Origin of the sequence: Microbulbifer rhizosphaerae, assembly GCF_014191725.1 — a bacterium.
Lineage (GTDB): Bacteria > Pseudomonadota > Gammaproteobacteria > Pseudomonadales > Cellvibrionaceae > Microbulbifer > Microbulbifer rhizosphaerae.
Map to the genome: position 1 here is coordinate 57672 of NZ_JACHWZ010000007.1, position 115343 is coordinate 173014.

General features: G+C 62.7%; 103 protein-coding genes (2 of these 103 cut by a window edge). 33 read left to right on the forward strand and 70 right to left on the reverse strand.

Going from position 1 to position 115343, the window contains the following annotated elements; all coding sequences use genetic code 11:
- The 5 genes from tssK to FHS09_RS08815 all read right to left on the reverse strand — a co-directional run.
- Positions 1–336: the start of a type VI secretion system baseplate subunit TssK gene (gene tssK, locus FHS09_RS08795; RefSeq protein ID WP_183458918.1), read on the reverse strand. 1002 nt of this gene lie to the left of the window's left edge; 336 of the gene's 1338 nt are visible here — the first part of the coding sequence; it begins with the start codon at positions 334–336; its stop codon lies beyond the left edge, outside the window.
- A 31-nt stretch (positions 337–367) separates the two neighbouring features.
- A complete protein-coding gene (gene tssJ / locus FHS09_RS08800; RefSeq protein WP_183458920.1) occupies positions 368–1009 on the reverse strand; it encodes a type VI secretion system lipoprotein TssJ in 642 nt (213 codons plus the stop codon).
- 29 nt (positions 1010–1038) lie between these two features.
- The gene (gene tagH / locus FHS09_RS08805) at positions 1039–2823 is read right to left on the reverse strand and encodes a type VI secretion system-associated FHA domain protein TagH (protein WP_281383111.1); all 1785 of its coding nucleotides are present in this window, start codon (positions 2821–2823) and stop codon (positions 1039–1041) included.
- Between the two features lie 121 nt (positions 2824–2944).
- Positions 2945–4444: a type VI secretion system contractile sheath domain-containing protein gene (locus FHS09_RS08810; protein WP_183458924.1), complete on the reverse strand. Its 1500-nt coding sequence runs from the start codon at positions 4442–4444 to the stop codon at positions 2945–2947.
- 2 nt (positions 4445–4446) lie between these two features.
- Entirely contained in the window at positions 4447–5229 is a 783-nt protein-coding gene (locus FHS09_RS08815; RefSeq protein ID WP_246394708.1) for a transposase, read from the reverse strand.
- 213 nt (positions 5230–5442) lie between these two features.
- On the opposite strand from FHS09_RS08815, the gene FHS09_RS08820 reads away from it, so the two are divergent.
- Together FHS09_RS08820 and FHS09_RS08825 are read left to right on the forward strand one after the other, a co-directional pair.
- Entirely contained in the window at positions 5443–6306 is an 864-nt protein-coding gene (locus FHS09_RS08820; RefSeq protein WP_183458926.1) for a Stp1/IreP family PP2C-type Ser/Thr phosphatase, read from the forward strand.
- 25 nt (positions 6307–6331) lie between these two features.
- Positions 6332–9448 carry a DUF6531 domain-containing protein gene (locus FHS09_RS08825; RefSeq protein WP_183458928.1) on the forward strand — a complete coding sequence of 1039 codons (3117 nt, stop codon included), beginning with the start codon at positions 6332–6334 and terminating at the stop codon, positions 9446–9448.
- A gap of 9 nt (positions 9449–9457) precedes the next feature.
- Here FHS09_RS08825 and FHS09_RS08830 read toward each other — a convergent pair whose 3' ends face one another.
- On the reverse strand, positions 9458–10657 hold the full coding sequence (locus FHS09_RS08830; protein ID WP_183458930.1) for a multidrug effflux MFS transporter: 1200 nt from the start codon (positions 10655–10657) through the stop codon (positions 9458–9460).
- Between the two features lie 404 nt (positions 10658–11061).
- On the opposite strand from FHS09_RS08830, the gene FHS09_RS08835 reads away from it, so the two are divergent.
- A complete protein-coding gene (locus tag FHS09_RS08835; RefSeq protein WP_183458933.1) occupies positions 11062–12078 on the forward strand; it encodes a succinylglutamate desuccinylase/aspartoacylase family protein in 1017 nt (338 codons plus the stop codon).
- Positions 12079–12150: 72 nt separating this feature from the next.
- Here FHS09_RS08835 and FHS09_RS08840 read toward each other — a convergent pair whose 3' ends face one another.
- Both FHS09_RS08840 and trhA read right to left on the reverse strand, forming a co-directional pair.
- Complete coding sequence (locus tag FHS09_RS08840) at positions 12151–13347, reverse strand: lytic murein transglycosylase (protein WP_183458935.1); 1197 nt, start codon at positions 13345–13347, stop codon at positions 12151–12153.
- A gap of 83 nt (positions 13348–13430) precedes the next feature.
- Positions 13431–14120 carry a PAQR family membrane homeostasis protein TrhA gene (gene trhA, locus FHS09_RS08845; protein WP_183458937.1) on the reverse strand — a complete coding sequence of 230 codons (690 nt, stop codon included), beginning with the start codon at positions 14118–14120 and terminating at the stop codon, positions 13431–13433.
- Positions 14121–14599: 479 nt separating this feature from the next.
- Between trhA and FHS09_RS08850 the strand changes: the two genes are divergently transcribed.
- Positions 14600–14902, forward strand: coding sequence for a RecQ family zinc-binding domain-containing protein (locus FHS09_RS08850; RefSeq protein WP_183458939.1), 303 nt, complete (start codon positions 14600–14602; stop codon positions 14900–14902).
- 202 nt (positions 14903–15104) lie between these two features.
- Positions 15105–17159, forward strand: coding sequence for a tetratricopeptide repeat-containing sensor histidine kinase (locus tag FHS09_RS08855; protein WP_183458941.1), 2055 nt, complete (start codon positions 15105–15107; stop codon positions 17157–17159).
- Between the two features lie 355 nt (positions 17160–17514).
- On the opposite strand, the gene FHS09_RS08860 is transcribed toward FHS09_RS08855, so the two are convergent.
- The 12 genes from FHS09_RS08860 to FHS09_RS08915 form a co-directional block, all read right to left on the reverse strand.
- On the reverse strand, positions 17515–18837 hold the full coding sequence (locus tag FHS09_RS08860) for an adenylosuccinate synthase (protein WP_183458943.1): 1323 nt from the start codon (positions 18835–18837) through the stop codon (positions 17515–17517).
- Between the two features lie 133 nt (positions 18838–18970).
- Positions 18971–20155 carry an ATP phosphoribosyltransferase regulatory subunit gene (locus FHS09_RS08865; protein ID WP_183458945.1) on the reverse strand — a complete coding sequence of 395 codons (1185 nt, stop codon included), beginning with the start codon at positions 20153–20155 and terminating at the stop codon, positions 18971–18973.
- A 16-nt stretch (positions 20156–20171) separates the two neighbouring features.
- On the reverse strand, positions 20172–20357 hold the full coding sequence (locus tag FHS09_RS08870) for a DUF2065 family protein (RefSeq protein WP_183459222.1): 186 nt from the start codon (positions 20355–20357) through the stop codon (positions 20172–20174).
- Between the two features lie 301 nt (positions 20358–20658).
- Positions 20659–21531 carry a protease modulator HflC gene (hflC, locus tag FHS09_RS08875; RefSeq protein WP_183458947.1) on the reverse strand — a complete coding sequence of 291 codons (873 nt, stop codon included), beginning with the start codon at positions 21529–21531 and terminating at the stop codon, positions 20659–20661.
- Positions 21532–21543: 12 nt separating this feature from the next.
- A complete protein-coding gene (gene hflK, locus FHS09_RS08880) occupies positions 21544–22686 on the reverse strand; it encodes an FtsH protease activity modulator HflK (protein ID WP_183458949.1) in 1143 nt (380 codons plus the stop codon).
- A gap of 70 nt (positions 22687–22756) precedes the next feature.
- Entirely contained in the window at positions 22757–24061 is a 1305-nt protein-coding gene (gene hflX, locus FHS09_RS08885; RefSeq protein WP_183458951.1) for a ribosome rescue GTPase HflX, read from the reverse strand.
- Positions 24062–24181: 120 nt separating this feature from the next.
- A complete protein-coding gene (hfq, locus tag FHS09_RS08890; protein WP_183458953.1) occupies positions 24182–24472 on the reverse strand; it encodes an RNA chaperone Hfq in 291 nt (96 codons plus the stop codon).
- Positions 24473–24637: 165 nt separating this feature from the next.
- The gene (gene miaA, locus FHS09_RS08895; RefSeq protein ID WP_183458955.1) at positions 24638–25636 is read right to left on the reverse strand and encodes a tRNA (adenosine(37)-N6)-dimethylallyltransferase MiaA; all 999 of its coding nucleotides are present in this window, start codon (positions 25634–25636) and stop codon (positions 24638–24640) included.
- 100 nt (positions 25637–25736) lie between these two features.
- Positions 25737–27614, reverse strand: a complete 1878-nt coding sequence (gene mutL, locus FHS09_RS08900; protein ID WP_183458957.1) for a DNA mismatch repair endonuclease MutL — start codon at positions 27612–27614, stop codon at positions 25737–25739.
- Between the two features lie 64 nt (positions 27615–27678).
- Entirely contained in the window at positions 27679–28980 is a 1302-nt protein-coding gene (locus tag FHS09_RS08905; RefSeq protein ID WP_183458959.1) for an N-acetylmuramoyl-L-alanine amidase, read from the reverse strand.
- Positions 28981–29020: 40 nt separating this feature from the next.
- Positions 29021–29506 (reverse strand): tRNA (adenosine(37)-N6)-threonylcarbamoyltransferase complex ATPase subunit type 1 TsaE, encoded by a 486-nt coding sequence (gene tsaE / locus FHS09_RS08910; protein ID WP_183458967.1) that lies wholly within the window; start codon positions 29504–29506, stop codon positions 29021–29023.
- Positions 29506–31002 (reverse strand): NAD(P)H-hydrate dehydratase, encoded by a 1497-nt coding sequence (locus FHS09_RS08915; protein ID WP_183458969.1) that lies wholly within the window; start codon positions 31000–31002, stop codon positions 29506–29508. The genes tsaE and FHS09_RS08915 overlap by 1 nt, the downstream gene beginning before the upstream one ends.
- A 75-nt stretch (positions 31003–31077) precedes the next feature.
- Here FHS09_RS08915 and queG point away from each other — a divergent pair, with 75 nt between their 5' ends.
- Positions 31078–32178, forward strand: coding sequence for a tRNA epoxyqueuosine(34) reductase QueG (queG, locus tag FHS09_RS08920; RefSeq protein ID WP_183458971.1), 1101 nt, complete (start codon positions 31078–31080; stop codon positions 32176–32178).
- 352 nt (positions 32179–32530) lie between these two features.
- Here queG and orn read toward each other — a convergent pair whose 3' ends face one another.
- Complete coding sequence (gene orn / locus FHS09_RS08925; RefSeq protein ID WP_183458973.1) at positions 32531–33070, reverse strand: oligoribonuclease; 540 nt, start codon at positions 33068–33070, stop codon at positions 32531–32533.
- 59 nt (positions 33071–33129) lie between these two features.
- Here orn and rsgA point away from each other — a divergent pair, with 59 nt between their 5' ends.
- From rsgA to FHS09_RS08945, 4 genes are all read left to right on the forward strand, one after another.
- Complete coding sequence (rsgA, locus tag FHS09_RS08930) at positions 33130–34164, forward strand: small ribosomal subunit biogenesis GTPase RsgA (protein ID WP_183458975.1); 1035 nt, start codon at positions 33130–33132, stop codon at positions 34162–34164.
- Between the two features lie 2 nt (positions 34165–34166).
- Positions 34167–34970 carry a sulfurtransferase gene (locus FHS09_RS08935; RefSeq protein WP_221191889.1) on the forward strand — a complete coding sequence of 268 codons (804 nt, stop codon included), beginning with the start codon at positions 34167–34169 and terminating at the stop codon, positions 34968–34970.
- Between the two features lie 237 nt (positions 34971–35207).
- Positions 35208–36059 carry an archaetidylserine decarboxylase gene (gene asd, locus FHS09_RS08940; RefSeq protein WP_183458977.1) on the forward strand — a complete coding sequence of 284 codons (852 nt, stop codon included), beginning with the start codon at positions 35208–35210 and terminating at the stop codon, positions 36057–36059.
- Positions 36060–36188: 129 nt separating this feature from the next.
- Positions 36189–37424 carry an MFS transporter gene (locus FHS09_RS08945; RefSeq protein ID WP_183458979.1) on the forward strand — a complete coding sequence of 412 codons (1236 nt, stop codon included), beginning with the start codon at positions 36189–36191 and terminating at the stop codon, positions 37422–37424.
- Here FHS09_RS08945 and FHS09_RS08950 read toward each other — a convergent pair.
- From FHS09_RS08950 to FHS09_RS09000, 11 genes are all read right to left on the reverse strand, one after another.
- Complete coding sequence (locus FHS09_RS08950) at positions 37375–38742, reverse strand: DUF3391 domain-containing protein (RefSeq protein WP_183458981.1); 1368 nt, start codon at positions 38740–38742, stop codon at positions 37375–37377. The genes FHS09_RS08945 and FHS09_RS08950 overlap by 50 nt on opposite strands.
- 139 nt (positions 38743–38881) lie before the next feature.
- On the reverse strand, positions 38882–39964 hold the full coding sequence (gene hemE, locus FHS09_RS08955) for a uroporphyrinogen decarboxylase (protein ID WP_183458983.1): 1083 nt from the start codon (positions 39962–39964) through the stop codon (positions 38882–38884).
- A gap of 193 nt (positions 39965–40157) precedes the next feature.
- The gene (locus FHS09_RS08960; RefSeq protein WP_183458985.1) at positions 40158–41576 is read right to left on the reverse strand and encodes an FAD-dependent oxidoreductase; all 1419 of its coding nucleotides are present in this window, start codon (positions 41574–41576) and stop codon (positions 40158–40160) included.
- A gap of 57 nt (positions 41577–41633) precedes the next feature.
- Positions 41634–46085 (reverse strand): glutamate synthase large subunit, encoded by a 4452-nt coding sequence (gene gltB, locus FHS09_RS08965; RefSeq protein WP_183458987.1) that lies wholly within the window; start codon positions 46083–46085, stop codon positions 41634–41636.
- A gap of 220 nt (positions 46086–46305) precedes the next feature.
- Positions 46306–47391, reverse strand: coding sequence for a 3-dehydroquinate synthase (aroB, locus tag FHS09_RS08970; RefSeq protein ID WP_183458989.1), 1086 nt, complete (start codon positions 47389–47391; stop codon positions 46306–46308).
- 56 nt (positions 47392–47447) lie between these two features.
- A complete protein-coding gene (aroK, locus tag FHS09_RS08975) occupies positions 47448–47972 on the reverse strand; it encodes a shikimate kinase AroK (RefSeq protein ID WP_183458991.1) in 525 nt (174 codons plus the stop codon).
- Positions 47969–50191, reverse strand: a complete 2223-nt coding sequence (locus FHS09_RS08980; RefSeq protein WP_183458993.1) for a type IV pilus secretin PilQ — start codon at positions 50189–50191, stop codon at positions 47969–47971. Before FHS09_RS08980 ends, aroK begins: the two co-directional genes overlap by 4 nt.
- 2 nt (positions 50192–50193) lie before the next feature.
- Positions 50194–50721, reverse strand: a complete 528-nt coding sequence (locus FHS09_RS08985; RefSeq protein WP_183458995.1) for a pilus assembly protein PilP — start codon at positions 50719–50721, stop codon at positions 50194–50196.
- A complete protein-coding gene (locus FHS09_RS08990; protein ID WP_183458997.1) occupies positions 50718–51338 on the reverse strand; it encodes a type IV pilus inner membrane component PilO in 621 nt (206 codons plus the stop codon). The genes FHS09_RS08985 and FHS09_RS08990 overlap by 4 nt, the downstream gene beginning before the upstream one ends.
- 12 nt (positions 51339–51350) lie before the next feature.
- A complete protein-coding gene (locus FHS09_RS08995; protein ID WP_183458999.1) occupies positions 51351–51929 on the reverse strand; it encodes a PilN domain-containing protein in 579 nt (192 codons plus the stop codon).
- A 1-nt stretch (position 51930) separates the two neighbouring features.
- Positions 51931–53007 carry a pilus assembly protein PilM gene (locus FHS09_RS09000; protein ID WP_183459001.1) on the reverse strand — a complete coding sequence of 359 codons (1077 nt, stop codon included), beginning with the start codon at positions 53005–53007 and terminating at the stop codon, positions 51931–51933.
- Between the two features lie 204 nt (positions 53008–53211).
- Here FHS09_RS09000 and FHS09_RS09005 point away from each other — a divergent pair, with 204 nt between their 5' ends.
- Positions 53212–55863, forward strand: coding sequence for a penicillin-binding protein 1A (locus FHS09_RS09005; RefSeq protein WP_183459003.1), 2652 nt, complete (start codon positions 53212–53214; stop codon positions 55861–55863).
- Between the two features lie 61 nt (positions 55864–55924).
- On the opposite strand, the gene FHS09_RS09010 is transcribed toward FHS09_RS09005, so the two are convergent.
- The 6 genes from FHS09_RS09010 to pilG form a co-directional block, all read right to left on the reverse strand.
- Positions 55925–56407 (reverse strand): chemotaxis protein CheW, encoded by a 483-nt coding sequence (locus tag FHS09_RS09010; RefSeq protein WP_183459005.1) that lies wholly within the window; start codon positions 56405–56407, stop codon positions 55925–55927.
- A 28-nt stretch (positions 56408–56435) separates the two neighbouring features.
- Positions 56436–62486, reverse strand: a complete 6051-nt coding sequence (locus FHS09_RS09015) for an Hpt domain-containing protein (RefSeq protein ID WP_343057452.1) — start codon at positions 62484–62486, stop codon at positions 56436–56438.
- A gap of 87 nt (positions 62487–62573) precedes the next feature.
- Positions 62574–64715, reverse strand: a complete 2142-nt coding sequence (locus FHS09_RS09020; RefSeq protein ID WP_183459007.1) for a methyl-accepting chemotaxis protein — start codon at positions 64713–64715, stop codon at positions 62574–62576.
- A gap of 133 nt (positions 64716–64848) precedes the next feature.
- Complete coding sequence (locus FHS09_RS09025; RefSeq protein WP_183459009.1) at positions 64849–65391, reverse strand: chemotaxis protein CheW; 543 nt, start codon at positions 65389–65391, stop codon at positions 64849–64851.
- Positions 65392–65407: 16 nt separating this feature from the next.
- Positions 65408–65770, reverse strand: a complete 363-nt coding sequence (pilH, locus tag FHS09_RS09030) for a twitching motility response regulator PilH (RefSeq protein WP_183459011.1) — start codon at positions 65768–65770, stop codon at positions 65408–65410.
- A gap of 256 nt (positions 65771–66026) precedes the next feature.
- Positions 66027–66422 (reverse strand): twitching motility response regulator PilG, encoded by a 396-nt coding sequence (gene pilG / locus FHS09_RS09035; protein ID WP_067084389.1) that lies wholly within the window; start codon positions 66420–66422, stop codon positions 66027–66029.
- A gap of 272 nt (positions 66423–66694) precedes the next feature.
- On the opposite strand from pilG, the gene gshB reads away from it, so the two are divergent.
- From gshB to FHS09_RS09080, 9 genes are all read left to right on the forward strand, one after another.
- Positions 66695–67651, forward strand: a complete 957-nt coding sequence (gene gshB / locus FHS09_RS09040; protein ID WP_183459013.1) for a glutathione synthase — start codon at positions 66695–66697, stop codon at positions 67649–67651.
- A 122-nt stretch (positions 67652–67773) separates the two neighbouring features.
- Complete coding sequence (locus FHS09_RS09045; RefSeq protein ID WP_183459015.1) at positions 67774–68682, forward strand: energy transducer TonB; 909 nt, start codon at positions 67774–67776, stop codon at positions 68680–68682.
- A 25-nt stretch (positions 68683–68707) separates the two neighbouring features.
- Entirely contained in the window at positions 68708–69292 is a 585-nt protein-coding gene (locus FHS09_RS09050; RefSeq protein WP_183459017.1) for a YqgE/AlgH family protein, read from the forward strand.
- A complete protein-coding gene (gene ruvX, locus FHS09_RS09055; protein WP_183459019.1) occupies positions 69292–69732 on the forward strand; it encodes a Holliday junction resolvase RuvX in 441 nt (146 codons plus the stop codon). Before FHS09_RS09050 ends, ruvX begins: the two co-directional genes overlap by 1 nt.
- A 69-nt stretch (positions 69733–69801) precedes the next feature.
- A complete protein-coding gene (hemC, locus tag FHS09_RS09060; protein ID WP_183459021.1) occupies positions 69802–70719 on the forward strand; it encodes a hydroxymethylbilane synthase in 918 nt (305 codons plus the stop codon).
- Positions 70716–71498, forward strand: coding sequence for a uroporphyrinogen-III synthase (locus FHS09_RS09065; protein WP_183459023.1), 783 nt, complete (start codon positions 70716–70718; stop codon positions 71496–71498). Before hemC ends, FHS09_RS09065 begins: the two co-directional genes overlap by 4 nt.
- An 87-nt stretch (positions 71499–71585) precedes the next feature.
- Positions 71586–72911 (forward strand): uroporphyrinogen-III C-methyltransferase, encoded by a 1326-nt coding sequence (locus FHS09_RS09070; RefSeq protein ID WP_183459025.1) that lies wholly within the window; start codon positions 71586–71588, stop codon positions 72909–72911.
- Positions 72908–74149 carry a heme biosynthesis HemY N-terminal domain-containing protein gene (locus FHS09_RS09075; protein WP_183459027.1) on the forward strand — a complete coding sequence of 414 codons (1242 nt, stop codon included), beginning with the start codon at positions 72908–72910 and terminating at the stop codon, positions 74147–74149. The genes FHS09_RS09070 and FHS09_RS09075 overlap by 4 nt, the downstream gene beginning before the upstream one ends.
- A gap of 13 nt (positions 74150–74162) precedes the next feature.
- Positions 74163–75173, forward strand: a complete 1011-nt coding sequence (locus FHS09_RS09080) for an alpha/beta fold hydrolase (RefSeq protein ID WP_183459029.1) — start codon at positions 74163–74165, stop codon at positions 75171–75173.
- Between the two features lie 24 nt (positions 75174–75197).
- Here the strand turns inward: FHS09_RS09080 and FHS09_RS09085 are convergent, their stop codons facing one another.
- From FHS09_RS09085 to FHS09_RS09160, 16 genes are all read right to left on the reverse strand, one after another.
- Complete coding sequence (locus FHS09_RS09085) at positions 75198–75665, reverse strand: GNAT family N-acetyltransferase (RefSeq protein WP_183459031.1); 468 nt, start codon at positions 75663–75665, stop codon at positions 75198–75200.
- Positions 75656–76003 carry an antibiotic biosynthesis monooxygenase gene (locus tag FHS09_RS09090; RefSeq protein ID WP_183459032.1) on the reverse strand — a complete coding sequence of 116 codons (348 nt, stop codon included), beginning with the start codon at positions 76001–76003 and terminating at the stop codon, positions 75656–75658. The genes FHS09_RS09085 and FHS09_RS09090 overlap by 10 nt, the downstream gene beginning before the upstream one ends.
- Before the next feature lie 39 nt (positions 76004–76042).
- Positions 76043–76528: a GNAT family N-acetyltransferase gene (locus FHS09_RS09095; RefSeq protein ID WP_183459034.1), complete on the reverse strand. Its 486-nt coding sequence runs from the start codon at positions 76526–76528 to the stop codon at positions 76043–76045.
- A gap of 90 nt (positions 76529–76618) precedes the next feature.
- Positions 76619–78082, reverse strand: a complete 1464-nt coding sequence (gene ubiD / locus FHS09_RS09100; RefSeq protein ID WP_183459036.1) for a 4-hydroxy-3-polyprenylbenzoate decarboxylase — start codon at positions 78080–78082, stop codon at positions 76619–76621.
- A gap of 236 nt (positions 78083–78318) precedes the next feature.
- Entirely contained in the window at positions 78319–78597 is a 279-nt protein-coding gene (locus tag FHS09_RS09105; protein WP_183459038.1) for an RNA recognition motif domain-containing protein, read from the reverse strand.
- Between the two features lie 218 nt (positions 78598–78815).
- Positions 78816–80075 (reverse strand): transcription termination factor Rho, encoded by a 1260-nt coding sequence (gene rho / locus FHS09_RS09110; RefSeq protein ID WP_183459040.1) that lies wholly within the window; start codon positions 80073–80075, stop codon positions 78816–78818.
- A gap of 373 nt (positions 80076–80448) precedes the next feature.
- On the reverse strand, positions 80449–80778 hold the full coding sequence (trxA, locus tag FHS09_RS09115) for a thioredoxin TrxA (protein ID WP_183459042.1): 330 nt from the start codon (positions 80776–80778) through the stop codon (positions 80449–80451).
- Positions 80779–80878: 100 nt separating this feature from the next.
- Positions 80879–82105: a radical SAM family heme chaperone HemW gene (gene hemW / locus FHS09_RS09120; RefSeq protein ID WP_183459044.1), complete on the reverse strand. Its 1227-nt coding sequence runs from the start codon at positions 82103–82105 to the stop codon at positions 80879–80881.
- On the reverse strand, positions 82098–82712 hold the full coding sequence (gene rdgB / locus FHS09_RS09125) for an RdgB/HAM1 family non-canonical purine NTP pyrophosphatase (RefSeq protein WP_183459047.1): 615 nt from the start codon (positions 82710–82712) through the stop codon (positions 82098–82100). The genes hemW and rdgB overlap by 8 nt, the downstream gene beginning before the upstream one ends.
- Positions 82713–82794: 82 nt before the next feature.
- Positions 82795–83247 carry a DUF4426 domain-containing protein gene (locus FHS09_RS09130; RefSeq protein WP_183459049.1) on the reverse strand — a complete coding sequence of 151 codons (453 nt, stop codon included), beginning with the start codon at positions 83245–83247 and terminating at the stop codon, positions 82795–82797.
- A 176-nt stretch (positions 83248–83423) separates the two neighbouring features.
- Positions 83424–84014, reverse strand: a complete 591-nt coding sequence (metW, locus tag FHS09_RS09135) for a methionine biosynthesis protein MetW (RefSeq protein ID WP_183459228.1) — start codon at positions 84012–84014, stop codon at positions 83424–83426.
- Positions 84014–85207, reverse strand: a complete 1194-nt coding sequence (gene metX / locus FHS09_RS09140; RefSeq protein WP_343057453.1) for a homoserine O-succinyltransferase MetX — start codon at positions 85205–85207, stop codon at positions 84014–84016. The genes metW and metX overlap by 1 nt, the downstream gene beginning before the upstream one ends.
- 88 nt (positions 85208–85295) lie before the next feature.
- On the reverse strand, positions 85296–87263 hold the full coding sequence (locus tag FHS09_RS09145) for a dynamin family protein (protein ID WP_183459053.1): 1968 nt from the start codon (positions 87261–87263) through the stop codon (positions 85296–85298).
- A 137-nt stretch (positions 87264–87400) separates the two neighbouring features.
- The gene (locus FHS09_RS09150; RefSeq protein ID WP_183459056.1) at positions 87401–88009 is read right to left on the reverse strand and encodes a YggT family protein; all 609 of its coding nucleotides are present in this window, start codon (positions 88007–88009) and stop codon (positions 87401–87403) included.
- Between the two features lie 91 nt (positions 88010–88100).
- Positions 88101–88928 carry a pyrroline-5-carboxylate reductase gene (proC, locus tag FHS09_RS09155; RefSeq protein WP_246394716.1) on the reverse strand — a complete coding sequence of 276 codons (828 nt, stop codon included), beginning with the start codon at positions 88926–88928 and terminating at the stop codon, positions 88101–88103.
- Complete coding sequence (locus tag FHS09_RS09160) at positions 88921–89628, reverse strand: YggS family pyridoxal phosphate-dependent enzyme (protein WP_183459058.1); 708 nt, start codon at positions 89626–89628, stop codon at positions 88921–88923. Before FHS09_RS09160 ends, proC begins: the two co-directional genes overlap by 8 nt.
- Positions 89629–89714: 86 nt before the next feature.
- On the opposite strand from FHS09_RS09160, the gene FHS09_RS09165 reads away from it, so the two are divergent.
- The 4 genes from FHS09_RS09165 (at position 89715) to FHS09_RS09180 (ending at position 93206) form a co-directional block, all read left to right on the forward strand.
- The gene (locus FHS09_RS09165; RefSeq protein WP_183459060.1) at positions 89715–90749 is read left to right on the forward strand and encodes a type IV pilus twitching motility protein PilT; all 1035 of its coding nucleotides are present in this window, start codon (positions 89715–89717) and stop codon (positions 90747–90749) included.
- Between the two features lie 120 nt (positions 90750–90869).
- On the forward strand, positions 90870–92021 hold the full coding sequence (locus FHS09_RS09170; RefSeq protein WP_183459062.1) for a PilT/PilU family type 4a pilus ATPase: 1152 nt from the start codon (positions 90870–90872) through the stop codon (positions 92019–92021).
- Positions 92022–92081: 60 nt separating this feature from the next.
- Positions 92082–92507 carry an SDR family NAD(P)-dependent oxidoreductase gene (locus tag FHS09_RS09175; RefSeq protein WP_221191892.1) on the forward strand — a complete coding sequence of 142 codons (426 nt, stop codon included), beginning with the start codon at positions 92082–92084 and terminating at the stop codon, positions 92505–92507.
- 84 nt (positions 92508–92591) lie between these two features.
- Positions 92592–93206, forward strand: a complete 615-nt coding sequence (locus FHS09_RS09180; RefSeq protein ID WP_183459064.1) for a LysE family translocator — start codon at positions 92592–92594, stop codon at positions 93204–93206.
- Positions 93207–93232: 26 nt separating this feature from the next.
- Here FHS09_RS09180 and FHS09_RS09185 read toward each other — a convergent pair whose 3' ends face one another.
- Entirely contained in the window at positions 93233–93979 is a 747-nt protein-coding gene (locus tag FHS09_RS09185; protein ID WP_183459066.1) for a response regulator, read from the reverse strand.
- Entirely contained in the window at positions 93976–95127 is a 1152-nt protein-coding gene (locus FHS09_RS09190; RefSeq protein ID WP_183459068.1) for a sensor histidine kinase, read from the reverse strand. Before FHS09_RS09190 ends, FHS09_RS09185 begins: the two co-directional genes overlap by 4 nt.
- A gap of 91 nt (positions 95128–95218) precedes the next feature.
- Here FHS09_RS09190 and argH point away from each other — a divergent pair, with 91 nt between their 5' ends.
- Together argH and FHS09_RS09200 are read left to right on the forward strand one after the other, a co-directional pair.
- Entirely contained in the window at positions 95219–96628 is a 1410-nt protein-coding gene (gene argH, locus FHS09_RS09195) for an argininosuccinate lyase (RefSeq protein ID WP_183459070.1), read from the forward strand.
- 233 nt (positions 96629–96861) lie between these two features.
- On the forward strand, positions 96862–97863 hold the full coding sequence (locus tag FHS09_RS09200) for a glycerophosphodiester phosphodiesterase family protein (protein WP_183459073.1): 1002 nt from the start codon (positions 96862–96864) through the stop codon (positions 97861–97863).
- A 15-nt stretch (positions 97864–97878) separates the two neighbouring features.
- On the opposite strand, the gene cyaY is transcribed toward FHS09_RS09200, so the two are convergent.
- Entirely contained in the window at positions 97879–98214 is a 336-nt protein-coding gene (gene cyaY / locus FHS09_RS09205) for an iron donor protein CyaY (protein ID WP_183459075.1), read from the reverse strand.
- An 85-nt stretch (positions 98215–98299) separates the two neighbouring features.
- Between cyaY and lptM the strand changes: the two genes are divergently transcribed.
- Genes lptM through FHS09_RS09225 form a run of 4 tightly spaced genes read left to right on the forward strand, consistent with a single transcriptional unit; the run spans position 98300 to position 101406 of the window.
- Complete coding sequence (lptM, locus tag FHS09_RS09210; protein ID WP_183459077.1) at positions 98300–98563, forward strand: LPS translocon maturation chaperone LptM; 264 nt, start codon at positions 98300–98302, stop codon at positions 98561–98563.
- Positions 98560–99822 carry a diaminopimelate decarboxylase gene (gene lysA / locus FHS09_RS09215; protein WP_183459079.1) on the forward strand — a complete coding sequence of 421 codons (1263 nt, stop codon included), beginning with the start codon at positions 98560–98562 and terminating at the stop codon, positions 99820–99822. Before lptM ends, lysA begins: the two co-directional genes overlap by 4 nt.
- A gap of 1 nt (position 99823) precedes the next feature.
- Positions 99824–100654 (forward strand): diaminopimelate epimerase, encoded by an 831-nt coding sequence (gene dapF, locus FHS09_RS09220; protein ID WP_183459081.1) that lies wholly within the window; start codon positions 99824–99826, stop codon positions 100652–100654.
- Positions 100655–100677: 23 nt separating this feature from the next.
- Positions 100678–101406 carry a DUF484 family protein gene (locus FHS09_RS09225; protein ID WP_183459083.1) on the forward strand — a complete coding sequence of 243 codons (729 nt, stop codon included), beginning with the start codon at positions 100678–100680 and terminating at the stop codon, positions 101404–101406.
- Positions 101407–101543: 137 nt separating this feature from the next.
- On the opposite strand, the gene FHS09_RS09230 is transcribed toward FHS09_RS09225, so the two are convergent.
- The 5 genes from FHS09_RS09230 to FHS09_RS09250 all read right to left on the reverse strand — a co-directional run bounded on the left by FHS09_RS09230 (position 101544) and on the right by FHS09_RS09250 (position 104956).
- Positions 101544–101768, reverse strand: coding sequence for a hypothetical protein (locus FHS09_RS09230; protein ID WP_183459085.1), 225 nt, complete (start codon positions 101766–101768; stop codon positions 101544–101546).
- Positions 101769–102077: 309 nt separating this feature from the next.
- Positions 102078–102416 (reverse strand): P-II family nitrogen regulator, encoded by a 339-nt coding sequence (locus FHS09_RS09235; RefSeq protein ID WP_183459087.1) that lies wholly within the window; start codon positions 102414–102416, stop codon positions 102078–102080.
- A 79-nt stretch (positions 102417–102495) separates the two neighbouring features.
- The gene (locus FHS09_RS09240) at positions 102496–103755 is read right to left on the reverse strand and encodes an ammonium transporter (protein ID WP_183459089.1); all 1260 of its coding nucleotides are present in this window, start codon (positions 103753–103755) and stop codon (positions 102496–102498) included.
- A gap of 84 nt (positions 103756–103839) precedes the next feature.
- Complete coding sequence (locus FHS09_RS09245; protein WP_183459091.1) at positions 103840–104178, reverse strand: P-II family nitrogen regulator; 339 nt, start codon at positions 104176–104178, stop codon at positions 103840–103842.
- A gap of 43 nt (positions 104179–104221) precedes the next feature.
- A complete protein-coding gene (locus FHS09_RS09250) occupies positions 104222–104956 on the reverse strand; it encodes a TorF family putative porin (protein ID WP_343057454.1) in 735 nt (244 codons plus the stop codon).
- 443 nt (positions 104957–105399) lie between these two features.
- Here FHS09_RS09250 and FHS09_RS09255 point away from each other — a divergent pair, with 443 nt between their 5' ends.
- The 3 genes from FHS09_RS09255 (at position 105400) to FHS09_RS09265 (ending at position 110012) form a co-directional block, all read left to right on the forward strand.
- Entirely contained in the window at positions 105400–105648 is a 249-nt protein-coding gene (locus FHS09_RS09255) for an accessory factor UbiK family protein (RefSeq protein ID WP_183459093.1), read from the forward strand.
- A gap of 29 nt (positions 105649–105677) precedes the next feature.
- Positions 105678–107171, forward strand: a complete 1494-nt coding sequence (locus FHS09_RS09260; protein WP_183459095.1) for a YifB family Mg chelatase-like AAA ATPase — start codon at positions 105678–105680, stop codon at positions 107169–107171.
- Positions 107172–107423: 252 nt separating this feature from the next.
- Positions 107424–110012 (forward strand): immunoglobulin-like domain-containing protein, encoded by a 2589-nt coding sequence (locus FHS09_RS09265; protein ID WP_183459097.1) that lies wholly within the window; start codon positions 107424–107426, stop codon positions 110010–110012.
- A gap of 279 nt (positions 110013–110291) precedes the next feature.
- Here the strand turns inward: FHS09_RS09265 and bla are convergent, their stop codons facing one another.
- The 8 genes from bla to FHS09_RS09305 form a co-directional block, all read right to left on the reverse strand.
- Positions 110292–111167, reverse strand: coding sequence for a subclass B3 metallo-beta-lactamase (gene bla / locus FHS09_RS09270; RefSeq protein ID WP_183459099.1), 876 nt, complete (start codon positions 111165–111167; stop codon positions 110292–110294).
- Positions 111168–111480: 313 nt separating this feature from the next.
- Positions 111481–112050, reverse strand: coding sequence for a GNAT family N-acetyltransferase (locus FHS09_RS09275; RefSeq protein ID WP_183459101.1), 570 nt, complete (start codon positions 112048–112050; stop codon positions 111481–111483).
- Between the two features lie 31 nt (positions 112051–112081).
- Positions 112082–112567: a GNAT family N-acetyltransferase gene (locus tag FHS09_RS09280; RefSeq protein ID WP_183459103.1), complete on the reverse strand. Its 486-nt coding sequence runs from the start codon at positions 112565–112567 to the stop codon at positions 112082–112084.
- A gap of 10 nt (positions 112568–112577) precedes the next feature.
- Complete coding sequence (locus FHS09_RS09285; RefSeq protein WP_183459105.1) at positions 112578–113036, reverse strand: YaiI/YqxD family protein; 459 nt, start codon at positions 113034–113036, stop codon at positions 112578–112580.
- Entirely contained in the window at positions 113033–113257 is a 225-nt protein-coding gene (locus tag FHS09_RS09290) for a DUF3565 domain-containing protein (protein WP_183459107.1), read from the reverse strand. Before FHS09_RS09290 ends, FHS09_RS09285 begins: the two co-directional genes overlap by 4 nt.
- Positions 113258–113468: 211 nt before the next feature.
- A complete protein-coding gene (locus FHS09_RS09295; protein ID WP_183459109.1) occupies positions 113469–114239 on the reverse strand; it encodes a DUF6445 family protein in 771 nt (256 codons plus the stop codon).
- Positions 114208–114927, reverse strand: a complete 720-nt coding sequence (locus FHS09_RS09300) for a SapC family protein (protein WP_183459112.1) — start codon at positions 114925–114927, stop codon at positions 114208–114210. The genes FHS09_RS09295 and FHS09_RS09300 overlap by 32 nt, the downstream gene beginning before the upstream one ends.
- A gap of 29 nt (positions 114928–114956) precedes the next feature.
- Positions 114957–115343, reverse strand: partial view of a tryptophan 7-halogenase gene (locus tag FHS09_RS09305; RefSeq protein WP_183459114.1) — the 3' end only. The gene runs 1173 nt beyond the window's last position; only the last 387 of its 1560 coding nucleotides appear in the window; its start codon lies off the right edge, out of view; it ends in the stop codon at positions 114957–114959.

Consider the following 115343-nt stretch of genomic DNA (forward strand, 5'->3'; position numbering starts at 1 on the left):
CGACTCCTGGCTCCCGGGCCTTTTCATCGGCACGCAGAGGTAGACGACTTCGTCCCTGGTATGTACCGGAACTTCGAGAACCTCCGGCAGATATTCGTTCTCCGGAGCGAGCATCGGTGTACCGTCGGGAAAAATGGCGTTGACCCGGGATACCGATATCTTCCCCATGGCCAGCGGCTCACTGTCGATGGCCAGTTCAACGATGCCCCACGTGTAGGGCCCCAGGGCGGCCGTCCGCGCCTGCAGCAATTGTTCCAGGTAGCGGTCCTGCTGCTGGAAATGCTGAGGGCGCAAAAACATGCCCTCCCCCCAAATAACCTTATTATTCGCCGACATGTTTCTTCCTTAACGGAGCTGTAAGCCCTGGTTAGCGGCTCAGACCTTCGATTGCTTTCTTGTCCTTCTCCACTTGCTGGAGTCGCTCGCGCATGCGCTCGTACTCGGCGCTGGAGATGGTCACCGTATCGTCCTTTTCCGGGGAAGAGCTTCCACTCTTTGGCTTCCTGTCGGACAGCCGGCTCCGCCGCGACAACGACGCCGGAGAACCTATCCATTTATCCGCGAGCGTTACCTGATATTCATTTGCCTTGTGATCGGTTATCGGCAACAGCATCAGCGCATCCGCATCCTGGTACTGCACGAACTCCGCCAGCAGGCCGATATATTTGACCTCCGGGGTCAAATTCAGCCTTTCCAGGCGCTGCTCACCGGGGGCAAACTCCTTGAGAATGACCGTATCGAGCAGGTCCTTGCCCAGCCTGGACTCCGCGTTCTCGTAGAGGTTGAGGAAATCCTCCCGGGAAAACTGGCGGTCGTCGGCGAGCATGAAGACACGAACCACAACCGGCGACGCGCGGCCGTCGTAATCGGGATTTACATCATTTCTGGCATCCACGGCCAGCTCGAGACTGGTTTCAAAATTCAATGTGCGGCGAGTGGTTTGGCAGGCGGCAGCGGACAGGACAAGGAGCCCGATCAGCAGCAACCTGAAAACTTTACTAGCAGACATGACAATATCCTTGGACTTTGTTATTTGTATTAATCTTTCAGATGTCGCTGATTTTTCAGCTCCGACAATCTGTACTCGTAAGTGGTGGCAAATTCGTCGCCGAAAAGGCGTCGGTAACAGGCTTCCGGGTCCCTTGCCAGCTCTCCGTACAACTCCTTGAAACCTTCCCAGTTCTTGGCATTTTTACTGCCAAAGACGCCGCCCCGGTTGCTCACGCGGCGCTCGATGTTATCCGGGCTGAAAAACTTCAGCATTGCATCGTAGCCCGCACGCATACCGTCCAGCACCGCCATCTGGTGATCGGAGAGATCATCGAATCCGTCCGCGACCGCCTGCTGGGGCGACATAAAGGCTCCGTTTCCGGAAAACATCACACCGAGTGCATCGGCGGCCGTGGCGCTGAATTTCAGCGGGTTGTTCGCCTCTGTCTGAATCATGGTGCGCTGCACCCGCAGCTCGTTTTTGATACTGCTCCTGGCGCGCAGCAGGTCAATCAGGCGGGCTATGGTTTCCTGCACAATCGCGGACACCTGCTGATCCAGTTGCTGCCTGTGCTCCGGGGGAAGGTTCAGGCCCAGCGCCGCCATCAGCGCACCGGTATCCACGCCTGCCGCCGCCGGCGGGTGAGGAGGAGGCGGCGGCTCCGGGGCCGCAACCGGGCTCACGCCCGCGGGACTGGGCTGAAGCCCGGCATTGTGTGGTGGGATTTGCTGGGGCGGGGGTTGTTGTAATGGGTCCTGCTGCAATGGGTTCTGTTGCAGGGGGCTCTGCTGCTGCGGAGTTTGCTGCGGTGAGGTTTGCTGCAGCGGGGAAAACTGTTGCGAGGCGTGGGAAAAGCCCTCGGGTTGTCCGCCGGCGTTAAAACCGGGTGCTCCATCCACCTGTTGCCCCTGCATGACGGCGAAGGATTCCGCAAAGGGGTTGTCGGCCTCCGCCGGTTGCGGGGCCGGGGGGTGTGGCTGTGGTTGCGGCTGTGGTTGCGGCGGTACCTGCTGCTGCGGTTGCACCTGTTGCTGCGGCTGTGGCGTCTGTACCGACTCCACCACCGGAGGCTGCTGTGCGGTAAAGCTCATCGCATGCTGGTCCGCCGGTGCGTGATCCTGGCTACTGCCGTCTTTCCACCAGTCGTCGTCCTCCCACTGGCCGCCCGACGCCCTGTTCGACCCACTGTCGAAACCGGCCAGGGGGTCCCAGCTTTCATCGGAACCTGAACTTCCGGATGAGCCGAATACCGCCAGTGGATCCACCGGTTCGGCGTTCGGGGAAACCAGGCTGTCGGAAGAGGGGCTGCCCGCACTGGTGCCGACGTATCCCCACTCCCCGGAATGGGACGCTCCTGAGTTCGCGCCCGGTTCCAGCCAGCTGTCCAGTTGTTGCGCCTCCGCCTGGCTCTGCATCTTGGCGGCGGCCGCGGGACTGAAGGTGGTGCGGTCGCCGCTGTCGAGGAAGTCCGCCCCGCCGAGTCCCTTCGGCAGGTCCGATTCGGCCTGTGGCCGGCGGAGGGCCACCTTCAACTGGTAATCCCCGATGCCGATAACGTCGCCTTCGCTCAGCGGAACACGGTTGCCCTTGCCGATGGGGTTCTCCCCCTGGTTGAGGTAAGTTCCGTTGGTGCTGTTGTCCACCAGATAGTACTGGTTGTCGCCGAAAGCGATCATCGCGTGCTTGGAAGACACCACCCGCTCCGGATCGGGCAACACCCAGTCATTGCCGTCTGCGCGGCCGAGATTGCCGCCGGCGGGGGTAAACAGTTTGGTGTGCTTAAGCATGTTGGCACCCTTTGGGTCCGCCAACACGGAGAGGATCAGATCCATTTCACTCTGGCTCGCGCTGTAGTGTTATTTCGCAATTGCGACAGGGCATACTGCCGACACTGCCGCCATGGTGCCATTCTTTTTACTTCGATATCCGCATATTTCCACCGGCGGATACCGATCAGCTCCAGGGCCCTTTGAGGCCGCCGCCGGCAAGCGACTGCAGCCGGGGCAGCAGAATCTGGTCGCGACCCTGCACCGAACGCAATGTGCTGATGCCCGCACTTTCAAACCGCGCCGCCGCCCTGTCGGTGAGCAGGGCTTCGGCACAGGGTGTCATCCACCGCCCCTGGGGCAGGTCGCGCAAATGCAGAGGCAGGTCCTCATAGCTCGCCGACAAAACCGGTGCCGGCCGCCCCGCCTCGGAAAACTGTTGGCATATGGAAAGCGCCAGCAGGTAGGCGCTGTTGCCCCAGAGATAGTAATTGTGGCCGTGCTCTGGTGTCAGCTCCTCGTATTCAAAGCAGTCCGTCGTCGCCGAGTCGGCACCGTAGGGCAGGCGGAGCATAAAGCGCGGGCCCGCCAGCGCCACGTACTCGCTACCGGAATACTCCCTCACCGCCAGCCAGCTCTCGGCGAACTCGCCGGACAGGGGATAGTGCCAGTCGTCCGGGTCCAGGGAGCCCGCCAGACTGGGGCAACCGGCCAGACGGGGGTCTGCTCCAAGGAGGAGCGCACTTCCCGCCGCTTCGGCAATAGTGGAGAGATCGATCAGCCAATGGAGGTCCCGCTCTTCGTCGGCGACAAAGAAATCTCCGACGATCAGGTTGTACGGCCGGCTGCCCGAAATGGTCTCCCCCTCCACGAGGCACTTGAAAATCTGGGATTTTTCGAGATCGCTCTCGGCCTGGGCGAGATCGGCCATCAGCTCTTCCTTGCTGATATCTATCAGGTACAGGTGCAAATTCGGGTGATCCTGCACTCGGCGCAACAACAGGTGCAGGCTCCGCCAACTGGCCTCCAACTGGCGGAAATCACTGTGGTGCATGAGTTTACGCATGGCCTCGGAGGCCGCCTCTTTTACCGCCTGCAGGTAGGTGCCCTGACGCTGGTCCGGCGTTTTCTGCACATAGGGGGCGACTATATCCCGGATCAACCGGTCGATCCGGCCCTGATCGCTATTCCGGTAACTGTCCCGATAGCTGTCGGAGCCGAGGATTGCGTCCAGCATGGATGCCCCACCGAGAGACGCATTCGCCAGGGCGTCGTCGACGCCGCGCAGCTCCGGCTTCCACTGCTGGATTTCCTCCGCAGCCCTGGAGAATTCCGCTGGATTCAGCAGGCGCTTTTCCAGTTCGATAAATTGCCTGAAGAGCGGCACCCGACTGTACAGGTAGTCGGGGTGCAGGTCGTCGTACTCCAGCAGGGACAGAGGTTCATCCATCACCGGCAATTGCAAACGCACGCCGAGCCGCTCGAACAGGGACTCGAAACTGTCCTTACCCAGACGGTGGGCCGGGCGCTGTGACAGGGTTTCCGGCTCGCACAGGCGCCGGCTGGAGCGCCCGCTGAAGTCGCCCAGAATAGCCACCTTCAGCACTTCGCCGGACGTCGGCTGGAGGGCCTCGCCCTGTTCGCTGTGAAAAATGGAGGCGCCGGAATTCATGGTGATTTGATTCAAAATTAAGTTTCCATTGGCGTGGCTTCGAGGTTTTCCGGCTGCTTGGCCACGTTCTGCGCGACACTGACAACCTCTGGAGCCTTCTCGGCCGCAGTTTTTTTCGACTTGCGCGGCCGTCCGCGCTTCAGGGGCCTGACCCGCTGGTTGGCGATCTGCTCAATTTTGTCCTTGAACGCATCCCCTCCCAAAACCTGCCCCACCTTGATCGTTTCCGCGATGTAGTCCAACAGTCGCCGGTCAAAACTGTAGCGGAACAGCGAGCGATACTCCTGCGCACGCGCCCGCGGGGTCTCTCCCAGGGCCAGGTACAGCCGGTGGTCGGTAATCACGGCGTTTTCTACGTTGTCGGCATGGTGATTGAAACTGGACCAGGGGTAGTCCCCCAGGGAGTCGGCCAACCCCAGGTACAGGGGCCGGAGTTCCACATAGCGGTAACAGGTGAGCAGGTAGGCATCGGAATCGATAAGGCTGGACTTGTAGCGGCCCCGCCACAAGGTGCCCGAGCGCTTGTAGCGGTGGTTGACGTACTGCACGTAGCGCCTGCCCAGGGACTGCATCATCGAAGAGACACCGTTGGGCACCCTCGGCGTGGCGATGATCTGCACCATATTGGGCAGGAGTACATAGGCATGGACATCCACACGATACTGATCTGCCGCATTGCGCAAGCTGATGAGGTAGAACTGGTAATCTTCTTCATCGAAGAAGCAGGGCAAGTTGTTATGGCCTACCTGGACGATGTGCTGAGGGATGTCTATCAGGTTCAGTCGTGGTAGACGGGGCATTGGGTAGGCCAATCCTTTTCTTGTACAGGCGTACCGCCTGGTTTCACCATGAAATCTGGCCCATTATCGCAAAACAAGGAAAAAAATTTCAAACTCCCTGTCACACCAAGTTAGAATCATCCGCCTGTGACGGTGGGGTTACAGCCAAATCCGGCCAAACCTGTCGAGAGCGATACAACCAAGAGCGATACAACCAAGGGAGTCCCGGCGGACATGGAGCCCATCAGGCTGGCAGTCAATGGGCGGACAGACGTAGGTCGAGTCCGTGAAGCCAACGAAGACAGTATTCGGTGCCACACCGATCCCGATCACCCCTTCGCCTATGTCATAGTCGCCGACGGCATGGGCGGCTACAGTGGTGGCGCGACTGCGAGCAAAATTGCCGCAGACACCCTCCAACACCACCTGGACAGCCAGCTCGACAGCGCCTTTTTCTCCTGCACTCCCGAGCAGCAGCAGGCCGCTCTCCACACGTCCCTGGCGAATGCGATCCACGCCGCCAACCGGGAAATCCTCAACGCCAAGAGCGCCCACCCCCAATTGGCCCAGATGGGGACCACCCTTGTGCTGGCAGTAATCTGGCACGACTTCCTGATCGTCGCCCACCTTGGCGACTCCCGCGCCTACCTGTGGAACCACTACGGCCTGCAGCGCCTCACCCGGGACCACAGCGTCGTCCAGGAAATGATCGACAGCGGCCAACTGACCCCCGAACAGGCACAGGAGTCGAATATCCGCAATCACATCACTCGTGCGCTCGGGGTCTCGGACCATGTTGAACCCATCATCAACAGCTGGAAGCTCACCGAAAACGCCCTGCTGCTGCTGTGCAGCGACGGGCTCACCGAATACCTCGACGACCGCGCCATAGAACAGGTATTGGCAAGCCACCGACCGGCCCTCGACTGCGTGTGTCGATTTGTCGATGACGCCAATCGGCTCGGGGGCAGGGACAACATCAGCGCCGGCGTCCTGGAGTTCACCAACCGGGCGGAAGCCCGGGCCGAAAACCTTCCCGACGCCATCACGTTGCGACCGAAAAAAGAAGACATTACCGTACGCAGAGAACAGCGCTGAGCCAGCTTCTGCAAAGGGAATCGCTATGACGCCGGAAAGCCTGGTCAACCACATCCCGCAGTTGCTCAAGTCCCTGCGCCCCCCCGATACCGAGCCCGGAAACCCCGCCGCCTTTTGCCGCTGGCTAAACCAGAACCTCCCTGACGATGCCGCAATAAAAAATACAGGGCATCCGCTGGGGCCATTGTGGCCGCAGCCGCCGGAAATTGAAACCAACTTTTACAGCCTGGCCCGCGCACCGCACCGGCGCCGCCTCGCCGGACTCGACGGCGGCCCGATACAAATGTCCAGCGAAGCCGGCGCCAACCCGAACGGCCAGCGCCTGCCCGCCATGGAACATTGCCGACGGGTCTCGGACCACGTGATCGCCTGCAACGGCGAGGTGGCCTTCAGCCGAACCGACGCCGTTATTCCCGGCCCGCTGCCGTTTCACTGGCAGCGTTTCTACCGGCACAGCCATACGGACGACTTCGGGCTGGGTGCGGGCTGGCGGCACAGCCTCAGCGAACAGCTGCATATTCTTGAAGGAAAAGCGGAGCTGCACACCGCGGACGGCCGCATTGTCCCCTTCCCCCTGCCCCCCATCGGGCACAGCAGTTACAACCGTTTTGAACGCCTGCTGCTCCACCGCCAGAGTCTGCACAGCTACCGGCTTACCGGGTTTGCTCCGGCGCAGCGAGTCTTCCGCGCCGACGGCGTCAGCAATGCACTCCCTTTGGTTGAAATACGCGATGACTTCGGCAACTCGCTCACGGTGGACTACCAGCAGGGCCTGCCCGCAAAGATCGTAAGTTCCTGGGGGCGCGTGGTGGAATTCCGCTGCCGGGAACAGCGTATCGAACAGCTGGTCAACAGCCACGCCCCAGGCGACCGGCAAATCCTGAGCGAATACCGCTACGACGAAGGGGGAATATTAATCGAAGCCGCCACCGGGCTTGAGCGCGAGCGCTACCAGTATCGGGACGAATTGCTCACAACTATCGACGGCGGCACCGCGGGAAGCCTGCAATTTCACTACGACAGGCAGCAGCGATGCCATAAACTGCAGTCCGGCCGACTCGTGCAAACCCTGAGCTGGCGCCAGGCCCAGCGGCGTTGCACCCTGCACACCGGCGACCGGCACCCGGTGCACTGGAAATTCAACGGCTCGGGACAACTGATCAACGAACGGCAGGGGGATCGGGAAAAAAGCTTTCTCTACGACCTGTACGGAAACCTGTGCCAGATCACCGCCGCCGACGGCGAACGCAGCATCTATCGCCGCGATGAACTGGGTCACCTGGTCCGCCGCACCCGGGGCGACATCACCGATCGCTATCTCTACGACCAGCGCGGACTGCTCTCTGCCGCGCAGGAGCACTGCGACCAGGTCTGGCAGTACCGGCACAACGACCATGGCCTGCCGCAGCAGATTACCGACCCGGCAAAACAGCAGTGGCAGTTCCACTACAGCGACCGGGGGCAGCTGCTCCAGCTCATCGACCCGGAAGGCGGGCGGGTTGAACTCGGCTGGGACAGCCAGGGGCAGCTCCTGTCGATACAGCGCAACGGCCGCGAGTGGAAGTTCGAGTACAACCACTGGCAGCAGCTGACGGCCCTGATCGTCGACAATGAAACCCGACGGGAGTGGCACTACGGCCCCTCGGGCGAACTCAGGGAGATCTGCATCGGCGAGCATCGCTACACGCTGGATTACGACGAGCGCGGACGCCCCTGCACCATCCGCGCCGGCGCCCGGGAGAGCCTGCAATGGGATTACGACGAATCCGGCAATTGCCGGCACCTGCATTTCGCCGACGGCCGGGAATGGCAGATGCGTTACAACGACTTCGGGCAGCTCGCCGAACTGCAAGGCGATGCCGTTGAAATTGCCTGGCAGTACGACCCTTTCGGCCTGGTATCCTCCTGTACCGATTCGGGTGATCGCCAGTGGCAGTGGTTTTACGATGCCAACGGCGAAGTGCGGGAATTCCGCGACAACGACATCCGCTGGTATTTCCACCGCTCAAAAACCGGCGAACAACAGAAAATCCGCAACAACAACGGCCAGCAGTGCGAGTTTCACTACGACTGCCAACAGCGACTGGTACAGGCCGCCAACGCATTCAGCTCCGTCCGCTTTCAGTACGACCAACGCAACCACCTGGTGGCCGAACACCACGACAGCCGGGAGAGCAGCAGCGTCAGCCTCAGGCACAAATACGACAGCCGCGGTTGGCTGAAAAGTTCGAGCTCCGACAGCCTCGACCTGGCCTATACCTTCGCCCCCAGCGGCGGGCTTTACGGTGTCGATGCCAACGGCGAGGCCGCCCTGCGCAGCGAGGATCAGGATCAGGGCATCAACCGGATACAGGGCGAAACACACAGCCGGCACAGTTACCGGAACGGACAGCTGGCCGCCGTAGAAGCCGGCGGGGGGCGCTGGGAGTTCGCCTCCCCACCCCCGTTGAGCCTGTCGGCTCCGCAACCGGAGCCATCCCACCCTGAGGGAATTGAGCGGGACCTGCGCGGCAATATCACAGTGGAGCGGAGACCGGGAGAGCGGCAGCGGGAATATCGCTACCAGTACGACGGCTGGGGCCTGCTGAGCAGCGCCGAGTGCGGCGATTTCAAAACCTATTTCCGCTACGACCCCTTCGGGCGACGGCTGAGCAAACTCAGTACCCATCGCAAATCCACCCGCCAGCGCCGGGTCGGTAGCTGTTGGTACAGCCTGGGCATATGGAGCGAGACCCACACTCTCAACGGGAAATCACAGCCCACCACCCACTATCTCCACCACCCCGTGGAAAAAACCTTGCTGTGCCGCTGGCGGCAGGAAGATATGGCGCATTACCTGGTGGACCCGGAGGGAACCCCCCTGGCCCTCTTCGACCATCGGGGGGAACAGCTGTGGCGCGCCGACAGGAAGGCCGGGGACAATCAGGAGCCAATTACTGGCCAGAGCGATTGCGGGCCCTGGCGTGGAAGGGGCCGGCTCGCGGACAGCGAAACCGGCCTCTACTACAGCTGGCGGGGATACTGGCACCCGCAGTTGAAAATCTGGCTGAACGCATGCGCCCCCGCCCTGCCCCCGGGAAACCGTCGCCGCGAGGTGCGACGGGAGGTGGAGGTCGCCAAACCGCTACTCCAGCCCGCTTAATCTCGCGCCTTAGGCTTGCGCCGCCGCCCGCACCGCACCGCGCAGGGTCAGCACCGACAGCGCCAGCGCGATCAGCGCGCAGGTGGCGATGGTGGCCAGCAGCGGCAGAGGACTGCCGTCGAACACCCGGCTGACGATCGCGATCGCCAGAGCGCCGAGCACCATCTGCAGTGTACCGCCGAGCGCGGCCGCGGTGCCGGCGATGGGGCCGTGGTCATCGAGAGACAGCACCATCGAAGTGGGAATCACCAGGCCGAGGAAGGAATTGGTCACCAGCAGCATGCCCACCAGCAGCGGAAAACTGTCGAAGCCGGCGGCAAAGAGCGCACAGAGCAGGGAGGCACCGGTGGCAAAACCGCCGACTGCCCATTTGACCACGGCGACGGAACCGAAGCGCTCACCCAGGTTGGCGGCAAACTGGCTGGAGGTGAAAAAACCCAGGGCGTTCAGCGCGAAGGCGAGGCTGAACTGGGTCGGTGTGAGGCCATAGTGACCGGTATAGAGAAAGGACGCGGTGGCGAGGAAGGCGAAAAAGCTCGCCATGCCCATGCCGCCGATTAGCGTGAGCCCCATATAGCCCGGGTCGCGAAACAGCGTGGCGAAGGCGCGCATCATCGCACCGAACTGGAAGGGCACCCGGTCGGCGGGCTTCAGCGTCTCCGGCAGCAGCGTGACAGTCAACACCAGGCTCACGGCAATGGCGACCGCCACCGCGATAAACACCGCCGGCCAGCCGAACGGCGCCATCAGCGCACTGCCCACCAGCGGCGCCAGCATCGGCGATATGGAAATCACCAGCATCACCGTGGTCATCAGTCGCGTGGCCTCGGTGCCGGTGTAGCGGTCGCGGATAATCGCCCGGGGGATGGACATCACCGAGGCGGCGCCGACGCCCTGCACGAAGCGCAGCGCGATCAGCCACTCGATACTGGGCGCAAAGGCGCAGGCCACCGAGGTGATGCCGAACAGCGCCAGCCCGAAATACAGCGGTGGTTTACGCCCGAACATGTCCGAGGCCGGACCGTAAAACAGCTGGCAGACACCGAAGGCGATGAAGAAGGACATCAGTGTCAGCTGGGAAGCGGCGACCGGCACACCGAAACCCTCAGCCATCGCCGGCATGGCCGGCAAATACATATCGATGGCGAAGGGGCCGACACAGCTCAAAAGCCCGAGGATAAGGGCCATCTTGATAAATTCGGGTTTCATACTGACTACTTGCTTCCATTACAAAAATGCCCGGCAAGGCCGGGACAAAACCGATTTTAGTGTGGTGTAAGGTACTAATTGTATATATCAGCGGGCCGCTAAGCGGCCAGCCGCAAGGCGCATTTGCGCCGGCATAGTCATCTATGTCAAGCAAATGCAACGCCGCAGATGGCTGCTTAGCGGCCCGCCCGAAGGGAGCCCCCCAAATCGTCCACAGCTGCGTTGCAGCTCTTGAAAATGGAATGACCATTCCCTGCGAGCTGCGCCTAACTGTGAACAATTTGGGGGGCTCTGATATACACAATTAGTACCTTACACCACACTGACAGGGGCGCGGCCGCTAAACTGATTCCAGCGCGGCCAGCGGCTGCCCTTACAGGACGAGAGGATTTTTCGGGACGACCATGACAGATGAATTCAGGATTGGCGGTGTAACGGTTGCCCCCGGTGAGACCCGGCGCATCGACCTGCCGGTGGTGCGCCTGTACACGGACACCGAAATGGCGATCCCGGTCCATGTGCATCGGGGCGGGAAATCCGGCCCCTGTATGTTTGTGTGCGCAGCGATCCACGGGGATGAACTCAACGGCGTGGAGATTATCAGCCGCCTGATCAACAGCCGCGCACTCAAATCCCTGCGCGGCACCCTGATCGCGGTGCCGGTGGTCAACGTGTACGGCGTGCTGGAACAATCCCGCTATCTGCCGGACCGGCGCGACCTCAACCGCTCATTCCCGGGTTCCGCCAAGGGCTCGCTGGCGGCGCGCATGGCCCACGTGTTTCTCGACGAGGTCGTCTCCAAGTGCGAGTATGGCATCGACCTGCACACCGGCGCTCTGCACCGCAGCAACCTGCCACAGATCCGCGCCAACCTGGACGACGGGGAAACCCGGGCCATGGCCAACGCCTTCGGCGTGCCGGTTCTGCTGAATTCCACCCTGCGCGACGGCTCCCTGCGCCACGCGGCGGCGGACCTGGGCGTGCGTATTCTCCTGTACGAGGCGGGCGAAGCGTTGCGCTTCGACGAGCTGTGCATCCGCGCCGGAGTGAAAGGCATCCTCAATGTGCTGCGTCACTTGCGCATGCTGCCCCGGGGCCGCGCGCGCCACGCCATCGAACCCTATGTCGCCCGTCGCAGTGGCTGGCTGCGCGCCAGCGACAGCGGCATCGTCAACCACAGGAAATCGCTTGGCGATCATGTGCGCAAGGGCGAACTGCTGGCCACCATCGCCGATCTCTATGGCTGCGAACTGGACCGGGTGCTGTGCGATGCGGATGGGATCATTATCGGCCGGCAGAATATTCCGCTGGTGCAGGAGGGTGAGGCCATGTATCACATCGCCTACTTTCACGAACCCCACGAGGTGGCGGAGAGCCTGGGGATGCTGCAGGACAGTCTGCTGCCGGATGAGAATTTCTGATCTGGCGATAAAAAAATCTGCCGCTGGTCCGCGATCTCCGGTGAACTATTCCACGGCCGCTCCTACAGGTAATTAGTTCTTGCGCAGCTGTTCCAGCACTTCTCTGCCCGGATAGCCCTGCACCTCCACGCCGATGCTCTTCTCGAATTCTTTGATTGCACCCCGGGTACCGGGGCCCACCTTGCCGTCTATCTCGCCCTCATAAAAACCTTTTTGCTTTAGCAACCGCTGCAGCTCCTCGGTCTCCGCGCTGTCGATGGGGGTAAAGGGGCGTTGCCAGTCGTGTACCAGCCCGGGAGCGCCACCGATCCGGTCGGCGAGCAGACCGATGGCTGTAGCGTAGCGATCCGAGTTGTTGTAGCGCTTGAGGACGAAGAAATTCTTGATCATCAGGAACGCGGGGCCGCCGCGGCCATCGGGCAGTTTGAGTTCCGCGCGGTCATCCCTGCGCGGAAACCGCTGGCCGCGGACCCGTTTCACCCCGAGCTTTTCCCACTCGCCGACGGTGAGCGTGCCCGCGGGCAGCTTGCGCTCGGGAATGGTAACCTCGTAGCCCCAGGTCCGCCCCCGCCGCCAGCCGTTTTTCGCCAGCAGGCTGGCGGCGGTGCCCAGCGCATCCGGCACCGAGTTCCAGATGTCCCGCTTGCCGTCGCCGTCCATATCCACCGCATAGGCCTGGTAGCTGGTGGGAATAAACTGGGTGTGCCCCATGGCGCCGGCCCAGGAGCCGGTGAGGTGGCTCTTGTCGATATCGCCGCTCTGGAGGATCTTCAGCGCGGCGAGCAGCTGGGTGCGGGCGAATTTCCCACGCTTGGGATCGGCGTAGGCCAGGGTGGCCAGGGAGCGGATCACATTGCGCATCACCTTTTCATTGTCCAGTACGTCCCCGTAACTGGACTCCACTGACCAGATGGCCAGCAGAATATTCGGGTCCACTCCGAAGCGCTGTTCGATCCTGTCCAGCCAGGGCTGCAGCCTTTGCTTTTCCTCGCGCCCGCGCATAATCGCGCGCTTTTGCACCCGGTTGTCGAAGTACTGCCACACCGGCGCGACAAATTCCGGCTGATAGCGGGCCTTTTCCAGTACCCAGGGGTCCGGTGCGGTGATGCCCTCGAAAGCGCGGTCGTAGGTCTCGCCGGAAATGCCGCTGGCGATCGCGGTCTTGCGAAATTCCTTGATCCAGTTCTGAAACCCCTGATCGGCTGCCAACAGGAAGAAGATGGCCAGAAGAACCAGCGACAGGCGGCGAAACTCTCGGGAGGGGAACATAGCGACTCCTTCAAAAGGGCTCGCTCAAGGGTAGGACGGAACGGCGCCGGCGAAAAGGCAAAGTCGTCGGGGTTGTGACGCGGTCAGGGAATCACGTAGAACAGCACCGCAAAAAAGTGCAGCACGCCGCCGGCGAGCACGCACAGATGCCAGATGGCGTGGTGGAAACGCAGGCTGCGCCAGAGGTAAAAGGCGATGCCGCCGGTGTAGCAGAGACCGCCCAGCACCAGTAGCCAAAGGCCGCCGGTTTCCAGGCTGTCCATCAGCGGCTTGATAGCCGCGATCACCACCCAGCCCATCAGCGCGCTCAGGGTCACCGACAGCGCGCGTATTTTCTTCAGCGGGGTGAACTGGATCACCAGTCCCACCAGCGCCAGCCCCCAGATGATACCGAACAGCCACCAGCCCCAGGGCCCGCGCAGGGTAACCAGGGTAAAGGGCGTGTAGGTGCCGGCGATCAGCAGGAAGATAGAGGAGTGATCCAGGGTGCGCAGCACCTGCTTGGCGCGCTCGTGGGTGACGCTGTGGTACAGCGTGGAGGCGCCGAAACAGAGGATCAGCGTGGCCGCGTAAACGCTGCTGCTGACGATATGCCAGGTGTCGCCGCGCACTGCGGCGTAGGCACAGAGTACGCCCAGCCCGGCGATGGCCAATAGCGCACCCACCCCGTGGGTGACACTGTTGGCGATCTCTTCGGCGAAACTGTAGCGAGTGGCAGTGGTGGATCGCACCTCTTCGGCGAAACTGTAACGAGTGGCGGTGGTGGATGGCATGGAGACCCCGATATCTTTTACTTGAGCTTGGCAGCCATTTATGACCGGCAAATTAAATGCAGTCTACATCATCGCGGCGAAACCAGTCCCACACAACCATTGAAAGGGACTGCCAATTCACAGGGAAGAGGGAATTCCGATGGCAACAGATCCACTGACAATACTGCGGGACCGCTTCCGCCTTCCAACCGCAACGACGACGAGGTGCAGACCGGCTTCTACCGCGACAATCTGCAACTCCAGGTCAGCCCCTGCATCGAGGCGCAAAAACTGCCGCACCTGACCGAGCGGTTGCAGTCGGCCCCGGGGGCTGCCTGCAATCGACTAGGTGACCCTGCAGCAGACCGCGGAGACCGTCGCCGGGCAGCTGTGCGCATCCCGGGGGTGCGCGCCGCTGCCTATCACGCCGGCATGGCGGCGGAGACGCGCGAGCAGGTCCAGAACGCCTTTATGGCCGGCGAAGTCACCGCGGTGGGCAGGTGCTGGACTACGCCGCCGGCCCGGAGTGTCTGCCCGCGCAACTCTGCGGGCATTTCGGCGAGCAACTGCCGCAACCCTGCGGCCGATGCAGCAATTGCCGCGAGCCCCAGGCTCGGGTGCTGCCGGATACGGCACCGGAGACAACCGGAGAGGAACAACAGGGGGAAATCGAACGGCTGATCGGCGAGGCGAACCCGGCCCTGGCCCACCTTCGCCAACTGGCGCGCTTCCTTTGCGGCCTCGCCAGCCCCGCCACAATGCGCCTGCGCAAGCACCCGCAGTTCGGCAGCCTGGCGCGGTAGCCGTTTCAGTGCGTGTTGGAGCGGGTGACGCAGCTGAAAGGGGAATATTCGTAGGGTGTTGCCCTGCGCACCGAAAGAAGTCGGAGCCCGAACTGGCTCCTGCGGGTGCGCCCGACACACCCTACATCCGCGTTGATGCTGTGTTTTTTGTTTAAGCGAAGATAAGATGATCTTGTAAAGTAACTATAAAAATGGAGATAGCTTGAGCACCAGGCAAAACCAACGGCAGGGGGGATTTATCCAAGTCTTCCTGCTTGCAATACTATGGTTCTACTTTGTATCCCCTTCTCCAGCAACAGCCGGCTTGACCGATCCATTCATTGAGCAACGGCTCGACGATTATCTGCAGTTAACGCACGAGAACAAGAATGAAGAGGCGAAACAGTTCCTGAACACCATTATCGCCGACCTTAACGAGGAGTCCGCCATAAGCAGCAGGGTCAGGGCATTAAGCTACCGCATCCTCGACCACCTTGTGCTGGAGCGGCCCGAACTGGCTGGACAGGAAGCGGATGCCTTGCTTAGCTTGGCAAGAGCCAGCATGCAGCCGGATGCCATAGCCGAAGCCCTGACCACCAAACTGCGCGTCATGTCGCCGCTGGAGGAAGGCGAGGCAGCAGAGTCCTTTATGGCGGAATTGAGCCAGTACCTTGCCCAGAGTCAATCGGCCCGCATCAAGTATATCGGCCATAATCTGCTTGGCCGGCTCCATAGGGATAACAGCGAATACGAAAGGGCGCTCACGCACTTTAACCAATCCCTTGAAGCGGTCCTGGCCATCGATAACCAGCGGAAAGTCCTGCGCTGGATCTCGCTGAACAAGCAGATTGCCTATATTTATACCGATCAGCAGAATTGGGCGGAGGCGACCGCCCTGCTGCAGTCAACGATCAAAATGGCCCATGAACATCAGGGCGGCATCGAGTTGCCGCATCTGTACCGGTTGAAGGGCTATATTGAAAGCATGCAGCAACAGTACGAACAGGCCAGGGAGAGCGGCCGGCAGGCCCTGCACTGGGCCAGGCAACTGGACGATAAGACTGTCGAACTGATTTATCTTAACGACATAGGGGACACCTATCTCCAAACCGGACAATACGAGAGCGCCGGGCCGATGCTGGAAGCCGCTTTGGCCAAGGCGAGAGAACGGGGAAATAAAGAAGTCGAAAGCCACGCCCTCTTCAACCTGGGCTCGCTTTACATAAGACAGGGCGACCATGGGCGGGGCCTGCCCTTGTTGGAACAAAGCGTGAAAATGCTGCGCAAAAATTATAATAAAGCGGATTTGCAGGACCTCCTGGGAGAACTGGCCGGCTTGTATCAGATGGCAGGGCAATATAAGCAACAGGCACAGGCCTTGCTCGAACAACGGCTCCTGAGGGAGGAGCTGTTTCAATCAGAACGTGCGCAACGTCTGGAAGAACTGCAGAAACGCTATGAGTCAAAGGACAAGGCTCATCGTATTCTGCTGCTGGAACGGGAAAATACTAATAAGGAGCTACAGCGAAAGGTATTACAGCAGTTATGGTTGTTTACCTTGCTGGTGGGCTGCCTACTGCTGCTTAGCGGCACAGCCTATTTTTTATGGCGGCTGCGCCATTCGAACGCCTTGTTGCGTCGCTTGGCGGCCAGGTTGGAGTTCGTACGGGAAGAAGAGCGTAAACGTATCGCTCGCGATATTCACGATGATTTAGGCCAGTATCTGACCACCATGAGAATGGAGATATCCGGTATCCGCATGCTGTGCGAGGACAAGGAACCTGCGATAGTCGATCGGACCAGGAGCCTGAATCAGTTGATCGATCAAACCATTAGTGTCTCGCGGAGCATAGCGGCCAGCCTGCGGCCGGCACAACTGGATATGGGTGGCAGCTCGGCATTGGAATGGCTGGTGGAGGAGTTCTCCAAAAAGACAGGCATCGAGTGCCAGCTTGAGGTGGATGCTGAGGATATCAATCTTAGCGACAAGTATATCACCGCTATCTTCCGCATCCTGCAGGAGTCACTGACGAATGTGGCCCGCCATGCATTGGCAACCAGGGTGCGGGTCAGTATCAGGTTTCCCGGCCAGGAATTGGAAATGCTGATAGAGGACAACGGCAAGGGATTTGAGTCGGGAAAGGCGAAAAAACACTCCTTTGGCTTGGCCGGGATGCAGGAGCGCGCTCTTATGCTAGGGGGAGAGCTTGTGATCGACAGCAAACCAGGTGCCGGTACCAGCATCAGATTTAAAGTCCATGTTCCGAAGGAAGATTAGAGTATTGCTGGCGGCCGCAACCTTGACTGGATGCGCGCCCCCTGGGCTCGCAGAGACCGGTCCACTGGTGCTCGAGGGGTTTCGGGTCGCCGAGCCTCGAAAGGGCTGTGCTGCACATCCTTGATCAGGGTGTTGATTACTTTCTGCCTGCGCTTGCCGGTTTGCTGCCAGAGAGGTATAGACTTTTTGGTACGCGCGGGCATAAGAGTGCTCCTGCATATTCTGCACTTCCGCCATCCCTGGCGGTCTTGCCCCCTAGGGCTAAGCCGGACAGCCTAGTGTGGTGTTGCGAGCTGCGCCTAACTGTGAACAATTTGGGGGGCTCTGATATACACAATTAGTACCTTACATCACACTAGCGGCTGGGGTTATGAATACCCATTTCACACAGCGCGGAGGATTCGCGCACGATGGTCTCATTGCGATCCGGACCGGTGGAGATGATATCGATGGGCGCACCCACCAGTTCCTCAATGCGGGCAATATAGTCGCGCGCGGGTTGCGGCAGTTCCGCTTCGCGGCGCACGCCGAAAGTGCTCTCGCTCCAGCCGGGCATCACTTCGTACTCCGGCTCCACACCCTCCCAGCCGGCCGCGTCGAAGGGTACCGGCACTTCCTCACCGGCACTGTTGCGGTAGCCGACGCAGATCTTCACTTCCTCAAGACCGTCCAGCACGTCCAGTTTGGTCAGGCACAGGCCGGAGATGCTGTTTATGCGGATCGCGTGACGCACCGCCACCGCGTCGAACCAGCCGGTGCGGCGCTGGCGGCCGGTGGTGGCGCCAAACTCGTGGCCCTTTTCGCCCAGGTGGCGGCCCACGTCGCACTCAAGCTCGGTTGGGAAAGGTCCACCGCCCACACGGGTGGTATAGGCCTTGGTGATCCCCAGCACATAGTCCAGGTACAGGGGGCCAAAACCGGAGCCGGTGGCAGTACCGCCGGCAGTGGTGTTGGAGGAGGTCACAAAGGGGTAGGTGCCGTGGTCGATATCCAGCAGGGAGCCCTGGGCGCCCTCGAACAGGATATGTTCGCCGCGCTCGCGGGCGCAGTGCAGCATGTCCGCCACATCGGAGATCATCGGCACCAACTGGTCGCGCCACCCCGCAGCCTCGGCGACCACGGCGTCGTAGTCCACCGGGTCCACTTTGTAGTACTGGGCAAGGGAGAAGTTGTGGTATTCGAGCAACTCTTTCAACTGTCCGCAGAAGTTGTCCCAGTTGCACAGGTCCCCCAGCCGCAGGCCGCGGCGGGCCACCTTGTCCTCGTAGGCTGGGCCTATGCCGCGGCCGGTCGTGCCGATGGCCTTGCTGCCGCGAGCCTTTTCCCGCGCCTGGTCCAGGGCCACATGCACCGGCAGGATCAGCGGGCAGGCCGGGGACAGGCGCAGGCGCTCGCGCACCGGTACGCCCTTGGCTTCCAGCTCGGTCATTTCCGCAATCAGGGCCTCTGGCGAGAGTACCACCCCGTTGCCGATCAGGCAGGTGACGCCGGGACGCAGCACGCCGGAGGGGATCAGGTGCAGCACGGTTTTCTCGCCGTCGATCACCAGGGTGTGACCGGCGTTGTGGCCGCCCTGGAAGCGCACCACCAGCGCCACTTTTTCCGTCAGCAGGTCGACGATCTTGCCCTTGCCCTCATCGCCCCACTGAGTGCCCAGCACCACTACATTCTTGCCCATTTACGCGAATCTCGTCGTTAACTCAAATTCCACTGTAGGAGCGGCCGTTGGCCGCGATCGGGTTCAGGTTTACTCGGAAGAGTCGATCGCGGCCAACGGCCGCTCCTACAAAGCTCAATAAATCCCAGCTGTGTCAGCCGCGCGGCTTCACCACCCAGTCGCCATTTTCCAGTACCAGCTCCCGGTCGCAGCGGGCGAGCAGTTCGCCCTCGGCACCGTCCGGCAGTGCACCGATCACCACCTCCCCCTGGCGGCGCAGTTTTTCCACCGCGCACCACAGTGCCTCGCCGTCACCCGCCGGTGCCAGTATGGCCCCGGCCTCGGGTTCCGCTTCCCTGCCCAGGGTGTTGAGCGCCACAAGGTCGGTACTGAACCCGGTGGCCGCCCGCTCACGACCGAACACCGCGCCGATGCCATTGTAACGGCCGCCATTGGCCAGCGCCTGGCCGTGGCCGGGTGTGTAGGCGGCGAACACCAGTCCGGTCTCGTAGTCGTAGCCGCGCACTTCGCTTAGGTCGAAAAACAGTTCCACCGCGGGGTAGCGCCGGGCCAGGGAGTCCGCAACGCGCTGCAGATCCGCCAGCGCCTGGCCGAGGGGGGCCGGGGCGCCGTCGAAGAGTTCCCGCGCGTGCGTCAGGCATTCGCGGCCGCCGGCCAGCCTCGGCAGTTCGCGCAGCCAGACCGCCGCGCGGGGCTCGCTGACATTATCTGCGACCCACCGCTGGATATCGGCGCTGGCCTTGCTCTGCAACAGAGCAAACAGCTCCCGCCACTGCTCGTCGTCCAACCCCGCCACCTGTGCCAGGCTGCGGTAGATGGCCACATGGCCGAGGTCCAGGTGAATCTGCTGTACACCGGCGGCGAGCAGGCTCTCCAGCATCAGGGAGATGACTTCGAGATCCGCCCCCAGGGTCTCCACACCGTAGAGTTCCGCTCCGATCTGGATAGGCGCGCGCGAGCCCATCGGAGTGCGCGGACGGGTGTGCAGTACCTGCCCGGCGTAGCAGAGCCGGTTGGCACCGGCGCGAGGGAAGCTGTGAGCGTCGATGCGCGCGGCCTGGGGGGTGATATCCGCGCGGATGCCGAGCGTGCGGCCGGACAACTGGTCGGTGACCTTGAAGGTACTGAGTTCAAGTTCGCGGCCCATGCCGACCAGCAGGGAATCGGTGAACTCCACCATGGGCGGAATAACCAGTTCGTAACCCCAACTGTGGTAGAGGTCCAGCAGGCGGCGGCGCAGGGTTTCTATCTGCACGGCATCGGCGGGGAGGATTTCCGCGATGCCATCCGGCAGCATCCAGCGATCGGCTCGGGTCATAGTGAAAAAGCTGTCATCAACGCAGTAAGTAGAGGAGGGCCAGGCCGGCCAGCATGCTGACCAGTCCCGCGGTGCGCAGGCTGCGGTTGTCCACAGTCGCCAGCCGCTGCACCAACCGGCGCCAGCGCTCGGGGTAGAGGAAAGGCAGCAGCCCCTCGATTATCAGCAGCAGGCAAAACGCCTGCGCCAGTTCTTCCCACACGGTCTCGTCCCACACACGAAAGCGCCGGGGCACTTTCGGCCAGATCCCCCGGGTACCGGCAGCACAGGGCGGATTCCGCCCACAACAAAACGGCGGGGGTTGCCGTTTTGAACAGCCGCAGGGTAAGAGTCCTGGATGGCCCACATTAAAAAACCGGGCGGCGGCCCGGTTTGCGTGATTTTACCATCAAGTGTTTGCGGGGAGGTAGGGGTTTTGGCCCGCGCCGGCTTGCGAGGAGGGCAGCGGGCCTGCGGCCCGCATGCGGAGCTGGAGCTCCGCGGTCCCGGGTCCGTGCAAAAAGTTACCTGCCCTCCGGGTCCTTCAGGTAGCGGAAGAACTCGCTCTCCGGATCCACCAGAAGCATGTCCGACTTATCGTTGAAGGACGACTTGTAGGCCTGGAGACTGCGGGTGAAGCGGTAGAACTCCGGGTTCTTGTTGAAGGCTCCCGCATAGATAGCCGCAGCCTCGGCGTCGCCGGCACCGCGGATCTCCTCCGATTGGCGATAGGCCTCGGCCTGGATCACCACCTTCTGGCGATCGGCGTCGGCACGGATGCGCTCACTGGCCTCCTCACCCTTGGCGCGGTGGTCGCGGGCCTCCAGTTCCCGCCCGGCGCGCATACGCTGGAACACCGACTCGGACACCTCCGGCGGCAGGTCGATGCGCTTGACCCGCACGTCGATCACTTCAACCCCCAGGTTCGTCTGCGCCACCTCGTTGAGGTTCTTGGTGATATCCCCCATCAGTTCGTCCCGCTGGCCGCTGACCACCTCGTGCAGGTCGCGCACGCCGAACTGGTTGCGCAGGCGGTCGTTGATCTGCTCCGCCAGCAGACGCACCGCATTGCTCTGGTCGCCGCGGGTGGCGACGTAGAAGCGCGCCACGTCGAAGATGCGGTACTTGGCGTAGGAGTCCACCATCATGAACTTGTTTTCCTTGTTCAACATGCGCACCGGGCTGGAATCCACCGTCTGGATACGCGCGTCGAACTTGCGCAGTTCGTGCACCAGCGGAAGCTTAAAGTAGAGTCCGGGTTCGTAGTCGGTGCGGATCAGTTCACCAAACCTCAGCAGCACCGCCTTTTCGGTTTCCTTGACCACAAAGGCGCTGGAGGAGATTGCCAGCACTGCAAGCAGCAGCGCGGCGACAATAACCAGTGTTCTGTTGTTCATTCCCTCACCCCCTTAGCGGACATTCTGGCTGCGGCGGCTGTTGGCGGCCTCGGTGCGCAGGCGGTCGACCACCCGCTGGTAGATCTCGTCGATCACTACCGGTGATACTTCCCTGCCCTGCACGGCTTGGGCGCCGCTCTCCCGGCCCAGCTTATCCAGGGGCAGGTACATCATGTTGTTGCCCCCCTCCACGTCGACCATCACTTTCGAGGCGCTGGCCATCACCTGCTGCACCGCGTCCAGGTACAGGCGCTCGCGGGTGACCTGAGGAGCGCGCTCGTATTCGGCGAGCAGCTTCTCGAAGCGCACCGCTTCACCGCGCGCGCTCTCCACCACACGGGATTTGTACGCCTCGGCCTCCTCGATGATCCGCTGCGCCTGACCGCGGGCCACCGGAATCACCTGGTTGGCGTAGGCCTGGGCTTCGTTCTGCAGGCGCACCTCGTCCTCGCGCGCCTTGGTGACATCGTCGAAGGCATCCTGTACTTCCCGCGGCGCCTTGGCGTCGGTGAGGTTGACCACATCGATGCGGATGCCGGTCTGGTAGAGATTCAGGTAATCCTGCAGGCGCTTTTCGGTGTCGGCGGACACCTCGGTACGCTTCTGGGAAATGACCCCGTTGAGGCTGGTGGAGCCCACCACGTGGCGCAGGGCGCTGTCGGTGGCCTCCTGCAGGCTCTTCAGCGGATCGCGCACGCGCAGCACATAGGACTCCGCATTGTCGACATGCCACTGCACGGTGAGCACCACGTCGACGATATTGGCATCCTCGGTGAGCATCTGCCCGGTGGTGCGCTCGGTGCGCACCTCGGTCATATTCACCTTGGTGACGCTGTCGACCAACGGTGGATTCCAGTGCAGGCCGGCGGTCTCGGTGGTGTGGTATTTGCCCAGGCGTAGTACCACCGCGGCCTCGTTGGCGTTGACCTGGTAGAAGCCCAGCAGGCCATAAAGCACCGCCAGCACGATGATTACCAGCATCCAGGGAAACCTGCCCTGGTCGCCGGCGCCTGAGCCGGGACCACCACCGAACAGGCTGTTCAGCTTCTGCTGCAGCTTGCGCAACAACTCATCCAGGTCCGGCGGACCACCCCCTTTGCGGTTGCCACCACCCCAGGGATCCTTGTTGTTACCACCCGGTTCGTTCCAGGCCATTTAGATACTCCAACTCTGATCGTTAACCTTTATCGCTCGAGGCGAGATTCTAGCATTGTTCAGCACGGAATTACGGCCGTTCCTCGGGCTGCCAACGCGGCCCTTCGTCCCCGCCGGCATAGGGCGCCAGCAGGCGCTGCAGGTCGCTGCGGGGCAGCAGCAGTTGCAGCTCGCAGTCGCCATTATCGCGGAAATGCTCATCTTGCACCGCGTTGATCTCATATAGCTGCGCCCGCAAGCGCGACTGCTGCGGGCGGGTCACCAGCAGCCCGCTCACCATCTGCTCGCCCAGGCGCTCGGCGACGGCCTCGATCAGGAGGTCGCAGCCCGCCCCGCTGGCGGCGGACAGCCACACCGCCCGCGGCACTCCGCGGTCGTCCCGCTCGATACGTGGCTCACTGTCTTCGAGCAGATCGATTTTGTTATATACCACCAGTTGCGGCAGGTCGCCGGCGTCGATTTCCGCCAGCACATTCTGTACCTCTTCCATCAGATGTAGCCGATTCTCAGCCGAGGCGTCCACCACGTGCAGCAGCAGGGTCGCGCTGGCGGCCTCCTCCAGGGTGGCCCGAAACGCCTGCACCAGCCGGTGCGGCAGGTGGGAAACGAAGCCCACGGTGTCCGCCAGGATCATCGCGCCGACACTGGGCAGTTCCACCCGGCGCATGGTGGGGTCCAGGGTGGCGAACAGCTGGTCCCGCACATAGACGTCCGCGTCGGTGAGGCGGTTGAACAGGGTGGACTTGCCGGCGTTGGTATAGCCCACCAAAGAGACGGTGGCCACCTCAGCGCGGGAGCGGGCGCGACGGCCCTGCTCGCGCTGGCGGCGCACCTTTTCCAGCTTCTTCTCAATGGAATCGATGCGCGCGCGCAGTAGCCGGCGGTCGGTTTCCAGTTGGGTCTCGCCGGGACCGCGAAGGCCGATACCGCCCTTCTGCCGCTCCAGGTGAGTCCAGCCGCGCACCAGGCGGGTGGCCATATGACGCAGTTGCGCCAGTTCCACTTGCAGCTTGCCCTCGTGGGTGCGGGCACGCTGGGCGAAGATATCCAGAATCAGCCCGGTGCGGTCCAGCACCCGGCAGCGCAGCTCTCTTTCGAGATTGCGTTCCTGGCTGGGGGACAGGCTGTGGTCGAAGATCACAAGTTCAGCGCCGTGCTCCTCTACTGCCCCCTGGATTTCCTCCAGCTTGCCGCGGCCGACAAAAGACTTGGGGTCCGGCGCGGAGCGCTGGCCGAAGATAAAGGCCACGGGATCGGCGCCGGCAGACAGGGCCAGTTCCTCGAATTCACGCGGATCGTCTGGACTATCGACAGCGGACAGCTCCAGGTGCACCAGCACCGCGAGCTCTCCGGATTCCGGTCGGTCAAAAAACAAAGGTAACTCTCGTTTCAGAAGGCAGCGTTTCAGAAGGCGGGAGGCAGGGGCCAGCAGACAGATGGCCGTTGGACCTCTGTCTGCTGGCCCCCAGCCGGGAGGTGTCGGGTTGCGATGGGATCAGCTGAAAGTTTCCCGCTCGCCACCTTCCCCCTGGCCCTCCATGCCGGCCCCCTGCTGCGCCGCTGGGTTGAGCAGCGGCACGCGCACCGCACGGGACGGCACTACAGTGGAGATGGCGTGTTTGTACACCATTTGGCTGACGGTATTTTTCAACAGAACCACAAACTGATCAAAAGATTCTATTTGCCCCTGAAGCTTGATGCCGTTAACCAGATAGATTGAAACCGGGATGCGCTCTTTGCGCAGTACGTTAAGGTAAGGGTCTTGTAAGCTGTGCCCTTTTGACATCTTTTTTCTCCTTGTCAAAATAAAGCGCGTTGTGCAGTCAATAACCGTGCCCGCGCAAGCCGCGAGCCAAGCAGATTGGTTGAATGCGTACAAAAAAAGAGCCGGAAGTTGCCGGACTCGTGAAAAACTGACTGAGTAGGTCTCGCCCACAGACGTTATGGCTGCTCAGGTGAGAAATTTCAAGGCTTCCGCCAATATTTCGTCATTTTTGCGCACTCGGCCGTCGGGCTCCTGCGCGTAAACACCCGCCACGTCCGGCCAGCGGCGCAGCCAGGTCAGCTGGCGCTTGGCCAGTTGGCGGGTGGCGGCGATTCCCGCCTCAACCATCTCGTCATAGCCGATTTCACCCTCCAGGTATTGCCACACCTGGCGATAGCCCACCGCGCGGATCGCCGGCAGGTCCGGATGCAGGTCGCCGCGGTCGCGCAGCGCCGCCACCTCCTCCATCAGGCCCTTCTTCAGCATACGCCGGAAGCGCCGGGCGATGCGCTCGTGCAGCAGGGCCCGGTCCCGCGGCAGCAGCGCCAGCTGTCTCAACTGGTAGTGCCCGGCCACCGAATCCCGATGCTGTTCGCGGCGCAGTTGCGAGAGGGGCTTGCCGGTCAACCGGTAAACTTCCAGGCCGCGCTCGATACGCACCGAGTGATTGGGGTGCAGTTCGGCGGCCAGTTCCGGGTCCACTTGCGCCAGTTCCCGGTGCAGCGCCGGCCATCCCTCCTTCGCCGCGCGCGCCTCGATTTCCGCTCGCACCGCGGAATCGGCTGTGGGCAACTCCGCCATGCCGTGCAATAGAGCGCGAAAATACAGCATGGTTCCCCCCACCAGCAGTGGAATTTTTCCCGCCACCGTAATTTCCGCCATGGCCGCCAGCGCGTCTTCGCGGAAGCGGCCGGCGGAATAGGCCTCACTGGGATCGCAGATGTCGATCAACCGGTGGGGATGGCGCGCCAGTTCTTCCGCTGAAGGTTTGGCGGCGCCGATATCCAGCCCGCGGTAGACCTGTGCCGAATCCACACTGATCAGCTCCACCGGCAGGTGGTCGGCGAGCGCCATGGCCAGGTCGGTCTTGCCGGAGGCCGTAGGACCCATCAGGAAAATGGCCTGCGGCAATTCGGAATGCGGAATGCGGAATGCGGAATCCTCTTCCTCACCACCACTCCGCATTCCACATTCATGGAGCACATCCCTGTGCTCCACCCGCTTCGCGGGTAGCCTTCGGCTATGCAAATTTATTCCTGACAAATTTGTCCTCATTCCGCATTATTCACTGCCCCCGCATAAACCACTTGTCCATATCCGCCAGCTTTACCTGCGTCCAGGTGGGCCGGCCGTGGTTGCATTGGCCGCTGCGCTCGGTGCGCTCCATATCCCGCAGCAATGCGTTCATCTCCGGCAGGGTCAGGCGGCGGTTGGCGCGCACTGAGCCGTGGCAGGCCATGGTGGACAGTATCTCGTTGATGCGCTCGCCGATGCGGTCGCTACCGCCCTGGGCCAACAGGTCCGAGAGCACGTCGCGCACCAGCTGTTCCACCGGCGCCCCGTGCAGCATCGTCGGCACCTGGCGCACCAGAAGGGTTTCCGGTCCGGCCCGCTGCAACACAAAGCCCAGGACGGTGAACACTTCGGTGCGCTCCTCGAAACAGTCCGCCTCGCGCTGGCTCACCGCCAAACTCACCGGCACCAGTAGCGGCTGCGCACGGACGCCACCGGCGGCGTGGGCGGCTTTCATCTGTTCATAGACGATACGCTCGTGGGCCGCATGCATATCCACCACGATCAGGCCCTGCTCGTTCTGGGCCAGGATGTAGATGCCGTGGAGCTGGGCCAGGGCGTAGCCGAGGGGCGGCGTTTCCTCTTCGCTGGTTTCAGGCGGGAGCGCGGAGCTGCCCGGGACCGCCGAGCTCCAGCTCGGCAAGCGCTGCGCAGCAGCGCCCGATTGCGAGGAGGCCGGAGGTGCAGCTTCGGCCACGCCGGTGTATGGCTGATGCAGAGTGCCGTAATTCTGCATCTGCTGCTGCAGATCCCCCGGCGAAGGCCGGGAAGACAGCGGCATTTTCTGCTGGCCGGCGAATTCGCCGGCGGCGATACCGCTGACGGTTTCGGTTTCCGGCTGTTCGCGCTCCTCCCGCTGCCCGGGCCTGACGTCCGCCAGCGCCCGGTGCAGGGAACCGAACAGGAAGTCGTGCACCAGCCGGCTATCGCGGAAGCGCACCTCGTGCTTGGTGGGGTGCACGTTCACGTCCACCGAGGCCGGGTCCAGTTCCAGGTAGAGCACAAACGCCGGGTGACGGCCGTGGTAGAGCACGTCGGCAAAGGCGCGGCGTACCGCGTGGCTCACCACCTTGTCGCGGATGGCGCGGCCGTTGACGTAAAAGAACTGCAGGTCTGCCTGGGAGCGGGAGAAGGCCGGCTCCGCAACCCAACCCCACAGGCGCAGGCCGCTGCGCTCCACCTCGATATGCAGCGCATTCTGCATAAACGCCGGGCCACACAGCTGCGCCACGCGCCGCTCCATCTCCACCCGCCCACTGCCGGCGCGCAGGTTGTGCACCCCTTTGCCGTTGTGGCGCAGACTGATGGACACGTCGAAACGGGACAGCGCCAGGCGTTTGACGGTGTCGTCGATACGGTTGAATTCGGTTTTCTCGGTGCGCAGGAACTTGCGCCGCGCCGGGGTATTGAAGAAGAGATCGCGCACATCCACGGTGGTCCCCCGGGGGTGTGCTGCCGGGGCCAGCTGCGCCTGCATCTCGCGGCCCTCCGCGCTGACCTGCCAGCCCTTGCCGGATTCGTCGCGGCTGCTGGTCAGCTGCAGGCGCGCCACCGAGGAAATACTGGCCAGCGCCTCACCGCGAAAACCCAGGGTGGCCACCGACTCCAGATCCTCCAGTGCGTGGATCTTGGAGGTGGCGTGGCGGGCCAGGGCCAGGGCCAGGTCTTCCTTGTCGATGCCCTTGCCATTATCGCGTATCCGGATGCGCTTGATCCCGCCGCTGTCGACATCCACTTCCAGCCGTGTGGCACCGGCATCGAGACTGTTTTCCAGCAGTTCCTTGATTACTGACGCAGGTCGCTCCACCACTTCGCCGGCGGCGATCTGGTTGGCGAGACGGGGGGAGAGTTGCTGGATGCGATCAGACATAAAATTACAAACAAGTTAGCGGGAACCGCTCCTACAGCATTTTTCGTATTCAGAGACCAACCCTTCAGCCGGAAGGGATGGTCAGGGTCTGCCCCACACGGATCACCGTGCTGTCTATGCCGTTGGCCTCTTTCAGCGAGCCAACGGAGACATTGTATCGCGCGGCGATGCCGGAGAGAGTGTCGCCGCGAGCAATGGTGTGGCGGCGATCCACCTTGTCGCGGTTGGCGGCCAGCCAGCTGCCAGCCGGCGGGCGCGCGGTGAAGTGCGCCACTATACCCTCGCTGAGTTTTTCCGCCAGCCGGCGCTGGAAATTCGGGTCGCGCAGGCGCCGCGCTTCCTGGGGGTTGGTAATGAAGCCGGTCTCCACCAGGATCGAGGGCACGTCCGGCGAGCGCAGCACGGCAAAGTTGGCCTGCTCCACCCGTTTTTTGTGCAGATGGGTAAAACCGCCAATGGCGTCGAGTACGCTGGCACCGATATTCAGGCTGGCGTTCATGGTGGCGGTCATGGACAGGTCCAGGAGTACGCCGGCCAGGGTGTCGTCCTTGTCGCCCAGATTCAGGCTGCCGGCGCCGCCGATCAGGTCGGACTCGTTCTCCCGTTGGGCCAGGAAGCGCGCTGTCTCACTGGTGGCGCCGCGGGAGGACACCGCGTAGACGCCGGCACCGCGGGCATTCTTGTTGTGGAAGGCGTCCGCGTGGATGGAGACAAAAAGATCGGCACGCAGCTCGCGGCCTTTCTTCACCCGGTCGCGGTGTGGAATGTAATAGTCACCGGTGCGCACCAGCTTGGCGGAGAAGCCGCGTTTTTGGCCGATGCTTTTGTGCAGCGCCTTGCTGATCGCCAACACCACATCTTTTTCGCGCAGGCCGCCGGGGCCCAGCGCTCCCGGGTCCTCGCCGCCGTGGCCGGCGTCGATGGCGATCACGATGTCCCGCTCCCGACTTACCTGCTGCAGGGTCTTTTCCTCACTCTGCACCCGGTCGTAGAGATCAATCACCAGGCGGTCCGGCAATTGCTCGTGGCGGCGCAGGGCAAAGCTGCGCGGCTTGACCTGTTGCTTGAGGTCCAATACCACGCGCAGGTCTTTTTCATTGTGTCGGCCGTGGCGCAGGCGCTCGATGGGCGAGTCTTCCAGCTGCAGTTCGTCCAGTTGCGCGCCCAGGCTGGTGTCCTCCACATCGATCACCACCCGGTGGGGACCGCTCAGGGTGAACAACTTGTGTTCCGCGGGCCCGCTCAGGTCGAACACCAGGCGCGTGTGGTCCGGCGCGCGCCACAGGCGCACCCCTTCCACTTCCGTCGCGGCCTGCGCCGCGAGGGTGAAGAACACCGACAGCGCGATAGTTAAAGCCCTGATCATTGTTCCGCTATTCCTTTGCAACTCTTTTGTATGGCAACTTTTATAGCAACTTTTGCACTGCCGCCAGGACGGTCGAACCGGCCTCCGATTGCGTTCGCAGATGCAGTTGCCGGCCGCGGCCGGCCACCTCCAATTCCGCCAGCAGGTCCGCGTCCGGCAACACTCCGGCACCGCGCTCCGGCCACTCCACCAGGCTCAGGCTGTGCGGGGTGAAGTAGTCCCGCACCCCCATAAACTCCAGTTCCTCGGCATCCCCCAGGCGGTACAGGTCGAAATGGAAGACCCGCTGCGCACCCAGCTCGTAGGGCTCCACCAGGGTGTAGGTGGGACTCTTGACCGACCCCCGGTGGCCAAAGGCACGCAGTACACCGCGGCAGAAGGTGGTTTTGCCTGCGCCCAGCTGTCCGCGTAGAAACACCACCAGGCTGTCTCGCAGGCCGGTTGCCAGGCAGGCGCGGCCCAGTGCCTCGCCCGCGGCCACGGTCGCCTCTTCGTCCGCCAGTTGCAGCTTCAGTTCCACTGTCATCAATCCACCAAGCGCCGCACCCAGGGCAACAGGTCGGTGGCCAGCAGGCCGCGCTGACCGTCTTGCGCCGCGCAGTTGCCCGCCTCACCGTGCAGCCATACCGCCAGCCGCGCCGCCTCTACGATGTCCATTCGCTGGCCGATCAGCGCGGCGACGACGCCGGTGAGCAGGTCGCCCATACCGCCGGAGGCCATGCCCGGGTTGCCGCTGTTGAGCAGGTCCACGCCACCGGCGTGGGCGATCAGAGTACCGGCGCCCTTTAGTATCACCACGCCGCTGAATTTCTGCTGAATTGCAATCGCCGCCGCGCGGGGGTCCGCGAGGACTTCAGCGGTGTCGCAATCCAGCAGCCGCGCGGCCTCGCCCACGTGAGGGGTGAGCACCCAGTCGTCCCGCTTCAGGCCCGCCAGCACCCTGCCGCCGGCGAGGATATTCAATGCATCCGCATCCAGCACCAGGGGCGCCTGCGCGCGCCCGGCGCGAGCCAGCAATTGCTCTCCCCAGGGCGCGCGGCCGAGGCCGGGGCCCACGGCGATCACGTCGGGGGATTCCAGCAGCGGCTCCAGTTCCTGGCCGGAGATCACCGGGCGGGCCATTACTTCCGGGCAGCGGGTGAGCGCCGCGGGCAGGTGCTCCGGTCGCGTGGCCAGTGAGATAAGGCCTGCGCCGGCGCGGGCCGCCGACTCCGCCGCCATCAGCGCGGCGCCGCCAAAACCGCTGTCCCCGCCCACAATCAGGATATGGCCGAACTGGTTTTTGTAACTGTCCGCCGCGCGCCGCGGCAGCCGCGCCAGGCTGTCGCTGTCGTAGCGCCGAACCAGGGGCTGTAAATCGCCGTACACACTGTCCGGCACGCCCAGGCTCTCGAATACCACCTCGCCGCAGAGCGCCGGGCCGCGACCGCAGTGGAGACCAAACTTGCGGCCAATAAAGGTGACGGTGGCATCCGCGCGCACCGCCTGCTCCGCGGCGCCGGCATCGGCGCTGAGGCCGGAGGGGATATCCACCGCCAGCACCGGGCCTGCGGCGCGGTTGATCCGTTCCACCGCGGCGGCGACATTCTCGCGCAGCGACCCTTGAAAGCCGGTGCCCAGCAGTGCGTCCACGGTGACGGTATCGCCGTCGTCCGCGTTCATTTCCAGCAGGGAGGTCACGATGTGGGCGCCCTCGCGCCCGGCGAAGCGGCAGGCCTCCAGCGCGTCGCCCTTCAGCTCGTCCGGCGCGACGCAGGCGTAGACGGTCACCGGTATCTGCTTCTGTGCCGCCAGCGCGGCGATCACATAGCCGTCACCGCCGTTGTTGCCGCCGCCGCTAAATACCTGCAGCCGCTTCGCTTCCGGCCAGCGCCGCTGAAGCTCGGCAAAGGCGGCACGGCCGGCGCGTTTCATCAGTGCGATGGAGGGAATGTCCAGCGCCGCCATCGCCCGGCGGTCGAGTTCCCGCACCGATTCTGCGCTGTACAGGGATTGTGGCGGGGCGGAGGGCTGGATATGCATGGGGCTCCCGATACGGTTAAAAAGTAATCTGTGGCAAAATGGGCGAAATTATACCGCTCCTCGCTTAAACACTCGATGACAGCTTCCCCACTCCCCGAGCTGGCGGCCCAGATCAAAATCTGGGGCCGCGAGTTGGGTTTCCAACAGATCGGCATCACCGACTGCCACCTGGAGCGGCACGGCGAGCGTCTGCGCGAGTGGCTGGCGGCGGGCTATAACGGCGATATGGAGTGGATGGGCGCCCACGGGGAAAAGCGCTGGCGGCCGGAGCTGCTGCAGCCGGGCACCCTGCGCGCGATCAGCGCGCGGCTCGACTACCTGCCGCCGGATACCCAGCCCGTGCGAGTGCTGAAGGATTCGGGCAAAGCCTACGTGTCCCGCTACGCCACCGGGCGGGACTACCACAAGCTGATCCGCAAGCGCCTCGCGCAGCTGGCGCAGAAAATCGACGCCTGGTGCGAGGAGCATGGCATCGAATCCTCCGGCCGCGCCTTCACCGACAGCGCCCCGGTGATGGAGCGCGCGCTGGCGGAGAAAGCGGGGCTGGGCTGGATCGGCAAGAACTGCATGGTGATCAACTCCGGCGCCGGGTCCTGGTTTTTTCTCGGCGAGATCTACACCAATCTGGCGCTGCCGGTGGACGGGAGCGAAGAACCAAACCAATGCGGCGACTGCACCGCCTGCCTCAAGGTCTGCCCCACCGACGCCTTTGTCGGCCCCTATCAGTTGGACGCACGCCGCTGTATTTCCTATCTCACCATCGAGAACAAGGGCGCAATTCCCGAGGAATTCCGCGAACCCATGGGCAACCGGGTCTTCGGCTGCGACGACTGTCAGATCATCTGCCCCTGGAACAAATTCGCCAAACCCACCGCCGAGGGAGATTTCTACCCGCGCCACGGCCTGGACGACGGCGACCTGCTGCAATTATTCCGCTGGAGCGAGGAGGAGTTCCTGCGCAGGACCGAGGGCTCGGCGATAAGGCGTATCGGCTACGAGCGCTGGCGGCGCAATCTGGCGGTGGCGCTGGGCAACGGCGAGGCAGACTCGGAGGTGATCGGGGAGCTGGAAAGCGCGCTGCCCCGAGAGACGCCACTGGTGGTGGAGCATATCGAGTGGGCATTGGCGCGGCTGCGCAGCGGGCGGCGTAGGAAACGAAAGATCAAACGCCTGTAAATCATCAGTGTAATGCGCTTCGCTTATTACATCCTACGCCTCGTAACAGCCCCGAAAGAACTGCGACGTCAGAGCGAAGGCCCTGATGCCGGTATCTCTTTGCGGGACAGTGACTCGGGCCATCCATGGCCCTCGCCCTCCGGGCGCCTTCGGCGTCCAAAACGGCTCCTGCCGTTTTGTCTGCGAGAGGGACCTCGCGGACAAGCCTCCAGGGATGGATTAAGGGAGGGGGCCCAGCCCGTGTCCCGCAAAGAGATACCGGTAGCAGGGCCGCTCTTGGGCCTGCTTAATGGCACCCTCCTCCCCTCTCCCCCGGCCCCTCTCCCGCAAGCGGGAGAGGGGAGTATTAGGTTCAGAGGCGGAAAAAATGCTCTCGGTAGTGTTTCAGTTCCTCGATGGAATCGCGGATATCGTCCAGCGCCAGGTGCCGGCTCTCTTTCTTCACCCCCTCCAGCACATCCGGGCGCCAGCGCCGCGCCAGTTCCTTGACCGTGCTCACGTCCAGGTTGCGGTAGTGGAAGTAGTTTTCCAACTGCGGCATATACTTCACCAGGAAGCGGCGGTCCTGGCCGATAGAGTTGCCGCACATGGGCGAGGCGCCCTCCGGTACCCAATGGCGCAGAAACTCCAGGGTCTCCCGTTCCGCCTCCCGCTCGGAGATGTGCGACTCTTTCACCCGCGCCACCAGCCCGGAGCCACCGTGCTGTTCGGTGTTCCAGTCGTCCATCGCGGCGAGCAGCGTGTCGCTCTGGTGGACCACCATCGCCGGCCCCTCGGCGAGGATATTCAGGCGCGAGTCGGTGACAATGGTGGCGATCTCGATGATGCGCTCTTTTTCCGGATCGAGACCGGTCATCTCCAGGTCGATCCAGATCAAATTGTTCTGATCCACGGGGGCCTCCTTGTAGCAAGTCAGAGCAAGTTACCGTATCGCTGTATAATCCGCCAACTATGAGTAAACGCAAATTGAACCGGCGCCAGCAGTGGCGTATCGCCAAGATCCAGCAGGAGCGGGAGGCGCGCGCGCGCAAGCGCACGGAGGGCGCCGAGCAGATCGCGGAGGAAGGCGATCTGGGTCCGGAGCAGACCGGGTTGGTAATCGCCAACTACGGCACTCAGGTGCTGGTGGAGAGCGACGCCGACCCCGAGCTGCGCCAACGCTGCCACCTGCGCGCCAATATCGAGACCCTGGTCACCGGCGACCGTGTGGCCTGGCGCCCGGCAACCGGCGGAGCCAGCGGCGGCTGCGGCGTGGTGGGTGCGCGCCTGGCGCGCCACTCGGAGTTGCAGCGGCCGGACCGCTACGGCGAACTCAAGACCGTGGCCGCCAATATCGACCGCATACTGATCGTGATCGCCCCCTACCCCGAACCCTACGCCAACGCCATCGACCGCTACCTGGTGGCCGCCGAAGCCACCGGCATAGCGCCGATGCTGCTGCTCAACAAGATCGACCTGATCGATAGAGACAACGAGACAGCGCTGACCGATCTGCTGCAGCCCTATCCCGGCCTGGGCTACCCGGTGCTGCGCCTGTCCACCCGCACCGGCGATGGATTACCGCAACTGCTGGATACCCTGGCCCAGGGCACCAGCGTGTTCGTGGGCCAGTCCGGGGTTGGCAAGTCCTCACTGATCAACGCGCTGCTGCCCTCCGCCGGGGCGCGCACCGGCGAACTCTCCCCGGCGACCCAGAAAGGCACCCACACCACCACCGCCGCGGAACTCTTCCACCTGCCCAGCGGCGGCGATCTGATAGACTCCCCCGGCATCCGCGAGTTCGGCCTCTGGCATATGAGCGAAGCGCAACTGCTGGAGGGCTTTGTGGAATTCCGTCCGTTTATCGGACACTGTCGCTTCCGCGACTGCCGCCACCAGGGTGAACCCGGCTGCGCCATCAGCGCGGCACTGCTGCGCGGGGAGATCAGCGAGCGGCGAATGGACAGTTTTCTGCATTTGCGCAACAGCCTGGAATCGGAGAAATAATTTTGAATGAGTTGCCCCTGATTATTGAGCCAGAGGAGCTGGCCGCGCAGCTGGAGCGCGAGGATTTATTGCTGGTGGACCTGAGTTCCGCACAGAACTACGCCGCGGGACATATTCCCGGCGCCCTGCACCTGCCGTTTCAGGCGCTGATGGCGGGCACGCCGCCAGCGCCGGGCAAGCTGCCGGACAAAGAGCGACTGATGGAGGTATTCCGCGCCCTGGGCCTGCATCCGAAACATCATGTGGTCGCCTGCGACGATGAGGGCGGCGGCTGGGCCGGACGCTTTCTGTGGACCCTGGAAGTGATCGGCCACAGAAACTACAGCTATCTCAACGGCGGTATGCACGCCTGGCGCGGCGCCGGACTGCCGCTATCCAATGAACCGGTACAATCCGAGCCAAGCGATATCGACATCGATGTCGACACCACCCCGCTGATGGAGGCGGAGGAAATAAAGCGGCACTTGAACGATGAGGATTTTCTCGTGTGGGACGCGCGCTCGCCGGAGGAATACCGCGGCGAGCGGGTGCAGGCGCTGAAAGGCGGCCATATTCCCGGCGCGGTCAACTGCGAGTGGACCTGGCTGATGGACCCCCAGCGGGACCTGCGCATCCGCACCGATGCGCGCGAATTTCTCGCAGAACTCGGCATCGACGGCAGCCACAAAATCGTCACCCACTGCCAGAGCCACCACCGCTCCGGTTTCACCTGGCTGGTGGGCAAATCCCTCGGTTTCGATATCCGCGCCTATCCCGGCTCCTGGAGTGAGTGGGGAAATCTGCCGGACACACCGGTTGAACAATAAAACGGGACTCGGGACTCGAAAAGAATAATTGAGTCAGATGCGAAGGCTCTGATGCCGGGGGCTGTTTGCGGGACCTTCTGCGGCCATGGATGGCCGTGGAGAGCGTACAGGGATGTATTCACAGCGTGTCCCGCAAACAGCCCCCGGCAGCAGGGCCGCCACCGCCCTCCCCTACGCGGTAGGGGAGGCGAGCAGCTACATGAACAAAGTAGAATTTAAACGGATCACACTAACTCTATGCACCCCAAACTGTTTACCACACTGCAATACCTGGCCCCGCAACGGGCCCTGTCCCGCGCCGCCGGCTGGCTGGCGGAAACCCGTATCAAGGCGATCAAGGATCCCTTCACCCGCTGGTTCGTGGGCAAATACGATGTGGATATGACCGAGGCGGAGCAGCCGGACTGCACTGCCTACCGGAGTTTCAACGAATTCTTTACCCGTGCCCTGAAAGAGAGCGCACGCCCGATCGTTGAGGGGGAAGGCACTCTCGCCTGCCCCGCGGATGGCGGCGTCAGCCAGTTGGGGGAAATTCACAACGGGCGCATCTTCCAGGCCAAAGGCCACGATTTCAGCCTGCTGGAGCTGGTGGGTGGCGATACGGGCACCGCGGCAAAGTTTACCGGCGGCCACTTCGCCACCATGTACCTGTCGCCGAAGGACTACCACCGGGTACATATGCCGATTGCCGGCACCCTGAAGAGCATGACCTATGTGCCGGGCCAATTGTTTTCGGTCAATACCGTGACCGCAAAAAACGTACCGCGGCTGTTCTCGCGCAACGAGCGGGTGGTGTGCCTGTTCGACACCGCCGTCGGCCCCATGGCCGTGATTCTTGTGGGAGCGATGATCGTGGCCAGTATCGAAACCGTATGGGCCGGGCTGGTGACCCCGCACAAGCGCCAGGTGCGCACCACCAATTACGACGACAATACGCCGGTTCATCTCGAAAAAGGCGAGGAGATGGGCCGCTTCAAACTGGGTTCCACGGTGATCCTGTTGTTTGGCGCCGACCGGGTGCGCTGGCTGGAATCCCTGCAGGCGGAAAGCTCAGTGAAAATGGGGCAACACCTCGGCGACCTGATTTAGTGGTGCGCATGGCGCACCCTACCCACTGATCCCGTCAAAAGCGTCCCGCAAGCGGGACGGGGGAACTACTCTTTCGAGCCCGGGCTGTAATTCACATCCCGGGTCACCAACCTCCAGCCACTGCGACCGATGTTACCCGCTTTTATTCGACACAACGGAAATCTCGCCTTTTTCGCCCTGCTCGCCGTAGCCGCATCCGGTTTCGGCCAGACATTTTTTATCTCGATTTTCGGCAGTGCGCTGCGCGCCGAGTTTTCCCTCAGCCACGCTCACTACGGCATGATTTACAGCGGCGCCACGCTCGCCTCGGCCCTGGCGCTGTTCGCCTGCGGCGGCCTGGTGGACCGCTGGCCGCTGCGCCGAAGCGCCCTGCTGGTCACCCTGCTGCTGGCCGCCGCCTGCCTGCTGATGGCCGTCACGCCCGCCGCCTGGGCACTGTTGCCGGGATTCTTCCTGCTGCGTTTCGCCGGCCAGGGCTTTATGACCCACCTGGGCATGACCACCGCGGGCCGCTACTTCAGCGACAACCGCGGCAAGGTCATCGCCCTGGCCGCGATCGGTTTTCCGCTGGCCGAGGCGATACTGCCGGGCGGGGGCGCGCTGCTGATCCAGTGGGGTGGCTGGCGCACCGCCTGGTACGCCTCCGCCGCGGTGCTGGTGCTGCTGGTGTTGCCGGGCCTGTTGGCGCTCGCGGGCGGGGCCGGGCAGTCGGGGGAAAGTGCGCAAAGCAGCGGCGACGACAGCGGCTTCACCCGCGCCCAGGTACTGCGCGATCCCGGCTTTTACCTGCTGCTGCCGGCGGCGCTGATGACGCCCTTTGTGGTGACCGCGGTGCTCTTCCACCAGGGCGCCATCGGCGAGAGCCGCGGCTGGCCACTGACGCTAATGGCCGGCGCCTTCGGCGGCTACGCCCTGGGCCACCTGCTGATGCTGTTCGTGGCCGGCGGCCTGGTCGACCGCCTGGGTGCCCGGCGCTGCCTGCCGCTGGCGCTGGTGCCGATGATTGCCGGCCTGCTGTTGCTGTCATTGCGTGGGGACGGCTGGGTGCCCTATGTCTACCTGACGCTGCTCGGCATCACCCAGGCCGGCACAGGCACCGCCGGCGGCGCCCTCTGGCCGGAGCGCTACGGCAGCCGCCACTTGGGGGCTATCCGCTCCGTCTCCCAGGCGGCGATGGTGCTGGCGACGGCGGTGTCGCCGCTGGTGGCGGGCGTACTGCTGGATCGGGGAATCGGCGTCGAAGCGCTCGCGAGCCTGCTGGCCGCGCTGGTACTCCTGTCGGCACTGCTGACGCTGCTGGTGCGGTCCCTTAACGTTAGCGTTTCAGCAGGCGGGAGAGGAAATTCGGCAACCCCTGCGGGCTGACCAGATAGCTGTCGCGCACAGCGGCCACATCCACCTGGGGGAAGCGGCTGGGCTCCAGGTCCTGCACGATAGTGACGCCATCGCAGGAGGGGAGTTTGCCTCGCTCGATCAGCTTTTGCCTGCGATCGTCGGCGGCGGCCATATCGAACAGCCGACCCTCGGACAGCGGCCGCTTGTCCCGGTCCAGCACCACCATCACTTTCGGCTTCAAGCGCCGCTGATAGGTCTGCTCCACTACCACCGCCACTTCGCCGGTGGAGAGCTCCACCTGGGTACCGGTGGGATAGAGGCCGATGGACTGGATAAACTCCACCGTCAACTGCTCGTTGAAGGCAGTTCCCCGCCGGTCGTAGAGCTGTGTCACCGCCCGGGACGGTGCGGCCGGGGCTTCCACACCGCGGGGATTGGTGATTTCGTCGTAGAAGGTAACAATGCCGCACATTCGCGCCAACACCGGAATCCGGTCCCCGCGAAGCCCTCGGGGGTAACCGCTGCCGTCGTGCTGTTCACAATGGCAGTGGACGATATCGAGTACCTGGGAATCCATATCCGCATCCGCCGCCAGCATTTGCACGCTGTGGTCGACGAACTTGCGGTATTCCAGCTCCGCCCGAGGATCCCGCTTCGCCACCCGCAGCACCTCGGGGCTGAGGCGCAGCTTGCCCACGTCCTTGAGCAATGTGGCCAGAGCCAGCTGCATCAGTTCGCGGCGCCGTAGGCCGATATGGCGGCCGAATACCAGCGACCAGATGCTGGCACGCAGCGAGTGGCTGTAGGTGTGCTCGTCCTTCTCCCGCACCCGCGCCAGCCAGGCGAAGGCGTCGGGGCTGCGCAGAACGCTCTCCACCAGATCCCCCACCACTTTATTGATCTGTTTCAGTTGCAGCGGCTTGTCGCTGCAAATCTGCGCCATCACCTGATTCATACCGCTCAATATCTGCCGGTGCAGATTGCGGGCATTGCCGGCCTCGCTCTGCACCGGCGCGGGAGCCGGGTAGGTATCGTGGGAAACCTGCACCGGGCGGCAGGGAATGACCGGGGCGGGGCGGCGGTTGCGCGCCCCCCCGGCGGCAGAATTTCCCCTGGGGACATCAGTGCGGCTCAGCCGGCGCAGCCTGACCCCCACATCGCCGACGCTTTTGATCACGTCCACGTAAACAAAGCGGCAAAATTTCTGCAGCTGGCGGATTTCCTCCAGGTCGCGAATATAGAAGCCCTGCAAAACGAAGGGAGTGTGCGTCCACGGACGGTCGAGCCGCGACACGAACATGCCGCGCTGCAGGTCCTCTGCCAAGACTTTTGCCTGTTGAATCGCCACGCTGTTACCGCCGGATAAGGTGGGTCGGGAAGGGAAGCAGAAGTGAAGCTCCACCGGGCACATTTATAACACGGCAGTATGGCTACCGGTACACGGTAAAATTGCGAACAAAGTCACAAAATCGAGTTGCCACCCGTCCCTATTTGGCGTGGTACTGGGGCGACAGTTCCAATACTGCCTCGATCATCACCCGCGCGTGCTCCGGATCCACCTGCGGCGTGATGCCGTGACCCAGATTGAAGATATGTCCCGGACCGCGGCCGTAGGATTCCAGCACCGCGGCCACCTCGGCGCGGATACGTGCCGGCTCCGCCAACAGCACCGCGGGGTCCAGGTTGCCCTGCAGTGCCACCCTTTCGCCGACCCGGGCGCGGGCGCTGCGCAAATCAGTAGTCCAGTCCAGCCCCAGGGCACCAGCGCCGGTTTCCGCCATCGCCTCCAGCCACTGGCCCCCGCCCTTGGTAAACAGGATCGCCGGCACCGGGCGGCCGCCCGCCTCCTTGATCAGGCCTTGCAGGATACGCGCCATATATTGCAGGGAGAATTCCCGATAGGCGGAGTGACTGAGGGCGCCCCCCCAGGTATCGAAGATCTGCACCGCCTGAGCACCGGCGCGGATCTGCGCATTCAGGTAATCGGTCACCGAATCCGCCAGCACTGCCAACAGCTGGTGCATCAGTTCGGGGCGGCTGTAGAGCATCTCCTTGCAGCGGGCGAAATCCCGACTGGAGCCACCCTCTACCATATAGGTGGCGAGAGTCCAGGGACTACCGGAAAAGCCGATCAGCGGCACCCGGCCGTTCAGCTCGCGGCGGATGGTGGACACCGCGTTCATTACGTAATCCAGCTGCCGCTCGCTGTCCACAACCTCCAGTGCCTCAATATCCTCGGCGGAACGCAGCGGCTTGCGGAATTTCGGCCCCTCCCCCTCCTCGAAATAGAGCCCCAGGCCCATGGCGTCTGGAATAGTGAGAATGTCCGAGAACAGAATGGCTGCGTCCAGCGGGTAGCGTTCCAGTGGCTGCAGGGTGACCTCGCAGGCCAGTTGTGCGTTGCGGCACAGGTCCATAAAACTGCCCGCCCGGGCACGGCTGGCGCGGTACTCCGGCAGATAGCGACCCGCCTGGCGCATCATCCACACGGGGGTGCGGTCCACCGGCTGGCGCTGCAGGGCGCGGAGGAAGCGGTCGTTTTTCAGTTCAGAGGGCTTTGTTTCGGACATGGGTACAATGGGCTGGCTAAAAAGGCGGCTATTGTACAGAGGACAGAGGGGCTAAGACAGGGGACAAAGAATCTGATCGAAGCATTGAGCGCGATGCGAAGGTCCTGCCTGCTGGCCGCACCCTCTCCCCCGGCCCCTCTCCCGCAAGCGGGAGAGGGGAGAAAGCGGAGCAGGAGCTCCGCGGTCCCGGGGATCAGACGTCGAGGTAGTCGAGGATGCCCTCGGCGGCCTGGCGGCCTTCCCAGATGGCGGTGACCACCAGGTCGGAGCCGCGCACCATATCGCCGCCGGCAAAGACCTTTTCGTTGCTGGTCTGGAATTTGAACTGCTGTTTCTCCGGCGCCACCACGCCGCCCCAGTCAGCGGTCTCGACATCGTGCCCCGCCAGCCACTCAGGGGGATTGGGGCGGAAGCCGAAGGCCACCAGAACGATGTCCGCGGGGATGACCTCCTCGGAGCCGGGCACCACCTGTGGGCGGCGGCGGCCGTTTTCGTCCGGTTCGCCCAGTTGGGTAGTGACCACCTTGACGCCGCTTACCGCGCCGTCGCCGACAATCTCCACCGGCTGGCGGTTGAACAGGAATTTCACCCCCTCTTCCTTCGCGTTGGCCACCTCGCGACGGGAGCCAGGCATGTTTTCCTCGTCGCGGCGGTAGGCACAGGTGACGCTTCTCGCACCCAGGCGGATAGAACTGCGGTTGCAGTCCATGGCGGTGTCGCCGCCGCCCAGCACCACCACGCGCTTGCCCTCGACGGAAATAAATTCCTCGGGATTCTTTTCCCAGCCCATATTACGATTGACGTTGGCCACCAGGAAGGGCAGTGCGTCGTGCACGCCGGGCAGGTCCTCGCCCGGGAAACCGCCCTTCATATAGTTGTAGGTGCCCATGCCCATAAACACCGCGTCGTAGTCGTTGAGCAGTTCTTCGAAACTGATGTCCACACCGACTTCGGTGTTGAGGCAGAACTCGATTCCCATATCGGTAAATATCTGCCGGCGCAGCTGCATCACCGATTTTTCCAGTTTGAACTCGGGAATGCCGAAGGTGATCAGGCCACCGATTTCCGGATATTTATCGAATACCACCGGCTGCACGCCGTTGCGCACCAGCACGTCGGCGCAGCCGAGGCCGGCGGGGCCGGCACCGATCACCGCCACGCGCTTGTCGGTCTTCTGCACATGGCTCAGATCCGGGCGCCAGCCGAGGGCAAAAGCGGTGTCGGTGATGTATTTCTCCGCACTGCCGATGGTCACCGCGCCGAAGCCGTCGTTCAGGGTGCAGGCGCCTTCGCACAGGCGGTCCTGCGGGCAGACGCGACCGCAGACTTCCGGCAGGGTGTTGGTCTGGTGGCACAGCTCGGCTGCCTCCATGACATTGCCGTCGGTCACCAGCTTTAGCCAGTTCGGGATATAGTTGTGCACCGGGCAACCGGTCTCGCAGTAAGGGTTGCCACAGTCCAGGCAGCGGTGCGCCTGGCTGGCCACCTGGCGCTCACCGAAAGACTGGTAGACCTCTACGAACTCGTTGGTGCGGGTGATGATGTCTTTTTTCGGCGGGTCGACACGGCCCACCTCGATAAACTGGAAATCGTTGCTCAGTCTTTCTTTCATAACTCATTCACCCCTGCTCTTAATCTTCATCGCTACCGCTCGAACGTGCCGCTACCGCTATTCGCCGCGCTTGCGCACGTCCGCGAGCAGGCCGGCGAGGCTGGCGGCCTTGGGTTTCACCAGCCAGAACTTGCTCAGGTAGTCGTCGAAGTTGTCCAGCAACTCCGCACCCCATTCGCTGCCGGTTTCCGCGGCGAACTCCTCGATGACCTGGCGCAGGTGGCTCTGGTAGGACTCCAGGGTTTCGCTGCTGATACGGCGCAGTTCAATCAACTCGTGGTTGCACTTGTCGAAGAAGTTGCGCTTCAGGTCCAGCACATAGGCAAAGCCGCCGGTCATTCCGGCGCCGAAGTTGACCCCGGTGCTGCCCAGCACAGCGATCATGCCGCCGGTCATATATTCGCAGCAGTGGTCGCCGGCGCCCTCCACCACCGCAAAAGCACCGGAGTTGCGCACACCGAAGCGCTCGCCGGCACGGCCGGCGGCGAACAGTTTGCCGCCGGTGGCACCGTAAAGGCAGGTGTTGCCCACAATGCTGGTGTCCTGAGAGGCGAAGGCACTGTTTTGCGGGGGGCGGATCACCAGCTTGCCGCCGGCCATGCCCTTGCCCACATAGTCGTTGGCATCACCCTCCAGGTACATTTCCAGGCCGCCGGCGTTCCACACCCCGAAGGATTGGCCGGCGACGCCGGTGAGACGCAGTTTTATCGGTGCATCCGTCATGCCATGGTTGCCGTGTCGCTTGGCGATCTCGCCGGACAGGCGCGCGCCGATGGATCTGTCGCAGTTGGTGACCCGGTAGGAGTATTCGCCGCCGGACAGGTTCTCAATCGCCGGTAGCAGATCTGACACCATGCGCTCGGCCAGTTCGCCTTTGTCCCAGGGTTCATTCTTGGGCCGCTGGCAGGTCTGGGGCTTGCTGTCGAGCAATGCATCGGTGTGCAGCAGTGGCGCCAGGTCCAGCTTCTTCTGCTTCTCCGTCTCCCCATCCAACGCGCGAAGCAGGTCGACGCGGCCCACCAGTTCCTCGATGGTTCGCACGCCCAGGCTCGCCATCCACTCGCGGGTCTCCTCCGCCACGAAGCGGAAGAAGTTCATCGCCATCTCCGCGGTGCCGATATAGTGCTCGTCGCGCAGGTCCTGGTTCTGGGTGGCGACGCCGGTGGCGCAGTTGTTCAGGTGACAGATGCGCAGGTATTTGCAGCCCAAGGCCACCATGGGCGCGGTTCCGAAGCCGAAGCTCTCGGCACCGAGAATCGCCGCCTTGACCACGTCCAGGCCGGATTTGAGGCCACCGTCGGTCTGCACCCGCACCTTGTCGCGGAGGTCGTTGGCGCGCAGGGTCTGGTGGGTCTCCGCCAGACCCAGTTCCCAAGGGGAGCCGGCGTAGCGGATGGAAGTAATGGGGCTGGCGGCGGTACCGCCGTCATAGCCGGAAATGGTGATCAGGTCGGCGTAGGCCTTGGCCACACCGGCGGCGATGGTGCCCACCCCCGGACGGGAGACCAGCTTCACCGATACCAGGGCATCGGGGTTGACCTGCTTCAGGTCGAAGATCAGCTGTGCCAGATCCTCGATGGAATAGATATCGTGGTGCGGCGGCGGCGAGATCAGGGTGACACCGGGCACCGAGTAGCGCAGCCGCGCGATCAGTTCGTTCACCTTGCCGCCGGGCAGCTGGCCGCCCTCGCCGGGCTTGGCCCCCTGGGCGACCTTGATCTGCAGCACCTCGGCGTTGACCAGGTAGTGCGGGGTCACACCGAAACGGCCTGAGGCCACCTGCTTGATCTTGGATACCTTGTCGGTGCCGAAGCGCGCCGGGTCCTCGCCGCCCTCGCCGCTGTTGGAGCGGCCGCCCAGGCGGTTCATGGCCTGGGCCAGAGATTCGTGGGCCTCCGGGGACAGCGCCCCCAGGGACATGGCCGCGGAGTCAAAGCGGCGCAGAATATTTTCCGCCGGTTCCACTTCCTCCAGCGGAATCGGCTGGATACCGTCTTTGAAATCCAGCAGGTCGCGAAGCGTGGCCACCGGGCGCCGGTTCACCAGCGCAGCGTAGTCGCGCCATGCCGCGTAGTCGCCGGTGCGCGCGGCGCGGCGCAGGGTGTTCACCACATCCGGATTGAAGGTGTGGTATTCCTGGCCCCAGACGAACTTGTGCAGGCCGCCGGGTGACACCGCCTTGCGCGGCTTCCAGGCCAGGGATGCGCGCGCGGCCATATCGCTCTGCAGTTCGGCAAACCCGGCGCCCTGGATGCGGCTGGGCGCACCGGGGAAACACAGGTCGACGACATTGCGATCCAGGCCCACCAGCTCAAACAACAGCGCGCCACGGTAGGAGGCCACGGTGGAGATGCCCATCTTGGAGAGGATCTTGAGCAGCCCCTTGATAATGCCCTTGCGGTAGTTTTTCTGTGCCTCCGCCGCATCCAGCAGCAGCTCACCGGTATCGATCAGGTGGTTGATGATGCTGTAGGAGAAATACGGGTGCACGGCGGTGGCGCCCACGCCGATCAGGCAGGCCAACTGGTGCGCATCGCGGGCGCTGGCAGTGTCCACCACAATGTTGGAGTCGCAGCGCAGGCCGGCGTGCACCAGGTGGTGGTGCACCGCGCCGGTGGCCAGCAGGGCGTCGATAGGCAGTTTGTCGGTGGCGATTTCGCGATCGGACAGCACTATGATGACCGATCCGCCGCGCACCGCGGCCTCCACATCGGCGCAGAGTTTTTTGATCGCCGCTTCGAGATCCAGCTGCGCCGGGTCGTAGTTGAGGTCGAAAATTTCCGACTCGAAGCCGGGCCTGTCCAGCTCCAGCAACGCGGTGTACTTCATATGGGAGAGCACCGGCGAAGCCAGGATCACCCGGTCCGCGTGCTCGGGGGTCTCCTCAAAGACGGTTTTCTCACGCCCCAGGCAGGTCTCCAGGGACATCACCACCGTCTCCCGCAGCGGGTCGATGGGGGGGTTGGTGACCTGCGCGAACTGCTGGCGGAAGTAGTCGTACAGACAGCGGTTGTGCCGTGAGAGCACCGCCATGGGGGTATCGTCACCCATGGAGCCCACCGCTTCCTGGCCGGCCTCAGCCATCGGCCGCACCACGTTGTTGCGCTCCTCCAGAGAGGAACTGAACAGCTTCTGGTAGACCTTGAACTGCTCGAAGGAAAAATTGTTGTCCACTGGCGCGGTGACCAGGGTGGAGCGGATGCGCCGCGCCTTCTCCTTCAGCCACTGCTTGTAGGGCTGGGAGCGCTTGAGCATGTCGTCAATGTCGCGGGTGTGCATCAGCTTACCCTCGCGGGTGTCAACCGACAGCATCTGCCCTGGGCCCAGGCGGCCTTTGGCCACCACATCTTCAGGCTTGTAGCCGTACACGCCCACTTCCGAGGCCACGGTGATGAGATCGTCTTTAGTGATTACCCAGCGTGACGGGCGCAGGCCGTTACGGTCCAGGGTGCACACCGCGTAGCGGCCGTCGGTCATCACCAGCCCGGCGGGCCCATCCCAGGGTTCCATGTGCATGGAAATGTATTCGTAGAAAGCGCGCAGGTCGGGGTCCATGTCCTCCACGTTCTGCCATGCGGGCGGTACCAGCATGCGCACAGCGCGATGCAGTTCCATGCCTCCGGCGATCAGCATCTCCAGCATATTGTCCAGGCTGGAGGAATCGGAGCCCTCGCGGTTGACCAGCGGTGCCAGTTCCGCCAGTTCCGGAATCAGCGGGCTGGCGAACTTGGGCGTGCGCGCCACCGACCAGTTGCGGTTGCCGGTGATCGTGTTGATCTCGCCGTTGTGCGCCAGCAGCCGGAAGGGCTGCGCCAGCGGCCAGAGCGGCATGGTGTTGGTGGAAAAGCGCTGGTGAAACACACAGATGGCGGTCTCCATTCTCGGGTCCGCCAGGTCGGGGAAAAATTTCGGCAGGTCCGCCGGGATCATCAGTCCCTTGTAGGAGAGCACGCTGGTGGACAGGCTCGCGATATACACGCCCTGTCCCAGTTGCTGCTCCGCCTTGCGCCGGGCGACGAACAGCCGCGCGTTGAATTTCGCCTCCCCCAGGGGTTCTTCGGCATCGTTGACCAGCAACTGCTCAAAGTGCGGCAGGGTTTGCCGGGCGATGGGGCCGAGGCACTCCTGCTCGGTGGGAACCGGGCGCCAGCCGGCGATGCGCAGCCCCTGGGTCTCCAGCTCACGGCAGAGGATATCGCGGGCTTTTTGCGCGTCCGCCTCGTCCAGCGGCAGCATGATCGAACCCACGGCGTATTGATCGGTCAGTTCGGCGCCGCAGTGCGCTTTTGCTTCCGCGCGCAGGAAAGCGTCGGGTTTTTGCAGCAGCAGACCGCAGCCGTCACCGGTCTTGCCGTCGGCGGCGATGCCGCCGCGGTGAGTCATACAGGTCAGCGACTCGATCGCCGTCTGCAGCAACTTGTGACTGGCCTCGCCTTTCAAGTGCGCGATCAGACCGAAGCCACAGTTGTCTTTGAACTCATCCAACCGATACAGGCCGCTGCTACCCATAGACTTCCTCACAGTTAAAAAAAGCCCGCAAGCGGGCTTCTTCGACATTGTTTTTTGCCGGGTTTTACCCGGCGGGCGCGCAATATTAATGGTGCCCCCCTGGAATTGCAATATTTCCCAGATTTATCTTCTGTCCATGGGCGCCAACACCGACTTATCTTCTTTTTGTGATCACTATTGCCAAATAGTCCTCAGATTCGCCGGTTTCGCGAGGGGTTGGTCACTCGGCGCCACAGATTTTCAGCGCCTCCTTCAGCTGTTCCAACGGCGTGTCATCGCAGATCTGGGCATCCCCCAGACTGCGCAACAGCACCAGGCGCAGGCGGCCGTCCAGCACTTTCTTGTCCACCGCCATCGCCTCCAGGTAGTCTCCCACCGTCATTCCCCTGGGCGATTCCTGCGGCAGTTGTGCGGCAGCCAGCAGGGCGCGGATTCGCGCCACCACTTCCCCGTCGATGGCGCCGCGGATGCGCGACAGCTCGGTGGCCATGACCATACCCGCAGCCACCGCCTCCCCGTGCAACCAGTTACCGTAGCCCTGCACCGCCTCGATGGCGTGGCCGAAGGTATGGCCGAAATTCAGTATGGCCCGCCTGGCGGATTCCCGCTCGTCCTCCGCCACCACCGCCGCCTTGTCCCGGCAGCAGCGGTCCACCGCGTAGGCCAGGGCCTGGGAATCGCGCGCCATCAGCTTCGGCATATGTTCCTCCAGCCAGCTGAAGAAGGGAGCATCGCAGATCAGGCCGTACTTGATCACTTCGGCGATGCCGGCGGACAGCTCGCGATCCGGCAGGGTGGTAAGGGTATCCATGTCCGCGAGCACCACCCTGGGCTGGTAGAAGGCACCGATCATATTCTTGCCCAGGGAGTGGTTGACGCCGGTCTTACCTCCCACGGATGAGTCCACCTGTGCCAGCAGAGTGGTGGGAATCTGTACGAAATCCACGCCGCGCTGGTAGCAGGCGGCGGCGAAACCGGTCATATCGCCGATCACACCACCGCCTAGGGCGATCAGGGTGGTGCTGCGGTTGTGGCGCTTCTCAAGCAGGCAGTCAAAGATGCGTTCCAGGGTGTCCAGGGTTTTAAAGGCCTCGCCGTCCGGCAACACCAGAGTATCCACCTGCCCGAAGTCCGCCAGCCCCCCGAGCAGCCGCTCGAGATAGAGCGGGGCCACCGTCTCATTGGTGACTACGCAGACTTGTTTACCGCGGATATAGGGCAGCAGGTACTGGGGGTCTCCGAGCAGTTGCGAACCGATCACGATGGGATAGCTGCGCTCCCCCAGTTCCACATTCAGGCAGTGCATGGTTTCTCTCCCTTCAACTGAAGGGCGCACTTTAGCACAAGGAGGATAGAGGTTATTTAAAGGACGGGGTCCTGGGTCAAGCGTTCGGCCACCATCGACGCGGCCTGCTTGGGGGTGCAGTCGTCTGTGTCGCAGATGATGTCCGCCACCTCGCGGTAGAGGGGATCCCGCTCCCGCACCAGTTCAATAATGCGCGCACGCGGGTCCGCCACCCGCAGCAGCGGGCGGTTGCTGCTTTTCGAAGTCCGCTCCAGCAGCTGCTCCACACTCGCCTGGAGATAAACCACCAGGCCGTACTGGCGCAGTTGCTCGCGGTTCTCCGGGAGCAGCACGATCCCGCCGCCGGTGGCCACCACCTGCGGCGCCCCCCGGCAGAGATCCCTCAGCACCTCGCTCTCGCGCCGGCGGAATCCGGCCTCGCCCTCTACGTCGAAAATCCAGGGAATATCGGCGCCGGTGCGCTCTTCCAGCACCTTGTCGGAATCCGCAAAAGGAAGCTCCAGCTGCGTCGCCAGCAGCCTGCCGATGGTGGACTTGCCGGCCCCCATGGGGCCGACAAGGAAGATGGAGCGGTTGATCACTTGGAGAAGAAAAGTTCGTCTTCCATGATGCGGGGGGTGATAAAGATCAGCATTTCGCGCTTGTCGTCCTGGCGCAGGGTGCTCTTGAACAGATGTCCCAGGAATGGGATATCGCCCAGCAGCGGCACCTTGGTTTCGCCTTCGATCACCTGGCTCTCGAAAATTCCCCCGAGCACAATGGTTTCACCATTGCGGACCAGCACCTTGGTCTGCAGGGTATTAACGTTAATGGAGGGGATGGTACCGCCCGTTGTGATATTGGTGACCAGTTCACCCACGCTGTTCTGGTCGATATCCAGCTCCATAATAATATTGTTGTCCGGGGTAATCTGCGGGGTGACATTCAGTTTCAGTACCGCCTCGCGGAAGGTTACAGAAGCGGCGCCGGAAGATGTCGCTTCCACATAGGGAATTTCCACACCGGACTCGATATTGGCCTCCTGCTTGTCGCCGGTAACCACTTTCGGCTGGGAGACGATTTCCGCCTTGCCCGTGTCCTCCAGCGCGGAAAGTTCAAGCCCCAGATAGAAATTCTCCTTCAGGATCGCATAGGCGATACTGCCGGCCCGGTCCGCTACCCCAAGGTCAACCAATACAGGACTGTGAACACTGGACGGCGATTCCACATCCGGTCCCGAACCATCCCCACTTACAGGGAGCCCCACCTGTCTACCGGATCCTATGCCGATTTTATCGTCGTCGATATCGTGGTCTTCTACATAATCCCAGCGCACACCAAGCTCTCTCTGGAAGTCGGTGTTGGCAATAACAATCCGCGCTTCGATCATCACCTGGCGGATGGGGATATCAATCGCATCAATCAGCTCCCGGAACTGGAGAATCTTGTCCTCGGTATCGGTGAGGATAATCGTATTAGTGCGCTCATCCACGATGGCACTGCCGCGGGAGGACAGGATACTGCGCTGATCGGCATCGCGCTGGCCGCCTGCGAAATTGCCCTGGTTGAAGCCTCCCCCACCCTGCTGCTGTCGATCTCCCGCAAACAGGGTAAACAGTTCGCGGGCGTCGGCGTAGCGAATCTGGATATACTCGGTGCGCAGCGGCGCGAGTTCCTGCAGCTGTTGGCGGGTCTCCAGTTCCTGCCGCTCGCGCTCGGCGATTTCCGCCGCCGGCGCCACCATGATCACATTGCCCTCCTGGCGCTTGTCCAGGCCCTTGGCGCGGAGAATCAGGTCCAGCGCCTGGTCCCAGGGCACGCCGTCCAGGCGCAGGGTGATACGGCCGGACACAGTGTCGCTGGCCACCAGGTTGAGGTCGGTGAAATCGGCAATCAACTGCAGTACCGAGCGCACTTCGATGTCCTGAAAATTCAGCGACAGTTTCTCACCGGTGAACTGGAATTCCTTTTCCTTTTCGCGGATTTCCGCCACGGTGAGCGGCTTGACGCTCAGCACATACTCGGTATCCGCCTGGTAGGCCAGGTAGTCGTAATCGGTATTCGAGGGGTCTACCGCGATCACCGTGTTGCGACCGTCGTAGTCCACGGTAATAGAGTTGACCGGGGTGGCGAAGTCGGTGACATCCAGGCGCTGGCGCAGGGACTCCGGCAGTTCCGCGCCGAGGAAAGTCAGGTATATCTTGCCCTTGCGGCGCTCCACGTCGATATTCACCGCCGGGTCCGTAAGGCTGACGATCACCTTGCCCTCTCCGGCGTCGCCGCGGCGAAAATCCACATTGCGAATGGCGACACCGCTCGCCGCGCGGAAACGTTCCTGCCCGCCCAGATCGAGCCCGCCGCTGTGTGCTGCGGTGGCCGCAGGCGCGGGGGTAGCCGTCACCGACGCAGTGGCAGCCGCATCGGCGCCCACCTCCAATACCACCTGGTTGCCTTTGCGCTCGCTGGTATATACCGGCAACTGGTCCAGGTTGATGATCAGGCGCGTGCGGCCCTCACCGGACACCACCACTGCACTGCGCGCACTGCCCACTCCCAAAGAGTATTTTTTCTCCGGCAGGGCGCTCTCCACCCCGGCAAAATCCATCACGATACGCGCCGGCTGCTCGATGGTATAGCCGGTGGGTTCCGGCGGGATATCGGTAAAGGACAGCCGTAGCTGCAGCCGGCCGCCGGGCAGCTCGGAGAACTGGATATCGTTGAGTTTGTTGACCTGGGCCTGCAGCGTCGACGGCAGCAGGGCCAGAATAAACAGCAATGTCTTGCCGAAAGCCAACACTTTGGCGAGTTGCCTGTTAATCATTATCAGTTGTCCTTCTCTTCCAAAGTCAGCGCCCGCGGCCTTTCGATCCAGCCACCGGTGCCATCCGGTACTATTTCCAACACGTCGATTTTACTGGCACTGGCGCCGACCACCCGCCCGTGGTTTTTACCCAGGTAGTTGCCGATGGTGATGCGGTGAATGCCGCCCTCGCTGTCGTCGATCAGCGCCCACACCTGGCCACCGCGGGAGAGGGTACCCACCATGGAAAGAGCGTCGAAGTTGAACCTCTCCAGCAGTTGGCGCTGCCGGTTCACGTCCGGCGCAACGTCCAGCCTCCGCCCAACCAAACGCTGATCCTCCTCCAACACCGGACGGCTAAAGGGACTGCGCAGCGCGGCGGCGCTGTAGACATAGGGGCTGTAGGGGGTAAATGTCGGGATGGGCTCAATCTGCCCTTTGGGCTGGTGCTCAATCGCCGCCATTTTCTTGCGCAAATCGCTGTGGCTACCGTCCAGGCTGCAGCCCGCGGCGGCCAGCAGAACTGGTATCAGAGTGAAGTACTTCTTCATCCCTCCTCCCCCTGCTCTTTGTAGCGATACGTCTTGGCGTTGATGGTCATACTGAGCAGCGCGGCACTCTCTTTGCCGGTCTGGATCTCAAAATCGTGCAAGGTCACAATCCTGGGCATACCGGCGATACCACTGACAAAGGCACCGAACTCGTGATACCCCCCCTCCACTTCGATACGAATGGGCAGCTCTACATAAAACTCACCCACCTGCTCATCTTCCAGCGCCACTTTCTGGATAGTGAGCCCGCTGCCGCGGCCGTATTCGTCGATATCCTCAAGCAGCCCGGGCACTTCAGTGTCCTTTGGCAGCTGCTTGAGCAGGGCGCCGAAGGTCTCCTCCATTTCCACCAACTGCTCCCGGTAGGCATCCAGGTTGGCCGCTTCAAAGGATTTTTTCTCGAACTGCGTGAACAGCTCCTGCTCCTTGTTGACGGCGAACTCCAGCTGCTGATAGCGGTCCTTGATCAGGAACCAGTAGCCCCCGCCGACCAAAGCCGCCGCAATCAGCAACAGCAGGGCCACCCGCCCCGCCAGGGGCCAGACCCCGACGCGGGAAAAATCGATATCGTTGATATCGAGTTGATTCAATTGTTTGAGCGTATCCTCTAGCGCCATGGCCAGACCTCTTTAATTATCCGCGCCTTGTTGTTCGTCTTCTTCTTTTTTGCGCCCGCTCACACTGACAGTCATCTGGAAGGCACTGGCCTGTTCGCCGAATTCGGGCTTCGCGGTCACGCCGGTCAGGTTGGGTTCCTGATACCACTCCGACTGGTCCAGGTTGCGCATGAAGGACGACACCCGGTTGTTGGACTCCGCCACCCCGGAGACCTGCATGGTGTTGCCGCTGCGTTTCAGGCTGGTGAGCCACAACCCCTCGGGTGCACTGCGCACCATCTCGTCGAAGTAGCGCACCGACAGTGGGCGGTTGCCCTGCAGCTCCTGGATAACCCGCATGCGGTCGATCAGTTCCTGGCGGCGCTTTTTCAGGTCTTTGATTTCGCGCACTTTCTTGTCGAGCGCGGCTATTTCCGTCTGCAGTATCTGATTGCGCTCGTTCTGGTTTGAAATCTGTGCATCGACGGTTTTCATCCACATGAACGTCGCAAAGCCGGCGGCTATGACCACCAGCACCGCCACCTGTTGAAATTCCTTCTGCTTCTGTGCGCGGTATTCCTGGCGCCAGGGAAGTAGGTTGATCTTGGCCATCTCAGTACTCCCGCTCGCGCATCGCCAGGCCGGCGGCGATCATCAGCGCCGGCGCCTCGTTGGCCAGCGCCTGGCGATTGACCCGTGAGGCCACTGTCATATCCTGAAATGGATTGGCGACAACCGTGGGTTTGTTGAGCTTCTGCCCCACCAGTTCCACCAACCCGTCCATGGCCGCGACGCCGCCGCCGAGCATTATGTAATCCACGTCGCTGTAGGAGGTGGAGGAGTAGAAGAACTGCAGCGAGCGGGTGACCTGCTGCACCACGGCATCGCGGAAGGGCTCCAGCACCTCCGGGTAATAGTCGTCCGGCAGGCCGCTGCCACCCTGTCGCTTGGCCAGCCCCGCCTCTTCCGAGGACAGACCGTAGCGACGCTGGATCTCGTCGGTAAGCTGGCGGCCGCCGAATAGCTGCTCGCGGGTGTACACCGTTTTGCCATCCACCAGCACCGAGAGCGCGCTCATGGTGGCGCCAATATCGATGACGGCCACCACCAGTTGCTCCTGGGGGGGGAAATGGCGCTCCAGCAGGGTGTAAGCGCGCTCGATGGCGTAAGCTTCTACATCCACCACCCCGGCCTGCAGTTCGGCGTCGGTCAGCGCGGAAACCCGCTGTTCGACATTCTCACTGCGGCAGGCAGCCAGCAGCACTTCCACCTGGCCCTCGCCTTTTTCCGAAGGGCCCTGCACCTCGAAGTCGAGATTCACTTCATCCAGCGGGTAGGGAATGTACTGATCCGCCTCCAGGGCGATCTGCGCCTCGAGTGCGTCTTCGGAAAGATCGGCGGGCATTTCCAGGGTCTTGGTGATCACCGCGGAGCCGGATACCGCCACCGCAGCCTGGCGCAGGCGCGTCTTGGAGCGGCGCACCACCTTGCGAATGGCTTCCGCAGTGGCGGCGACATCGTTGATGTTTTTGTCCACTACCGCATTGGGAGGCAGGGGCTCGACCGCGTAACATTCGACCCGATACTTGTCGCCGCTGCGGGAGAGCTCCAGCAACTTGACCGCGGTGGAGCTGATATCCAGCCCCAGCATGGCCTTCGGGCCCTTGTTGAGAAAAGGGAGCATCCCCATTTTTCTTATCTTTTCCGTGGGTTATGAAGGTTTGATGTTATAGCACTTTAAATTACAGCTGCAACCGCCTTTTGCATAGGTAACAGCGCACAATCTTCGTATAATTGTCTCAGTTACCCAAAGTCTGTCCAGAGAGTCTCCTGTGGGAGCGAGCCCTGCTCGCGAAATCGCCTGCAGGGCAGGCTCCCACGAAAGAAGCAACTCATGACCGAAAAGACCCGCAACCGCCTACTCTCGCTCCTTTGGCTCGGCACGGCGGGAATCGCCGCCGCCGCCATGGCCTTTGCCAGCATCTACCTGTATCTCAAGCCCGGCCTGCCATCGGTGGAGAGCCTGCGCGACATCCGCCTGCAGACGCCGCTGCGGGTCTACTCCCGGGATATGAAGCTGATTGGGGAATTCGGCGAGAAGCGGCGTAACCCCATCACTATCGAGCAAACGCCCGAACTGTTCGTGAAGGCCGTCCTGGCCGCGGAGGATGCGGGATTTTACTCCCACAACGGCGTATCGATTAAAGGCTTAATGAGAGCTGCGTCACAATTATTGCAAAGCGGCGCCATTCAATCCGGCGGCAGCACCCTCACCATGCAGGTCGCACGCAACTTCTTTCTCAGCCGCGAGCAACGCTTCGTGCGCAAGTTTAACGAGATACTGCTGTCGCTGCAGATCGAACAGGAACTAGACAAAGACGATATTCTCGAGCTTTACATCAATAAAATCTTCCTCGGCAACCGGGCCTACGGCTTCCAGGCCGCGGCCCACGTCTACTACGGCCGAGGCATCGACGAACTCAACCTGGCCCAGTGGGCGATGATGGCGGGCCTGCCCAAGGCCCCCTCCGCGTACAACCCTATCGCTAATCCCACCCGCGCGCTAGTACGCCGCAACTGGATCCTCAAGCGCATGCTGGAATTGGGCTACATCGACCAGGATGACTACAAAAATTCCATCACCGCCCCGGTTACCGCCAGCTACCACGGTCGCGATCTGGACCTCTACGCTCCCTATGTCGCGGAGATGGCACGCAAGGAAGCCGTCGAGCTGTTCGGCGATGCTGCCTACACCGACGGCTACCAAGTGATCACTACGGTGGACAGCAAATTACAGGCGGCCGCGCGCGACGCCCTGCAAAAAGGTCTGGAAACCTATGACGCCCGGCACGGCTACCGCGGCCCCGAGCAGCGCCTGGACGCCGCACTGCTACAGGACAGCGACCAGTTAGTGGACCTGCTCAAGGAGATCCCGGTGCTCGGCGGCCTGCAGCCGGCGGTGGTGACCGCGGTGGAGCCGCAGCGCCTGCGGGTGCAACTGCGCGACCGCCGCGTGGTAGAGGTGCTATGGGAAAACGGCCTGTCCTCCATCCGCCCCTACCTTTCGGAAAACGCCCGCGGACCGAGCCTCAAGTCCGCCGAGGAGATGTTCGCTCCCGGCGATGTAATCCGCCTGCGCCGCGTGGAGATAAGCCCCGAAGAATCCGGCGACCAGCCCCAACCCCTCGAGGACGAGGAACATTTGGCCTTTGATCCTTTTGCCGACCCCGGTGAAGAGGGCGCTGTCGCGCCAGTGGTGGAGCCCCAGGCGCGCGAGGAGTGGCATCTGGCCCAGGTGCCGGAGGCCCAGGGGGCCCTGGTCTCCCTGGCCCCGGAGGACGGCGCCATCCGCGCGCTTGTCGGCGGCTACGACTTCCACCAGAGCCACTTCAACCGTGTCACCCAGGCGGCACGCCAGCCGGGCTCCAACTTCAAGCCGTTTATCTACTCCTCGGCTATAGAGAAGGGCTATACCGCAGCCAGCATCATCAACGACGCGCCAATCATCTTTGAGCAGACCAACCTGCAGGACGTGTGGCGCCCGGAAAACGACACCGGCAAGTTCCTCGGCCCCATTCGACTGCGCAAAGCGCTGTATATGTCCCGCAACCTGGTCTCCATCCGCCTGCTGCAGGCCCTGGGCATCGACTACGCGCTGGGCTTTGTGGAGCGCTTCGGCTTCGAGCGCAGCAAACTGGCCCGCAACCTCACCATCGCCCTGGGCAGCTCGGCGCTGACCCCACTGGAAGTGGCCCGCGGCTACGCCGCCTTCGCCAACGGCGGCTACCGGGTGGAGCCCTACCTGGTGGACCGGGTGCTGGATGTGAATGGTGAAGTGGTCTACCAGGCGCTGCCCCTCACCGTGTGCCGCGACTGCCCGGACGACGGCGGCAAAGCGCCGCCACAGGAGCCAGTGAATCTCGCGGATGCGCAGCAAGAGACGGAGGAGTTGGAACCGGGCGAGGAGCCCATCGAGCTGCGCACCCTGCCGGTGGCCCCCCTCGACGGCGCCGAGGAACGGGCGCGCCCCCGGGCCCCCCGGGCCATATCTCCGCAGACCGCCTACATCATGGACTCGATTCTCAAGGACGTGATCAAGAGGGGTACCGGCCGCAAGGCCCTGGTGATGAAACGCGGCGATATCGCCGGCAAGACCGGTACCACCAACGGTCCGCGCGACTCTTGGTTCTCCGGCTACAGCTCCTACCTGGCCACCAGCACCTGGGTCGGTTTCGACTCCAACGGCGAACTGGGCAAGACCGAATACGGCGGCACCGCCGCGCTGCCAATCTGGATCGATTTCATGTCCACCGCCCTGGAGGGACTGCCGGAACGCCACCTGCCGCAACCGGACAATATAGTCACTGTGCGCATCAACCCACGCACTGGCCTGCGCACCTCCCGCGGCGGTATGTTTGAGATCTTCCGTGCCAACCGGGTGCCCGGCCGCGAGACCTACAGTGCCTACCAGCCGTCGTATGGTGACGATGAAGAGGATAGTGAAGGGGAGCGGTCGGAAGAGTCCCTGCCAGAAGAATTGTTCTAGACATCATTGGGGGCGAAATAAGCTTCGCCCCTATACGCGACAAGGGGACTAATAGACGGAGTCAGCGGGCGTCGCGATACGCCAGGCAAGCGTGCTCCAGCGCACCCAGGTCCGGAATCACTGCCTCCTCGCCGGACAGTGCCACATGCATCAATTCCCCCTGGCTGCAGCCCCGCTCCCGCCCCGCGAGCTCGTCCGGGGTCACCCGCACTAGCCGGGGTGTGCCCTGCAGTACCAGGGCGAAGAAAGGCAGCCGTCCGCCGGGATTACCACTACACAGGACCGCGATACGGCAGCTGCCGTGCATAGCCGGCAGGGACTGCCCGCGCATCATTTCAAAGGACATCAGTGGCAGGCGCAGCTCGCGCCAGTTGAGTTCCCCGAGGTACCAGTCTGGGGCGTCGTAGGCCGCCACCGGGGTCTGCATTGCGATAACCTCCGACAGGGTGTCCACTGGTACCAGCAGCTGGCCGTCCGCCAGTGGCAGCAGCAGGCTGCTCACCTCCTGGGGGGTATCCACCGGCAGCGCTTTGATTCCACTCATCGCCAACACTCTCTGCTTTATCGTTGGTTTAGCCGACTGCCGGCTCGGAGGTGTACTCGCGGATTGCCGCCAGCAGCACTTCCTCCTGGTAGGGCTTACCCAAATAGTGGTTGACCCCCAGGGACAGGGCGTGATCGCGGTGCTTCTTGCCGGTGCGCGAGGTGATCATCACGATGGGAATATCGCGCAGACGGCTGCTGGAGCGGATATGCCGCGCAACCTCGAAACCGTCCATACGCGGCATTTCGATATCCAGCAGGATCACGTCTGGGAGAATATCCTGCAGTTGGATCACCGCGTCCTGACCGTCCTTGGCGGTGCTCACCAGGTAGCCCTCGCGCTCCAGGAAACGCGTGGTGACCTTGCGCACGGTCACCGAGTCATCCACCACCATCACCCGCTGCTGACGCTCCTCCGCAGCCGGCTCCGGCTGGGGTTCCGACGCCAGAAGGGCCCTCTCCGGACGCGCCAACTGGGCGGCCTGCCGGCGCAGCAGCGCATGCGGATCGAGGATCACCACCACGGTGCCGTCGCCGGTGACCGTGGCTCCGGAGACCCCTTGCACGCCGGCGAACTGCGGCCCCAGGCTTTTCACCACGATTTCGCGGCTGCCCATGATCGCGTCCACCTGCAGCGCCATGGCATGGCCCTCGGAGCGGACCAGCAGCACCGGCAACTGCATATCCTCCAGACTCAGTTTGGGCTGCGCCTGGGACTGCAGCAGGGTACCGAAATAATTCACCCGATAGGGTTCGCCGGCGTACTCGAAGCGCGCCTCGCTGTTGCGGTAGTAGTGCTCCAGTTCGAAGGGGCTGAGACGCACTATGCCCTCGATAGTGTTGAGTGGCAGCGCGAACAGGTCGTCGCCCACGCGCACCATCAGCGCTCGGTTGACCGATACGGTAAACGGCAGGCGGACCACGAACTCGGTGCCCTGGCCGGTCTGCGAACTGATGCTCACAGTTCCGCCGATCTGCTTGATCTCCGCGGACACCACGTCCATGCCCACGCCGCGACCGGAAATCTGGGTCACCTTGTCGGCGGTACTGAAACCCGCCTGCAGGATAAACTGCAGAATTTCGGTGTTGGACAGCTCCGCATCCGGGCGCATCAGGCCACTTTCCACCGCCTTCTGGCGCACCTTCATCAGATTGATCCCGGCGCCGTCATCGCTGATGGTGAGTACTACCTCACTGCCCTCGCGCTCCAGCGCCACATTGATCCGGCCGCGCTCCGGCTTGCCTGCTCGCGCCCGCTCCTGCGGGGTTTCGATACCGTGGTCCACGGCGTTGCGCAGCATGTGCTCCAGCGGCGCCACCATGCGCTCGAGCATGGAGCGGTCCAGTTCGCCCTCCACGTTGGAGAACACCAGGTCCACCTGCTTGTTCAGTTCCGCACTTACCTGGCGCACGATGCGGCGCAGGCGCGGCACCAAGCGCGAGAAGGGCACCATGCGACTGCGCATCAGGCCCTCCTGCAACTCAGTGTTCACCCGTGACTGCTGCAGCAGCAGCGTCTCGGTGTCCCGGGCCTTGTTGCCCAGGGTGGCGCGCAGCTCCAGCAGGTCGGAGGTGGATTCCAGCAGGGAGCGCGACAGCTGCTGGATGGACGAGTAACGGTCCATCTCCAGCGGATCGAAATTGTCGTCCTGTTCCGCCAGCTGTTCCTGACGGAACAGGATCTGCGCCTCGGTCTCCATATCCAGCCGGCGCAGCTGTTCGTTGAGACGGAACAGGGTCGCGTCCATCTCCTCCAGCGCCAGGCCGAATTCGCTCACCTGCTCTTCCAGGCGCCCGCGGGAAATGGATGTCTCGCCGGCCAGGTTGACCAGCTCTTCCAGCAGTTCCGCCGCCACCCGCACCATTTCCTGCGGCTGACCGCGGCCCGGGGTCGCGTCGCGCTCGCCGGGGGCCCCTTTCTTGCGAATGAACGGCAGCACATTGCCGGCGGTTTCCGCCGCAACTTCCGGCAGCTGGGCGGGAACCACCTCCTCCGCTGGCGGCGTGGCGCCCACCGGCGGTTCCGGCGCCGCGTCGGCGCCACCGTCGGTGTTTTGGAGTTCCAGCTCAGGGCCGTAGCCCGCCGGCTCGGCGCTGTCCGCCAGTTGCTCGTCGGCCCAGCGGGTGCTCAGCAGTTGGGCAAAGGCATCCAACTGTTCCCCCGCCATCCAGGCGCGCACCGTCTCCACGCCAGCGGCAATGCGGTCGTAGATGGCGTGGGCGTCAGCGAAGAATTCTGCCGGAGGCTCGGCGTCGCCGCGCATCCCCTCGATCACCGTTTCAAAACGATGCGCCACTTCGCCGAGTCCCATCAGCGCGGCCATGCGCGCACCGCCCTTGAAGGTGTGCAGTACCCTCTTGAGCGCCTCCGCCTGGCCGCTATCCCCGGGGGCCTGCTCCCAGCCCTGGATCAGCTCTTCCAGCTCGTCCACCAGGTCGCCGGCCTCTTCCATAAAGACCTCGACAACGTCCGGGTCCACGTCCGCCAGCAGCGCCTGCAACTCGGCGCCGGGGCCGGCGGCCGGCTGTTCCCGCTGCGACTGATCCGCCGCCGGGGCCGCGGCGATGACTTCGCTTTCCTCCAACTGCGGCTCGCTGGCGGACTGCCCGGCCCGCTCTGCGGCGAGCAGGTCATCGAAGCTCAATTCGCCGAAATCATCTGCACTCGTGGCAGCCGGGCTTTCGGGTAACTCCTCTGCGACCGGCAGTTCCGCGCTGTCGATACCCAGTTCCGCAAGGTCGTAGTCATCGTCGGCGGAGACATCGCTCTCCCCCTGGGCCAGCGAGCGCAGCGCTTCGCCCACCGCCTCGCTGACTTCGGGCAGATCCTGGGTGGCGGCCACGGCGTCCACCAGGTCCAGCAGTTCGTTGTGGCCCTGCTCCAGCGAGGCCCACAGTGCCGGCTCCTCTTCCAACTGACCGTCGATCACCTTGCGGTAGACAGCCAGCAACAACCCCGCCAACTCCGCCAGTGTGGGAAGCTGCGCCCGGGCGGCCGCCTCCTGCAATATATCCAGTTCCTCCGCCACCGGCTCCAGCAGAGATTTGTCCCCCGGGCGGCTGCGCCACTGGTTCAGCATCTGGTCCGCGTCCAGCAGCACCTTCATGCCATCGGCCATGATCACCGCCAGCAATTGCGGGTCTACCGCGCGGGGTTCGTTGGCCTCGCGCTCGCGGATCAGATGGCCGACAGCGCGCTCCTGCAACTCCGCCACACGGGCGAGGAACTGCTCGGCCCGGTCCAGCCCCAAGGGCTTGCCGGTGTAAATCTGTTCGAGGACACTGCGCAGATAGTCGGCGCCGTCCCCGATCAGTTCGTAAATATCCGCATCGATGGGCACCCGGTAGGTGCGCAGCTCCTTGGCAAAGCGCTCCAGCGGCGCCACCAGCTGTGCCACCGGTTTGACCTCCGCCATATGGGCGGAGCCCTTGAGGGTGTGCAGGGCGCGGTGCAGGGGGTCCGATGGAACACCGTAGAGAGGCGCCGCCTCGCGCATTTCGGCGAGGAACTCGTCCACCACCACCAAGTGGGTCTCGGCCTCCTGGGCAAAAATTTCCCACAGCTGGTCCCTGTCCTCCAGACTCTCCGCGGTCGCAGCGACGCTGTCCGGCTCCGCTGCAGGCGTCCGTTGCGGCTCCGCCAGTTCCGCCGGCACCTCGCCGCGGGAAAGCTGCTGGGCCCAATCCTCCAGCTGCGCGGTGCGTTCCGGTTCCGGATCGCCGCTGCCGAGGCGGAAGCCCTCGATCATCGACGGCAGTTTTTGCCGCACCTGATCCACCAGCTCCGCGTGGGCGCGCTGGGGCTTGACCGTGTCGTCGATAACGCGGTTGAGCATATTCTCCACCGCCCAGGCCAGCTCACCGATTTCCAGCGCTTCAACCATGCGCCCAGAGCCCTTCAGGGTGTGAAAGCCCCGTCGGAATTCCACCAGCGCATCTTGATCGGAAAAGTTGGCGGCCCACTGGGGGAAGTAAAGACCGATGGTCTCCAGCACCTCGGCCGCCTCTTCGAGGAATATTTCGACAATCTCGTCGTCGATCAGACTCTCGTCGTCATCCATCGCGGCCGCGGCCGGTGCGGGAACGGCCTCCGCAGCCGCGGTTGTCTCTGAGCTCTCCTCACCGGAAAACCAGTTGTCCTCCTCGCGAGCTTCCGGCACTTGCGGTGCCTCGGCGACAGCGGGGGACTCCTCCCACTGCTCATCGCCGGCGGACCGCATTCCGGCGGTTTCCATTTCTGCGGGCGGTGCTTCGAGGATTTCCGTTTCGACGCTCTGGGTTTCGGCGGGCTCCGGCTCGGGCGTGAGATCGAGCGAGAAACCATCCAATACGGCGGCCTCCGCGTCCCCGGCAGCGGGCTCCGCTTCAACAGCACTTTCCTCCGCTGGTTTTTCCGCTTCGACTTTTTCCTCCACCGGTGCGGCCGCGCCGGCAACCGCAAAACCCAGGGTCGCAACGCTGTCTTCCGCCAGGGCCAGCAGCATATCGGCGTCTTCTATGCCATCGGCGCGACGTTCCAGGTAATACTCGACGCTGGTAATGGCATCGGCGAGAGTGTCGAGCAGCTTCCACTCCGGCTGCTCGGCAGCGTCGATCAACTGCTGGCTGATATAGCGTTTGCAGGCGCTCACTATCTCACCGGCGCGGCGATAACCCACCATATCCAGGCCGCCACACACTTCCTGGAGGCGCTCCGGTACGCGGCTCAGGTAACTGATGTCCCAGTGGCTGGCGATATATTCCACCACCGATTCCTTGACCGCTTCCAGGCCGATGCGCGCCTCGCGCAGCACCGTCTCAGTGGCGTCGCCCATCAGCGGCTCGCCGCTGTCCATTTTCCTGTCCCGGGTTACGGCGGCGGCGAGACTGGCGTCCAGTTGCACCAACTCTCCGGCGGCCTGCATCAGCAGCTCGTCGGTGTTCTCTCCACGGGAGGCATCACGCAGGTACTCGTAGATACCCCGCGCGCGGTTGCGCTGGCTCTCCAGCCCCAGTACGCCGAGGGTGTCCGCCAGCCGCTTGGCGACCGCGGCGGTATCGGAGAGCGGCGGGTGCTCGGCACCGGCGGTACCGGGCTCGAGGGCCTCGCGCACCGAGTGCAGCTCCTCCCGCAGGGCGGCCACCGCGGTGCCCAGGGCCTCGGGGCCCATGGCCAGGGCGTCCTCGGTATCCGGGCGCGGCGTGCCCGGGACGGCCTTGTCCAGAGCGAAAGTGTCGTAGAGTGACTTGCAACGCGCGCCGTTGGGACCGCTCAGGTAGACGTAGAACAGCAGGTTGCGCACCAGGCTGCGATCCAGCGGGGCGTCCAGCACCGGCGCGCCGCGGCCGGCCAACAGGCGGAATTCCACGTCGACACGGCGCAGCAGCTGGCGCAATGCCGGCATTACGGTGAGGCGGTGTTCGCCGATAGCCTCGAACAGGCCCAGCAGTACCTGCCACAGGGGCAGGCGCAGGCTGCCGCTGTAGAGCAGCGACATCTTTTCGCCGACTTTGATCAGGTAGGCGAGGCTCTCGCCGCTGTTCACATCGCGTATCAGCCCGGCGGCGGCGACGTGGTAGATTTTGCGCAGCTTGCCCACCAGTTCCTGGAGAGCGACTTCGTTGGCGAGCAGGGGCTGGCGCTTGCCGGACACCCGTTCCAGAGAGGACAGGTCGGGAGAGAAGAGCCCGCCCTCGGTAATCAGGCGCTCGCGGCGCACCGCGCGCAGGTCGTTGAGCAGCGGCAGCAGCAGCACCGCGTTGTCACGGCGCTGGAAGGCCACCTTGTCCAGGTAGAGAGGCAATTCAAGCAGCGCGCGCATCAGGAACTCGCGCGTCTCGTCGGTGTTTTCCACTTCGCCGGCGGCCAGTGCCTGCACCAACTGCTCCATCTCCTCGGCGAGCATGGCGGCGCCGGTGAGTTCGGCCATATGCAGACTGCCGTGCACCTGGTGGATCAGCTCCAGGCAGTTCTGCAACGGCGCCTTGTCGGACGAATCTGAGGCGAAAGACTCCAGTTGCTGACGCGCCTGCGCCAGCGTCTCGTTGATCTCACCCGTCAGCCAGTCCAGGGCCAGAAAATTGGGATTGTCGTGACTCACGGCAAGTCCTCAGTAATGCAATCTGTACGCCGGCGCAAAGCCCCCGTAGCGGGGCGCCATCCATGCACCTTGAATTTCTCCGCCGGATCAGGCCAGGGCCCGGTCCTCACGCTCCTCCACGGAGAGTTCTTCGCCATCCAGCAGCGAGAAGTCTTCCCCGGCCATTTCCGGCAGCTCCACATCGTACAGCTCGCCGTTTTCTTCGACCCCTTCCTCGCTGGGCAGCTTGAAGCCGGCGACGGATTCACGCAGGGCGTTGGCGGTTTTCGCCAAGTTACCAATGGACTGGGCCGTGGCCTGGGTACCGGCGGAGGTCTGCGAGGTAATCTCCTGAATCACGTTCATCGTGTTGGAGATGTGGCCGGCGGAAGACGCCTGCTGACGGGCGGCGTTGGAGATGTTCTGAATCAAGGCGGCCAGGTTGGTGGATACGCCCTCAATCTCTTCCAGGGCAACACCGGCGTCCTGGGCCAGGCGGGCACCGCGCACCACCTCGGTGGTGGTCTGCTCCATCGAGACCACCGCTTCATTGGTGTCCGACTGAATCGCTTTTACCAGGCCTTCGATCTGTTTGGTCGCCGCGGCGGAACGTTCCGCGAGGCGCTGTACCTCGTCCGCTACCACCGCGAAGCCGCGGCCCGCATCCCCGGCCATGCTCGCCTGGATGGCGGCGTTCAAGGCGAGGATGTTGGTCTGGTCGGCAATGTCGTTAATCAGGCTCACGATATCGCCGATCTCCTGGGAGGATTCACCCAGCCGCTTGATCCGCTTGGAGGTGTCCTGGATCTGCTCGCGAATGGTGTCCATGCCCTTGATCGTGTTCTGTACCACCTTGGCGCCGTTGCTCGCGATCTGTACCGAGCGTTCCGCCACCTGGGCCGATTCGGCGGCGTTGGCGGATACCTGGTCGATGGTCACGGCCATTTCGTTCACCGCCGCAGACGCCCCGGCAATTTCCTGTGCCTGGTGCTCGGAGGCCTCAGCCAGGTGGAGTGCGGTCTGCTGGGTTTCCTGGGACAGGCCGGATACTTCCTGGGCCGCGCCGGTGATCCGCGATACCAGCACCCGCAGCTGGTCGATGGTGTAGTTGATGGAATCCGCGATCGCACCGGTAAAGGCCTCGGTTACCGTGGCCGAGGTGGTCAGGTCCCCGTCGGCGAGATCGGCCAGTTCGTCCAGCAGCTGCATAATCGCCTGCTGGTTGCGCTCGTTGGTCTCGGACTCCTCCTTCAAGCTGCGGCGGGTACCGGAGAAGGCCATGATCATCATGCCGAAGATCAGCATCACGAACACACCGGTGATGATCATGATGGTCTGGTTGTTGGGCTGGCGCTCGCCGGACAGGTTGACGATGTGGTCGTTGAGGACGTTCAGGGATTCCAGCAGCTGCGGCGAGGACGTCAGGATGCCGTCCGCTGCCTGGCGCGTGGCGAACAGTGCCGGGGTGGCCTCGAAGATCTCGCGCACGGAGGAGCTTACGAATTCGAACAGCTCGGTGATCTCATCCAGCGACTGGCGCGCCTCCGGGTCGGTCACGCGGGAGATACCCATCACCACATCGCCGCCCTTCATGCCCTCCACCACTTTACCGAACAGGCTGGCGTCTGTATTGAACTGGTCCGCGGCGGCTTCGGCGTCTTCACCGCCCTGCAGCATCTTGTCGATGTTCCGACCGATGCGCTCCGCGCGCCATACCTGCAACTGCGCCTGTTCGATCTGGTTCGCCGGGGCGCTGTTGGCCAGCAGGATTTCCACGATGTTGTTGTGCTCCGCCTGCAGTTCCGGCAGAGAATCGTTCAGGGTGCTGGCCACATCGTTGAGGAAGATGATGGTGTCCTTGTTGCCGAGGATGGTGTCCGCCTGTTCGCGCACTTGGCGCCAGATCTGGGCGTAATTCGCCAGATCCTGCTCCAGCGCGCGGCGGGTGCCGGCATCGGCGCCCTGCAGCCGGTTCCAGATCCCGGACATTTCCCCGACCACTTTTTGCAGCTCATCGAAGGCTTCTTCGTCACCTGCGGTGGCCTCCGGACCGAGCGACACCACCTGGTATGACAGCGCGCGGAGTTCCGCCACCTGCTGCAGGTACTCTTTATCGCGGTCGCCCTGGGTCTGCACCAGGTAGATACTGACAATCAGCCCCGCCAGTGTGGCGAGTACCAGCAGACCCATAAACAGCGCTGCCGGGTTACTGCGCAGCGCGGAAGAGGAACTCTGGGAGCCTGTTTTCATAGTTTACTCCTGGCGGACCTGAGGATCAGGCCAATTCTTTTTATCACTACTTGGTTAAACGCTCTTTCCGCAACAGCCCTCAGCGGCGGGCCGCTGCAGATTCCCCGGAAGAGAAAAAACCGGAAGCCGCGGTTTACTGGGCCGCGGCATCCATAAACTGGAAATCGTTAATGAGCGCCTGCATGTCGAACACCAGCCAGCGCTCCTGCTGCAGCGCAAACTGGCCGTTGACCATCGGTGCAAAGGGCTCCATCAGGTCGCCCGGGGCGCGCTTGGCGTATTCGAGTGCCAGGTGCTGCATACCGTGCAGCTCGTCGACGATCAGCCCCGCGTACATTTTCCCGTGCTCCACCACCAGCACGCGGCGGCGCTGCCTGGCCCCTCTGAGGCCGCCGCCGAAAAAAGCCGCCAGGTCAAACAGCGGCAGCAGGCGGCCGCGCACATTGGCCACACCGCGCACCCAGGGCTGGGCCCCGGGGATAAAGGTGTACTGGGGGACTTCGAGCAATTCCACCACCGCCTCCATAGAGGCGACGAAACGATGGCCCAGAAGGGAGAAGCCGATACCGCTCCAGTAGGGCTTGACCTCCTGCCGCCCGGGCAGGCCTGCCGCCTGCGCCTTGGCACGGTTGGCGATATCGATCAGTGCGAGATAGGGGGACTGTTTCGACTGCACTGAGTTTGCAGCTGGCCTAGGCCAACACCTCCTCGATGGCGCCCAGCAGCCGGCTCTCTTCCACCGGCTTGGTCAGGTAGGCGCGGGCCCCCTGGCGCATACCCCAGACGCGATCCGTGTCCTGGTCCTTGGTGGTGACGATAATGATCGGAATTCCGCTGGTGTCGCCGTCCTTGCTCAACTGGCGCGTGGCCTGGAAGCCGTTGAGGCCGGGCATCACGATGTCCATCAGAATGACATCGGGTTTTTGCTGGCGCGCGACATCGACCCCGTTTTCGCCGTTGGTGGCGGCGATCACGGCGTGGCCGTTCTTTTCCAGCATGGTAGTCAGTTTATGAGTTTCTGTTGGCGAGTCGTCAACGATTAGTACTCTTGCCATTTGCTCCCCGCGACATTTATTGTCCGCAGAAACACCCGGGAGGGGCGCCTGCAAAGGTTTGTTGTCATGTCGGCGGACCGGGCCCGCACCGAAGCAGACACCGACCGCACACCCTTAAAAATTTCGTTATCCGCGAAAATCACTCCGCGTCCGGCGAACGTTTGCCTGGTATCCCAAAAAATGTTCAGCCGGCACCGTCGCCTATTCTACGCCAGCGGTGTTAACAAAGTCACAGCCAAAACCCGAGCTGCGCCAATTACGCCGCGTGATGCGGCTTGGCGTGGGCCGAGATTGCACCCAGTAACTCGCTCTTGCTGAATGGTTTGGTCAGATATTGATCACAACCAACCACCCGGCCCTTGGCCTTGTCGAACAAACCGTCCTTGCTCGACAACATCACCACTGGCGTTGAGCGGAATTCGCTGTTGTTTTTGATCAGCGCGCAGGTTTGATAGCCATCCAGGCGTGGCATCATGATATCGACAAAGATAATATCCGGCCGCGAATCGGCGATTTTTGCCAAGGCATCAAAACCGTCCGTTGCGGTAACCACCGTACACCCCGCTTTCTGCAGCAGCGTCTCGGCGGTGCGGCGAATCGTCTTACTGTCGTCGATCACCATCACCGTCAGGCTTTCCCAGTTGAGCTCCATAGTGTTGTTGAATCCCCTGTTTACTTATTTTCAGGCGTAGCTTTAAGCCCGCCCTTTCTTCAACCGCTTGCGGGGTCTGGACGCCTCGGCAGGCCAAGGTCGCACATCAGGGGGAACTTTTATCACAGAACCCAAAGTGAATCTACCGGAGCCAGGGTGCGAACAGCACGGCAGTACAAATAATCACCACAGAGGCAATATGCGTAAATAGTTGCGCCAGCGGCGGACAGCTTTTACTTTAATCAGCCTTTCTGGCTGTGACGGACACGGATATGAGTTACTCCCTCGGCGTGGTGATGGACCCCATCGCCAAGATTCATTTTAAGAAAGACACCACCCTGGCGCTGTTGCAGGCCGCACAGCGCAGCGGTTTCGACCTGTTTTATTTTGAGCAGGGCGATCTCTACCTGGACGGCGGGCGCGCCATGGGCTGGGGACGCCCGCTGCAGGTGTTCGACGATGCCGAGCGCTGGTTCGCCCTGGGAGAAGCGGCGGAGATGCCGCTGGGGGAGCTGGGCGTGCTGCTGATGCGGGTGGACCCGCCCTTCGACAACGAATATATCTATTCCACCTATATACTGGGGGCCGCGGAGCGCGAAGGCACACTGGTGGTGAACAGCCCGCAGGCTCTGCGCGATTGCAACGAAAAAATCTTCGCCACGCAGTTCCCCGACTGCTGCCCGCCGCTGATCGTCAGCCGCAACATGCAGCGGCTGCGCGCCTTCCACGCCAGTTATGGAGACGTGATCTTTAAACCCCTGGATGGGATGGGCGGCACCGGGGTCTTTCACTGTAAACCCGACGGCGCCAACCTGGGGGCGATACTGGAAATGCTCACCGATCGCGGCCGGAAGCAGATCATGGGGCAGCGCTATATCCCGGAGATCAAGAACGGCGACAAGCGCATTCTCATGGTGGACGGCGAACCGGTGCCCTACTGCCTGGCGCGCATCCCCGAAGCCGGCGAGACCCGGGGCAACCTGGCGGCCGGTGGCCGCGGTGAGGCCCGCCCGCTGTCGGAGCGCGACCGCCAGATCGCCGAACGGGTGGCACCGGCTTTGAAAGAAAAGGGGCTGTTGTTCGTGGGCCTGGACGTGATCGGCGACTACCTCACCGAAATCAATGTCACCAGCCCCACCTGTGTGCGCGAAATCGACGCCGCTTACGGCACCGATATCGGCGGCCTGCTGATGAGCGCCATCACAGACCGGCTGCAACAAAAAAGGTAAACTGGCGAACCCTTATTGGGAATTGAGCAGTAAACAATCAAGTCTCGGGTTTCAGGCGTTACCGCTTGAACTCTCCAGGCTCCGCGCCGAGTGCCGACACTTGAATAACCAATAACGAAAAAATGAATCCGACCGCCGGCACCACTCGACAACAGGCCGCCCAACAGGACCGCTTCGCGTTCGCCCTGTTTCTCGCCTGCGCTTTCCACGCGCTGGTGATTTTCGGCGTGGCTTTTGCTGCGCCCGAAGGTCGGCAGGCACCGCCCACCCTGGAAGTTACTCTGGCGCAACACCACACTGCCGCGGCCCCCGAGGACGCCGACTATCTGGCCCAGCACAACCAGCAGGCCAGCGGCACCGCCGACACCCCCAGGGAACTCTCCAGCAACCGCCGCGCGGAGATCGCCGACACCGTCGTGCGCGAGGTGAATCCCCTCCCGCAGCAGCAGGCCGCCCGCCCCGCGGAGCAGCGCCGGCAGTTGGTAACCACCATCGGCGAGAGCCCCCAGCAGGCACCGGAACTACCCGCAGAAGACAAGCCCTCCGAGGAAAAGCGCGGCGACGCCCCCAACGACCTGCCGCATTCCAACCCCGAGATCGCAAGCCTGCAGGCGCGGCTGGACAAGATCCGCCAGACCATCGCCCAGCGCCCGCGTGTGCGCCGCCTAACCTCTGTGGCCACCAAGGCCTCCGCCGATGCCGCCTACCTGCACAGCTGGCGGCAGAAGGTGGAGGCGGTGGGTAACGACAATTTCCCGGAGGAGGCTCTGCAGCGGCAGATTACCGGCAGCCTGCGTATGATGGTGCGCCTGCTGCCCACCGGTGCGGTGGAGGAAGTGGTGATACTGGAGTCCTCCGGCGAACCTATACTCGACGATGCCGCCCAGCAGATAGTGCGCCTGTCGGCGCCCTTCGCACCCTTTCCGGCGGAAATCCGCAGAGAAGCGGACCGCCTGGAGATCATCCGCACCTGGCACTTCGAGATGACCGGCTTCTCCACCGACGCCAGTGAAGCTCCCGGGCGCGGTTAGGCTGGCTTGAACCTAGACTGACAATATGCACACCACCAGCATCGACAGCGACCTCACCCACTCCAGCCTGCGCGGCCAGTTCCTGCTGGCCATGCCCGGGATGCAGGACCCGCGCTTCCGGCAGACCATCACCTTCGTCTGCGAGCACACTCACGAAGGCACCATGGGTATCGTGATCAACGCCCCCAGCAAAGTGTCTTGGAGAGAAGTGTTCGAACAGCTCTCCCTGGACGACGCCAGCCTGCGCGGCGAAGAGATAGTGATGCTGGGCGGCCCGGTGGCACCGGAGCAGGGCTTCGTCCTGCACGGCGCCGGCACGCGCTTTGATTCCACCCTGGAAGTCTCCGAGGACATCAGCCTCACCGCCTCCAAAGACATCCTCGAATCCCTCGCCGCCGGCCGCGGCCCCGACGACGTGCTGGTGGCCCTGGGCTATGCCGGCTGGGGCCCGGGCCAACTCGAGGAGGAGCTGACGGAGAACGCCTGGCTGACCCTGCCGGCGGAGCCGGAAGTCCTCTTCGCCACCCCGTGGCAAAAGCGCTGGCACACCGCCGCCGCGCGCCACGGCATCGACATGACCGGCATCGGCTCCCAGTCCGGCCACGCCTGATGACCGACGCCACCACCGCCCTCGCCTTCGACTTCGGCACCCGCTCCATCGGCATCGCCTTCGGCCAAAGCCTGACCGGCGGCGCCCGCGAGCTACCGCCGCTCCCAGCGAAAGACGGCGCGCCGGACTGGGACAAAGTCCTGCGCCTGATCGCCGAATGGCGGCCGCAAACCCTGCTGGTGGGCCTGCCGCTGAATATGGATGGCAGCGAGAGCGAACTCTCCACGCGCGCGCGCAAATTCGGCCGGCGCCTCCACGGGCGCAGCGGCCTGCCGGTGGAGTATGTCGACGAACGCCTCAGCACCCGCGCCGCCAAGGAAGAGGCACGCGAGCGGGGCCACCGCGGGAACTACGCCAAAGATCCTGTGGATTCCATCGCCGCACGTATTTTTCTGCAGGACTGGCTGCGCTCCAGAGAACAGAAGTCAGGGAACAGATGACAGACAGTCTCCGGTCACCCATCACCATCTGTTAAAATTCCCAGCCACTTCCCAAATCGACCGTGTCCTATGCCCATCACCCGCATCCGCATCGCCACCCGCGAGAGTGCCCTGGCCCTCTGGCAGGCCAATTTCGTCAAGGACCGACTGCAGCAACAGCACCCGTCACTGCAAATCGAACTGCTGCCGCTCACCAGCCGCGGCGACCAGATGCTGGATATTCCCCTGGCCAAGGTCGGCGGCAAGGGCCTGTTCGTGAAAGAGCTGGAGAAAGCCATGCTCGACGGACACGCGGATATCGCCGTGCACTCCATGAAGGACGTGCCGATGGAATTTCCCGACGGCCTGCACCTGCCGGTGATCTGCGAGCGCGAAGATCCCCGCGACGCCTTTGTGAGCAATCACTACGCCGACCTGGACGAACTGCCGCGGGGCGCGGTAGTGGGCACCTCCAGCCTGCGCCGCCAGTGCCAGCTGCTGGCCCGGCGCCCGGACCTGCAGGTGCACTTCCTGCGCGGCAACGTCAACACCCGACTGGCGAAGATGGACGCCGGCGAATTCGACGCGATCATCCTCGCCGCCGCCGGCCTGCTGCGCCTGGAAATGCACCAGCGCATCCGCACCACCCTGCCCCCGGAAATCTCCCTGCCCGCCGGCGGCCAGGGCGCGGTGGGCATCGAGTGCCGCCGAGACCCGGAGTTGGAGGCCCTGCTGCAGCCGCTACACCACCGCGCCACCGCCGCGCGCCTGGCAGCGGAACGCGCCCTGGTCAAACGCCTGGACGGCAGCTGCCAGATTCCCATCGGCAGTTATGCCGAACTCGACAACGGCGAACTGCACCTGCGCGGCCTGGTGGGCAGCCCCGACGGTGAGACCTTGGTGCGCGCCGAAGCCCGCGGCCCGGAGGAAAACGGCGAGGCCATGGGCACCGCGCTGGCGGAGGAACTGCTCGCCTCTGGTGCCGACAGGATTCTCGCGGCCCTGTGAGCGGGGAACTGCGCGGCCGGCGCATACTGACCACCCGCCCCGCGCATCAGTCCCGGGGCTGGCGCGCGCAACTGGAAGCCGCCGGTGCCACAGTGAACAACATCCCCATGCTGGCCATTGAAGCGATCGACAGTGGCCCGGAACAACAGGCGATCAAGAACCAAATCCTGGATTTCGACCTCGCGGATCACGCGATCTTCGTGTCACAAAACGCGGTGCGGATAGGCTTCGACTGGATCGAGGGCTACTGGCCGCAACTGCCGAAGGGGCCGCGCTATTACGCCATCGGCGCAGCCACCGCGCGCGCGCTGCGCGAACGCGGCGTCGCGGTGGAGGCGGACGACGACACCATGGATTCCGAAGCGCTGCTGGCGCTGCCCACCCTGCGCGACATCGCCGGCCAGCGCGCGCTGATATTCCGCGGCTACGGCGGGCGCACACTGATCGGCGAAACGCTGCGCGACCGCGGTGCCCGCGTCGACTACTGCGAACTCTACCGCCGCCTCCTGCCCCCGCATGCCCCAGAGCAGCTCGCCGCCTACGAACAGCAGCCGGATGCCATCAGCGTGCACAGCGGCGAGACCCTCGCCAACCTGGCGCAGTGCATCGGACAGTCCGGTCGCGAATCCCTTCGCAATGCACTGCTGGTCTGCCCCAGCCGGCGGGTGGCCGAACAGGCCCGGGAGCTGGGCTTTTCCCGGGTCCACGCGGCGCGGAATGCCGGCGACGGCGCCATGCTCGAAGCCCTGCGCACCGGCCTCGCCGGCAGGCTGCGGTAAAAAGTTTCAAAAGGGCGCCGCACTTCGTATAAAGCGTGTCTTCAGTCGCTATAATTTGACGACATTTTCCACCTTGCCCGCCCAGCCATGACTGACGAGAAATCCACAAACGCCGACAAGCCGCAGAACCCGCCGGAGGCCGCCGGAAAACCGCAGCCGAAAAGCAACTTTGCCAAAGCCCAACAGGGCAAGGGCACCGGCACCGCCAAACCGGCCCGAAAGCGCGGGGGCGGCAGGGCCTGGCTGTGGCTGCTGCTCCTCGTCCTGCTCGGGGCGGCCGGCACCTGGGGCTGGCTCAACTGGCCGCAGGTGCAAGAGCGGCTGGCGCAATACCTCGATTTCCTCCCCGGGCGGGGTCGGCAAACCGCCGGCACCGACCGCGAGGAGCCCCCCGCCGCCGAGCCGGCAGCGCCCCGGGAACCGTCGCAACCGCAAGACACCCCGCCCGCCACCACAGCGACGCCGCAGGACTCCGCCGCCCTGCGCAAACAGTTGCGTCAACAGGGCAATACCATCCGCCAGCTGCAACGACAGCTGGCGGAACTGCAGCGCAGTGTCACCGCCCAGGGCAACCGGCTGGGGGAACTGGGCAATATCGGTCGCCAGGACTGGCAGCTGGCGGAAGCCGATTACCTACTGCGCCTGGCCAATCAGCGCCTGCTGATGGAGCGCGACAGCCGCGCCGCCCTCGGCCTGGCGGAGGAGGCGGATGAGATACTGCGCGACGTCAACCTTCCCGACCTCTACGGCGTGCGCCAGCAGTTGGCCAGCGACCTAACCGCCCTAAAGCTGGTGGAAAACATCGACCGCGAAGGGCTCTACCTGCGGCTGCGCGCACTGGAAGAACAACTGATGCAAGTGGATATCCGGCCTGAATTCGACCTGGCCAAACAGGACGCCGTCGAACAGGAGACACCATCGCCCGCCGGCGGGGAAAAACTCCCGGTCTGGGAGCGCAGCTGGCAGAACTTCACCCAGTTCATGCGCAGTTCCTACCGCATCCGCGACGCCGATATCGATCCGGTGCTGCTGTCGCCGCAGAGCGAGGCGCGCTTCCGCCAGAACCTGCGCCTGAACATGGAACAGGCGGAGCTGGCCCTGCTGCGCGAAGATGACACCGTGTACAAGGACTCCCTGGCGCGCGCGCGCCAGCTGCTGCTCGAATACGGTACAGACAACCACAGGCGCCAGGTGCTGGCGCGGGAACTACAGGAACTGGCGCAACAGCCAGTGACCGTCGAACTGCCCAGCCTGAGCACCTCGCAAAGCGCGCTGCACAACTATATCGAGCGGCTGCACAAGGCCGCTCCACAGCGGCCACCGGCAACTCCGACCGGCAGCAACAGCGACAGCGAAGAGACTGGCTCCCCGGAAACAGAGCCCCCGAACAGGGCAGGAGACGAAACACAGTGAAACGCTTTCTGTTTTCCGCACTGACGCTGCTGCTGTTCGGCGCCTTTCTCGCGGAGATGATGCGCAGTTACCCCGGCTACATGGTGCTCGCCGTGGGCGGCAAACATATCGAGATGAACCTCTGGGTGGCGGTGGGCGCAATCGTATTCGGAGCGCTCGCGCTGTTCCTGGTGTTCTGGCTGGTGCGCAGCCTGCTGCGCGGCATCGGCGGCGGCGTCAGCCGCATCCGCTTCGGGCGCTCCCGGGTGGCGCGGCGGCGCCTCACCAACGGGCTGGTGGAGTTTATGGAGGGCAACTGGGCCCGCGCCCGCCGCCAGTTGCTCAAATCCGCCCCCCGCTCCGAAGCCCCCCTGATCAACTACCTTGCCGCCGCCCGCAGCGCCTTCGAGCTGGGCTACCGCGACGAGGCCAACGAGCTGCTCGCCAAGGCCGAAGCCAGCGGCGACGACACCCAGTTAGCGGTGGCCCTGAGCCAGGCGCGCATGCAACTGCTGGACAAGCACTATGAACAGTGCATCGCCAGCCTGGAGCGCGCCAAGCAGGTGGAACCCAAACACCCCGCCCTGCTGCAGCTCCTCAGGCAGGCCTACTACCGGCTGGGGGACTGGAAAGGCCTACGCGAACTGCTCCCGGAACTGGAAAAGCACGCCAATATGCCCGAGGAAGAGCTGCAGCAGCTGGAACTGGAGGTCTATCAGCACCAGCTGGGCGAAGCCGCCAGCCGCCGCGACCGGGACAAGCTGCGCGAAACCTGGAACAGCCTCGGCAGCCGCTGGCAGCGCAATATGGACCTGCGTTGCCTCTACGGGGAGCTGCTACATCAGATCGGCCAGGACGAAGAAGCGGAAAAACAGCTGCACTGGGTGCTCAACCGCGAGTGGCGCGGAGACATGGCCCGGCTCTACGGCTGCCTCACCGGCGCCGATGCCAACGCCCAACTGGTAGTCGCCGACGGCTGGCTGAAAGAATACGGCGAGAACGCCGATTTGCTCACTTGCCTGGGCCGCCTGTGCCTACGCAATGAACTCTGGGGAAAGGCGCGGCAGTACTTCGAAAAAAGCCTGCTGCTGCGCTCCGATCCCGCCACCTCCGCCGAACTGGCGCGGCTGTTGTACGCACTGGGAGAAAAAGAACAGTCGGCAAAATTGTATAGGGAAGGGCTGATACAAGCCGTGACAGACCTGCCGCTACTGCCACTGCCCGGGCACGAGAGCCCGCTGCTGAAGGCCCATAGCTGACCGGATTTCAACTATGCGATTACCAAAAATTCCATGCATTGCACTGGCGTTGTTGTCCGCCGCCCTGCCTGCACTGGCGGAAGTCGAGGTCACCCCCCGGGATGCGATGCTGAGCGATTACCAATACCCCTATCCGGTAAAACAGTTCCCGCTGACAAGCCAACAGCAGCCCCTGGCTATGGCCTACATGGATATCCCTCCGGCACGGGAGCAGAAAGCCAGGAGCACGGTACTGCTGCTGCACGGCAAGAACTTCTCCGGCGCCTATTGGCAGGACACCATCAAAGCCCTGAGCGAGGCCGGATACCGTGTAATCGCACCGGACCAGATCGGCTTTGGCAAATCCAGCAAACCGATGCGCTTCCAGTACAGCTTCCAGACCCTGGCGGATCACACCAAAGCCCTGCTGGATCACCTGAAACTGGATAGAGTCGCCGTGGCCGGCCACTCCATGGGCGGTATGCTCGCCAGCCGCTTCGCGCTGATGTATCCGGAGCGGCTGGAGAGGCTGGTGCTGATCAATCCCATCGGCCTGGAGGACTGGAAGCGCACCGTGCCCTACCAGCCCCTGGACCGAGCCATAGCTGCGGAGCGCGCGCAGACGCCGGAAAAAATAAAACGCTATATGACCCGGGCCTATTTCGACGGCCAGTGGCGGAAGGCCTACGAGCCGCTGCTGGCAATCCAGGCCGGCTGGGCCGCGGGCCCGGATTCGGACAAAATCGCCGTCGTCGATGCGCTGACGTCGGACATGGTCTTTACCCAGCCGGTGCTCTACGAATTTCCGGATATCCGCGTCCCGACCCTGCTGATTATCGGCACCCGCGACCGCACCGCGATCGGCAGGGACCGCGCGCCGGCTTCCGTACAGAAAACCCTGGGCCGCTACGACCAATTGGGGAAAAAGACCGCGGAGGCGATTCCAAACGCCACTCTGGTGGAACTGGACAACGTCGGGCATATACCGCAGTTCGAAGCCTTCGCTCCCTATATGGAAAGTTTCCAGGATTTTTTGCGGCAGTAAGTGCCTCGAAAGCGCGGCGCTTGTTCAGGTGATCGCGCGCTTCATCTTGTAGCCGCCGGTTACCTCGAAACCGTTCGCACGATAAAACGCCACGGCGCGATCGAACGCCGGCACCGGCGGCGTACACAATTCCAGACGCTTCCAGCCTTTTGCTCTGGCGAGATCGACCATCCTGTCGATCAGGCGGCTGCCGATATTCCGGGAACGGTACTCCGGTACCACATAAAACTCCTGGACAATGCCGAAGCTGCCCTCGGCATACAGGGAATAGCTTTCGCACAGGGCTGCAAAGCCAACCATCCTGTCCCGGTCGCTGGCGGCAACGACTTGGTATTGTCCATCGCGCAAGTAATTTCGGCACAGCTCCGTGGCCCGGGCTTCATCGATATCGAAGTGCGTGACACCGGTGCGCTCCATAATTTCACTGGTCAGGCAGACCGCCAGCTTGGCAATTTCCGCCGCATCGGACTTCTCGACCACTGCTATTTCCATTTGCTCCACCTCGCTTTACAGTGGAGCGGCTCGAAACGGTGTTCAACCACTTCGTAGTGTTGCACTGAGAGATCCGGCTCCAGTTCGTAGGAGTCGTCCTCGGGATAGAGGCGCGCACGGTCGATCGCCTCGCCGGCAAAAGCTTTGATGGCATTCAGGCTGCCCAAGTAAGTGATCAGGGTGATCTCCGCTTCTCCGTCCAGAGTCCGGCAAAATACCTGAGCGCCCCGATAGCCCGGCAGGCTTGATGAATCCTTTATTCCGGTCTGGTAGAGATAGCGGGTGAAACCCTCCCGGTGCTTTTGTGGAACCCGGCACTTCCATTCTCTCGCGTACATGGCGCTTACACTTCCGGCATTGGTTTCTGTTATCTGCGGTTATTCGGATTCCGCCAGGTCGAGCAGTGCCCGCCCCGCCAGTCGATACCCGACCCATTCGCTCTGCGGACTGGCGCCTAGTGATTCGTAAAATTTGATCGCCGGCTCGTTCCAGTCAAGCACGCTCCACTCGAACCTGCCGCAGCCCCTGTCGACGGCGATTCTCGCCAGGTGTTTGAGCAGCGCCTTGCCGGCGCCATAACCCCTCGCCTCGGGGGTGACGTAGAGATCTTCCAGGTAGAGGCCATTGCGGCCCAGCCAGGTGGAATAATTGAAGAAATAGACCGCAAAGCCCACCGGCTGCCCGCCATTCTCACAGATCAGCGCGTGGGCGGTGGAGGAGGCACTGAACAAGGATCCTTCGATCAACCGCTCCGTTGCCACTACCTCCTGCTCCGCTTTCTCGTAGATGGCCAATTCCCTGATAAACCTGAGAATCAGCGGCACGTCGTCCGCAGTGGCCGCTCTTATTACAAGTTCCGACATCGATGGCTCTCCGTTTTGCATCTGTATTTCCCACCGGAGCCGAAAACAGATAAGAAGTTCGGATTCCGGAGAACAATATTTCTCAGTTCCCTACAAATCCAGCTGGGACCAGATTGCATCTATCTTTTTCACCACTTCGGGGTCCCTGGCGATGGGCTCACCCCACTCCCGGTTGGTTTCCCCCGGCCATTTATTGGTGGCGTCGAAGCCGATCTTGGAACCCAGGCCGGATACCGGGGAGGCGAAGTCCAGGTAGTCGATTGGGGTGTTCTCCACCATCACTGTGTCCCGAGCCGGGTCCATGCGCGTGGTCATGGCCCAGATCACATCCTTCCAATCGCGGGCGTTGACGTCGTCGTCGGTGACGATAACGAACTTGGTATACATAAACTGGCGCAGAAAAGACCAGACTCCCATCATCACCCGCTTGGCGTGGCCGGGGTACTGCTTTTTCATGGTGACCACCGCGAGGCGGTAGGAGCAACCCTCCGGCGGCAGATAGAAGTCGGTAATTTCCGGAAACTGTTTTTGCAGTATGGGCACGAACACTTCGTTCAGCGCCTCGCCCAGCACCGCCGGTTCGTCCGGCGGGCGGCCGGTGTAGGTGCTGTGATAAATGGGGCCTTTGCGGTGGGTGATTTTTTCCACCGTGAATACCGGAAAACGGTCCACTTCATTGTAGTAGCCGGTGTGGTCGCCATAGGGGCCCTCATCGGCGGTGTCGCCGGGGTGGATAAAGCCCTCCAGCACATACTCGGCGCTTGCCGGCACCTGCAGATCGCTGAGGGTGGCCCCGGCCACTTCAGTCTTGTCCCCGCGCAGCAGGCCGGCAAAGGCGTACTCGGACAGGGTGTCGGGCACCGGGGTAACAGCGCCGAGAATGGTGGCGGGGTCCGCGCCCAGGGCCACCGCCACCGGAAAGGGTTCGCCGGGGTGGCGACTGCACCAGTCGCGGAAATCCAGCGCGCCGCCTCGGTGGGAGAGCCAGCGCATGATCAGGCGATTCCTGCCCAGCAGTTGCATACGGTAGATACCCAGGTTCTGGCGCTTCTTCTCCGGGCCGCGGGTGATCACCAACGGCCAAGTGATCAGTGGCGCCACATCACCGGGCCAGCAGGTCTGGATGGGCAGTTTGGTGAGATCCACCTGGTCGCCGCTCTGTTCCATCTGCTGGCAGGCGGCTTTGCCCACCACTTTCGGACCCATGTTCAACACCTGCCGGAAGACCGGCAGTTTTTCCCAGGCATCGCGCAGGCTCTCCGGTGGTGCGGGCTCTTTGAGAAAGGCCAGCAGTTCGCCCACTTCACGCAGCTCGGCGACACTCTCGCGCCCCATGCCCAGGGCTACCCGCTCGGGAGTGCCGAACAGGTTGGCGAGTACCGGGGTGTCAAAGCCGATGGGGTTTTCAAACAGCAGTGCGGGACCGCCGGCGCGCAGCACCCGGTCGGCAATTTCGGTGATTTCCAGTTTGGGGTCCACCGGGTGCCGGATACGCTTGAGTAATCCGCGTTTTTCCAGCATTCGGATAAAGTCGCGCAAGTCTTTGTATTTCATACATTTCCTGGCAGCAGGGGGAATGTCAGTGCGCAGTGTAAAGCAGGAGAGACAAAATGGGATACCAAAGCGCAGGAAGCACTTGGCCAGCGTTCAGCAACGCAAAGAGGGGAGCGGCCCACACCAATCACACCCTGGCAGTGCTGGGGCGCAACGGCGGGACCTCAAAAGCGACCCGCAGCTGGCGCTACGGGTCGTTGAAACTGTTTTAGCCGGGATCAGCTAAGCCGGACGGCTTAGAAGCGGGGACGACGCGGACGGTCTGAACGGTCTTCCCGAGGCTTGGCTTCATTGACGCGGATGTTACGGCCGGACAGCGGCTTGTCGTTCATCTCTTCGATCGCTTTGCGCGCTTCGTCGTCGTTCGGCATTTCTACGAAACCGAAACCTTTAGAACGGCCAGTCTCACGGTCGGTAATAACAGTAGCCCGAGAGATTTCCCCGAATGCACCGAAAGCTTCGTTCAGGTCATCAGAGGTAACGCCGTAGGCCAGATTTCCAATATAGATATTCACAAAAAGTTCTCACTAGGTATGTGGGCTGTCGTGCAGTCACAAATGAATAACCAGCTCCACCAGATCATCCATCTGAGATTGGCCTTTGTTGATTCAGGCGGCTTGCGGGCCGCCTGAGGCCAATTCGGTCGGGCGTTGTGCATATCCAGCGCCGCAATGTGGGCCTTTATATGCTTAACGGCTTACCTTTTCAATACAATTCGGCGCAAATAGCCCCGTTACTTTCGTTTCATGGACAGGAAGAATTCGTCGTTGGTCTTGAAGTCCTTCAGCCTGTCCACCAGAAACTCGGTGGATGCCACATCTTCCATATCGTGCAGCAGCTTGCGCAGGATCCAAACCCGCTGCAGCTCGCCCTCGGGCATCAGCAGCTCCTCGCGGCGGGTGCCGGAACGGCGCACATTGATCGCCGGGTAGACACGCTTCTCAGCGATTTTGCGATCCAGCTGCAGTTCCATATTGCCGGTGCCCTTGAACTCTTCGAAGATCACCTCATCCATTTTAGACCCGGTGTCGACCAGCGCGGTGGCGATAATGGACAGGCTGCCACCCTCCTCGATGTTGCGCGCGGCGCCGAAGAAGCGCTTGGGGCGCTCCAAGGCGTGGGCGTCCACACCGCCGGTGAGCACCTTGCCGGAGGAGGGCACCGTCGTGTTGTAAGCGCGCGCCAGGCGGGTGATGGAGTCCAGCAGGATCACCACGTCCTTCTTGTGCTCCACCAGGCGCTTGGCCTTTTCGATGACCATTTCCGCCACTTGTACGTGGCGCGCCGGCGGCTCGTCGAAGGTGGAGGCCACCACTTCGCCACGCACGGAACGCTGCATTTCGGTTACTTCCTCCGGGCGCTCATCGATCAGCAGCACGATCAGGTGGCACTCCGGGCTGTTGCGGGTGATCGCCTGGGCGATGTTCTGCAACATGATGGTCTTGCCCGCCTTCGGCGGCGCCACGATCAACCCCCGCTGGCCTTTGCCGATGGGCGCCACCAAGTCGATGATGCGGCCGATCAGGTCCTCGGAGGATCCGTTACCACATTCCAGGGTCAGTCGGTCGTTGGGAAACAGGGGGGTGAGGTTTTCGAACAGGATCTTGTTGCGGGCATTTTCCGGCTTGTCGAAATTGATTTCGCTGACCTTGAGCAGTGCGAAATAGCGCTCGCCCTCTTTTGGCGGGCGGATCTTGCCGGATATGGAATCGCCGGTGCGCAGGTTAAACCGGCGTATCTGGCTGGGGGACACATAGATATCGTCCGGGCCCGCCAGATAGGAGGAATCGGCGGAGCGTAAAAAACCAAAACCGTCCTGAAGGATTTCCAATACGCCGTCGCCGTATATGTCTTCTCCGCTCTTGGCGTGGCGCTTGAGGATATTGAAGATAATATCCTGTTTGCGCGACCGGGCCAGGTTTTCAAGGCCCATGCCTTTGGCGATTTCAATCAATTCTTCAATGGGTTTGGTTTTTAATTCGGAAAGATTCATACCAATTGCTTTATTAAGGTTTCTGTTGTCAGTTGGCGCGGACGCGCCGGATATTCATGGGGAGGGGGTTTAATTGATTCCGCTGTTGCCCACGCCACTGTGGTGCCGCACTCGACTCTCGCGCCAGGACAAACTCACATGTTGCACTGCCCGTCCGGCAGCTATAGCCAATTGCTACGGATAAGTTCGATTCGAGGAGTTTGTGCGCCGGAGTGGTCTACACGGTTACCGTGTGGAGGGGCGACTTTGTTCAGCTCGGTTTAAGAATCTGTGCTTGCTTCGTCTGGATTACAAGAATACTAGGCAGTATAACGGCAGTTTGCCATCCTGCAAAGGAAATTTATTTGCCCCTGCAGGATGACCCAGCCGCAGCCTAGAGCTGGCTGTCGATAAACTCGGTCAGCTGCGCGCGGGACAGGGCGCCCACCTTGGTGCCCTCCACGTTGCCGCCCTTGAACAGCAGCAGGGTGGGGATGCCGCGCACGTTGTACTTGGCCGGAGTCTCTTTGTTGGCATCCACGTCGACCTTGCAGATCTTCAACTTGTCGCCGTAGTGGTTCGCCAGGTCGTCCAGCACCGGAGCGATCATCTTGCAGGGACCGCACCAGGTCGCCCAGAAATCCACCAGCACCGGCCCTTCGGCCTTGAGTACTTCGGCTTCGAATTCGGCGTCAGTCACGTTGACGATTGCATGCTCGCTCATATTGGCTTCCCGTTCTTACAGTTACTTTGACCCGGTCCGCGGGTATATTCAGACATGATAAGGACTGCCTGCCCGCCCCCGCAAGGTATTGGCTTCCCCCTTAGTGGGGATTGCGCCAGCGGCTTTCAAGGCCAGGGTCTGTTAACACTAGAAAACGCTGCAGTATCTCGTCCAGATAGTCGAAACCAAAGGCGCTGGCCGCAATGCGTCTCTCCAGGGGCTGCACCAGCTCCATCGCCCGCAGCCCCGGCCACCGCTGTTCGAGCACCGCAAGGGAGAGACCGGTGTAGGCCGGGAAGGTTTCCCGCGGCACACCGTCCACCAGGCGCAGCGCATTCATCAGGAATTCCACCGGCAGTTCGTCGTGGGCGATGGCTTCAGCGCGGGGCGATGCCAACACGCCGGCGGTTTCCTCAAGCAGCGCCAGGTAGTCGCGCGGCGCGCGGGTGCGGCGACTGCGCACCAGATTCCCTTCGCCCAGCAGCGTAACCTTTCCGTGGGCCCCGGCGCCGATGCCGAGATAATCGCCAAAAGACCAATAGTTCAGGTTGTGCCTGGCCGCCAGTCCGGGCCGGCTGTAGGCGGATACTTCGTAGCGCCCATAGCCCTGCTCCGCCAGGTATTCGCGGCCACCGGCCTGCATGGCGGCGATACGAGCGGAGCCGGGAGTGGGCGGCGGCGCATTGTAGAAGGCGGTGTTGGGCTCGATGGTGAGCTGGTACCAGGAGATATGTTCCGGCTCCAGTTCCACCGCGCGGCGCAGGTCCGCCAGCGCCTGCTCCCCGGTCTGCTTTGGCAGGCCGTGCATCAGGTCCAGGTTGATATTGTCGAACCCGGCGCGGCGCGCCATGCCCAGCGCCTCGGCTGCCTCGTCGCCGGTGTGGATGCGTCCCAGGTTGTGCAGCTGCTGCGGATCGAAACTCTGCACGCCGATGGACAGGCGGTTGACCCCGGCGGCGCGGTAGCCGGCAAACTTCTCCTGTTCGAAGGTGCCCGGATTGGCCTCCAGGGTGATCTCAATATCGTCGGCGAACCCCACCGCCCTTTCCGCCGCTTCCAGCACGGCGCGGATGGCCGCTGGGGAGAACAGGCTGGGGGTGCCGCCGCCGAAGAAGATCGACACCAGCCGGCGCCCCTGGACCCAGGCCAGTTGGCTGTGCAGGTCGCGCTTCAGTTGCGCCACATACTCCGCCTCGGGCAGTCCGTCCTTCGCCTGGTGAGCGCCCGCGGCCAACTGATGAGAGTTAAAATCGCAATAAGGACATTTGCGCACACACCAGGGAATATGCACATAGAGACTGAGCGGCGGCAGCTGCAGTTTATTCACGGCCGGGACACTGCATCTGCTCGCGCCATAGAGTGGCAAACGCCTGCACCGCCTGGCCGCGGTGGCTGATTCGGTTTTTCACTTCCCGCGGAAGCTGCGCGGAGGACATGCCCTCGGACTCCACATAGAACAGCGGATCGTAACCGAAACCCTGTTCGCCCGCGGGCTCTTCCAGAATGCGCCCGCACCAGCGCGCAATGCACACCAGCGGTATGGGGTCGTCGTAGCGGCGCACAAAGGCCAGCGCGCAGTGAAAACTGGCGGTGCGCTCGGCTTCGGGCACGTCGGCCAGCATCTGCAGCAGCTTGTGGTTGTTGTCCGCGTCGCTGACGTCCTCGCCGGCGTAGCGCGCGGAGTAGATGCCCGGGGCGCCGTCCAGTGCGTCCACCGCCAGCCCGGAGTCGTCCGCCAGCGCCGGCAGACCACTGATTCGACTGGCGTGGCGCGCCTTGATCAAGGCGTTCTCAATAAAGCTGAGACCGGTCTCCTCGATCTCCGGCACCTGAAATTCCGACTGAGGTACCACCTGGATCTGCCAGTTGGCGAACAACTGGGAAAACTCGTTCAGCTTGCCTGCATTGCCGCTGGCCAATACAACTCTGTTCAATGGTTCTCTCTGTCTCTCCAAAACGCCAAAACGGCAGGACCGCCTTTTTGGCCAGCCGCAGGCTACCCCCAGATGGGAATACTCAGTCTTTTTCCAGTTTGCGCTGGAAAGTCACCTCCTCCTTGTCGCCGTTGGGCAGCACCACGGAGATAGTGAAGTTGAGATTCTCTTCATCATCGAAACGCAGCGGCGCCAGGTAATAGGCCGCGTCGCCCTCGCGAATCTCTATAAACTCCAGCAGCCGCGACTGCTGGATCAGGTTGGTGGCGCTGCCGGAAACCTCGGCGGGCAGGCCATGGGCGCCGCCCTCTTTCTTCACCACCGAAATATTCACGAATGCGCGGTCCTTGGCGCGCACCAGCCGGTAGCGTTGTGCTATCTCCGGCTTGATAAACTCGCTGTTGAATACCGAGTAGATCACCCGGTACTCACCGAAATCCTCGTAGCTCTTGATGACCTTGGCCTCCTGCGCAGCAGCGCTCACAGACCAGAACAACAGCGCCACCGCGGCAGCTGCAGCCAGGATACGTTTCACGCTTCACCTCCTGTTATCGTTTAGAAAGGTCTGTCCACTCAGGCTGGCTGGGCCCAGCGCGAGCCGGGAAAAGCCAGTGGAACCGCGCATCCGCGCGGAGCGGCCATCCGACAGCATTTCCCTGGCGACGTCAAGAATTGATCAGGGAGGATCAATTTTTGACAGTAGGTATAAGTTTAGCGAGTCAGGTGGTAGATCGCCGTCTCCCCAAACAGGTTGGGAATAAAATCCTTGAAAGCGCGGCCCACAGCCGTTTCGGATACTACCTGGCGGTGCAGGATAGTCCAGCTGTTCTCCCGGCACAGCACCTCGAAATCGCGGAAAGTACAAAAGTGAATATTGGGCGTGTCATACCACTCGTAGGGTAATAAATCCGACACCGGCATACGCCCGGAGAAAGCCAGGTGCCAGCGCGCCTTCCACTGCCCGAAATTGGGGAAGGTGATGATGCACTCGCGCCCCACGCGCAGCATCTCGCGCACCACCAGGTGCGGCTGGCGCAGGGTCTGCAGTGCCTGGGTCATCACCACGGTGTCGAAGCTGCCGTCGGCGAAATTGCCCAGGCCGGCGTCCAGGTTTTGCTCCACCACGCTGACGCCATTCGCCACGCACAGCTCTATCTGCTCGGGATCGATCTCCAGGCCGTAGCCGCTCACCTGCTTGTTGTCGGCCAATTGCCGCAAAAGCATGCCGTCGCCGCAGCCCAGGTCGAGCACGCGGGTTCGGGGGGCTATCCAGTTCTGGATCACGTCCAGGTCGACTCGCATCATGGCTTCGCCCCTCGCCCTGTCACTTCGGCAGCCACGCTGTCCATATAGGCAGCGAACACCCGCCGGTAGCGCTCGTTTGGCAACAAAAAGGCGTCGTGCCCCATGGGGGAGTCGATCTCCGCGTAGCTCACCGGTACATTCGCATGCATCAGGGCGGCGGCGATTTCCCGCGAGCGTTCCGGGGCGAAACGCCAGTCGGAGGTGAAGGACACCAGCAGGAATTTGCACTTCGCGTGGGAGAAGGCCGCCACCGGGTCGTCGCCGTACTCCCGCGCCAGATCGAAGTAGTCCAGCGCCCGGGTCATCAGGATATAGGTGTTGGGGTCGAAGCTGGCGGAGAAGGTGTCCCCCTGGTGGCGCAGATAGCTCTGTACCTGGAACTCCACCTGCTCTTCCACACCCTGGCGGAAAGTGCCCGAGCGCAGCTCGCGGCCGAATTTCTTGCCCAGGCCGTCATCGGACAAATAAGTGATATGGCCGATCATTCGCGCCACCGCCAGGCCGCGCCGGGGCAGCTTGCCCTCTTCCAGGTAGCGGCCGCCGCAGAAGTCCGGGTCAGAGGTGATGGCCTGGCGGGCGGTCTCGTTGAAGGCGATATTCTGCGCGGACAACTTCATCGCCGAGGCGATCACCACCGCGTGGCGCAGCCGTTGCGGATACTCCAGCGCCCAGCGCATGGCCTGCATGCCCCCCAGGCTGCCACCCACCACCGCGGCCCACTGTTCTATCCCCAGCAGATCCGCCAGCCGCGCCTGGCTGTGCACCCAGTCGCGCACCCGCAGCGGCGGGAAATCCGGCCCCCAGGGCAAGCCGCTCTGCGGATTGGTGGATGCGGGACCGGTGGAACCGTGGCAACCCCCCAGGTTGTTCAGGGACACCACGAAGAACTTGTCGGTATCGATGGGCTTGCCGGGGCCGATATACTGATCCCACCAGCCAGGGCGACGATCCTCCGCGCGGTGGTAACCGGCGGCGTGGTGGTGACCGGAGAGCGCGTGGCAGATCAACACCGCATTGCTTTTGTCCGCATTGAGTTCGCCGTAGGTCTCGTACACCAGGGTGTAGTCCCCCAGGCTGCGGCCGCAGGCCAGTCTCAACGGCTCACTGAAGGTATGGCTGCGGGGCGCGACTATGCCCACCGAGTCGGCGGGCAGAGGTTCGCTGTGGCGGCTGGCGGTTTCCGACGGCACGAATCGATCCACAAAACTGAAAGGACGGGAAGTGTACGGGAAAAGCGGCGCCGGCCGAAAGTGGCGGCGCCGGTGATCGCGGACACCATCAGCTGCTGGCGGGCGCCTTCAGCGGGGTGACGTTGCTCGCCCGCGGCGCCGGAGCCAACGGCTGCGGGGCGGCGGTACTCTGGGTAAGCATCTCTTCGAGGGCGACCAGAGCGGCGTTGTTGCGCAACACCTCCTCCTCCAGCGCGCGCAGATCGGTGCGCTTGACCTGGGTCTTCTGTTTCAGCTCGGTGAGCTTGATCAGTTGGCGGTTGAGTAGGTGTTTCTGGTACTGAACATGTTGCTTGAGCGGCTCCAGCGCCTGGTCCAGCCAGCCGTCGGCGGCGGAGATCAGTTGGCTGTAGAGGCGCCCCACCTCGCTGGCCAGGGTGGCGAGAAAGCGCTCGGTGAGGCGGTTGCGCCGCGCCAGCAGCAGTTGCGGGGAGCGGCGCAGCTGTGCCGCCTGGCGGTGCAGACCGCGTAGGGCTATGCGGAAGCTGTGGATATTGAGGTGCTGCTCCCAGACTTTCAGGTTCTTTAGGGAGGAGCGCTCGAAGATGGCGTCCACCAAGCGATTGGCCTGCACCACTTCCCGCTCCAGGTTGGCCATCTGGTGGTCCACTCCCTCCATAAAGCCGTCGATGGCCCTGGCCAGGCCCAGCGGCGTCCAGCGCTCGTGCAGGGCGCGACTGGTTTCGTCGATCAGGAGCTGCAGCTGCTGGCTGGACACCGGCGCCAGCAGTGAGGCGCGCTGGCGGGCCAGCATGCGCTGGCTGGATTTCAGGGTCAGCAGCTCCTGGTGGCAGTTCTTGTGTTGCTCGCGCACCGTCTGCTGCAGCTGCGCCAGCTCAGTCAGCTGCTCGGCGCTGGTGGTGCTGTTGCGCTGCAGATGGCTGAGCGCGGAGCGGCCACTGTTGAGGCGGCGCTTGAGCAGGTCGCGGGTGTCCGCCATCAGGGTCAATGCCTGGTGCAGGGAACGGTGCTCCGCCACTTTCTGGCGGTGCTCCATCAGGCGCTGCACCAGCAGCTTCTCGAAGTTGGCAAACTGGCTCTGCTGCAACAGCTCCGGATTCTGCTGCTGGCGCGCCAGCAGGGCCTGCTTGGCCGACACCCCCACCACGCTCTCCCGGGGCAGCGCCAGCAGTTTGCCCACCTGGGCGCGCATCAGCCGCAGCAGTTGCTCCGGGTCCTCGTCCGGGTCACCCCACAGGACATCGATTTTGTTCAACAGGGCCATCACCGCTGTGCCACGGTGTTCGCGCAGAGGTACCAGGTGGGTCTCCCACATATTCAGGTCGGTGCCGCTGACGCCGGCGTCCGCGGACAGCAGGAAGGCCACCGCCTGGGCGCTGGGCAGGGTGCTCAGGGTCAATTCCGGCTCGTTGCCCAGGGCGTTGAGCCCGGGGGTGTCGATAATGCGCAAGCCCTGGGCGAGCAGCGGGTGCGGCAGGCAGATCAGCGCGTACCTCCAGGCGGGTATCTGCACCAGGTTGCCCTTGCCGTCCAGGTGGCGGCGGTCGAAACCGTAGCGGGCCGCCTCCTCCGGGGTCACCGATTTGCAGGCCGCCACCTTGAGCAGCGCTTCCCGGGTGGCCTCGGCATCGTCGGCGTCGAAGTGGTGTGTCACCCACTTCTGGGGGATGCGGCGGAAGCTCTCCAGGCTGGTGTTGGTGGCCAGTGTCTCGATGGGCAGCAGGCGCAGGCTGGCCTGCTCGCCGCCATCACTGAAGATTTCCGTGGGACACATGGTGGTGCGCCCGGGCTTGGACGGCAGCAGCCGCTTGTCGTAGGTGTGGGCCAGTAGCGCGTTGATCAGTTCGGTCTTGCCACGGGAGAACTCCCCCACCAGGGCCAGGGTGAACTGGTCCTCGGCGAGCAGTGCCCGGGCCTGCTGGACCACTTGGCGGGCACCGGCGGAATTGGGGAAATGCGCCTCGAGCCAGCCGTTGAATGCTGCGAACTGTTGGTCGAGGGTTTTCTTCCAGCGGTCGTATTCGGCGATATGCTGGCGCAAGATGGCGTCTTCCATGTAATGATGTTCTTGTTATTTACTGCATTAAATGAAACCGGCCAGCTATTGCCAGCTGTCGGCCGATTCCGGCGATTATAGAGGTTCCAGGCGGCAAAATTTGCGACACAGTGCGCGGAACCCCGAGGCGGGATGAATTAAAAGCCTGGAATATGCCAAAACAAGCCATAGACGAAGGCGGGCATATTGGCCATCTGCGCGAAACCGAGCAACAGTTTGTCCACCACAGTGAGCAGGATGAACACGAAAATCGGGCTGATATCGATCACCCCCAGTGGCGGAATCAGCCTGCGCACCGGCGCGCAGAAGGGTTCCAGCAGCTGGCGCAGCAACATCAGCGCCGGGTGGCCGCTGTGCGGCGCTATCCAGCTGAAGACGATGGAGATCAGCAGCCCCACGAAAACCACGGCCACCACCGTCGACAGGCAGCCGAGCAGCGACCACAACAGCGCGGAGAGGGGGTTGAGCAACCCCAACCCGGCGAGCAGGCCGCTGCCGAGGATCATCGCCCATCCCACCAGCAGCGCCAGCACCAGCGACGCCATGTCGACACCGAACAGCCCCGGGACCACCTTGCGCAGGGGCAGCAGCGGCGGATTGGTAACTTTGACGATGCCCTGGGAGATCGGGTTGTAAAAATCCGCCCGCGCCAGCTGCAGCATAAAGCGCAGCAGCACCGCGAACAGGTAGAGGATTCCCAGAGTGGCGAACAGGAAGACGCCGATATTGCTGAAGGTATTGACCATTGCCAGTCCTTAAAAACCAACCTTTAAAAACAACCCCTGTCGAACTTATTCTCGATTGAGGTGGGCAGGCAGGCGCACTCGCCCGGAATTTCTATTGATCCAGCTCCCGCGCCATCTCCGCCGCGCGCGCCGCGCAGTCGCCCATGGCCTTTTGCACCAGCTGTTCCAGGCCGCCGCTCTGGAAGCACTGGATCGCACGCTCGGTGGTGCCGCCGGGGGACATCACATTGCGCCGCAGCTGGCCCACATCCACATCGCTGGCCGCGGCCAGTTTGGCCGCACCCAGGGCGGTTTGCAAGGTGAGCCGCTCGGCGTCGGCGCGCGACATGCCGGCCTTTTGCGCCGCCTCGATCATCGCCTCCATAAACAGGAAATAATAGGCCGGGCCGGACCCGGATACCGCGGTCACCAGGTCGATATCGGATTCCCTGTCCACCCATAGGGCGATCCCTACCGCCTCGGCGATACGCTGCGCCTGCCCGCGCTGGGTTTCACTCACATCACTGGCGGCATAGAGCCCGGTGGCACCGGTGCGCACCAGTGCCGGGGTGTTGGACATGGCGCGCACGACCGGCACACCCGCGCCCAGCCAGCGCCGGTAGGCGGCCAGGGGGATGCCCGCGGCCAGGGTGACCACCAGTGGCCTGCGCCGCGCCACTAATTCGCCCAGGGATTCGCACAGCCCCTTCATCGCCTGGGGCTTTACCGAAAGCACCAGGATATCCGCCCCGGCAACGGCCGTTTCGTTGTCTGTCGTCACCTGCACTCCGGTGCGGCCGGCAAAGTCCTGCAACTTCCCTTCGTCGCGGCCGGTGGCGACTATCTGTTCGGCCGGGTAGCCGTCCGCCAGCAGGCCCTCGATCACCGCGCTGGCCATATTCCCGGCACCGCCGACAAATACCATTCGAGCTTCAGTCAATTTTCGTCTCCCGACGTCCAAAAATATCCGTGCCGATACGCACGATCGTGGCGCCACACTCGATCGCCACCTCCATATCGCCGGACATTCCCATGGACAGGGTGTCCAGCGGCTGATCCGGCAGTTGGGCGCGCAATCGCTGCAACAGATTCGCCAGCTGCGCAAAGGGGCGGCGCTGCTCTTCCACCGTATCCCGCGGCGCGGGAATGGCCATCAGCCCGCGCAGTTTGAGATTGGGCAGTCCGGCCACCGCCGCCGCAAGCTCGGGGATCCCGGCGGGTGCGAGGCCCGATTTGCTCTCCTCATCGTCGATATTCACCTGCAGACAGATATTCAGCGGCGGCATATCCGCCGGTCGCTGCGCTGACAGTCTTTGGGCAATTTTTAGCCGCTCCACGCTGTGCAGCCAGTGAAACTGCTCCGCCACTGCCCGGGTCTTGTTCGATTGCAGCGGGCCGATGAAATGCCAGCAGATATCCAGGTCTTCCAGTTCCGCCTGTTTGGCCAGCGCCTCCTGCAGGTAATTCTCGCCGAAGTACCGCTGGCCGGCGGCGTAGGCCGCGCGCAGGTCCCCCGCCGGGCGGGTCTTGGACACCGCCAGCAGGGTGACTCCGCCGGGATCGCGGCCGCAGGCGGCGCAACTTGTGACGACCCGCTCACGCACGCGATTCAGATTTTCGGCAACCTCCGCTTTGCGCATATACTAGTTCGCCTGTGGAAAGGGCTGCAGATTCTACGCGATAGGCCCCGGAACCATAAGGTAGAGAGAACAATAAAGGTAGCAGTATGGATATCACAGAACTCCTCGCCTTCAGCGCCAAGCAGAACGCCTCCGACTTGCACCTCTCCGCCGGATTGCCGCCGATGATCCGCGTGGACGGCGATGTGCGTCGCATCAACCTGCCATCCATGGAACACAAGCAGGTGCACGCGCTGATCTACGAGATCATGAACGACAAGCAGCGCAAGGATTACGAGGAGTTTCTGGAGACCGACTTCTCCTTCGAGGTGCCCGGCGTGGCGCGCTTCCGGGTGAACGCCTTCAACCACAACCGCGGCGCCGGCGCGGTATTCCGGACCATTCCCTCCAAGGTATTGACCATGGACGACCTGGGCATGGGCCAGGTGTTCCGCCAGATATCCGATACCCCCCGCGGCCTGGTGCTGGTCACCGGCCCCACCGGTTCCGGCAAATCCACCAGCCTGGCGGCGATGATCGACTACATCAACGACAACAAGTACGAACACATCCTCACCGTCGAGGACCCGATCGAATTCGTGCACGAATCCAAGAAGTGCCTGGTGAACCAGCGCGAAGTGCACCGCGACACCCACGGCTTCGCCGAGGCGTTGCGCTCGGCCCTGCGGGAGGACCCGGACATCATCCTGGTGGGCGAGATGCGCGACCTGGAAACCATCCGCCTGGCCCTCACCGCCGCGGAAACCGGCCACTTGGTGTTCGGCACCCTGCACACCACCTCCGCCGCCAAGACCATCGACCGGGTGGTGGACGTGTTCCCCGCGCAGGAAAAGGCGATGGTGCGCTCCATGCTCTCGGAATCCCTGCAGGCGGTGATCTCCCAGACCCTGCTCAAGAAAAACGGCGGCGGCCGCGTGGCAGCCCACGAAATCATGCGCGGCACTCCGGCAATCCGAAACCTGATCCGCGAGGACAAGATCGCGCAGATGTACTCCGCTATCCAGACCGGCGCCAACGTGGGCATGCAGACCATGGACCAATGCCTGCAGGATCTGGTGGATCGGCGTGTAATCGCCCGCGAAGTGGCGCGCGAAAAAGCCAAGATGCCGGAGAATTTCTAAAAGACGGGACTCGGGACTCGGGGAAGCTAGCCCCCGGGTGCGCGGAGCTCGGGAGCGCCCGCCGCCAGCTCCGCAACGGGCCGCAGGCCCGCCATTCAAGAATAAACAGCGGTAAATACAATGGAAATAGAAAGACTGTTACAACTGGTCGTAGAAAAAGGTGCATCCGACCTGTTTATCACCGCCGGCGTGCCGCCGTCCATCAAGGTGCATGGCAAGGTCGTACCCGCCAGTAGCTCCTCCCTCACCCCGGAAAAGGCCCGCGAACTGGTGGTGGGTATTATGAACGAGCGGCAGCGCAAGGAATTCGCGGAGAAAAAGGAACTCAACTTCGCCATCGCCGTGCGCAACGTGGGCCGTTTCCGGGTCTCCGCGTTTTTCCAGCGCAACCTGGTGGGCATGGTGCTGCGCCGCATCGAGACCAAGATTCCCACCATCGACGGCCTGGGCCTTCCGGAAATTCTCAAAGAACTGTCGATGACCAAGCGCGGACTGATCATCTTCGTGGGCGCCACCGGTACCGGTAAATCCACCTCGCTCGCCTCCATGATCGGCCACCGCAATGAGAATTCCAAAGGGCATATCATTTCCATCGAGGACCCGATCGAATTCGTGCACCAGCACCGCGGCTGCATCGTCACCCAACGCGAGGTGGGCCTGGATACCGAATCCTTCGAAGTCGCACTGAAGAACACCCTGCGCCAGGCTCCGGACGTGATCCTGATCGGCGAGGTGCGCACCCGCGAGACCATGGACCACGCCATCGCCTTCGCGGAAACCGGCCACCTGTGCCTGTGCACCCTGCACGCCAACAACGCCAACCAGGCCCTGGACCGCATCATCCACTTCTTCCCCGCCGACAGGCACAGCCAGCTGTGGATGGATTTGTCGCTCAACCTCAAGGCCATGGTCGCCCAGCAACTGGTGCCCACCCCCGACGGCGACGGCCGCCGCGCCTGCCTGGAAATCATGATCAACACCCCGCTGGCCTCCGACCTGATCCGCAAGGGCGAGGTGCACAAGCTGAAAGAACTGATGAAACGCTCCAACGAGCAGGGCATGCAGACCTTCGACCAGGCCCTGTACGAACTCTACGACCGCGGCGAGATCACCTACGAAGACGCCCTCGCCCACGCCGACTCCGCCAACGACCTGCGCCTGATGATCAAGCTCAAGTCCGAATCCGACGCCGAATACCTGAACAGCGCGGCGGGAGGGCTGAGCCTGCAGAATGATTCGGAGTACGGTGATGGCGGGCCGCAGTTGTACTGAGCCATTCAGCGAGCGCCGGACCTTACTGGGGCCGGCGTTTGCCTTCGCATCGACCCCACAATGAAAAAAATTGCATTAATCACCGGCGGCAGCCGCGGTATAGGTGCCGCCACTGCGCGTCTGCTAGCCACCAGTGGCTACGATATCTGCATCAGCTACCGCGAGCGCGAAGAGACTGCCAAGGCGCTGCTCGATGAGCTGCGCGCATTCAGTGTGAAAGCCATTGCGGTGCGCGCGGACATTTCCATGGAATCGGATATAGAGCGGCTGTTTGCGGAAGTAGACAGACAACTGGGCCCCATAAATGCGTTGGTCAACAACGCCGGTATGCTGCTGCACCAGACGCGCGCGGAAAACATGACCGCGGAGCGGATCAATAAAATCCTGCAGACCAATGTCACCGGCACCCTGCTCTGCTGCCGCGAGGCGATCAAGCGCATGTCGACGAAACATAGCGGCCGCGGCCATCGGCTGGTTGCTCAGTGAGGAGGCGTCCTATATTACCGGATCGTTTATCGATGCCGCCGGTGGCAGATAAGCCGGGAATATTCAACTACTTAGGGAACAGTCATGTCTATCACCAGTGCCCTGGCCCTGTTCAGCGCCATGCTGCTTCTGGCAATCATTCCCGGGCCGGGCGTTGTCGCCGTGGTTGCGCGGTCCATGACTTCGGGTTTTTCCCACGGCGCTGTGACCGCGCTCGGGATAGTGATGGGAGACTATGTATTTATTCTGCTCTGCCTGTCCGGCCTGAGCATTATTGCGGAGACCATGGGCGGCGTATTTACGGCCATCAAATATCTCGGCGCTGCCTACCTGATATGGCTGGGTATCAAACTAATCGGGTCGCCCTCGGGAGTGGGAAAAATCGAGGGAGTCAGGGAAACTTCTTATCTGTCCAATCTGCTGATCGGCCTGCTCACCACCCTTGGCAACCCGAAAGCCATACTGTTTTACGTGAGCTTTTTCCCCACTTTCCTGGACATGGCCGCCCTTTCTATCCCGGAAATATTCGCGATACTGCTGGTTACAACGTTATCGGTCGGCGGTGTCATGCTCGGCTATGCGTACCTGGCGGCAAGGGCCAGTACCCTGCTAAGCAAATCGACATCGAGCCGTTCTGTAAACCTAATCGGTGGAGGTGTACTGATCGGCGGTGGTGCCGTGTTGGCGGCAAGAGCCTGAAAATAACTGTTGAATTTCGCGGAGACTCAACTCAGCTCTTCCAGCAAAGCTTTTACCCCGCTTAGCATTCTCCGGCTGATCAGCGGCTGTTCATCCACCCCGTCGAGCTCCACCCGGTAATTGCCGCCGTCCCGGCGCAATCCGCAAATAAACTCCACCGCCACCAGCGCATTGCGGTGCACCCGTACAAAGCGCTCACCGAATTCCCGCTCCAGCTCTTTCAGCGACTCATCGAGAATCGTCTCACCCCGGTCGTGGTGAGCGACCACGTACTTGCTGTCGGCGATAAAGCAGCGGATGCTGTCCACTGCAATCAGTTGTACCCCGCGGCGACTGACCGCTTTGATCTGGCGGCGCCCGCCCGGTGTGGTTTCCCCCGCTGCAGAAGCGGCTTTCAGTTGCGGCTTGCTGAGGCTGCGGGCCTTGGCGATCGCCGCGGCCAGCTGCTCGCTGGTGACCGGCTTGAGGAGGTAGCCGACGGCGGCGGTGGCAAAGGCCGGCAGCGCAAATTCGTCGTGGGCGGTACAGAAGATCAGCGCCGGGGGCTCGGGCAACGCGGAGAGCCGGCGGGCCAGCTCCAGGCCGTTGTCGCCGGGCATTTCGATATCCAGCAGCACCAGGTCCGGGTCCAGCTTTTCCACCTGCTCCAGCGCCGCGCCGGCGTCGCCGGCCTCGCCGAGCAGTTCGCAACCGTCCAGCGCCTGCAGCTGCCGCGTCAGGCGCGCTCGGGCCAGGGGTTCGTCGTCGACAATCAATATCGTAAGGGGATTCACAGCACCGCCTCCGTCTGTGGCTGTTTGACCTGTTCCGTCATGGGCAGGTGCAACTGCACCCGGTAGCGTCCGCCCTCCCGCCCGGCGACGAAATGGTAGCGGCTGCCGTAGTGGGCGATCAGGCGCTGGCGGATATTTTCCATGGCGATGCCGTTGTGTGCAGGGTCCGGCGCGGACGGCCCCCCCTCCGGCAGCGGGTTTTCTATGACCATCTGCAATTGGCCGTCCACCACCCCCAGTTGCACAGCGATCTCCCCACCCTCGCGCAGCCGGGCCACGCCGTGCAGCACCGCATTTTCCAACAGCGGCTGCAGCAGCATGGCGGGCACTTCGGTGTGCCCGAGGCCATCGGCGATTTGCCAACGCTGATACAGCCGCTCCCCCAGGCGCAGGCTCTCTATTTCCAGGTAGCGTTTCGCCAGCGCCAGTTCCTGTTCCAGCGGTACCAGCCTGGGCTCCGCCAGGCTGGCACGGAACAGCGCCGAGAGGTCTTCCACCAGGCGTTCAGCACGGACCGGGTCCACGGCAATAAGGCTGGCCAGGCTGTTCATGCTGTTGAACAGGAAGTGGGGGCGAATACGCGACTGCAGCGCCTGGATGCGTGCGCCCAGTTCCGCCTGCTGCTGGTTGTGCAACTGCTGCTGCACATAGGCATAGCGCAGCACCACCCCCGCGCAGATGGCGCCGAGCAGGCAGTTGCCGAGCCACTGCCAGTAATCGAAGGAGGATTGGGAGAGGCCGGCCAGCCACCACTGCTGGGCCGCCATCACCGCCAGCACCACCCCCAGCACCGCGGCGAAACTGAGGCCGCCGGCCAGTTTGTGAGACAGCTGTGCGAGCAGCGAGCGCAGGCGGCACAGCAGCGCCGCCGCCGGCAACACCACCCACTGCACTGTGAGCGACACTAGGCCCAGGCGCTGCCAGTCGAACTGGCGCAGGCCATCCACTGCCAGCACCAGGACGAGGGCCAGCAGCTCTCCCATCAATACCAGCGCCGCCAGCGCCGAGACGCTGCACAGGTCCGGCAGGAAGGGGGTATGGGGGCTGGACAGGTCAGACGCGCGCGCAGAATCTTTGCCCGTTGCGGCAATCTTGCGAATTTGCTGCGCTATAATGCCCGCCGGCTCCGCCGGGTGTGGAGAAGACATACCGCTTGTTATTCTTGATTTTCCCGAAGTGAGTCCGGGAAGATACCACCAACCACCCCGGCCTTTCACCCACTCAGCTGTCAGGGAAACCATGAGCAACGACAAATCCTCCCCCAATCCCGCGTCAAAACTCTGGGGCGGCCGCTTTAGTGAAGCTACCGATGCCTTCGTGGAAAGGTTCACCGCCTCTGTGACCTTCGACCAGCGCATGGCGCTGGAGGACATCCAGGGCTCCCTGGCCCACGCGCAGATGTTGTCGGAAGTGGGCGTGCTCACCACAGATGAATACCGGCAGATCGCCGACGGCCTCAAGGCGATCGCCGCGGAGATAGAAGCCGGCGAATTCCTCTGGTCCGTGCAGCTGGAAGACGTGCACATGAATATCGAGGCGCGCCTGACCGACCGCATCGGCGCCACCGGCAAGAAGCTGCACACCGGCCGCTCCCGCAACGACCAGGTCGCTACTGACATACGCCTGTGGCTGCGCGGACGCATCGACCAGATCGCCGCCGAACTCACCCGCCTGCAAACGGGCCTGGTGGAACTGGCGGAGCGGGAGGCGGATACCATCATGCCCGGCTTCACCCATCTGCAGTCGGCGCAGCCGGTGACCTTCGGGCATCACCTGTTGGCCTGGAACGAAATGCTGACCCGCGATTACGAGCGGCTGACGGATTGCCGCAAACGGGTCAACCGCTGTCCCTTGGGCGCCGCGGCGCTGGCGGGCACCAGCTACCCGATCGACCGCGAGCGTACCGCCGAACTGCTCGGCTTCGATGCGCCCACGGAAAACTCCCTGGATTCCGTGAGCGACCGGGATTTCGCCATCGAGTTCTGCGCCTTCGCCGCGCTGCTGCTGACGCACCTCAGCCGCGCCAGCGAGGAGCTGGTGCTGTGGACCTCCAGCCAGTTCGACTTTATCGACCTGCCGGACCGCTTCTGCACAGGCTCTTCAATCATGCCGCAGAAGAAAAACCCGGACGTGCCGGAACTGGTGCGCGGCAAGACCGGCCGCGTCAACGGCCACCTGATCGCCTTGCTCACGCTGATGAAGAGCCAACCGCTGGCCTACAACAAGGACAACCAGGAGGACAAGGAGCCGCTGTTCGACGCCGCCGACACCGCCCTCGACTGCCTGCGCGCCTTCGCCGATATGGTGCCGGCGCTGAAGGCGAAAAAGGAAAACATGCTGGCCGCCGCGGCCAAGGGCTTCTCCACTGCCACCGACCTGGCGGATTACCTGGTGCGCAAAGGCGTGGCCTTCCGCGACGCCCACGAGATTGTCGGCCAGTCGGTGGCGTACGCGATCGAACAGCAAAAGGACCTGTCGGAATTGAGCCTGGACGAGCTGCGCAAATTCTCCGAAGTGATCGATGGGGATGTGTTCGACGTACTGACCCTGGAGGGTTCGGTGGCCGCGCGGGATCATATCGGCGGCACCGCGCCGAAGCAGGTGCGCGCGGCCTGCGCGCGGGCGAAACAACTGATCGCAGCGCGTTAAGCGCACTGTAGGAGCCTGCCTGCAGTCGACCGAAGGGCGAGGCACCGGGATGGGCCTCGTGAAAGTTCGGAGCTCCGTCTTCCCTTCGCCTGCAAGCAGGCTCTTCCACAGTTAGTGTGGGGGGAAACCGCGGAGCCGTCCGCCATATTTCGCCACAACTTATCTTTTTACCGCCCCGATTACTCGATACCTCCCTTGCTAAAATTACCCCTGACGCAACAGGGAAAAAATCAATGCAACGGAAATCTCGCGCGGCCTGGCTCGCCGCCCCGGCAATCGCACTCGCCCTTGTCTACCTGCTGAACGCCTCCTGGCTGGCGGAAAAGCGCCCGGGCAAACCCACCCTCATCTCCCATCGCGGGGTCTACCAGACCTACCACCGCAAGGAGCTCGGCCGCGACGAGTGCACCGCAGTGCGTATCTACGAGCCCGAGCACGACTATCTGGAAAACACCCTCGCCTCCATGGAGGCGGCTTTTGACTACGGCGCTGACATCGTCGAAATCGATGTGCACCCCACCACCGACGGTGAGTTCGCAGTCTTTCACGACTGGGACCTGGATTGCCGCACCGAGGGCCACGGCATTACCCGCGAGCACTCCATGGAATATCTGAAGACCCTGGACATCGGCTACGGCTACACCTTCGACGGCGGCGAGACCTATCCCTTCCGCGGCAAGGGCGTGGGACTGATGCCCACCCTGGAAGAAGTCTACCGGCACTTCCCCGACAGGCGTTTCCTGATCAATATCAAGAGCGGCAGTCGCAGAGAGGCAAAGAAGCTCGACGAGTACTTGCGTCAACGCGGCCTGCCCCTCAAGGGCCCGCTGCTCGCCTACGGCGCCCCAAAGCCTATGGAAACACTGCGCAAGCTGCGCCCGGACGCCTGGCTGTTCAGCCGGGAAAGCGTGAAGGAGTGCACCTACCGCTACCTGCTGCTGGGCTGGAGCGGCTATGTGCCGGAAGCTTGTCGCAAGGGCGCGGTCATCGCGCCCAATACCTGGCACTGGGCACTCTGGGGTTGGCCCGACCGGTTTATCCAACGTATGGAAGGTGCGGGCAGTCTGATTATGGTGCTGGACTACCGCAACCAGAAGCGGGGCGTTCACGGCATCTACAGGCCGGAGGAAATCGACTTCCTGCCGGCGGATTACCGCGGCGCTCTCTGGGTGGAGAAAATCGAGGTCATCGGCCCCTACGCGAAACAGAAGTTCGCGCGCCCCTCCGCAGAGTGACCGTCGGGGGCGGAGCTATTGCAGCCCCAGGGAAACCGGCTCGCCCATCTGTTCGGAGAGTACCCGGTCCAGCAGCGTCGGCAGATCCTCGCCGGTGGTGGTGCACTTCCAGCCGGGCTCGTCTCCGGAATTGTCGAAGCCGAGATGATAGCCGCCGGACTTGGCCGCCACCCACAGTTCGCGGTTGGCGGACTGGCGCGAGAGAATCACCTGACTGCCATTGTCCTCCAGAGTCAGGGTGAGCACCGCGTCGGCGCGCTCGTAGTCGATATCCCTGTCGCAGTTGTCCAGCGCATCCTCAATCCCGATCAGGGTACGCTCTATCGCCGCGTCGTATTCCGCCTGGCTCATAATTTGTTGCTTCTGTCGTACTGTGTTAAGGATGGGAGGCCGTTATACTAGCAGGCTTTCACGATCTGACCGCAGGATGTTGTGCATGCCCCGAAAAATCCCTCTCCTCCTGTTGCTCCTCGCCGCCTTCGGGCCGCTGGGCGCCTGCGGGCAAAAAGGTCCACTCTATCTGCCCCAGGACGTCGCGACGCCGGCGCAACCGATCGCCGCTCCTGCGTCCACTGCTCCCACTCTCGCGCCCATCGAAAGCAACGGTGAAGAAGAGGAAGGAGAGAGAGAGGAAGAACCCCTGCCGCAAACCACCGGCGCCGACGACTATAGCGAAGAGGAGCCCGCGCCGGAAAAATGAGTGAGTTCAATTATCGGGGCGGCAGCCTGTGGGCCGAAGAAGTCCCCCTGGAGCAGATCGCCGAGCGCTTCGGCACCCCCACCTACGTCTATAGCCGCGCGCATTTCGAGCGCCAGTACCGCGCCTACGCCGACGCCCTGGGCGAGCATCCCGGGCTGATCTGTTACGCCGTCAAGGCCAACAGCAACCTGGGCATCCTGTCGCTGCTGGCGCAACTGGGTTCGGGCTTCGATATCGTTTCCGGCGGCGAGCTGGAACGGGTGCTGCTGGCCGGCGGCGACCCGTCGAAAGTCGTTTTCTCCGGCGTGGGCAAGACCGCCGCGGAAATGCGCCGCGCGCTGGAAGCGGGGGTCCACTGCTTCAACGTGGAATCGGAAGCGGAGCTGGAGCGCCTGGATGCGGTGGCCGCGGAGATGGGCACCACCGCGCCGGTGTCCCTGCGGGTCAATCCGGATGTGGATGCCAAAACCCACCCCTATATCTCCACCGGCCTCCGGGAAAACAAATTCGGCATCGCCATCGACACGGCGGTGGACACCTACCGCCGCGCGGCACAGTCTCACCACCTGAAGGTGATCGGTGTGGACTGTCATATCGGCTCGCAGCTCACCGAACTGGCGCCCTTCCTCGACGCCCTCGACCGGCTGCTACTGCTGGTAGACCAACTGACCGCGGAGGGCATAGCGCTGGAACACCTGGATCTGGGCGGCGGCCTCGGCGTGCGCTACCGCGGCGAGGAGCCGCCACCGGTAAGCGACTACCTGGGCGCGGTGAAAGAGCGCCTGGGCGATCGCCAACTGGGCCTGGTGCTGGAGCCGGGCCGCTCCATCTCCGCCAACGGCGGCCTGCTGCTCACCCGGGTGGAATACCTGAAGCGCGCCGAGGAGCACAACTTCGCCATCGTCGACGCGGCCATGAACGACAATCTGCGCCCGGCCCTGTACCAGGCGTGGCAGGACATAGTCCCGGTGGCTCCGGACAGCGGTGAAAGCGAGAGCTGGGATATCGTGGGCCCGGTGTGCGAGACCGGCGACTTCCTCGGCAAGCACCGCCAGTTGGCGTTGCAACAGGGGCAACTGCTGGCCATGCTGTCTGCCGGCGCCTACGGTTTTAGCATGAGTTCGAACTACAATTCCCGTCCGCGGGCCGCGGAAGTGCTCGTGGACGGCGACAGGACCTACCTGGTACGCGCGCGGGAGACCCTGGCGGACCTGGTGCGAGGCGAGAGCCCGGTTCCGGAAAGAGAGCCGGAGGAATAGCATGCGCGTTAAATTCACCAAGATGCACGGCCTCGGCAACGACTTCGTGATGCTCGACGGCATCAGCCAGCGCATCAAGTTGTCGCCGGAAAAGATCCGCCGCCTGGCGGATCGCCACTTCGGGGTGGGTTGCGACCAGGTCCTGGTGGTGGAGCCGCCACGGACTCCGGACGCCGACTTCCGCTACCGCATCTACAACGCTGATGGCGGCGAAGTGGAGAACTGCGGCAACGGCGCCCGCTGCTTCGCCCGCTTTGTGCGCGAGCGCCGCCTCACCGGCAAACGCCAACTGGTGGTGGAAACCGCGGGCGGCATCCTGCAACTGAACCTGCTCGAGGGCGACCAGGTCAGCGTGGACATGGGCGTACCCGCCCTGGAGCCGGAGCAGATCCCCTTTATTGCCGACCGCTATGCAGACACCTACCCGCTGGAGGTGGACGGCGAGGTCTACACCATCGGCGCGGTATCCATGGGCAATCCCCATGCCGTGCTGCTGGTGGAGGACGTGGAACAGGCGCCGGTAAATACGCTGGGCCCCAAAATCGAGAACCACGATCGCTTCCCCCAGCGGGTCAATGCGGGCTTCCTGCAGGTGGATTCCCGCACCGAAACCAGGCTGCGGGTGTTCGAGCGGGGCGTGGGCGAGACCCGCGCCTGCGGCACTGGCGCCTGCGCGGCGGTGGTCTCCGCGCACCAGCGCGGCCTGGTGGACGACACCGTGCGAGTGCGGCTGCCTGGGGGCACCCTGACAATCCACTGGAGTGGACCGGAGCAGCCGGTTACCATGACTGGGCCCGCCACCACCGTGTACTACGGGCAGATCATCCTCTAACCGCACCGGACGACTAGGATAAGATGACGGAACACAGCGAAGCCTCCCCCGCGAGTGCCGCCGGCGACCAGGAGACCCAGCGCAGCAAGAAGCTGCTCGCCCGCCAGGTGGCCCGTTACCTGATCCAGAACCCGGATTTCTTCGCCGAACACCTGGAGCTGCTGGAGACCATCAAGCTGCCGCGGGAAAACGGCAAGACCGTCTCGCTGATGACCCACCAGACCAACCTACTGCGCGAGCGCAATATCGAGATGCGCCAGCGCCTGGACCAGCTGCTGCACAACGCCCGCGAGAACGACCAGCTGTTCCTGCACAGCCGCCGCCTGATCCTGGCGCTGCTGGAAGCGGAGAATGTGGCCGAGGCCGGAGAGGCTCTCTACCGCAGCTTCCGCGAAGACTTCGGCGTGGACACCACCACCCTCACCCTGTTCGGCCCCCTGCCCCCGGGGCACCGCTCCCTGGGCGATGTGCGCACCAGTCCGCGCGCCAGCGCGGAAACCGCGGTCGGCTCCATACTGCGCAACGGCCGCACCGTGTGCGGCGTGCTGCGCCCGGCGGAGAAGGAATACCTGTTCGGCGGGGACGCGGACAGAGTCGCCTCCGCCGCGGTGATCCCGCTGGCCAACCAGTTGGGCATCCTCGCCGTCGGCTCCACCGACCCCCAGCACTACCGTTCCAGCCTGGGCACCCTGTTCCTCTCCTACATCGGCGAAGTGCTCGAGCGCCTGCTGCCGAAACTGCTCGCCGCCTAGTCATTTCTCCATCACGCATTTGCGCGCCGCGCTGACGCGCCGCGGCAAGGGCTGGCTCTATTGACTGCGGACCGGTCCCGGGTATACCTGTAAGGGCCAACCCATGTTCACCCTTGCAGGCGGGAGGGAGAAAGCACTTAAATGGGCCGGCTGCCGTACTTGGGCTGGGGTTTGCGTGGAGGATCGGCGGTGACCTCCGGATCGACTTCATGGATGGCGCCACCGGCGGCGAGAAAGTCCTCGATCTCCTTGCTCAGCTGGCTCCTGGCCCGCTCGCGGGAAGTGATGCTGCGCTCTTCGGCAAACTCATCGGTGTCTTTGCCGCGAATGTTTTTGCCCTGATCTTCAATACCGTCTTTCATAACTCTGAACCCTGTAACCTGCTACTCCTGTTACAGAGGAAGTACCCCTGCCGCCGCGGTGGGCGCGGCGAATAATATATAGGCACTTGGCCACCCGGGTGCCAGTAAAAACCGGGGTTTCCCGTAGAGTTTTTTGTCGTGGTTGGAGAGGCCGTTATCGCACTTCGCTATGGAGAATTCCGCGCCACGCCAAGGGGTGTGGATCTATGCTAAGGCAGCAGTCGAACGGGGAATTTATTGGCGGGAATCAGAGGGTAGGAATAATAAAAAAGCCCCTGACGGGGCTTTCTCGAAAGGTGGCGGGGGTTGTTACACCGCTTCGCTGCCGGTCTCCCCGGTGCGGATGCGGATCACTTCCTCCAGCGCGGTGATAAAGATTTTACCGTCGCCGATCTTGCCGGTCTGCGCCGCCTTGGTGATGGCCTCCACGGCGCCGTCCACCATGTCGTCGTCCACGGCCAGCTCCAGCTTCACCTTGGGCAGGAAATCCACCACATACTCGGCGCCACGATAGAGTTCCGTATGTCCCTTCTGGCGACCGAAGCCTTTCACCTCGGTGACCGTCATGCCCTGCACGCCCACCTCGGACAGCGCAGTGCGCACGTCATCCAGCTTGAAGGGCTTTACCACAGCCGTAATCAATTTCATCTTGTACTATCTCCTGGTATTAGGCCCCTGGTTCGTTCCGCGATGGTGGCCGCGCTGCGGCCACCACAAATGGAGGCAATCACTTGCTCATGAATTCCGGGTAAGCTTCCATTCCGCATTCCACCAAGTCAACACCTTCTTGCTCTTCCTCTTCGCTGACGCGAATGCCGGTGACGGCCTTGAGCAGGAACCACACGGCGAAGGAGGCGGCAAAGACCCAGACGAAAATGGTGGCGGCACCGATCAGCTGGCCGCTGAAAGAGGAGCCGTCATTGGTGACCGGCACCAGCAGCAAGCCCAGGAGGCCGACCACACCGTGCACGGAAATGGCGCCCACCGGATCATCGATCTTCAGCTTGTCCAGGGTCACGATGGAGAAGACCACCAGTACACCACCCAGGGCGCCGAACAGGGTCGCCTGCAGCGGCGTCGGCGTGGAGGGCTCGGCAGTGATCGCCACCAGGCCGGCGAGGGCGCCGTTCAGCAGCATGGTCAGGTCCGCCTTGCCGAACAGGATGCGAGCGGTGATCAGCGCGGCTATGCCACCGCCGGCCGCGGCGGTATTGGTGTTCAGGAATACCATGGCCACGGAGTGCGCATTGGCGGCGTCGCCCAGCTTGAGAACGGAACCACCGTTAAAGCCGAACCAGCCCATCCACAGGATGAAGGTACCCAGGGTCGCCAGCGGCAGGTTGGCACCGGGAATGGCGAAGACCTCGCCGTTGGGGCCGTACTTGCCCTTACGCGCGCCCAGCAGCAGTACACCGGCCAGGGCAGCGGCGGCGCCGGCCATATGCACGATGCCGGAACCGGCGAAGTCGGAGAAGCCCAGGTCGCCCAGGTTGTAGAGGCCGAAGACATTTGCGCTGCCCCAGGTCCAGGAACCCTCCAGCGGGTAGATAAAGCCGGTGAGTACCACCGCGAACACCAGGAAGCTCCACAGCTTCATGCGCTCGGCCACGGCACCGGAGACGATGGACATGGCGGTAGCCACGAACACTACCTGGAAGAAGAAGTCGGAAGCACCGGAATAGACGGAGTCACCGTCGAAACCGTTTTCCGCCGAGTCGGCCAGTACGCTGTTCAAATCGAAGGCTTCGATTCCGGACAGCAGCCAGCCGCCGTCGTACATAATGGCGTAGCCAGTCAGCATATACATAATGCAGGCAATAGCGTACAGCGCCACGTTTTTAGTGAGAATTTCCGTGGTGTTTTTCGAGCGCACCAAGCCGGCTTCCAGCATGGAGAAGCCAGCGGCCATCCACATTACCAGCGCGCCCATCACCAGGAAATAAAACGTATCAATTGCGTATTGCAATTGAAAAATTTGATTTTCCATCTTTCGCTCCGTTCAGTCCCGAGTCTGTTAATTAAAAAATCTAGTAATTGTTAGCAGTGTTAATGCCCGGTTTGATTCCGCCATTTAAATGGCTTCCGCGCCGGATTCACCGGTACGGATGCGAATCACCTGCTCCAGCTCGGAGACGAAAATCTTGCCGTCGCCGATCTTGCCGCTGTGCGCACCGGAACCCACAGCTTCCAGAACGTCGTCCAGTTGGCTGTCTTCCACTGCGATCTGCAGCATGGTCTTGGGCAGAAAATCCACCACATACTCGGCTCCGCGATAGAGCTCGGTATGCCCCTTCTGCCGGCCGAAACCCTTTACCTCGCTCACGGTGATGCCGTTGACTCCGGCTTCCGCCAGCGCATCCCGCACCGCGTCCAGCTTGAAGGGTTTTATGATTGCGGTGACCAGTTTCATGGTTATCCCCCCTAAAATTTGGGCCCGGCCGGGCCCGGTTCTCCTACCAAGTGTAGGTTGCAGTGGCCAGTACGGTCGGTTCGCACCAGTCGAGATCGAAGCACTCGCTATCGCTGATATCCGTACCGACAACCGATGCGCTCAAAGCGAGCCCACCGAATTCCTTGCCCAGGGATACCGAGTAGTCCATGTAGGAGTCCTCCCCTTCAGCCAGGAAGCCGCCGTCTTCGTCGAGCACATTCAGGCCGAGGTGCAGGTCCAGAGACAGGTCCGCCGGCAGGGCGAAGCTATATTCGGCATACGGATAGTAAAAAGTGCCGGTTTCCGCCCAATATTCGTTGGAGTAGTTCAGTCCCAGAGTCAGGTCGGAAATGCTGACGCTGCCGTAGATCTCCTGGTAATCCTCGTCGTTGTCTCCGCCGTGATAGAAGAATTTGATGTAGCCGACGTCGTAGCTGACAGTGTCGCTGATCTCGCCGGCGTAGCCGAAGTAAATATCCTGCTCGAACTTGGTTTCGTCCTCGCCGTAGGCGAAATCCACTTGCGAGGCCCAGGTTCCCGCGTAGAAGCCGTTGCCGAAATCCACGTCGAATCCGCCCTGTACGGCGGGGCCGCTGTCGGACTGGGAAATGCCCCGGAAGCGGTAGTCGGTGGTCACTCCCACATTGCCGCTGAAGCTGACACCGCCCTCTGCGGCACCGGCAGTCGAAGCGGCCATGGCCAGCGCCAGGGCGCTGCTTGCTATTACAACGGTCGCTCTGTTATTGATCTTTCCCACTTTGCGTTCTCCTCGGTGTGTGTGATTGTCTCGTCAATAATTATTATTCGGTCCAATCAGCCCAGGTCTCCGCCACTGCACGGTATCAGTGCCGGCACTGCTTCCGCCTTGTGAGCTGTTTCGCCCTGCTACTGGGATGGCCCGCTCGGGTTGCCTGGCAACCTCTCGCAAACCCGATACCTGCAGGCTTGATGCCAACTTTGCAATCAGGTTAAAAATCAAGGGGATAGGTGTAATTTGAAGCAGCAGGGGACAGTGGGATTTTTTCCGTGCAAAAATAGAGTGCACCAAAATGGAACGCACCCTGGGAGAATGCACCGAAGTGGTGAGCTATTCGCCGCCCGCGAACCAACAGGGCGCACAACGGTCTCGCTTTTTTGCCAGAGGGCGCTGGGTTACAATTCTGCGCTATAAATTAACGCTTTTTTAGTGGAGGATTGCGCGTGGCGGCGGATAAATTGCAACAGTTATTGCAGGAGCTGCAACAACAAGGGGCAGTAATCACCAGCGATCTGCGCGATGCCCTCGCGGTTGCCCTGGGCAAACTGCCCCTGGTGTCCCAACAGGAATTCGACACCCAGGCGAAGATTCTCCAACGTACCCGGGAAAAACTCGCGCGTTTGGAGGCTGAGGTGGAAATAATGGAGCGGGCACTCGCGGAGCACGAGAAAAAGAACCCTCCCACCGATTAGAATCGGGGAAAAACGTCAGGGATGAAATTTTGAGCCTTTCCGTCACCTATACCCGCGCCCAACTGGGCGTCGCCGCACCACTGGTCACCGTGGAGACCCACCTGGCCAACGGCCTGCCCGCTTTCCATATTGTCGGCCTGCCGGAGGCCGCGGTGCGCGAGAGCCGCGACCGGGTGCGCAGTGCCCTCGTCAACAGCCACTTCGAATTTCCCCAGCGGCGCATCACCGTCAACCTGGCGCCGGCGGACCTGCCCAAGGAGGGCGGCCGCTACGACCTGGCGATTGCCGTCGGTATTCTCGCCGCCTCCGGCCAGGTTCCCTGCGAACCGCTGGAAAGCTACGAATTTGTCGGCGAACTGGCGCTCACCGGCAAGCTGCGCCAGGTCAACGGCGCCCTCCCCGCCGCCATCGCCTGCGGCGACGCCGGGCGCACCCTGGTGGTGCCGGGGGAGTCCGCCGGCGAGGCGGCGCTGTCCGGCACCGGAGTGAAAGCCGCGGAGACCCTGCTGCAGGTGTGCGCGCAACTGCACGGCCGCGAGCCGCTGCCGGACGCGGAACCCGCCGATGGGGAGCAGAATCCCCTGGGCGCCGACCTGGCCGATGTGCGCGGCCAGTTGAAAGCGCGCCGCGCCCTGGAAGTGGCCGCCGCCGGCGGCCACAACCTGCTCTTCTACGGGCCCCCGGGCACCGGCAAAACCATGCTCGCCAGCCGCCTGCCGGGCATACTGCCGCCGCTGGAGCAGCGGGAACTGATCGAAGTGGCCGCCATTTATTCCAGCGCCGGACTGCCCTCCGTGCGTCAGCGCCCCTACCGTTCGCCCCATCATAGTGCTTCCGCCATTTCCCTGGTGGGAGGCGGGAGCAGCCCACGGCCGGGAGAGATATCCCTGGCTCACCGCGGCGTGCTCTTCCTGGACGAGATGCCGGAATTCCCCCGCCACGCCCTGGAGATACTGCGCGAACCGCTGGAAAGCGGCGAGGTGCGCATTTCCCGCGCGCGGGCGCAGGTCACCTTCCCCGCGGATTTCCAGTTGGTCGGCGCCATGAATCCCTGCCCCTGCGGCTACCTGGGCGAGCCCCGCTGCCGCTGCACCCCGGACCAGATAGACCGCTACCGCAACAAACTCTCCGGCCCGCTGCTGGACCGCATCGATATGCAGGTGGAGGTGGCGAGCATGAGCGCCGCGCAGCTGCAGGACGCGCCCACGGGGGAATCCTCGGCGACAGTGCGCGAACGGGTGCTGCTGGCAAGGGATCGGCAGCTGCAAAGGCAGGGGGCGATCAATGCGCAGCTGGCCGGTGCGGAGCTGGACCGTTTCTGCGCACTCGGCAAAAACGAACAGGCTTTATTGCGGCACTCAGTGGAACAGCTCGGGCTTTCCGCTCGCAGTTATCACCGCGTGTTAAAAGTCGCACGCACCCTGGCCGACCTCGCCAGCGAGGAAAATATCGGTGCGGGGCAGATTGCCGAGGCGCTGGCCTATCGCAATCTGGACCGGCGGCAGATACCGGCGAACGTGTAGGCGCGCTTGCGCACCATTGACCGAACGACACAACAAATTTACCCACCTCTTTTTCGCATTCGCGCCATTTCAGTGCACCCTCCTTCATATCAATAAATATTAAGTATTTGCCGAACCTGCGCCGTGAACTGCAGCAGTTCACACTTTCCCTATAACTCTCTTTTGGTACGACTGTAATAACTATATTCTGATAAAACGACGTAAACGATTACAAAACTTCGTCGGCAACAGCACATCATCAGGGGGGGAAGTATGAATATCGGCAGTGTTCGTTGCCTGGTACCGGTTTTGTCGTTGGCGCTCAGCGCCTGCGGGGGAAGCAGTGACTCCGAACAAACTTTCAATATTGAGGCAGCCAATAACCAGCCGCCGTCCATTATCCTTAGTGGGGGCGCCAGGGAGCAGATAACTGCCGGCTCCACCTATACCGATCCGGGCGCGAGCGCCTCGGATGCCGAAGACGGCGATCTCAGCGGCAGTATCCAGACGCAGTCGACTCTGGATACCAGCACCGCGGGCACCTACACCATCACCTACACCGTCACAGATTCCGGCGGTGCCAGAGTTTCGGTGATGCGTACCGTGGAAGTGGTGGCCACCGCGGAGCCGCAAAACTCGGAACCACAAATCCTGCTGAGCGGCAGCGACCAGGTTCAGGTACCCCTGGGGGGCACCTATGAGGAAGCCGGAGCCAGCGCCACCGATGCCGAAGACGGCGACCTGACTGACCGTATCGAAATCTCCTCCACCGTCGACGTCAACACCCTCGGCAGCTACGAAGTGACCTACTCGGTAACGGATACCCAGGGGGCCTCCGCCACAGTGACCCGCACTGTAGAGGTCTTCCAGCCGGTACGGACTTTCGTGCATCCGGGCCTCCTGCACTCGGAAGCCGACTTCGAGCGGATAAGAAACAAGATCGCGGAAGAGGATGAAACCTGGGTGAATGCCTGGAACACCCTGGCGGGCGACTCCGCCTCGGACCTCAGAAACCCCAATCCCTTGACCGAACTGCGACGTGGGGGCGACGGACAGAATTTCGGCCGTTTGATCACTGAACTCCGCTTCGCCTATGCCTACGCCTTGTACTGGAAGATATCCGGCGATCCGGCCTACGGCGATACGGCCGTGAAGTTCCTCAACGCCTGGTCCTCGACCCTGCAGAAAATCTCCGGTAACGCCGACCGCTATCTGGCCTCGGGCCTCTACGGCTACCACTGGGCCAACATCGCCGAAATCATGCGCACCTATGACGGCTGGGAGGAAGAGGGCAGAGAGCAAGCCAAGAGCATGCTCCTCGACATCTTCCTGCCGATGAACCAGAGTTTTCTTGTCAAGCACAACGACGCCTGTATTTCCAACTACTGGGCCAACTGGGACCTTGCCAACCTGGCCAGTATGATGGCTATCGGCGTTTTTACCGACCGCCCGGATATCTACGAGCAGGCGCTGAACTATATGTACCGCGGCCGCGGCAACGGCGCACTGGACAACCTGATGTACTTCCGCCACCCCGGCAATATGGGCCAGTATCAGGAGAGCGGGCGCGACCAGGGGCATACGACGCTGGGTGTTGCCCTCTACGGCACCATCGCCAAGATGGCCTGGAACCAGGGCGACGACCTGTTCGCCTACAACAATCATGCGCTGCTGGCGACCTCCGAATATATCGCCCGCTACAACCTGTTCGAGGAGGTGCCCTTTACCTTCTATGGTCCCAACTGCGGAAGCTCCCGCTATGGCCAGAGCGCGGTTTCCGAAATTGCGCGAGGAAGCATCCGGCCAGCCTGGGAACTTATCTACAACCACTACCAGAACAAGCTCGGCATCGCCGCGCCCTGGACGGAAAGAATGCTGGAGGAAAAGACCCGCTTCGAGAGATACGATAATGGTGGCGACGGCATGGGCTGGGGCTCGCTGACGGAGATTCTCGACCCGATCGATCCCGGCGGCGCGCCGCGGGGATTGTATGCCGAACTGCGCGGCGAGTCGGTGGTGTTGAGCTGGTGGGGAGCGGCCGGCGCCGACAACTACCTGCTGCAGCGCGCGGACAGCGCGGGTGCCACCTATACCACCATTGCCACCGTCGGTGCGAGCGAACTGCTGACCTATACCGATACGAATGTGCAGCGCGGAGAGAATTACTACTACCGGGTACTGGCCGTATCAGAAGTGGGGGAAAGCGCTCCCTCTAATATCATTGGGGTCGATGTCGGTCCGAAACTACTGGCGCACTACACCTTCGATGAGGCCGAAGCCGGACAGGTCTCCAGCATCGCGGGGGAAGCCAGCACCGCCACATTGCACGGAGAGCCCGAATTTATATCCGGCAAGGTCGGCAACGCGATCGCACTTGATGGCACTGATGATTACGTCGAACTCCCCGAAGGCATAGTGTCAAAACTGGCGGACTTCAGCATCGCCAGTTGGACTTATCTCGACGGCGACACCAACCTGACGCGTCTGTTCGATTTCGGTGACGACGATCAGCGCTACATGACTTTTGGACCGGACATCCGCGACCAGAGCTGCCTTCTGATCACCAAGGTCAGCTATCACGCCCACCGCAGAGTCTGCGCCGCCTCCCTGCCATCGGGCCAGTGGGTACATGTTGCAATTACCCTGAAAGGCAACACCGGTATCCTCTATCTCGATGGCGAGGAAGCCGCTCGCAACGAAATAGACATGACGCCGATGCAACTGGGTGCATCCACCAAACAGAATTGGCTTGGACGTTCACAGTATTCGAACGACCCCTTGCTGACAGGCAGGATCGACGAATTCCGCATCTACAGCGGTGCCTTGAGTGCGGAAGAGGTCGCCGCACTGGCGGCTGAATGAAGTCTGACGTCAACGGCACTAAGTTAAGGAGTCCTGCAGCCAGTTTGTAAGGACCTGTGCTGTGGGAGCCTGCCGTGCAGGCGATTGAAGCGGTGCTATCAGCAGTATCCGTTTCGCCAGCAGGGCTGGCTCCCACAGGGTGGCTACCCTTAACTTAGTGCAATTCAGGCCTGAGGTTACAAGGTTTCGTCGGTTGCGAATGACGTAGAGGTACCGCTAAAGATCCGCTTTGTAGGATGCGCCGTGCGCACCCTACGCCGCCCGGCGGCGCCGGCAAATTCAGCCCGCCGCTTTTTCGCGCTCCGCAGCCAGTTGCTCGTCGAGTTCCTTCTCGGCCGTGTCGGCGTAGGCCCGGCAACCAATCGGCTCGCTCTGAACTGCCTCGGTTTTGTATTCCCAGCCGCTGGCGCCGGGGTGCGGGGTCAGCAACAGATCGCAGGGGAGCTCGCGCACCCTGGCGAAGGTGGAACGGTAATCGTCGACGATGCGCGGATAGCGGGGGTTATCCAGCAAGCGATAGCCGGGTGCGCTGAGGCTGTCGACATAGGCGATATCCACCACCTTGCCGCCGCGGCGGTCGCTCCAGGTCCAGGCCATGCTGCCGGGAGTGTGGCCGGGGATAAAATCCACTTTCAGGCGCAGGTCGCCGAGGACCACCTCTTCACCGTCGTGCAGCAGACGATCGACTCGCAAAGGCGGAAACAGCAAGCTGTCGCCGAAATGGATATCATCGGAACCACCGCGCGCTAGCAGCGCCGCGGATTCGGCATTGCTCACCACCCGCGCGCCGGTGGCGCGCTGGATCGCCGCCAGCGGGCCCACGTGGTCGGCGTGGGCATGGCTGTGCAGGATCACTTTCAGGTCCCCGGGCTCCACACCCAGCGCGCGCATATTGGCGAGCAGGTGGTCGGCGGCCTGGGGCATACCACCGTCGATCAGAATGGCACCCTCGCTTCCCTTCAACAGGATGGCGCTCAGGCCGGCGGTGCCGATCTGCCAGGTGCGCTCGGCAATGCGTAGCGGCTCCACCGGCTGGCGCCACTCGGCGGGCACTTCATAGGCCTTTAGTTGTGGCAGCGGAGCGAAGTTCTCTGCCTGGGCAGTACAAGCCAACGTTGAAATAATCGCGGCTGCGATCCCGGTTTTCCCTCTCATTCTTATACTCCTGCGTTCGTTTCAGGACAGTCTGTTTCACCGCCGCTCAGTGCGGAGTCGATCCATTCCGATATTTTTGCAAAGACCTCTTCGCGGTGATTTTTTCCATCGCTGCTGTTTCATTGCAATAAATCCGTTTTGCCGTCAGTGTCACCAGGAGCTGCGCCGCAACAACTTCCAGTCGCGAAGACTGGAAAAAACCAAGTAGGAGCGGCCGTTGGTCGCGATCGGCATGTGCCACTGGCAGAGCTGATCGCGGCCAACGGCCGCTCCTACAGGGAGAGGTATCGTCTTGGTCCGTGGGCGCCGGGCCTCAGCTGGGTGCCGCCCTGTCCCACCACTCAGCCGAATTCAGCCGATACAGACAGTGGCTACGAAGTGGGCTGTCGGCCGGAACTCGGGGATGCTCGAATATTTGCGGGTCCTCGCGCATACCCAAACGCTGCATCACCCGCTGCGAGCGGATATTCTGCAACGCGGTGAATGAGACCACTTCCCGCAGCCGTAGTTCTTCGAACACAACGCAAAGCGTCGTATTCGCCGCCTCACTGGCGTAGCCGCGCCCCCAGTAGGAGGACGCCAGGCGCCAGCCAATTTCCACACAGGGAGAGAACGGCAACTCGGGAGGCGCGTGTTGCAGGCCCACGAAGCCGATAAATTTTCTGTCCTGCCGGCGCTCGACCGCCCAAAAACCCCAGCCGTGTTCGGCGATATGTGCGCTCAGGCGATCGACCGCGGCATCGCTCGCGGCCCGATCCAGGATTGCGGGAAAGTATTCCATTACCTGCGGGTCCGCGTTCAACTCGGCGAAGGGCGTGCGGTCCTCGTCGCGCCACTGGCGCAGCAGCAGGCGGTCGGTTTGCGGTTCAATCAGATTATTCATGTTGTCCAATGCAGGGGCCGCCGCGCGCACCCTATGCAATAAAGTTTTCCGAGGGCGCAATCATATAGTTGCAGCCCGCGAGCCAGTCGTGCGGCTCGGGATATGCGGCCTCCTGGAAGCCGAGCTTTTTATACAGCTTTTGCGCCGGAGTGTTGTCCTTCAGTACAAACAGCGAACATTCCCTCGCGTCCAGTTGACTACAGCCCTGTTGCACCAGCTTAGTGACCAGCGCTTTTCCCAGGCCGGCACCGCGGTGCTGCGGAGAGACGATCAGCCTGCCCAGGTGGCAGCGGCCCAGGCGGCCGTAGTACTGGCCGAAGCCGAGCAGCTCGCGCTCTGCATTTACCAACGCATGGCTGGGCAGCTCCCGCCAGCGGCAGTCCTCGAAAAAAGTCTGCTCGGTAAACGGGTAGCGAAACTGCGGCCCGCCCCACTGCAGGCACTGGCGGCGCTCCGGTAGCCAGGTCATCAGGGTTTTCAGCTGGCTTTCCGTCGCGGGTTCGAGTCGAATATTCACCGATGATTCCTCAGGATTTCCTGCGGGTCGCTGCCAGCCATTTATCGAGTTGGTCGGCAAACGCCTTGCGGTCGCTCTGGCTGAGCGCCGGGGGGCCGCCGGTGTGCACGCCGCTGGCGCGCATGGTGTCCATAAAGTCGCGCATATTCAGCAGCGCGCGGATATTCGCCTTGGAGTAGCGCTCGCCGCGGGGGTTGAGGGCATCGCCGCCCTTGTCGATCACCTCCGCCGCCAAGGGGATATCGCTGGTGATCACCAGGTCGCCGGCCTCGCAGCGTTTGACGATTTCGTTGTCGGCCACGTCGAAACCCGAACTCACTTGTAGGGATTTGATAAAACGCGATGGCGGTACGCGCACCGGTTGATTGGCCACCAGTGTCATTTCCGTCTGTGTGCGCTCGGCGGCGCGGAACAGGATTTCCTTGATCACCACCGGACAGGCGTCGGCATCGACCCAGATTTTCTTCATCGGTCCTTTACCTCATCGATGCGATCCGGCGGTGCGCCTTCATCGCATTTCTTGCAGTTCAACAGATAGCCGAGCATGGCGTTGCGCCCGGCCTCAGTGGTGACCCAGGCGCGGTTGGTCCATGGCGGGTTGTGGCGCACGTGCTGGTTGTGCCCGCAGGCCAGCTCCGCCACCCAGTGGTTTTCCTCGTCGCGGTGGTAGCCGGTGATGGGTTGTTGCATGGGGGTTCGACCCGGCTGGGAATTTTGGAGCAGTTATAGCTAATTGGGGGCGGGATGTATATGGAGTGCCTGCGGTCCGATTGCGGAGCTGGAGCTCCGCGGTCCCGGGGTTAAGGCCTGTAGGAGCGGCCGTTGGCCGCGATCGGAGTTCAGTAGATTCCCAGAGATCGATCGCGGCCAACGGCCGCTCCTACAGGGGGAGAGATCAGTTTTAGGGGGTTCCGGGAACACTGTAGCGGATAAAGCTGGTGGCGGTCAGGCGGCCGGTGCGGGGGGCGGCGCTGAGGCCGCAGTGGGGATCGATATTGCCGGAGTGCAGCTGGTTGCCGCGGTAGATAAGCGCGCGGTTGAAGCGCGCTTCGATGCAGGCGATCTGCTCGAAGAGTGCGCTGTCTCCGTCGAGGTAACCCGGCGCCGGTGGCGATGCCATTACCTGGTGCTTGAGCTGGGCGGCGTAGCCGTGCAATCGCTCACTGTCGATAAATTCGAAGCCACTGGCGCGGTGGCGATAGAAAGCGGTGCCGCCGAGCTGCGGCGGGCACAGGTAGTGCACCACTGCCAGCTGGTTCGGGTCGCTGGTGTCGAAGTGCGGCAGGCGCTGGATGGGCCGCAGCTGCTGCGGTGGCGTAGTGGCGATGGACAGCGCGCACAGTAGCGGTTGGGCGCGGGCGCCGGGCGGCAGTTCGAACACTTCGCGCAGAACCCGGTCGAGTGTCTCGCACAGGTTCTCCGCGTAGGCCTGGGGCAGCGGCTTGCGGACTCCCGGATAGTAGTCGCCACCCCGCGCGCGGAAAGGCGGCGCGCTCGCGGCAAATTCCACCAGCGATTCCGGCTCCGCCGACAAACCGTCTATCACCAGCAGTGGCCGGCGCTCGCTGCCCAGGCTGATCCTCTGGATCTGCGGTGCGGCAGCGCAGGCAAAATTCCCCGGCATCGGTGCGGCCCCGCGGCTAGGCTTCTGCGACTGCGGCGTCGCGGGCATTTTTGCGCTCTATCAGCGAGTAGATATGCCCCAGGGAAGTGAGCATGGTGTAGATATGAGCCAGTTGACCATTGGTGTTCAGCTGCTGCAACGGCTCGCCGGCGAGCGCCCTGAGTTTTTCCTCGTCCACCGTGTAGAGGCCCTCCATCCGCTGGCTGGCGCCGCTGGCAAAAGTCACCTCCAGGCGCATCGGCGTGATCAATTCCAGTTCCTGCAGACAGCGGACCAGGTCCGCACCCTGTTTTTCCCCGTCGAGCAGTTGCCCCAGAACGCCCTGCATCCTTTCCAGATAGGGGCTGCCGCGGCCTTCGTTGTCGAACAGCTCCTCACCCGAATCACGCCGCACGCAGGGACTGTCCTCGTCGATGCACAGCAGCGGCTGCCCGTTCTCATCGGTGCCGACAAAGAATGGCTGCCGGATAATATTCATCGGTGTGTACAGTGACTGCCAACGGCCGTCGTCCCAGTACAGGTTTTCCCCCTCGGCAAAACCGAACAGAGCGACGCAGATAAAGCGGCCGGTTTCCGCATTTTTTGTCAGCACTATCGGGTAGTCGATCGCCAGTTTCAGGAACTCGCTGGGCATCACCGGCACCATGCGCAGGGATGCGCCTTGCCGTTCTATGCTGGCGGTGTCTATACGGATGTTCCGGTGCAGTTCGCTGTTCAGTGCTACCAGCCTGGCCATATTGCTTGCCTCTTTCTTATTGAACCGAATCAGATCGCCTGCAAACCATACTGGTGAATCCGCTCCAGCAATTCACGGTGTTCCGGCAGTGCGGCCAGTGCGCGCTCGGTGGCTTTGCGGTTACTGGCGAAGTGTTCCGCTGCCGCCTGCTCCTCACGCAGCCGGTGCGCCATGCCCTCGACGTCCGTCTCGAAGCCCATGCCGTAGAGCACATACTGATAGCTGGCCGCCGGGAATACCTCGTTGTTGCTGGTGAAATCGCAGTCCCCCGGCGGCCGGTAGCGCCACAGGGCCAGCAGTTCCCGCAGGCTGTCCGGTACCGATGCCGGGTCGCGATTGTCGCGCCAGAAAGTGCTGTCTTCGCGCCTGCTGAGCAGATAGTGCAGTTTCAGGAAGTCGACGATGCGGTCCCAGCG

What these genes read in the sequence shown, in the direction of transcription:
- tssJ (WP_183458920.1), bottom strand. Translation starts at nt 1,009, where the DNA reads ATGTCTGCTAGTAAAGTTTTCAGGTTGCTGCTGATCGGGCTCCTTGTC.
- tagH (WP_281383111.1), bottom strand. Translation starts at nt 2,823, where the DNA reads ATGGATCTGATCCTCTCCGTGTTGGCGGACCCAAAGGGTGCCAACATG.
- FHS09_RS08815 (WP_246394708.1), bottom strand. Translation starts at nt 5,229, where the DNA reads ATGCCCCGTCTACCACGACTGAACCTGATAGACATCCCTCAGCACATC.
- FHS09_RS08820 (WP_183458926.1), top strand. Translation starts at nt 5,443, where the DNA reads ATGGAGCCCATCAGGCTGGCAGTCAATGGGCGGACAGACGTAGGTCGA.
- FHS09_RS08825 (WP_183458928.1), top strand. Translation starts at nt 6,332, where the DNA reads ATGACGCCGGAAAGCCTGGTCAACCACATCCCGCAGTTGCTCAAGTCC.
- FHS09_RS08830 (WP_183458930.1), bottom strand. Translation starts at nt 10,657, where the DNA reads ATGAAACCCGAATTTATCAAGATGGCCCTTATCCTCGGGCTTTTGAGC.
- FHS09_RS08835 (WP_183458933.1), top strand. Translation starts at nt 11,062, where the DNA reads ATGACAGATGAATTCAGGATTGGCGGTGTAACGGTTGCCCCCGGTGAG.
- FHS09_RS08840 (WP_183458935.1), bottom strand. Translation starts at nt 13,347, where the DNA reads ATGTTCCCCTCCCGAGAGTTTCGCCGCCTGTCGCTGGTTCTTCTGGCC.
- trhA (WP_183458937.1), bottom strand. Translation starts at nt 14,120, where the DNA reads ATGCCATCCACCACCGCCACTCGTTACAGTTTCGCCGAAGAGGTGCGA.
- FHS09_RS08860 (WP_183458943.1), bottom strand. Translation starts at nt 18,837, where the DNA reads ATGGGCAAGAATGTAGTGGTGCTGGGCACTCAGTGGGGCGATGAGGGC.
- FHS09_RS08865 (WP_183458945.1), bottom strand. Translation starts at nt 20,155, where the DNA reads ATGACCCGAGCCGATCGCTGGATGCTGCCGGATGGCATCGCGGAAATC.
- hflC (WP_183458947.1), bottom strand. Translation starts at nt 21,531, where the DNA reads ATGAACAACAGAACACTGGTTATTGTCGCCGCGCTGCTGCTTGCAGTG.
- hflK (WP_183458949.1), bottom strand. Translation starts at nt 22,686, where the DNA reads ATGGCCTGGAACGAACCGGGTGGTAACAACAAGGATCCCTGGGGTGGT.
- hfq (WP_183458953.1), bottom strand. Translation starts at nt 24,472, where the DNA reads ATGTCAAAAGGGCACAGCTTACAAGACCCTTACCTTAACGTACTGCGC.
- miaA (WP_183458955.1), bottom strand. Translation starts at nt 25,636, where the DNA reads ATGCGGAGTGGTGGTGAGGAAGAGGATTCCGCATTCCGCATTCCGCAT.
- mutL (WP_183458957.1), bottom strand. Translation starts at nt 27,614, where the DNA reads ATGTCTGATCGCATCCAGCAACTCTCCCCCCGTCTCGCCAACCAGATC.
- FHS09_RS08905 (WP_183458959.1), bottom strand. Translation starts at nt 28,980, where the DNA reads ATGATCAGGGCTTTAACTATCGCGCTGTCGGTGTTCTTCACCCTCGCG.
- tsaE (WP_183458967.1), bottom strand. Translation starts at nt 29,506, where the DNA reads ATGACAGTGGAACTGAAGCTGCAACTGGCGGACGAAGAGGCGACCGTG.
- FHS09_RS08915 (WP_183458969.1), bottom strand. Translation starts at nt 31,002, where the DNA reads ATGCATATCCAGCCCTCCGCCCCGCCACAATCCCTGTACAGCGCAGAA.
- queG (WP_183458971.1), top strand. Translation starts at nt 31,078, where the DNA reads ATGACAGCTTCCCCACTCCCCGAGCTGGCGGCCCAGATCAAAATCTGG.
- rsgA (WP_183458975.1), top strand. Translation starts at nt 33,130, where the DNA reads ATGAGTAAACGCAAATTGAACCGGCGCCAGCAGTGGCGTATCGCCAAG.
- asd (WP_183458977.1), top strand. Translation starts at nt 35,208, where the DNA reads ATGCACCCCAAACTGTTTACCACACTGCAATACCTGGCCCCGCAACGG.
- FHS09_RS08945 (WP_183458979.1), top strand. Translation starts at nt 36,189, where the DNA reads ATGTTACCCGCTTTTATTCGACACAACGGAAATCTCGCCTTTTTCGCC.
- hemE (WP_183458983.1), bottom strand. Translation starts at nt 39,964, where the DNA reads ATGTCCGAAACAAAGCCCTCTGAACTGAAAAACGACCGCTTCCTCCGC.
- FHS09_RS08960 (WP_183458985.1), bottom strand. Translation starts at nt 41,576, where the DNA reads ATGAAAGAAAGACTGAGCAACGATTTCCAGTTTATCGAGGTGGGCCGT.
- gltB (WP_183458987.1), bottom strand. Translation starts at nt 46,085, where the DNA reads ATGGGTAGCAGCGGCCTGTATCGGTTGGATGAGTTCAAAGACAACTGT.
- aroB (WP_183458989.1), bottom strand. Translation starts at nt 47,391, where the DNA reads ATGCACTGCCTGAATGTGGAACTGGGGGAGCGCAGCTATCCCATCGTG.
- FHS09_RS08980 (WP_183458993.1), bottom strand. Translation starts at nt 50,191, where the DNA reads ATGATTAACAGGCAACTCGCCAAAGTGTTGGCTTTCGGCAAGACATTG.
- FHS09_RS08985 (WP_183458995.1), bottom strand. Translation starts at nt 50,721, where the DNA reads ATGAAGAAGTACTTCACTCTGATACCAGTTCTGCTGGCCGCCGCGGGC.
- FHS09_RS08990 (WP_183458997.1), bottom strand. Translation starts at nt 51,338, where the DNA reads ATGGCGCTAGAGGATACGCTCAAACAATTGAATCAACTCGATATCAAC.
- FHS09_RS08995 (WP_183458999.1), bottom strand. Translation starts at nt 51,929, where the DNA reads ATGGCCAAGATCAACCTACTTCCCTGGCGCCAGGAATACCGCGCACAG.
- FHS09_RS09000 (WP_183459001.1), bottom strand. Translation starts at nt 53,007, where the DNA reads ATGGGGATGCTCCCTTTTCTCAACAAGGGCCCGAAGGCCATGCTGGGG.
- FHS09_RS09005 (WP_183459003.1), top strand. Translation starts at nt 53,212, where the DNA reads ATGACCGAAAAGACCCGCAACCGCCTACTCTCGCTCCTTTGGCTCGGC.
- FHS09_RS09010 (WP_183459005.1), bottom strand. Translation starts at nt 56,407, where the DNA reads ATGAGTGGAATCAAAGCGCTGCCGGTGGATACCCCCCAGGAGGTGAGC.
- FHS09_RS09020 (WP_183459007.1), bottom strand. Translation starts at nt 64,715, where the DNA reads ATGAAAACAGGCTCCCAGAGTTCCTCTTCCGCGCTGCGCAGTAACCCG.
- pilH (WP_183459011.1), bottom strand. Translation starts at nt 65,770, where the DNA reads ATGGCAAGAGTACTAATCGTTGACGACTCGCCAACAGAAACTCATAAA.
- pilG (WP_067084389.1), bottom strand. Translation starts at nt 66,422, where the DNA reads ATGGAGCTCAACTGGGAAAGCCTGACGGTGATGGTGATCGACGACAGT.
- gshB (WP_183459013.1), top strand. Translation starts at nt 66,695, where the DNA reads ATGAGTTACTCCCTCGGCGTGGTGATGGACCCCATCGCCAAGATTCAT.
- FHS09_RS09045 (WP_183459015.1), top strand. Translation starts at nt 67,774, where the DNA reads ATGAATCCGACCGCCGGCACCACTCGACAACAGGCCGCCCAACAGGAC.
- FHS09_RS09050 (WP_183459017.1), top strand. Translation starts at nt 68,708, where the DNA reads ATGCACACCACCAGCATCGACAGCGACCTCACCCACTCCAGCCTGCGC.
- ruvX (WP_183459019.1), top strand. Translation starts at nt 69,292, where the DNA reads ATGACCGACGCCACCACCGCCCTCGCCTTCGACTTCGGCACCCGCTCC.
- hemC (WP_183459021.1), top strand. Translation starts at nt 69,802, where the DNA reads ATGCCCATCACCCGCATCCGCATCGCCACCCGCGAGAGTGCCCTGGCC.
- FHS09_RS09070 (WP_183459025.1), top strand. Translation starts at nt 71,586, where the DNA reads ATGACTGACGAGAAATCCACAAACGCCGACAAGCCGCAGAACCCGCCG.
- FHS09_RS09080 (WP_183459029.1), top strand. Translation starts at nt 74,163, where the DNA reads ATGCGATTACCAAAAATTCCATGCATTGCACTGGCGTTGTTGTCCGCC.
- FHS09_RS09085 (WP_183459031.1), bottom strand. Translation starts at nt 75,665, where the DNA reads ATGGAAATAGCAGTGGTCGAGAAGTCCGATGCGGCGGAAATTGCCAAG.
- FHS09_RS09090 (WP_183459032.1), bottom strand. Translation starts at nt 76,003, where the DNA reads ATGTACGCGAGAGAATGGAAGTGCCGGGTTCCACAAAAGCACCGGGAG.
- FHS09_RS09095 (WP_183459034.1), bottom strand. Translation starts at nt 76,528, where the DNA reads ATGTCGGAACTTGTAATAAGAGCGGCCACTGCGGACGACGTGCCGCTG.
- ubiD (WP_183459036.1), bottom strand. Translation starts at nt 78,082, where the DNA reads ATGAAATACAAAGACTTGCGCGACTTTATCCGAATGCTGGAAAAACGC.
- rho (WP_183459040.1), bottom strand. Translation starts at nt 80,075, where the DNA reads ATGAATCTTTCCGAATTAAAAACCAAACCCATTGAAGAATTGATTGAA.
- trxA (WP_183459042.1), bottom strand. Translation starts at nt 80,778, where the DNA reads ATGAGCGAGCATGCAATCGTCAACGTGACTGACGCCGAATTCGAAGCC.
- metW (WP_183459228.1), bottom strand. Translation starts at nt 84,014, where the DNA reads ATGCGAGTCGACCTGGACGTGATCCAGAACTGGATAGCCCCCCGAACC.
- FHS09_RS09145 (WP_183459053.1), bottom strand. Translation starts at nt 87,263, where the DNA reads ATGGAAGACGCCATCTTGCGCCAGCATATCGCCGAATACGACCGCTGG.
- FHS09_RS09150 (WP_183459056.1), bottom strand. Translation starts at nt 88,009, where the DNA reads ATGGTCAATACCTTCAGCAATATCGGCGTCTTCCTGTTCGCCACTCTG.
- FHS09_RS09160 (WP_183459058.1), bottom strand. Translation starts at nt 89,628, where the DNA reads ATGCGCAAAGCGGAGGTTGCCGAAAATCTGAATCGCGTGCGTGAGCGG.
- FHS09_RS09165 (WP_183459060.1), top strand. Translation starts at nt 89,715, where the DNA reads ATGGATATCACAGAACTCCTCGCCTTCAGCGCCAAGCAGAACGCCTCC.
- FHS09_RS09170 (WP_183459062.1), top strand. Translation starts at nt 90,870, where the DNA reads ATGGAAATAGAAAGACTGTTACAACTGGTCGTAGAAAAAGGTGCATCC.
- FHS09_RS09175 (WP_221191892.1), top strand. Translation starts at nt 92,082, where the DNA reads ATGAAAAAAATTGCATTAATCACCGGCGGCAGCCGCGGTATAGGTGCC.
- FHS09_RS09180 (WP_183459064.1), top strand. Translation starts at nt 92,592, where the DNA reads ATGTCTATCACCAGTGCCCTGGCCCTGTTCAGCGCCATGCTGCTTCTG.
- FHS09_RS09190 (WP_183459068.1), bottom strand. Translation starts at nt 95,127, where the DNA reads ATGTCTTCTCCACACCCGGCGGAGCCGGCGGGCATTATAGCGCAGCAA.
- argH (WP_183459070.1), top strand. Translation starts at nt 95,219, where the DNA reads ATGAGCAACGACAAATCCTCCCCCAATCCCGCGTCAAAACTCTGGGGC.
- FHS09_RS09200 (WP_183459073.1), top strand. Translation starts at nt 96,862, where the DNA reads ATGCAACGGAAATCTCGCGCGGCCTGGCTCGCCGCCCCGGCAATCGCA.
- cyaY (WP_183459075.1), bottom strand. Translation starts at nt 98,214, where the DNA reads ATGAGCCAGGCGGAATACGACGCGGCGATAGAGCGTACCCTGATCGGG.
- lptM (WP_183459077.1), top strand. Translation starts at nt 98,300, where the DNA reads ATGCCCCGAAAAATCCCTCTCCTCCTGTTGCTCCTCGCCGCCTTCGGG.
- lysA (WP_183459079.1), top strand. Translation starts at nt 98,560, where the DNA reads ATGAGTGAGTTCAATTATCGGGGCGGCAGCCTGTGGGCCGAAGAAGTC.
- dapF (WP_183459081.1), top strand. Translation starts at nt 99,824, where the DNA reads ATGCGCGTTAAATTCACCAAGATGCACGGCCTCGGCAACGACTTCGTG.
- FHS09_RS09225 (WP_183459083.1), top strand. Translation starts at nt 100,678, where the DNA reads ATGACGGAACACAGCGAAGCCTCCCCCGCGAGTGCCGCCGGCGACCAG.
- FHS09_RS09230 (WP_183459085.1), bottom strand. Translation starts at nt 101,768, where the DNA reads ATGAAAGACGGTATTGAAGATCAGGGCAAAAACATTCGCGGCAAAGAC.
- FHS09_RS09235 (WP_183459087.1), bottom strand. Translation starts at nt 102,416, where the DNA reads ATGAAATTGATTACGGCTGTGGTAAAGCCCTTCAAGCTGGATGACGTG.
- FHS09_RS09240 (WP_183459089.1), bottom strand. Translation starts at nt 103,755, where the DNA reads ATGGAAAATCAAATTTTTCAATTGCAATACGCAATTGATACGTTTTAT.
- FHS09_RS09245 (WP_183459091.1), bottom strand. Translation starts at nt 104,178, where the DNA reads ATGAAACTGGTCACCGCAATCATAAAACCCTTCAAGCTGGACGCGGTG.
- FHS09_RS09265 (WP_183459097.1), top strand. Translation starts at nt 107,424, where the DNA reads ATGAATATCGGCAGTGTTCGTTGCCTGGTACCGGTTTTGTCGTTGGCG.
- bla (WP_183459099.1), bottom strand. Translation starts at nt 111,167, where the DNA reads ATGAGAGGGAAAACCGGGATCGCAGCCGCGATTATTTCAACGTTGGCT.
- FHS09_RS09275 (WP_183459101.1), bottom strand. Translation starts at nt 112,050, where the DNA reads ATGAATAATCTGATTGAACCGCAAACCGACCGCCTGCTGCTGCGCCAG.
- FHS09_RS09285 (WP_183459105.1), bottom strand. Translation starts at nt 113,036, where the DNA reads ATGAAGAAAATCTGGGTCGATGCCGACGCCTGTCCGGTGGTGATCAAG.
- FHS09_RS09290 (WP_183459107.1), bottom strand. Translation starts at nt 113,257, where the DNA reads ATGCAACAACCCATCACCGGCTACCACCGCGACGAGGAAAACCACTGG.
- FHS09_RS09295 (WP_183459109.1), bottom strand. Translation starts at nt 114,239, where the DNA reads ATGCCCGCGACGCCGCAGTCGCAGAAGCCTAGCCGCGGGGCCGCACCG.
- FHS09_RS09300 (WP_183459112.1), bottom strand. Translation starts at nt 114,927, where the DNA reads ATGGCCAGGCTGGTAGCACTGAACAGCGAACTGCACCGGAACATCCGT.